The sequence below is a fragment of the Streptomyces sp. NBC_00466 genome, assembly GCF_041433995.1.
GTDB lineage: Bacteria > Actinomycetota > Actinomycetes > Streptomycetales > Streptomycetaceae > Streptomyces.
In genome coordinates, this window is record NZ_CP107896.1 from 2585638 (window position 1) to 2682500 (window position 96863).

The 96863-nt window shown below is 69.6% G+C and carries 90 protein-coding genes, 2 rRNA genes and 1 pseudogene (2 of these 93 only partly in view); 34 read left to right on the forward strand and 59 right to left on the reverse strand.

All coding sequences use genetic code 11. From position 1 onward, the window contains the following. Nucleotides 1-15 carry the 5' end (the start) of a hypothetical protein gene (locus OG210_RS11360; protein ID WP_328329945.1) on the reverse strand. The gene continues 246 nt to the left of window position 1, outside the view, so the window shows 15 of its 261 coding nt (coding positions 1-15); its start codon is at nucleotides 13-15; the stop codon falls past the left edge of the window. 711 nt (nucleotides 16-726) lie between these two features. On the opposite strand from OG210_RS11360, the gene OG210_RS11365 reads away from it, so the two are divergent. Further along, a complete protein-coding gene (locus OG210_RS11365) occupies nucleotides 727-987 on the forward strand; it encodes a WXG100 family type VII secretion target (protein WP_328329943.1) in 261 nt (86 codons plus the stop codon). Between the two features lie 89 nt (nucleotides 988-1076). On the opposite strand, the gene OG210_RS11370 is transcribed toward OG210_RS11365, so the two are convergent. From OG210_RS11370 to OG210_RS11385, 4 genes are all read right to left on the reverse strand, one after another. Continuing rightward, nucleotides 1077-5573: an FtsK/SpoIIIE domain-containing protein gene (locus OG210_RS11370; RefSeq protein WP_328329941.1), complete on the reverse strand. Its 4497-nt coding sequence runs from the start codon at nucleotides 5571-5573 to the stop codon at nucleotides 1077-1079. A gap of 214 nt (nucleotides 5574-5787) precedes the next feature. Beyond that, a complete protein-coding gene (locus tag OG210_RS11375; protein WP_328329939.1) occupies nucleotides 5788-8040 on the reverse strand; it encodes a serine/threonine-protein kinase in 2253 nt (750 codons plus the stop codon). A gap of 115 nt (nucleotides 8041-8155) precedes the next feature. Then, the gene (locus OG210_RS11380) at nucleotides 8156-8884 is read right to left on the reverse strand and encodes a DUF4232 domain-containing protein (RefSeq protein WP_328329937.1); all 729 of its coding nucleotides are present in this window, start codon (nucleotides 8882-8884) and stop codon (nucleotides 8156-8158) included. A 342-nt stretch (nucleotides 8885-9226) separates the two neighbouring features. After that, nucleotides 9227-10039, reverse strand: a complete 813-nt coding sequence (locus OG210_RS11385) for a menaquinone biosynthesis protein (protein WP_328335566.1) — start codon at nucleotides 10037-10039, stop codon at nucleotides 9227-9229. Nucleotides 10040-10427: 388 nt separating this feature from the next. On the opposite strand from OG210_RS11385, the gene OG210_RS11390 reads away from it, so the two are divergent. Then, nucleotides 10428-10631 carry a cold-shock protein gene (locus tag OG210_RS11390; RefSeq protein WP_328329935.1) on the forward strand — a complete coding sequence of 68 codons (204 nt, stop codon included), beginning with the start codon at nucleotides 10428-10430 and terminating at the stop codon, nucleotides 10629-10631. Nucleotides 10632-10741: 110 nt separating this feature from the next. Here OG210_RS11390 and OG210_RS11395 read toward each other — a convergent pair whose 3' ends face one another. Together OG210_RS11395 and OG210_RS11400 are read right to left on the reverse strand one after the other, a co-directional pair. After that, nucleotides 10742-12652: a long-chain fatty acid--CoA ligase gene (locus OG210_RS11395; RefSeq protein ID WP_371536150.1), complete on the reverse strand. Its 1911-nt coding sequence runs from the start codon at nucleotides 12650-12652 to the stop codon at nucleotides 10742-10744. 106 nt (nucleotides 12653-12758) lie between these two features. Beyond that, nucleotides 12759-13124 carry a hypothetical protein gene (locus tag OG210_RS11400; RefSeq protein ID WP_371536153.1) on the reverse strand — a complete coding sequence of 122 codons (366 nt, stop codon included), beginning with the start codon at nucleotides 13122-13124 and terminating at the stop codon, nucleotides 12759-12761. An 82-nt stretch (nucleotides 13125-13206) separates the two neighbouring features. On the opposite strand from OG210_RS11400, the gene OG210_RS11405 reads away from it, so the two are divergent. After that, on the forward strand, nucleotides 13207-14535 hold the full coding sequence (locus OG210_RS11405; RefSeq protein ID WP_371536156.1) for a 3-oxoacyl-ACP reductase: 1329 nt from the start codon (nucleotides 13207-13209) through the stop codon (nucleotides 14533-14535). Between the two features lie 194 nt (nucleotides 14536-14729). Here OG210_RS11405 and OG210_RS11410 read toward each other — a convergent pair whose 3' ends face one another. Further along, the gene (locus OG210_RS11410) at nucleotides 14730-15446 is read right to left on the reverse strand and encodes an SDR family oxidoreductase (protein WP_328329929.1); all 717 of its coding nucleotides are present in this window, start codon (nucleotides 15444-15446) and stop codon (nucleotides 14730-14732) included. A gap of 72 nt (nucleotides 15447-15518) precedes the next feature. On the opposite strand from OG210_RS11410, the gene OG210_RS11415 reads away from it, so the two are divergent. Continuing rightward, nucleotides 15519-16334, forward strand: coding sequence for a helix-turn-helix transcriptional regulator (locus OG210_RS11415; RefSeq protein WP_328329927.1), 816 nt, complete (start codon nucleotides 15519-15521; stop codon nucleotides 16332-16334). Between the two features lie 55 nt (nucleotides 16335-16389). Here OG210_RS11415 and OG210_RS11420 read toward each other — a convergent pair whose 3' ends face one another. From OG210_RS11420 to OG210_RS11430, 3 genes are all read right to left on the reverse strand, one after another. After that, on the reverse strand, nucleotides 16390-16785 hold the full coding sequence (locus OG210_RS11420; RefSeq protein WP_328329925.1) for a RidA family protein: 396 nt from the start codon (nucleotides 16783-16785) through the stop codon (nucleotides 16390-16392). A gap of 77 nt (nucleotides 16786-16862) precedes the next feature. After that, on the reverse strand, nucleotides 16863-17888 hold the full coding sequence (locus OG210_RS11425; RefSeq protein WP_328329923.1) for an NlpC/P60 family protein: 1026 nt from the start codon (nucleotides 17886-17888) through the stop codon (nucleotides 16863-16865). Nucleotides 17889-18195: 307 nt separating this feature from the next. Next, the gene (locus tag OG210_RS11430; protein ID WP_371536160.1) at nucleotides 18196-18849 is read right to left on the reverse strand and encodes a class I SAM-dependent methyltransferase; all 654 of its coding nucleotides are present in this window, start codon (nucleotides 18847-18849) and stop codon (nucleotides 18196-18198) included. Nucleotides 18850-19027: 178 nt separating this feature from the next. On the opposite strand from OG210_RS11430, the gene OG210_RS11435 reads away from it, so the two are divergent. After that, nucleotides 19028-19672, forward strand: a complete 645-nt coding sequence (locus OG210_RS11435) for a dihydrofolate reductase family protein (protein WP_328329920.1) — start codon at nucleotides 19028-19030, stop codon at nucleotides 19670-19672. A gap of 103 nt (nucleotides 19673-19775) precedes the next feature. Here OG210_RS11435 and OG210_RS11440 read toward each other — a convergent pair whose 3' ends face one another. Genes OG210_RS11440 through OG210_RS11450 form a run of 3 tightly spaced genes read right to left on the reverse strand, consistent with a single transcriptional unit; the run spans nucleotide 19776 to nucleotide 22401 of the window. Beyond that, on the reverse strand, nucleotides 19776-20549 hold the full coding sequence (locus OG210_RS11440; protein ID WP_371536163.1) for a hypothetical protein: 774 nt from the start codon (nucleotides 20547-20549) through the stop codon (nucleotides 19776-19778). Further along, nucleotides 20546-22066 (reverse strand): C2 family cysteine protease, encoded by a 1521-nt coding sequence (locus OG210_RS11445; protein ID WP_328329916.1) that lies wholly within the window; start codon nucleotides 22064-22066, stop codon nucleotides 20546-20548. Before OG210_RS11445 ends, OG210_RS11440 begins: the two co-directional genes overlap by 4 nt. Next, nucleotides 22063-22401: a hypothetical protein gene (locus tag OG210_RS11450; protein WP_328329914.1), complete on the reverse strand. Its 339-nt coding sequence runs from the start codon at nucleotides 22399-22401 to the stop codon at nucleotides 22063-22065. Before OG210_RS11450 ends, OG210_RS11445 begins: the two co-directional genes overlap by 4 nt. 281 nt (nucleotides 22402-22682) lie before the next feature. Between OG210_RS11450 and OG210_RS11455 the strand changes: the two genes are divergently transcribed. Further along, the gene (locus OG210_RS11455) at nucleotides 22683-23561 is read left to right on the forward strand and encodes a MaoC/PaaZ C-terminal domain-containing protein (RefSeq protein ID WP_328329912.1); all 879 of its coding nucleotides are present in this window, start codon (nucleotides 22683-22685) and stop codon (nucleotides 23559-23561) included. Here the strand turns inward: OG210_RS11455 and OG210_RS11460 are convergent. From OG210_RS11460 to OG210_RS11485, 6 genes are all read right to left on the reverse strand, one after another. Further along, nucleotides 23521-24144, reverse strand: a complete 624-nt coding sequence (locus OG210_RS11460) for a TetR/AcrR family transcriptional regulator (RefSeq protein WP_328335565.1) — start codon at nucleotides 24142-24144, stop codon at nucleotides 23521-23523. The two genes, OG210_RS11455 and OG210_RS11460, sit on opposite strands and share 41 nt — an antisense overlap. 186 nt (nucleotides 24145-24330) lie before the next feature. Continuing rightward, nucleotides 24331-25632, reverse strand: a complete 1302-nt coding sequence (locus tag OG210_RS11465; RefSeq protein WP_371540255.1) for a dicarboxylate/amino acid:cation symporter — start codon at nucleotides 25630-25632, stop codon at nucleotides 24331-24333. A 529-nt stretch (nucleotides 25633-26161) separates the two neighbouring features. After that, nucleotides 26162-26458: a DUF4229 domain-containing protein gene (locus OG210_RS11470; protein WP_328329908.1), complete on the reverse strand. Its 297-nt coding sequence runs from the start codon at nucleotides 26456-26458 to the stop codon at nucleotides 26162-26164. 151 nt (nucleotides 26459-26609) lie between these two features. After that, nucleotides 26610-27134, reverse strand: a complete 525-nt coding sequence (locus OG210_RS11475; protein WP_328329906.1) for a GNAT family N-acetyltransferase — start codon at nucleotides 27132-27134, stop codon at nucleotides 26610-26612. A 94-nt stretch (nucleotides 27135-27228) separates the two neighbouring features. After that, complete coding sequence (gene mqnE / locus OG210_RS11480; RefSeq protein WP_328329905.1) at nucleotides 27229-28407, reverse strand: aminofutalosine synthase MqnE; 1179 nt, start codon at nucleotides 28405-28407, stop codon at nucleotides 27229-27231. A gap of 103 nt (nucleotides 28408-28510) precedes the next feature. Then, nucleotides 28511-28966 carry an Lrp/AsnC family transcriptional regulator gene (locus OG210_RS11485; RefSeq protein WP_164259277.1) on the reverse strand — a complete coding sequence of 152 codons (456 nt, stop codon included), beginning with the start codon at nucleotides 28964-28966 and terminating at the stop codon, nucleotides 28511-28513. Between the two features lie 97 nt (nucleotides 28967-29063). On the opposite strand from OG210_RS11485, the gene OG210_RS11490 reads away from it, so the two are divergent. Beyond that, nucleotides 29064-29201 carry a hypothetical protein gene (locus OG210_RS11490; RefSeq protein ID WP_328335721.1) on the forward strand — a complete coding sequence of 46 codons (138 nt, stop codon included), beginning with the start codon at nucleotides 29064-29066 and terminating at the stop codon, nucleotides 29199-29201. A 32-nt stretch (nucleotides 29202-29233) separates the two neighbouring features. On the opposite strand, the gene OG210_RS11495 is transcribed toward OG210_RS11490, so the two are convergent. From OG210_RS11495 to OG210_RS11510, 4 genes are read right to left on the reverse strand one after another with little or no spacing between them, the layout of a single operon-like run. Continuing rightward, nucleotides 29234-29932, reverse strand: coding sequence for a UbiX family flavin prenyltransferase (locus tag OG210_RS11495; RefSeq protein ID WP_328329903.1), 699 nt, complete (start codon nucleotides 29930-29932; stop codon nucleotides 29234-29236). A gap of 59 nt (nucleotides 29933-29991) precedes the next feature. Beyond that, a complete protein-coding gene (locus tag OG210_RS11500) occupies nucleotides 29992-30555 on the reverse strand; it encodes a Uma2 family endonuclease (protein WP_328329901.1) in 564 nt (187 codons plus the stop codon). A gap of 44 nt (nucleotides 30556-30599) precedes the next feature. After that, nucleotides 30600-31502 (reverse strand): menaquinone biosynthesis prenyltransferase MqnP, encoded by a 903-nt coding sequence (gene mqnP / locus OG210_RS11505; RefSeq protein ID WP_328329900.1) that lies wholly within the window; start codon nucleotides 31500-31502, stop codon nucleotides 30600-30602. Beyond that, on the reverse strand, nucleotides 31499-32956 hold the full coding sequence (locus tag OG210_RS11510) for a menaquinone biosynthesis decarboxylase (RefSeq protein WP_328329898.1): 1458 nt from the start codon (nucleotides 32954-32956) through the stop codon (nucleotides 31499-31501). Before OG210_RS11510 ends, mqnP begins: the two co-directional genes overlap by 4 nt. 175 nt (nucleotides 32957-33131) lie before the next feature. On the opposite strand from OG210_RS11510, the gene OG210_RS11515 reads away from it, so the two are divergent. The 4 genes from OG210_RS11515 to OG210_RS11530 all read left to right on the forward strand — a co-directional run bounded on the left by OG210_RS11515 (nucleotide 33132) and on the right by OG210_RS11530 (nucleotide 37911). Continuing rightward, entirely contained in the window at nucleotides 33132-33530 is a 399-nt protein-coding gene (locus OG210_RS11515) for a PLD nuclease N-terminal domain-containing protein (RefSeq protein ID WP_328329896.1), read from the forward strand. 52 nt (nucleotides 33531-33582) lie between these two features. Continuing rightward, nucleotides 33583-34101, forward strand: a complete 519-nt coding sequence (locus OG210_RS11520) for a nucleoside deaminase (RefSeq protein ID WP_371536170.1) — start codon at nucleotides 33583-33585, stop codon at nucleotides 34099-34101. Between the two features lie 139 nt (nucleotides 34102-34240). Continuing rightward, complete coding sequence (locus OG210_RS11525; protein ID WP_328329892.1) at nucleotides 34241-36337, forward strand: hypothetical protein; 2097 nt, start codon at nucleotides 34241-34243, stop codon at nucleotides 36335-36337. Further along, complete coding sequence (locus tag OG210_RS11530) at nucleotides 36334-37911, forward strand: hypothetical protein (RefSeq protein ID WP_328329890.1); 1578 nt, start codon at nucleotides 36334-36336, stop codon at nucleotides 37909-37911. Before OG210_RS11525 ends, OG210_RS11530 begins: the two co-directional genes overlap by 4 nt. Here the strand turns inward: OG210_RS11530 and OG210_RS11535 are convergent. The 8 genes from OG210_RS11535 to hemL all read right to left on the reverse strand — a co-directional run bounded on the left by OG210_RS11535 (nucleotide 37881) and on the right by hemL (nucleotide 46263). Next, entirely contained in the window at nucleotides 37881-38408 is a 528-nt protein-coding gene (locus tag OG210_RS11535) for an SRPBCC domain-containing protein (protein WP_328329888.1), read from the reverse strand. The genes OG210_RS11530 and OG210_RS11535 overlap by 31 nt on opposite strands. Before the next feature lie 114 nt (nucleotides 38409-38522). After that, nucleotides 38523-39599, reverse strand: a complete 1077-nt coding sequence (gene ccsB / locus OG210_RS11540) for a c-type cytochrome biogenesis protein CcsB (protein WP_328329886.1) — start codon at nucleotides 39597-39599, stop codon at nucleotides 38523-38525. Further along, nucleotides 39596-41431 (reverse strand): cytochrome c biogenesis protein ResB, encoded by a 1836-nt coding sequence (locus OG210_RS11545; RefSeq protein WP_328329884.1) that lies wholly within the window; start codon nucleotides 41429-41431, stop codon nucleotides 39596-39598. The genes ccsB and OG210_RS11545 overlap by 4 nt, the downstream gene beginning before the upstream one ends. A 7-nt stretch (nucleotides 41432-41438) precedes the next feature. Continuing rightward, nucleotides 41439-42212 carry a cytochrome c biogenesis CcdA family protein gene (locus tag OG210_RS11550; RefSeq protein WP_371536177.1) on the reverse strand — a complete coding sequence of 258 codons (774 nt, stop codon included), beginning with the start codon at nucleotides 42210-42212 and terminating at the stop codon, nucleotides 41439-41441. 4 nt (nucleotides 42213-42216) lie between these two features. Further along, entirely contained in the window at nucleotides 42217-42837 is a 621-nt protein-coding gene (locus tag OG210_RS11555) for a TlpA family protein disulfide reductase (protein ID WP_371536179.1), read from the reverse strand. 67 nt (nucleotides 42838-42904) lie between these two features. After that, nucleotides 42905-44140: a hypothetical protein gene (locus tag OG210_RS11560; protein ID WP_328335564.1), complete on the reverse strand. Its 1236-nt coding sequence runs from the start codon at nucleotides 44138-44140 to the stop codon at nucleotides 42905-42907. Nucleotides 44141-44245: 105 nt separating this feature from the next. Continuing rightward, a complete protein-coding gene (locus OG210_RS11565; RefSeq protein WP_328329876.1) occupies nucleotides 44246-44944 on the reverse strand; it encodes a histidine phosphatase family protein in 699 nt (232 codons plus the stop codon). Then, complete coding sequence (hemL, locus tag OG210_RS11570; protein WP_371536182.1) at nucleotides 44941-46263, reverse strand: glutamate-1-semialdehyde 2,1-aminomutase; 1323 nt, start codon at nucleotides 46261-46263, stop codon at nucleotides 44941-44943. The genes OG210_RS11565 and hemL overlap by 4 nt, the downstream gene beginning before the upstream one ends. 116 nt (nucleotides 46264-46379) lie before the next feature. On the opposite strand from hemL, the gene OG210_RS11575 reads away from it, so the two are divergent. After that, on the forward strand, nucleotides 46380-46949 hold the full coding sequence (locus tag OG210_RS11575; RefSeq protein ID WP_266854542.1) for a hypothetical protein: 570 nt from the start codon (nucleotides 46380-46382) through the stop codon (nucleotides 46947-46949). Between the two features lie 244 nt (nucleotides 46950-47193). Here the strand turns inward: OG210_RS11575 and OG210_RS11580 are convergent, their stop codons facing one another. The 3 genes from OG210_RS11580 to OG210_RS11590 all read right to left on the reverse strand — a co-directional run bounded on the left by OG210_RS11580 (nucleotide 47194) and on the right by OG210_RS11590 (nucleotide 50579). Further along, nucleotides 47194-47922 (reverse strand): NAD(P)H-binding protein, encoded by a 729-nt coding sequence (locus OG210_RS11580; RefSeq protein WP_328329872.1) that lies wholly within the window; start codon nucleotides 47920-47922, stop codon nucleotides 47194-47196. 242 nt (nucleotides 47923-48164) lie between these two features. Next, the gene (locus OG210_RS11585) at nucleotides 48165-48764 is read right to left on the reverse strand and encodes a MarR family transcriptional regulator (RefSeq protein ID WP_328329870.1); all 600 of its coding nucleotides are present in this window, start codon (nucleotides 48762-48764) and stop codon (nucleotides 48165-48167) included. A 60-nt stretch (nucleotides 48765-48824) separates the two neighbouring features. After that, nucleotides 48825-50579 carry a chloride channel protein gene (locus tag OG210_RS11590; RefSeq protein WP_371536187.1) on the reverse strand — a complete coding sequence of 585 codons (1755 nt, stop codon included), beginning with the start codon at nucleotides 50577-50579 and terminating at the stop codon, nucleotides 48825-48827. 324 nt (nucleotides 50580-50903) lie between these two features. Between OG210_RS11590 and OG210_RS11595 the strand changes: the two genes are divergently transcribed. The 3 genes from OG210_RS11595 to OG210_RS11605 all read left to right on the forward strand — a co-directional run bounded on the left by OG210_RS11595 (nucleotide 50904) and on the right by OG210_RS11605 (nucleotide 54712). Then, nucleotides 50904-52400 (forward strand): SulP family inorganic anion transporter, encoded by a 1497-nt coding sequence (locus OG210_RS11595; protein ID WP_371540258.1) that lies wholly within the window; start codon nucleotides 50904-50906, stop codon nucleotides 52398-52400. Nucleotides 52401-52919: 519 nt separating this feature from the next. Then, nucleotides 52920-54209, forward strand: coding sequence for a molybdopterin-dependent oxidoreductase (locus OG210_RS11600; RefSeq protein WP_371540260.1), 1290 nt, complete (start codon nucleotides 52920-52922; stop codon nucleotides 54207-54209). A 2-nt stretch (nucleotides 54210-54211) separates the two neighbouring features. Continuing rightward, complete coding sequence (locus OG210_RS11605; RefSeq protein WP_371536190.1) at nucleotides 54212-54712, forward strand: hypothetical protein; 501 nt, start codon at nucleotides 54212-54214, stop codon at nucleotides 54710-54712. A gap of 83 nt (nucleotides 54713-54795) precedes the next feature. On the opposite strand, the gene OG210_RS11610 is transcribed toward OG210_RS11605, so the two are convergent. Further along, entirely contained in the window at nucleotides 54796-54963 is a 168-nt protein-coding gene (locus tag OG210_RS11610; protein WP_328335720.1) for a hypothetical protein, read from the reverse strand. On the opposite strand from OG210_RS11610, the gene OG210_RS11615 reads away from it, so the two are divergent. Continuing rightward, nucleotides 54930-55664, forward strand: a complete 735-nt coding sequence (locus tag OG210_RS11615; protein ID WP_371536193.1) for a helix-turn-helix domain-containing protein — start codon at nucleotides 54930-54932, stop codon at nucleotides 55662-55664. The two genes, OG210_RS11610 and OG210_RS11615, sit on opposite strands and share 34 nt — an antisense overlap. Nucleotides 55665-55903: 239 nt before the next feature. Here OG210_RS11615 and OG210_RS11620 read toward each other — a convergent pair whose 3' ends face one another. Next, complete coding sequence (locus tag OG210_RS11620) at nucleotides 55904-56164, reverse strand: hypothetical protein (protein WP_328329864.1); 261 nt, start codon at nucleotides 56162-56164, stop codon at nucleotides 55904-55906. A 214-nt stretch (nucleotides 56165-56378) separates the two neighbouring features. On the opposite strand from OG210_RS11620, the gene OG210_RS11625 reads away from it, so the two are divergent. From OG210_RS11625 to OG210_RS11635, 3 genes are all read left to right on the forward strand, one after another. Next, nucleotides 56379-57125 (forward strand): Mut7-C RNAse domain-containing protein, encoded by a 747-nt coding sequence (locus OG210_RS11625; RefSeq protein ID WP_328329862.1) that lies wholly within the window; start codon nucleotides 56379-56381, stop codon nucleotides 57123-57125. Between the two features lie 91 nt (nucleotides 57126-57216). Then, nucleotides 57217-57552, forward strand: a complete 336-nt coding sequence (locus tag OG210_RS11630; protein ID WP_371536196.1) for a YnfA family protein — start codon at nucleotides 57217-57219, stop codon at nucleotides 57550-57552. Nucleotides 57553-57626: 74 nt separating this feature from the next. Further along, nucleotides 57627-58400, forward strand: coding sequence for an SDR family NAD(P)-dependent oxidoreductase (locus tag OG210_RS11635; protein WP_328329858.1), 774 nt, complete (start codon nucleotides 57627-57629; stop codon nucleotides 58398-58400). 21 nt (nucleotides 58401-58421) lie between these two features. Here OG210_RS11635 and OG210_RS11640 read toward each other — a convergent pair whose 3' ends face one another. Beyond that, entirely contained in the window at nucleotides 58422-59615 is a 1194-nt protein-coding gene (locus tag OG210_RS11640; protein ID WP_371536200.1) for an RtcB family protein, read from the reverse strand. Between the two features lie 192 nt (nucleotides 59616-59807). Here OG210_RS11640 and OG210_RS11645 point away from each other — a divergent pair, with 192 nt between their 5' ends. The 3 genes from OG210_RS11645 to OG210_RS11655 all read left to right on the forward strand — a co-directional run bounded on the left by OG210_RS11645 (nucleotide 59808) and on the right by OG210_RS11655 (nucleotide 63124). Continuing rightward, nucleotides 59808-60680 (forward strand): DUF3558 domain-containing protein, encoded by an 873-nt coding sequence (locus OG210_RS11645; RefSeq protein ID WP_371540262.1) that lies wholly within the window; start codon nucleotides 59808-59810, stop codon nucleotides 60678-60680. 120 nt (nucleotides 60681-60800) lie between these two features. Next, nucleotides 60801-61511 carry a DUF3558 domain-containing protein gene (locus tag OG210_RS11650; protein WP_328329854.1) on the forward strand — a complete coding sequence of 237 codons (711 nt, stop codon included), beginning with the start codon at nucleotides 60801-60803 and terminating at the stop codon, nucleotides 61509-61511. A 140-nt stretch (nucleotides 61512-61651) separates the two neighbouring features. Continuing rightward, on the forward strand, nucleotides 61652-63124 hold the full coding sequence (locus tag OG210_RS11655; RefSeq protein WP_328329852.1) for a DUF2637 domain-containing protein: 1473 nt from the start codon (nucleotides 61652-61654) through the stop codon (nucleotides 63122-63124). Between the two features lie 68 nt (nucleotides 63125-63192). Here the strand turns inward: OG210_RS11655 and lysS are convergent, their stop codons facing one another. Further along, on the reverse strand, nucleotides 63193-64980 hold the full coding sequence (gene lysS / locus OG210_RS11660) for a lysine--tRNA ligase (protein ID WP_328329850.1): 1788 nt from the start codon (nucleotides 64978-64980) through the stop codon (nucleotides 63193-63195). A 149-nt stretch (nucleotides 64981-65129) separates the two neighbouring features. Between lysS and argS the strand changes: the two genes are divergently transcribed. Further along, the gene (gene argS, locus OG210_RS11665) at nucleotides 65130-66932 is read left to right on the forward strand and encodes an arginine--tRNA ligase (protein WP_328329848.1); all 1803 of its coding nucleotides are present in this window, start codon (nucleotides 65130-65132) and stop codon (nucleotides 66930-66932) included. Nucleotides 66933-66966: 34 nt separating this feature from the next. Here the strand turns inward: argS and OG210_RS11670 are convergent, their stop codons facing one another. Then, nucleotides 66967-68325: a helix-turn-helix domain-containing protein gene (locus tag OG210_RS11670; protein ID WP_371536206.1), complete on the reverse strand. Its 1359-nt coding sequence runs from the start codon at nucleotides 68323-68325 to the stop codon at nucleotides 66967-66969. Between the two features lie 351 nt (nucleotides 68326-68676). On the opposite strand from OG210_RS11670, the gene OG210_RS11675 reads away from it, so the two are divergent. Continuing rightward, nucleotides 68677-69201 (forward strand): DUF4232 domain-containing protein, encoded by a 525-nt coding sequence (locus tag OG210_RS11675; protein ID WP_328329844.1) that lies wholly within the window; start codon nucleotides 68677-68679, stop codon nucleotides 69199-69201. A 149-nt stretch (nucleotides 69202-69350) separates the two neighbouring features. Here the strand turns inward: OG210_RS11675 and OG210_RS11680 are convergent, their stop codons facing one another. After that, on the reverse strand, nucleotides 69351-69860 hold the full coding sequence (locus OG210_RS11680) for a MarR family winged helix-turn-helix transcriptional regulator (protein ID WP_371536209.1): 510 nt from the start codon (nucleotides 69858-69860) through the stop codon (nucleotides 69351-69353). 84 nt (nucleotides 69861-69944) lie between these two features. Between OG210_RS11680 and OG210_RS11685 the strand changes: the two genes are divergently transcribed. Together OG210_RS11685 and OG210_RS11690 are read left to right on the forward strand one after the other, a co-directional pair. Continuing rightward, nucleotides 69945-70496 (forward strand): carboxymuconolactone decarboxylase family protein, encoded by a 552-nt coding sequence (locus tag OG210_RS11685; RefSeq protein ID WP_328329840.1) that lies wholly within the window; start codon nucleotides 69945-69947, stop codon nucleotides 70494-70496. A gap of 158 nt (nucleotides 70497-70654) precedes the next feature. Next, the gene (locus OG210_RS11690; protein ID WP_328329838.1) at nucleotides 70655-71407 is read left to right on the forward strand and encodes a DUF4232 domain-containing protein; all 753 of its coding nucleotides are present in this window, start codon (nucleotides 70655-70657) and stop codon (nucleotides 71405-71407) included. 82 nt (nucleotides 71408-71489) lie between these two features. Here the strand turns inward: OG210_RS11690 and OG210_RS11695 are convergent. Continuing rightward, nucleotides 71490-71896: pseudogene (locus OG210_RS11695) on the reverse strand (ATP-binding protein). Between the two features lie 151 nt (nucleotides 71897-72047). Between OG210_RS11695 and OG210_RS11700 the strand changes: the two are divergent. The 4 genes from OG210_RS11700 to OG210_RS11715 all read left to right on the forward strand — a co-directional run bounded on the left by OG210_RS11700 (nucleotide 72048) and on the right by OG210_RS11715 (nucleotide 74935). Beyond that, a complete protein-coding gene (locus OG210_RS11700; protein ID WP_371536213.1) occupies nucleotides 72048-72830 on the forward strand; it encodes a Scr1 family TA system antitoxin-like transcriptional regulator in 783 nt (260 codons plus the stop codon). Beyond that, nucleotides 72830-73126 (forward strand): DUF397 domain-containing protein, encoded by a 297-nt coding sequence (locus tag OG210_RS11705; protein ID WP_371536216.1) that lies wholly within the window; start codon nucleotides 72830-72832, stop codon nucleotides 73124-73126. The genes OG210_RS11700 and OG210_RS11705 overlap by 1 nt, the downstream gene beginning before the upstream one ends. Before the next feature lie 59 nt (nucleotides 73127-73185). After that, nucleotides 73186-73875, forward strand: coding sequence for a 1,4-alpha-glucan branching protein (locus OG210_RS11710; RefSeq protein ID WP_371536220.1), 690 nt, complete (start codon nucleotides 73186-73188; stop codon nucleotides 73873-73875). 139 nt (nucleotides 73876-74014) lie between these two features. Then, nucleotides 74015-74935 (forward strand): polysaccharide deacetylase family protein, encoded by a 921-nt coding sequence (locus OG210_RS11715; protein ID WP_371536223.1) that lies wholly within the window; start codon nucleotides 74015-74017, stop codon nucleotides 74933-74935. Between the two features lie 27 nt (nucleotides 74936-74962). Here OG210_RS11715 and OG210_RS11720 read toward each other — a convergent pair whose 3' ends face one another. Next, nucleotides 74963-75847, reverse strand: a complete 885-nt coding sequence (locus OG210_RS11720; protein ID WP_371536226.1) for a sigma-70 family RNA polymerase sigma factor — start codon at nucleotides 75845-75847, stop codon at nucleotides 74963-74965. Between the two features lie 75 nt (nucleotides 75848-75922). Between OG210_RS11720 and OG210_RS11725 the strand changes: the two genes are divergently transcribed. Next, nucleotides 75923-76690, forward strand: a complete 768-nt coding sequence (locus OG210_RS11725) for an NAD(P)H-dependent oxidoreductase (RefSeq protein ID WP_328329824.1) — start codon at nucleotides 75923-75925, stop codon at nucleotides 76688-76690. A 61-nt stretch (nucleotides 76691-76751) separates the two neighbouring features. Here the strand turns inward: OG210_RS11725 and hemB are convergent, their stop codons facing one another. From hemB to OG210_RS11755, 6 genes are all read right to left on the reverse strand, one after another. After that, nucleotides 76752-77741, reverse strand: a complete 990-nt coding sequence (hemB, locus tag OG210_RS11730) for a porphobilinogen synthase (protein ID WP_328329822.1) — start codon at nucleotides 77739-77741, stop codon at nucleotides 76752-76754. A 142-nt stretch (nucleotides 77742-77883) separates the two neighbouring features. Continuing rightward, entirely contained in the window at nucleotides 77884-79545 is a 1662-nt protein-coding gene (locus OG210_RS11735; RefSeq protein ID WP_328329820.1) for a bifunctional uroporphyrinogen-III C-methyltransferase/uroporphyrinogen-III synthase, read from the reverse strand. Further along, nucleotides 79542-80498 (reverse strand): hydroxymethylbilane synthase, encoded by a 957-nt coding sequence (hemC, locus tag OG210_RS11740; protein ID WP_328329818.1) that lies wholly within the window; start codon nucleotides 80496-80498, stop codon nucleotides 79542-79544. The genes OG210_RS11735 and hemC overlap by 4 nt, the downstream gene beginning before the upstream one ends. Then, a complete protein-coding gene (locus OG210_RS11745; protein WP_328329816.1) occupies nucleotides 80495-82051 on the reverse strand; it encodes a glutamyl-tRNA reductase in 1557 nt (518 codons plus the stop codon). The genes hemC and OG210_RS11745 overlap by 4 nt, the downstream gene beginning before the upstream one ends. After that, on the reverse strand, nucleotides 82048-82866 hold the full coding sequence (locus OG210_RS11750; RefSeq protein WP_328329814.1) for a redox-sensing transcriptional repressor Rex: 819 nt from the start codon (nucleotides 82864-82866) through the stop codon (nucleotides 82048-82050). Before OG210_RS11750 ends, OG210_RS11745 begins: the two co-directional genes overlap by 4 nt. 378 nt (nucleotides 82867-83244) lie before the next feature. Continuing rightward, nucleotides 83245-83538, reverse strand: a complete 294-nt coding sequence (locus OG210_RS11755; RefSeq protein ID WP_328329812.1) for a glutaredoxin family protein — start codon at nucleotides 83536-83538, stop codon at nucleotides 83245-83247. A 171-nt stretch (nucleotides 83539-83709) separates the two neighbouring features. Here OG210_RS11755 and OG210_RS11760 point away from each other — a divergent pair, with 171 nt between their 5' ends. The 3 genes from OG210_RS11760 to OG210_RS11770 all read left to right on the forward strand — a co-directional run bounded on the left by OG210_RS11760 (nucleotide 83710) and on the right by OG210_RS11770 (nucleotide 87299). Then, nucleotides 83710-84663, forward strand: a complete 954-nt coding sequence (locus tag OG210_RS11760; protein ID WP_328329810.1) for an HAD-IB family hydrolase — start codon at nucleotides 83710-83712, stop codon at nucleotides 84661-84663. 420 nt (nucleotides 84664-85083) lie between these two features. Beyond that, nucleotides 85084-85863, forward strand: coding sequence for an ECF subfamily RNA polymerase sigma factor, BldN family (locus tag OG210_RS11765; RefSeq protein WP_328329808.1), 780 nt, complete (start codon nucleotides 85084-85086; stop codon nucleotides 85861-85863). A gap of 233 nt (nucleotides 85864-86096) precedes the next feature. Beyond that, complete coding sequence (locus tag OG210_RS11770; RefSeq protein ID WP_328329806.1) at nucleotides 86097-87299, forward strand: DUF5667 domain-containing protein; 1203 nt, start codon at nucleotides 86097-86099, stop codon at nucleotides 87297-87299. Between the two features lie 87 nt (nucleotides 87300-87386). Here the strand turns inward: OG210_RS11770 and OG210_RS11775 are convergent, their stop codons facing one another. The 10 genes from OG210_RS11775 to OG210_RS11820 form a co-directional block, all read right to left on the reverse strand. Continuing rightward, nucleotides 87387-88457: a lysophospholipid acyltransferase family protein gene (locus OG210_RS11775; protein WP_328329804.1), complete on the reverse strand. Its 1071-nt coding sequence runs from the start codon at nucleotides 88455-88457 to the stop codon at nucleotides 87387-87389. Nucleotide 88458: 1 nt separating this feature from the next. Continuing rightward, nucleotides 88459-89553, reverse strand: coding sequence for an NAD-dependent epimerase/dehydratase family protein (locus tag OG210_RS11780; RefSeq protein WP_328335560.1), 1095 nt, complete (start codon nucleotides 89551-89553; stop codon nucleotides 88459-88461). Between the two features lie 167 nt (nucleotides 89554-89720). Next, complete coding sequence (locus tag OG210_RS11785; protein ID WP_003948845.1) at nucleotides 89721-89819, reverse strand: 30S ribosomal protein bS22; 99 nt, start codon at nucleotides 89817-89819, stop codon at nucleotides 89721-89723. A 131-nt stretch (nucleotides 89820-89950) separates the two neighbouring features. Further along, on the reverse strand, nucleotides 89951-90163 hold the full coding sequence (locus OG210_RS11790; protein ID WP_164266407.1) for a helix-turn-helix domain-containing protein: 213 nt from the start codon (nucleotides 90161-90163) through the stop codon (nucleotides 89951-89953). Between the two features lie 129 nt (nucleotides 90164-90292). Further along, nucleotides 90293-91108, reverse strand: a complete 816-nt coding sequence (locus tag OG210_RS11795) for a phosphatase (RefSeq protein ID WP_328329802.1) — start codon at nucleotides 91106-91108, stop codon at nucleotides 90293-90295. Nucleotides 91109-91386: 278 nt separating this feature from the next. Beyond that, nucleotides 91387-92562, reverse strand: a complete 1176-nt coding sequence (locus OG210_RS11800) for an acetoin utilization protein AcuC (RefSeq protein ID WP_328329800.1) — start codon at nucleotides 92560-92562, stop codon at nucleotides 91387-91389. Further along, complete coding sequence (locus OG210_RS11805; RefSeq protein WP_328329798.1) at nucleotides 92513-93781, reverse strand: MFS transporter; 1269 nt, start codon at nucleotides 93779-93781, stop codon at nucleotides 92513-92515. The genes OG210_RS11800 and OG210_RS11805 overlap by 50 nt, the downstream gene beginning before the upstream one ends. A 41-nt stretch (nucleotides 93782-93822) precedes the next feature. Next, a complete protein-coding gene (locus tag OG210_RS11810) occupies nucleotides 93823-94467 on the reverse strand; it encodes an HAD family hydrolase (protein ID WP_328329796.1) in 645 nt (214 codons plus the stop codon). 68 nt (nucleotides 94468-94535) lie between these two features. Then, nucleotides 94536-94652, reverse strand: a 5S ribosomal RNA gene (gene rrf / locus OG210_RS11815). 78 nt (nucleotides 94653-94730) lie between these two features. Then, nucleotides 94731-96863, reverse strand: a 23S ribosomal RNA gene (locus OG210_RS11820); it runs 992 nt beyond the window's last position.

Below are 96863 nucleotides of genomic sequence, written 5' to 3' on the forward strand. Positions count from 1 at the left end.
GTCCGGATTTCCCATAGCAGCCTCCCCCGCTGATACACAGACTGGGGACAAGCATAGACGGACTTCAACAGACGGCAAAGTGCAGTTCAAGGATGTGCACCACCCGGCGTACGAACCGCCTCATGCGCCCCTTCGATGCGCGCACGACTCGTCCGCGCCCCTCCCATTTCGCATTTCTCTTCTGCGGATTCCCTTCTGTGGCTTGCCTTCTGCGGCTTCCTCTTCTACGCCCTGGTCTGGTTGCCCGGTTGCCTGGTGGCATTCCGCCTGGAGAACATCGCTTTTCCGCTCGCGGGGGAGGAGGAATCCGGCAGGGAAGGATATGTTCGTCCGTCGCCCATGCTTCGGAACGGTGGCGGAAACAAGAACGTAAAGGGAATGGGTGGGGTGGGGCAGACACGGCGGGCGGGGACGCGAACATCCCGGCCCCTCAACGCAGTTGCCCTGACCGGCCAGCCGCCCGGCCGCCCACCCCGCCGCGCGCCCCACGAATGGCAATCCGGACATACAGTCCATCCAGCAAGCAAGGCGGAGATCACCCGACTCCGGCCAAAAGGTCGATATCACCCGACTCCGCCCCCGCGCGAAGCCCGAAGCCCGTTCCCGAAGGCCGATTCCGAAACCCCGGTAGCCTAAGGGGCTTTACGGGAACTGCCTGCTGTGCGGTAGCGTCCACTGTTGCAAACGGATAGTCCGTTTACCTCAGTGACAACGGGGAGGATCGCGATGGATCGCGGTGCAGATCTTACTCAACTCCGGGAGCTGGCCAAGAAGTTCCAGCACAGCTCTGGAGACCTTCACACGCTCATCAAGCACCTGAACACGGCGACGTCCGGTAGCACGGGCTACTGGAAGGGCCCCAAGGCCGACAAGTTCCGCCATGAGTGGGAGAGCGTTCGTCCCACCTTCGAGAAGTGGGTCCAGACGCTGACCGACGCCCACGACTCGGCGCAGACCAGCGCCGGCAACATCGAGCGCGCCACCTGATCACGGTTGTCTGTACGCACGACGCCGGGGCGGTCACCTGATCAGGTGACCGCCCCGGCGTCTGTGTATCCGGCATCCGGCTCTCCGGTTCAGCCTCGCATCACGCCCTGGACCGGTGTCATCGTCCCGCCCGTCACCAGCAGCCCGCTGCCCACGGGCCCGGCGGTCGAGTTGGACGGCAGACGGATGCTGAAGAGCTCGCCCTCCTGAGGGTTCTGCGGTGTCAGCAGCAGACCGTTGCGGTTCTTGCGGGCCTCCGTCGCGAAGCCCCGGTACTGCGAGGACAGCGAGTCCGTCGTGCCGGCGGCGATCAGCCCGTGGTCACCGTCCGCGCCCTTCTTGATGACCGTCTCCAGTGCCTCGTCCAGGTCTCCGTCGTAGAGCAGTTCCGCGTCGTCGACGACCACCACGTACGGTCGTCCCGCAGCTTGCTCCAGCAACTCCTCCAGGTCGTCCTCGCGGTGCTCCCCGTTGAGGAGCCCCAGCACACCCGGCCGCCCCTCCAGCTCGCGCAGCGGCGAGCGGCGCGGGGTGATGAGGACGACCGGCGTGCCCCTGGCCAGCAACGACTCCGCCGCGCACACCAGGGCATTGGAGCGGCCCGACTTCGGCGGGCCGGCGATGACGAAGCCGGGGCCCGACTCCACCAGGTCGACGCCCATGGGCCGGAGCTCGTCCCCGCCCACGCAGAGCAGCGCCCACAAGGGCGACTGCGGGGCCGCTTCCGGGTCGAGGGCCATCGCCTGTTCCGCGGTGATGCGCGCGGGCAGTGCGTCCACCCGCATCGGGCCGCGCCCGGCCGGGAGCCTGCCGTACTGTGCCTGCACCGTCTCGGCGATCTCTCGCAGCTTGCGGACCTGTGCCTGGCCCGCCGGGTCGGCGTCGAGCAGGCCGATCTGGGTCTCTTGGACACCGGTGTCCGTGATGCGCAGGGCGCGCCCCGGCGGCATGTTCTTCGGGACCTCGCGTGTGTGGAGGCCCGCCATGCCATAGTCGTTCGGATCGGCGAAGCGCATGACAAGACGGTCCATGAAAGCCGACGCGACATTGCCGCTGAGCCCTGTGCGGTCGGCGGTCATGACCACCTTGATCCCGGCTGCCGAGCCCTCGCGGAAGATGCGTTGCACCTGCTCGATCAGCTGGCCGTAGTTGAAGTTCTCGAAGGTGGAGACGAAACCCTCCCAGCTGTCGAGCAGCAGCACCATCCACGGCAGCCGGTCCTCCGGCGCGGCCGCGGCCCGCTGCTCGGCGGCGCTGGATGCACCCTCCATGGCGAGCATCTGCTGGCGCCTGGCGATCTCGCCGAGCAGCCTGTCGATCAGCCGTCGTACCCGGTCGGGTTCGTCGCGGTTGACGACGGCCCCGACGTGCGGCATCCGCACCAGCGGCAGCAGCGCGTTGGAGCCGCAGTCGATGGCGTACACATGGACGTCGTACGGGGACGTCTGCCGGCCGATCGCTCCGCCCAGGGTCCGCAGCGCCGTGGAGCGGCCCGACCTGGCGCCGCCGACGAGCAGCGTGTGCTCCCCGTGGACGAGGTCGACCGCGAGCGGCTTGCGGGCCTGCTGGGCGGGCAGGTCGGTGAGGCCGTAGCCGATCGGCGGGACGTCCTCGTAGACCGCTGACGGATCCCCGTTCACCGCCGACGCGTCCTGGAACTCTGCCAGTTCGTCGATGGTGACGTGTTCGCCGAGCGGCGGCAGCCACGGGCTGCGCGGGGCGGGGAAGCCCATCTTCTCCGAGCCGGCCCGTACCGCGTCGACCAGTACGGCGAGGTCGGTGACCATCGTGCCGTCGTCTTCCGCCTCGGACGACCCCCTGGGTGCGGGGCGGCTGTACATCGGCCAGGTGAGCGGGGCCAGGGTGGCCTTGGGACCGCTGCCGCCGGTGGCGGGCCGGCGGCCACCGATACGTGCCGACTGCACGCCGACGAGCGACTGCGCCCCGGAACGCACATAAGCGCGGCCCGGCGTGGACTTGGCGATGGCTCCGGCATCTGCGGCGTCGATGACGTCCTGCGACTCGGAACCGTCGGTCACCCGCAGGGCGATCCGGAGGTTGGTGTTGGCCCGGATGTCGGCGCTGACGACACCGGCAGGGCGCTGGGTCGCGAGCACCAGGTGCACACCCAGCGAACGGCCTCGCCTGGCGATGTCGACCAGTCCCGCGATGAAGTCGGGCAGCTCGGCGACCAGCGAGGCGAACTCGTCGATGACCAGCACCAGTCGGGGCATCGGTTCGAGCTCCGGGCGGAGCTTGCGGGTGTCGTTGTAGTCCTCGATGTCCTTGGTTCCGGTGTCGAAGAGGATCGTCTCGCGGCGGTGCAGTTCGGCGGCGAGCGAGGCCAGGGCCCGCTCGGTCAGGTGCGCGTCGAGGTCGCTGACCATGCCGACGGTGTGCGGGAGGCGGGCGCAGTCCATGAAGGCGCTGCCGCCCTTGTAGTCGATGAGGACGTAGTTGAGGGCGTCGGGCCGGTTGGCCACCGCGAGCGAGGCGATGATCGTCTGGAGCAGCTCGGACTTACCGGCACCGGTCGTACCCGCGACGAGCGCGTGCGGTCCGTCGCGCCGGATGTCGAGGACGAACGGCCCGTCCGCCGCGACCCCGATCGGGGCGGCCGTCGTGGACCCGCCGGCCAGCCAGACCCGTTCGATGTCGTCGCCGGTCGGGTCGGGCAGGCCGAGGAGGTTGAGCAGCCTGGCCGCGGTGGGCAGGGCGCTGTCGGCGTCGTCACGGCTGACGTCGCGTACCGGTGCGAGGGAACGGGCCAGCAGCTCGCACCAGTCGGGGGCCACCTGGTCGGCCAGTACCTGACCGGCCACTTCGAGGCCGGAGCCGCGCAGCCGTACGTGCGCCGCGGACTCGGGGGTCCAGGACACCACGGCCCGGCACTCCTCGGGGAGCAGCCGCTCGTCCTCGTCGACGCAGAGCGCGAAGATGCCGAGGCCCGGGCCCTCCTGGAGGAGCTGCGGCACCCCGGCCATCCGGCGCAGCAGGCGTGCGCCGTCGAGTACGAGGAGGATGTGCGGGTCTCCCCCGGTCCCGGCCATACCGCCCGCGTGCTCCCGTACGGCCTTGCGGCGACCGAGTTCGTTGAGCAGTTCGTTGACCCGCCGGGCGACTGCCTCGTTGTCGGATCCGATGAGGGCCACGCAGTCCTGGCCCTGCTGGGGTGCGGTGTGCGGGATCCAGTGCGCCCAGTTCCACTCGGCGGCCGCGTCGCGCGCCGAGGACAGTACGACCAGGGAGAGTTCGCGCGGGCTGTGCAGCACCGCCGCCTGCACGGCGAGCCAGCGCGCCGAGGACAGGGCGCGCGGGCGGTCGCCCGCGATGCCGATGACACCCAGCTCGGGGAAGGGAAGCGTGATCGGCACGTCCGGGATGCGGGGCGGTTCCGGGGCCTCGTCCTGGAGATCGCTGCGGCCCGCCACGAGTTCGATGTCGGCCAGTGCGGTGCCGACGCCGATCCGCAGCTTGAGGACGTCCGGGTCGGTGAGCCGGCGCTCCCAGAGCCGGCGGCGCGGGCCGGTGGCGAAGAGCAGGATCTCGGCCGGGTCCGGGTTCTGGGCGCGCAGCCGCTTCTGCTCGTCCTTGCCCGCCCGGACCAGCTCGGCCTCGTAGGCCGCGACGTCCTTCTTGTACTGCTTGGCCGTGGTCTTGTTCTTCTTCTTGCCCTCGCGGTTCTCGCTGATCCACTGGCCGAGCATCATGACCGGGCTCATCAGACAGAACATCAGCATGTAGATCTGCTTGGTGACGAAGTACATGCCGAGGCCGAAGAACAGCGGCATGATCGCGGCGATCAGCTGGAACTTCGCGCGTTCGCCCTTGGACGGCGGGACGGGGACGACGAGCCGGGCGCGGGGCCTGAGCGGGGAGAGGCGCGGGGGCCGGTTGTACGCAAGGCCGCCTTCACCGGTGTCGGAGAGGTGCGCGTCCGGTTCGCCGACCTCGTCGAGTATGAGGAGTGACTCCCCGATACGGACGACTCCGCCCAGCGGCCAGTCCTGTTCGCCGGTGACGGGGGCGTCGTCCAGCTGTACGGCCACACCGGGCTGCGGCGCGATGGTCGCCCTGCCCTGTACGTCGATGGCCAACCGGGCTGCGAAGGGCGGGAGTTGTACGTCGGTGACGGAAAGGGTGCACGTGGGGGCCGAGCCGATGGTGGCGGACCCGGCAGCCAGCCGCACCACCCGGCCGGAGGATGCCCCGGCGGCGACCCGCACCTCGTAGCGTCCCACGGGTTCGCCCCGGCGCAGCAGCGGCCCGATGGAGTCGTCGACGGAGATCCTCATGCCGTCGCGCAGTACCGAGCCCACCGGGGTGCGGGGATCGCAGCGGTGGCCGTCGGCCCAGAGGGTGGGGGCGGCCGGCGCCTGGCCCGCGTAGCCGAAGCGGGGGTCGAGGGTCGTTCCCGGCATGGGTACGACGACGGAGGGGACCGCTTCGGGCGCCTGCCGCTGCTGTACTCCCCGGGTCGCCGCGAGCACCTCCGCCACGTCGCCGGCGGTGGCCGCGTCGTCCGTGTTGACCAGGACATCCTGCGGCTCCTCCCCCTCCCGTACGACTGTCACCAGCACTCGCATGGTCGTCTTCCTCCCTGCCGGCCCTGGGTGGCCTGCCGGCCCTGGGTGGCGCGCTTGTCGTATGGGTTCACTGAGTCGGGTTCACTGAGGCTAATGGTTGCGAACGCGGGCAGGAACACGTGCCCCGTACGGCAGCGGACGCGGACCGGCGCAGTGTCCGACCGGATGTCCGGTGCAGCCGAGGGTCACAGCCGCCGGAGGGCCTCGCTGCTGGCTACACCGCCGGGAGGGCGTACAACTCGCTGCTGTGTGTGGCTATCAGACGGGCACCTGCTGCCGCGACACGATAGCGGTCGTCAAGGCTCCGCCCGTCGTTGTACGTCCAGCGCAGACGCCCCGTCTTCGCGTCGATGGCATAAACGCCGCCACTTTCGAAGACCGAGCCCGCGTACAGGGTGTCTCCGACCTTCACCAGATTGTCCGAGAAGGGCTTGCGGGCGAGGTCGGAGCTCATCCATATCTTCTTGCCGGCCTTCGGGTCGATGGCCCAGACGCCACTGTCGTAGTCGAAGGCATACGCCACACCGTCGAAGACGAACGGAGGCTCGAACCCCCGACGCCCGTCAGAAAGAAGCGTCCAGAGAGGATCTCCGGACTTGAGGTCGAAAGCGCGCATTGTCTTTCCACTGACCATCACAGCATTCCCATGCACCGCGACCTTGTTCGCAGCGAAACCGTCGCCGACCTTCTTGCTCCACAACTGCTTGCCGTTGGCGCTGTCGCGTACGGTGAGGTTCTTCCGCTCGTCCGTATAGACGAGATGGCCTGAGACCACCGTCAGCGCAAAACCGAAGTCGTCCGTTCCCTCGTCCCGCGGCCTTTGCCAGGCGAGTTTGCGGGTCTTGATGTCGATGGCGACGATCGCGGTGAGATTCTTCCTGGGGTCATTGCTCTCGATCTCCGCAATGCTGTAGATCTGCTTGTCATCAGCGCCGATGGGGGCTTTCACATTCAGCTTCCCTCCGAGTCTGGCGCGCCACGCCTCCTTGCCGGTCTTCGCGTCGATACCGACGAGCGTGCTGTCGTAATCTCCGCTGCCGCAGAAGAACATACCGCCCGAGGAAACGATCTTCCCGGCGCTGGTTGTCGTCTCCAGCTCTCCGGTCTTCCATCGACGGGCACCGGACTTCACGTCGAAACCCTGCATCACCTGGCCACTGATGACCGCGACGTCTCCCATGACGAGCGGTGGGAGATCCCCATCGAGGCTGTCTCTACCTGAAGTCTTGTGCCAGAGCGGCCGCGGGGCGACTCCGTTCGGTGGAGTCGTGAAGACCTCGGGCTTCTCCGTCGGCTTCGCGTCGGGGCTCGTACCGCCCCCGCGGGTGGCCAGCCAGGCTCCGCCGCCGCCCACCACTGCGACGCCGGCCGCACTGGCCGCCGCTATACGGAAGAACCGACGGCGGCTCGGGGCTTCGGGCGCGGTGGTGCCACCGGGGCTGTTGGTCAGGGTCGGGACCGGGCCGAAGCCCTGGGGAGCCGCAGCCGGGGAAGCCGTAGCGGTCGGCAGGTGGTGGGCGGCCGGGGCCGGTACGGTCTCCTCCCGTTCCGGCGCCGGAGTGTTGCCCATCACCGGGGTATCGAGGTCCAGGATGCTCGACGCGTGGGTGGCGATCGTCGAGGAGACCGCCGAGGGGAGCCAGTCGGCGAAGATCTCGCCCGTGCTTCCCGGATCGAGTGACTGAAGGATCTCCGCCGGAGTCGGGCGCTGCGCCGGCTCCTTGGCCAGGCAGGCGCGGATCAGGCCAGTCAGCATCTGAGGAACACCCGTCAGGTCCGGCTGCGCGTGCACCACCTGGTAGAGCATCGTCGCCGGGGCGACCGCGTCGCCGAACACGTTGCGCCCGGTCGCCGCGAAGGCCAGGACAACGCCCAGCGAGAACACGTCTCCCGCCGTTCCGACGTCCTGGCCCATGGCCTGCTCCGGTGGCATGAAACCGGGCGAGCCGACCACAACTCCCGTCTGCGTCAGCCGGTTTCCGTCCACCGCGCGTGCGATCCCGAAGTCGATGACGCGCGGGCCGCCCGCGGCGAGCAGCACGTTTGACGGCTTGAGGTCGCGGTGTATCAGGCCGGCCGCGTGGACCTCCTGCAGCGCTGCGGCGAGACCCGCGCCGAGGGCCCGTACGGTGCGCTCGGGCAGAGGCCCATGAGCCTCGACAACATCCGTGAGGTCCGGGCCGAGGACGTACGCCGTCGCCAGCCAGGGCAGTGGCTCGTCGGGGGCCGCGTCGACCACCGGTGCGGTGTAGCGGCCCGAGACCCGCCGGGCCATGTCCACCTCGTGGCGGAACCGTTCCCTGAACGCCGGGTCCGCGGCCAGGTCCTGGCGTACCACCTTCACCGCGACGGTGCGCCCGCCCGGTGAGCGGGCCAGGTACACCCGGCCCATTCCGCCCGCACCGAGCCGGCCCAGCAGCCGGTAGTTTCCCAGCGTTCGGGGGTCGTCCGGCTGCAACGCGTCCATGTCAGTAGTCCTCAGGGTGTCTGCTCGTCAGGCTCGGTGCCTCCGACACCATAGAGAGTGCTGCGTGACGTCGTACGCCGAAGGGCCCACGAACGGGACGGGCGCCGCTCGGTCGTCAGTCGCTGTCCAGGCCGCTGCCGGGGACGGCGTCCTGGGGCGACGTGTGCCAGTTGGTGACGATCGGCCTGTCGACGGTGATGCTGCCGGTGGGCAGGCTGACCGGGTCGGTGTGGTCGTCCTGGCTCACCGCGGTGATGATCTCGTTCAGTTCCTTGCCGCCGTTGGTGTTGGTGGTCTTGGGGTTCACCCCGGCATAGGCGGTGGTGGCGCCGCTCAGCTTCACCTGGTTGCCGACGGACTGCTCGGCCGGGCCCGCTTCCGTACCGTCGGAGCCGAACGCCACCATCGGGAGCGCGGACGGGAGCGTGCAGGTGATACCCGGCCTGGCCTTCACCGCGATGAGGATGTAGCCGCCGGCCTGCGTCTCGGACGTGGCGCTCCACTTCAGGTCGTTGGCGCCGCAGGTCTGTCCGTAGCCGCGCTTGTCTCCGCTGCTGCCGCTGCCACTGCTCTGGGCTGCGGCGCCGTTCGATGAGGTGCCGCTCCTGCTGGATGCGCTGCTGTCGTTGCCGGACGTGGCGCCGTCCGTCGACTTGCCCTTCTCGGCCTCCGCCGATACGTCCTTGGTGCCTGAACTCCCGACCTTGCTCCCGGTGTTCTGGCCCTGGTTCGCTGACTGTGCCGCGCCGGTCGAGTCGGACCCGCCCTGGCAGGCGGTCAGCGACAGGACGGCGGCTACCGCCATGGCGGCCAGGGTGGACGTGCGGATGAGGTTCTTACGCATGGGTGGGCTCCCCCGTAGTGATCGGACTGCTTCAGCAGAGATCGGACTGCTTCAGCCGGACGCGGCGCCAGGCTTGCGCCCTGCCGACATCAACGAGCTTCGTGGGAGCCCGGCATACCCGCAATGATCTACCGGAAAGGAGGGACACTGGAACGGTGAAATGGCCTCTGAGCTGCGGGAACGCTGCACTGCTGGAACGGTCGCCTGGAACGGGGAAGCCGGCGTCCGACCCCCTGCCCGGAGCCGGACGCCCAAGATCTGCCGTCAGGAACAGCCGTCTGAAACCGACGTCAGGAACCGACGCCTGGAACCGACGTCAGGAACCGACCTCAGGAACCGACCTCAGGAACCGAGCAGTTCCACGTGTACGTCCGACGGGAAGCCCGTCGTGGAGCCGACCCGCCGTGCGAACTCCTTGACGCCCTCCAGCTGGTCGGCGCCGAAGCGGAAGTCCAGCGTCGTGAAGTAGCGCTCCAGCAGCTCCGCGTCGAAGACCTCCCAGTGCGATGCCTGCTCGGCGACCTTGGTGACCTCCTCAAGCGACACGTCGCGGGAGGACAGGAACGCCTCGTGGACCGCCTTCACGACCTCGGGCTCGCGCGCGGCGTAGTCCTTGCGGGCGGCCCAGACCGCGAAGACGAACGGCAGCCCCGTCCACTCCTTCCACATCTGGCCCAGGTCGTGGACCTGGAGGCCGAGCTTGGGGGCGTCGTGCAGTGCGGCACGCAGCGCCGCGTCGCCGATGAGGACCGCCGCGTCGGCCTCCTGCATCATCACGCCGAGGTCGGGCGGGCACCGGTAGTAGTCGGGCGTGACCTCGTACCGCTCGGCCAGCAGGAGCTCCGCCAGGCGTACGGAGGTGCGCGAGGTGGAGCCGAGCGCCACCCGCGCCCCGTCGAGCTGCTCCAGCGGCTTCTTGGAGACGATCACGCAGGACATCACGGGGCCGTCGCAGCCGACCGCCAGGTCGGGGAAGGCCACGAGGTCGTCGGCGTTCTTGAGGAACTCGACGAGAGTCACGGGTGCGATGTCGAGGTCGCCCCGGACCAGCTGTTCGCTGAGCTTCTCGGGGGTGTCCTTGGTCAGCTCCAGATCGAGCAGGGTGCCGGTACGTGCCAGCCCCCAGTAGAGCGGGAGACAGTTCAGGAACTGGATGTGCCCGACGCGGGGCCGACTGCGACGGTGGTCGGCTTCGGCGGCGTCTTCCGCGGCGTGCGCGGGGGCGGTACCGGTGGCGTGTCCGGCGACGGATGCGGCGGCCTCTTCGGCGTATGAATTGTCCACATCGTGAGGCTAGACCCGCGTTGTACGCTGGAAAACGCAGGGTGGCCCGTCAGCCTGACGCACCGCGGCCAAACGTCCGGGTGAAGTGATCTTCGCCTCTATCGTGGGCGCGCGGGTGCGTGCTAGGCTCGCCGCAAGTTGCAGTTTGGTTTCCCTTGCAGTACAGAGCCTGCGGAGCATGTGACCCGCAGGCTTTTGTAGTTTTCAGACTTCTTAGCAGGTTCTGGAGCAGGGCAACCCTTTGGCCCAAGGAGGGCTTATGGCTACCGGAACCGTCAAGTGGTTCAACGCTGAAAAGGGCTTCGGCTTCATCGCCCAGGACGGCGGCGGCCCGGATGTCTTCGTCCACTATTCCGCGATCAACGCGTCTGGTTTCCGCTCGCTTGAGGAGAACCAGATCGTGAACTTCGACGTCACGCAGGGCCCGAAGGGTCCGCAGGCGGAGAACGTCACCCCGGCCTAGTTGCCCGGGCCGATCGGATCGCGGTCGGGATAGCACCACCCAAGGAGCCCCTTTCCGTACGTTCGCGTACGGAAAGGGGCTCCTGCCTTCTTCCGGCAGTCCTCTGCCGTCTACCGCCGGTACAGCTCCTCGATCTGCTCCTCGAAGTCCCTGGCGATCGCCGCCCGCTTCAGCTTCAGCGACGGCGTCAGATGGCCGCTCTCCTCCGTGAAGTCCACCGGGAGCACCGCGAACTTCCGGATCGACTCGGCCCGCGACACCAGCCGGTTCGCCTCGTCGACCGCCCGCTGCAGGGCTCCCCTCAGCTCCTCGTCATGGACCAGTTCCCCCATCGGGACACCCGTCTTCTTCCGCATCAGCCGCCAGTGCGCGAGGCCGTCCTGCTCCAGGGTGATCAGCGCCGTGACGTAGCTGCGGTTGTCGCCGACGACCATGCACTGGCCGACCAGCGGGTGCGCCCGCAGCCAGTCCTCCAGGGGCGCGGGCGCCACGTTCTTGCCGCCCGACGTAATGATGAGGTCCTTCTTGCGGCCGGTGATCGTGAGGTATCCGTCCTCGTCCAGCGCGCCCACGTCGCCCGTGGCGAACCACTGGCCCGAGCCGAGCCCGGCGCTGCCCGCGTACTGCCCGGTCCCCGCGCTCTCGCCGCGCTGCCCGTCCCAGTAGCCACTGAAGACCTGGCCGCCGCTGAGCAGCACCTCACCGTCGTCCGCGATCCGGACCGCCGTGCCGGGCAGCGGCCAGCCGACCGTGCCGAGCCGCGGCTTCTGCGGCGGGGTGACCGTAGCCGCGGCCGTCGTCTCGGTGAGGCCGTACCCCTCGAAGATCTGGATTCCGGCGCCCGCGTAGAACGCCGCGAGCCGGTGGCCCAGCGGGGAACCGCCGCAGATCGCGTACTTCACCCGGCCGCCGAGCGCCGCCCGTATCCGCCGGTAGACCAGCGGGTCGTACACGGCGTGGGCCAGCCGCAGCCCCGGCCCCGGCCCGGAGCCCGTGCCGTGCTCGGCGGCCTCCAGCGCCTCCCCGTACCGCTGCGCGATCTTCGCCGCCCGGTCGAAGGACGAGGCCCGGCCCATCTTCTCGGCGGTGGCGCGGCCGGTGTTGTAGACCTTCTCCAGGACGTACGGGATCGCCAGCAGGAACGTCGGACGGAACCCGGCGAGATCCGCCAGCAGGTCCTCCGTACTGATGCTGGGCGCGTGCCCGAGGCGTACCCGGGCCCGCATACAGCCGATCGCCACCATCCGGCCGAAGACATGGGAGAGCGGGAGGAAGAGCAGCGTCGACGCCGGGTCCTTGCTCACCGACCTGAAGACGGGGTGGAGCAGCTGGACCGCGTTGTCCACCTCGGCGAAGAAGTTGGCGTGGGTGAGGACGCAGCCCTTGGGCCGGCCCGTGGTGCCCGAGGTGTAGATCAGAGTGGCCACGGAGGCCGGCGAGCGCCCGGCCCGGCGTTCGGCCACCGCCTCGTCGGGTACGTTCCGGCCCGCGTCCTTCAGGAGGCCGATCGCGCCGGTGTCGAACTCCCACAGGTCGGCCAGGGCGGGCAGCTGGCGGCGCTCCATGCTGACCAGCCGGGCCTGCTCCTTGTTCTCGACGGCGCAGGCGACCGCGCCGGAGTCCTGGAGGATCCAGCGGACCTGGAAGGCGGAGGACGTCGGGTAGACCGGGACGGTGACCAGGCCCGCCGCCCAGGAGGCGAAGTCGAGGAGCGTCCACTCGTAGGTGGTCCTGGCCATGATCGCGATACGGTCGCCCGCCGCCAGGCCCGTCGCGATCAGCCCTTTGGCGACGGCATGCACTTCGAGGGCGAACTCCATGCACGAGACGTCCGCCCAGCGGCCGTCCGGCTGCTTCCGGCTGAGGACCGGCTCGTCGGGCGCCTGATAGGCGTTGTCGAAGGGGATGTCGGCGAGCGAACCCTGCTCGACGGGCCGGACCAGCAGCGGCACGGAGACCTCCCGCACCTTCCCGTCCACGCGCCGCTTGTGCGGTTCCAACTGCTGTACTGACACGGTCACTTGCGGCTCCTCATGTCGTGGTACGCCGGGTGGGTGCGGTACGTCGGGTATGTGCGGTAGTACGTCAGGACGGTGCGGTGGCGCATCAGACCGGTGCGGTAGTACGTCAGGCCGGCGTGGCGAGCGAGGAGCCCGCGGCGTTGAGCTTCGCCCGGTCCACCGGGGCGAGTCCCTGCTGCTCCCAGGCGGCCGGCGTGGCGAGCACCTGGGACGCGAACGCCTCGTGGCTCTCGACGAGGCCGACGTCGCGGCTGTGCTTGAGGACGGCCTGCGCGACGAACTCGGCGGCCCGCTCGCCCTCCGGGCCGCACCGCCCGACCAGTCCGTCCAGCGCCGCCGTCAGCATCGACTGGTTGGACACGGTGGCGTACGGGCCGTCCGAGCGGGCGAACGGGATGCGATTGCCGCCGACCACTGCGACCTTGAGAGGCGTCATGCCCGGAGTCATGCCCGGCGTCGTGCCCAGCGTCATCGCGGCCTCATCTCGACCAGCTCCTGACTCTTGAGTAACCTTACTCAACAGTAAATCTACGATGCCGCAGGGAGCCTGGACAATGGCCGATCGCTATCTACACTTCACCAGCACAGCACCCGGCCGTTTCCTCACCAGCAGGCTCGGCCTGCCCCAGCCGGCCGAGCTGCACCGCTGGTCGGCGGAACGCCCGTGCCTCGAAGGGGCCTTGCTGCATATGACGGCGGGCGGGCCGCCGCTCGCGGGGCTGGCGGAGGTGCTCGCCCGTACCGGACTGAAGACCGCGGGGACCGCAGCGGAAGGCGAACGGCCCGCGGGCGTGGTCGTGGACGCCACCGGTGTCGCCACGGTGGCCGGTCTCGCGGAGGTGCACGGCGCGCTGCATCCCGTCGTACGGTCGCTCGCACCGGGCGGCCGGATCGTACTGCTGGGCGCCCCGCTCTCCGACGAGGACCACCACCAGGCGGCAGCGCAGCAGGCGCTGGAGGGATTCGTGCGGTCCCTGGGCAAGGAGATCGGCGGGGGCAGGACCGTCCAGCTGGTCAGGACGGTCTCCGCGGCGGCGGCCGAGTCGACGCTGCGGTTCCTGCTGTCGCCGAAGTCCGCGTACGTGAGCGGGCAGGTGATCGAGACCGGCGGGACCGGACCGGGCGCCGGCAGCGCCGCCCCCGACAGCTGGGACCTGCCCCTCGCCGGCCGCACGGCACTGGTCACCGGCTCCGCACGCGGCATCGGCGCCTCGGTCGCAGCGACCCTCGCCCGGGACGGGGCGAAGGTGGTCTGCCTCGATGTCCCGCAGTCCCGGGCCGAGTTGACCCGTACGGCCGGCTCATTCGGCGGGACCGCCCTGCCCCTGGACATCACCGCCCCCGACGCTGCCGACCGGATCGCCGCCGCACTCCCCGACGGTCTGGACATCCTGGTCCACAACGCGGGCATCACCCGCGACCGCCGCCTCGCCAACATGGCGGCCGACCGTTGGGCGAGCGTGCTCGACGTGAACCTGGACAGCGTGCTGCGGACGACGGACGCCCTGCTCGCATCGGGCACACTGCGACGGGGCGGCCGCATCATCGCCACGGCGTCGATCGCGGGGATCGCGGGCAACACCGGCCAGACCAACTACGCGGCCGCCAAGGCCGGCATCATCGGCCTGGTCCGCACCCTGGCGCCCCGGCTCGCCGAACAGGGCATCACCCTGAACGCCGTGGCCCCCGGCTTCATCGAGACGAGGATGACGGCCGCCGTCCCGCTCTTCATCCGCGAGGCGGGACGACGCATGAACTCCCTGGGCCAGGGCGGTCTCCCGGTGGATGTCGCGGAGACGACCGCCTGGCTCGCCCACCCCGCGTCGGGCGGCGTCAACGGCCAGGTCGTACGGGTCTGCGGGCAGAGCCTGCTGGGGGCGTGAGGCGGTGCGGTTGCTCTGCCTGACACAGACAAGTCAGGCCGCACCCGCGCAAGCAGGCGCTCCGCCGTCGTATCGCCGAACCCGCCCAGGACGGAACCCCCAACGTGGTACCGATGCCCCCCGCCTCCCCTCCAACACGGGAAAGGCAGGGGCCTGTTCGCCGGCCGCCGCCGCATCAGCGGCGGAATCATCGATCACCAGGGCACGGGGGTCCCGTCCCAGGAGAAGAAGCCACCGGTGGGGCCGTCGTCCGGCAGCAGGGCCAGGCGGAGGGCGCCCCGCGCCGCCTCGGCCGGGTCGCCGCCGGCCGCGGCGGCCCGGGGGTTGAGATCGGTGGCCCGCAGGCCGGGTGCGAGCGCGTTGACCTTGAAGCCGTCATCGGCCAGCGTTTGGGCGTAGAAGATGGTGAGGGCGTTGAGGGCGGCCTTGGACGACCGGTAGGCGGCACCGTTGCCGCTTCCCGGGGCGAACTGGGGGTTGGGGTTCGTGCTCCAGGTCAGCGACGCGGTGCCGCTGGAGATGTTGACGATGCGCGGGTGCGGGGACCGGCCCAGGGCGGGCAGGAAGGCATTGGTCACCGCCATCACCCCGAACACGTTGGTCTCGTACGTGCGCCGGGTCTCCTCGACGGGAGTGTCGGTCGGCGAGGCGAGTGACGGTGAGATGCCGGCGTTGTTGACCAGCACGTCCAGGCGTTCCACCTGAGCCGCGGCCTGCGCGATGCCGTCGGGATCCGTCACGTCGAGGACCAGCAGCCGGGCGCCGGTACCGATCTCTTCGACGGCCCGCTGCCCGCGCGCCAGGTCGCGGGCGCCCACGTACACGGTGAGGCCCTCGGCCACGAGCAGCCGGGCGATGTCCTTGCCGATGCCCTTGTTGGCACCGGTGACCAGAGCTGTGCGAATGTTCATGGGAGCTACGTTCCTCTGGCGGCAGGTGCTCTGCCAGGGACAGTCCGTACCAGGCAAGCGGCAGGAGGTGGCATGGCGCGGCAGGAGCTGGCCCGCTTTCTGCGGGACCGCCGGGCGGGTCTGCGTCCGCACGAGGCCGGGCTGACGACGGCGGGCACGCTCCGCCGTACGCCGGGCCTGCGCCGTGAGGAGGTGGCGGAGCTCGCCCACATGTCGGTCGACTACTACACGCGGCTGGAGCAGGCCCGGGGGCCGCGGCCATCGCCTCGGATCCTGGACGCGCTGGCCCAGGTCCTGCGACTCACACCTGCCGAGCGCAGCCACCTGTTCCGCCTGGCGGGAACGGACGCGCCGCCCGGCAGCAACGCCGTACGGCGGGTACGCCCGCACGTGGCCCGGATGCTGGAGCGGCTGCCGGAGACCGCCGCCATTGTCACTGACGCGTCGTACGGCGTCATCGCCCGGAACCCCCTGGCCCAGGCACTGCTCGGCGGCGACTTCGCACGTGGGACGACGAACCTGGCCCGGCGCCGCTTCCTGGACCAGGGCCGGATGTACGAGAGCTCCAGCGCCGAGGAGTTCGGGCACATCGTGGTGGCACGTCTCCGCCGGGCCGCCGACCGCTACCCGCACGACCCGCGGGTGACCGCCCTGCTGGCCGAACTGCATGCCGGAAGCGAGGAGTTCCGGCAGATCTGGCAGACACGTCCGGTCCACGCCCCTGGCCACCGCACCAAGACCCTGGACCACCCAGAGGCCGGCCCGCTGCGGTTGAACTGCGACGTCCTGCTCGTGCCCGAGGATGACCAGGAAGTCGTCCTGATCACGGCCGACCCCGGATCATCTGCCGTGCGGGCCCTGCACAGGCTGGCCGGGCAGGCGACCTGAAACGACAGACCTGAGGGGGCGCCGCCCGGCGCCCCCTCAGGTCACCGGCCTCACTTCACCCGACGGCCGGCGCCACAGCCCATGCCTCGATCTCGACCCGGAAGGCGGGATGCACCAGCCCGGCGACCTGTACCAGCGAGCAGGCCGGAGGATGCGCCGGATCCTGGTGCTCGTCGCGTACCCGGCGGAACGCCGGCAGATCCTGCAGGTCGGTGAGGAACACGGTCAGCTTGACCACCTGCGCCAGGCTCGAACCCGCCGCTTCCAGGGCGGTGGCCAGGTTCGCGTACACCTGCCGCACCTGGGCCTCGGCGTCGCCCTCACCCACCGGACGGCCTTCACCGTCCACCGGAACCTGACCCGAGACCGCGACGACCGCCCCCGTGAACGCCACAGCGTGGCTGTAGCCGTTCACGGGCGGCGCCCCGTCAGGCCGTACGAAGTGCTGCACCGCTCCCCCATATCAACACCGGCATCAACACCGCCATCAAACAGCAACGAGCAGTCCCGCCGCCCGTCAGGGCCTGATCAGATACGCACCGCGGCCTGGAAGCTGCCGATGGTGTTCATCGACTCGTAGCGGACGTAGGCGCCCGGGTACGGGGCGTGGAGCACGGTGTTGTTGCCCGCGTAGAGCCCCACGTGCTGGGTGTTGTTGAAGAACACCAGGTCGCCCGGCTTCAGCTGGCTGCGCGAGATGCGGGTGCCCTCGTTGATCTGGGTGTACGTGGTGCGGGTGATCTGGGCGCCGGCCTGGGCGTAGGACCACTGGGTCAGACCCGAGCAGTCGAAGGAGTTGGGGCCGGTGGCGCTGCGTACGTACGGCTTTCCCACCCGGGTGGCGGCGGCCTGGAGAGCGGCGGCGCCGACGGCGGAGGCGGGGGCCTCGTGGCCGAGCTCGACCCGGTCACCCGCGTCGCGGCTGGCACGCACGTCGTCGTCACGCATCTTCGCGCGCTCGGCGACAGTCAGCGTGTTGAGTACTTTCTGCGCCTCGGCGAGCTTGCCCTGCTGCTGCTTCTTCCGCTCACCCAGCGTCTTGCGGACGTCCGCGAGGTCGTGCAGTTTGCCCTGGGCCTCCGTGCGCTCCTGCGCGAGGGACCGCTGCTTCTTCTGGATCTTCGCCAGCGCCTCGGCCTGCCTGGCCGTCAACTGGTCGAGCGCGGAGGCCCGGTCGAGGAAGGTGTCCGGGTCGGAGGCGAGGAAGAGCTGCACCGAGGGGTCGATGCCCCCGTCGCGGTACTGCGAAGCGGCGATCGAACCGAGGTCGGCGCGGAGCGTGTTGAGCTCCTGCTGACCGCGCGCCACCCTGTCCTGCAGCGCGCTGGTCTGCTTCTCCAGCTTCTGCTGCTGCTCCTTGGCCCCGTTGTACTGCTCGGTGGCCACCTCTGCCTCGTCGTAGAGCTTGTCGACCTTCGCCTTCACCTCGCTCTTGGTCGGCTTGGGATCGGCCTGAGCGGCCTGGGAGGTCAGGGCCACGGCGGCAGCGGCGGTCGCGGTGAGCACGGTCACGCGGGCACGGCTCGGCTGCTTGGGACGACGGTGGGACGCCACGAAGGCGAGCTCCTTCTTCCTCAAAGCCGCCTACCGGGCTGTGGGGGAAGCAAATCCCCGGCTCCGCACACATCACGGACTCGGCGGTGCCTTCACTGACACCCCGGATGGGTGATCAATCGTGCGAAGGTTCGAGGCAACCCTAGTGACCTTCTTGTAACCATTACAATCTTCACAGGAAGAAACTCGACCCACGACGCACTTCTTTACTCACAACGCACGGCGCGTAGTGGCGACTTGACGGCCCGTTGCGTAACTCACGACACATCGCCGCAGGGCACCCCGTCTCACTGAGTGGGCCCTCGGTCTACGCCTTGCATGCGAGGAGCTGGACTTCCTGGAACTGCCGCTTGTCCGTGGGCTTCGGCTCGATCACCAGGCGGGCCGACTCTGCCAGTCCGTGATCGCACAGGAGCTCGGCGAAGCGATCGGGGGACCAGCGGTAGGCCGTCGCCACCGTGTGGTCGTAGGCCTGCGTCTCGTTGTGGGAGACGTCAGTGGCAGCGAACTCGATCAGCAGGTGCCCGCCGGGGGCCAGGACGCGGGCAATCTCGGCCAGGACGGCGGGCAGGTCCTGCGGCGGTGTGTGGATGACGGACCACCGCGAGAGCACCCCGCAGAGGGCGCCGTCCTCGATGTCCAGCGCGGCCATCGAGCCGACCTCGAACCGCACCCCGGGGCTGGCTTCGCGAGCGAGCTCGACCATGACGGGGGAGGCGTCGACTCCGAAGGCGTTCAGGCCCAGCTCGCGGAGGTGAGCTGTGACGTGCCCCGGCCCGCAGCCGAGATCCGCGACCTCGCCGCCGCCGTTCGTCCGTACCAGCTCCGCGAAGGCATTCAGGAGGGCGCGCTCCAGAGGACGGTCGCGCAGGGAGTCGTGGAACAGCTCCGCGTAGGTGGTGGCGATGGCGTCGTACGCCTCGCGGGTGGCGTGCAGGGTGTCGGTGTCGAGTTCGGTCACCCGGAGACCGTAGCGGGAGTAGGAGAAGAGGGCCTGCGTTTCCAGGATGTCCGCCTCCGCCGGCCGGCCGGCCGGTTTCTGGCCGGTTTCTGGCCGGTCGCTGACGACGGAGCGATGAGTTTCGCCGGCCCGGAGAGTCTCACTCGCACCACCGTTGTCGACAACATGGAAGGAAGAAATGGCTCAGCTACTGAGAGTGCAGAACTTCACCGTCTCCAGTGACGGAATCGCCGCCGGCGAGGATCAGACCCTTGAGCACCCCTTCGGCCACGTCGATCCCGGGAAGCTGTTCGCCTGGGCCGGCGCCACGGCCAGCTGGCCCATGCGTACCGACCCCGGGGGGAGCCGGGGCCTGGACGACTACCTCACGCGCGACTTCCCACGCAACATCGGTGCCGAGATCATGGGCCGCAACAAGTTCGGCCCCCAGCGCGGGCCCTGGCCCGACCACGAGTGGCGCGGCTGGTGGGGCGACGAACCCCCGTTCCACACGCCGGTGTTCGTCATGACGCACCATGAGCGCCCTTCGTTCACGCTCTCCGACACCACGTTCCACTTCGTCGACGGCGACCCGGCCACGGTCCTGGAGCAGGCGCGGAAGGCGGCGCAGGGCAAGGACGTCCGGCTCGGCGGCGGGGTCACCACCATCCGGGAGTTCCTCGACGCCGACCTCGTCGACACCCTGCATGTGGCGGTCGCACCGGTGAAGCTCGGGACCGGACTGCGGCTGTGGGAGTCCCCCGATGAGCTGCTCGACCGGTTCCACCTCGATGTCGTGCCCAGCCCGAGCGGGATGACACACCACCTGTTCTGGCGGAAGTGAAACGCCGAGCCCCCTCGGGAGGGCCACTGCGGCCCACCGGAGCCTCCTCGGGAAGGCCATCGCGGCCCACCGCAGCCTCCTGCGGCCGGGCCGTTTCGTAGCATCAGCCCCCGGCAGGCCCGATGAGCCGGAGGTCCACGTACCCGGAGTGCGAGCTGCTCTCGGCGGGGGTGCCGTCACCGACGTTGATGTCCGCCACCTTCCACAGGCGGCCGGCGAATTCGAGGGTGTCGCCCACACGGGCGTCCCGGTAGGCGGCGTCCCCGCCGTCGCGGCTCGCGATGCCGATGTCGGCGCGCGGGCCCGGGTTGATCTCCGTCACCACCGCGCTGTACTGCCCGCTGTACTCGTTGTCCGGCACGTGCCACCTGAGGCGGAAACGGCCGTCGACCAGAGACGGCCACGTGGCCTCGGAGCTGGGCTTGGGTGACTCGGTCACGTTCTTCTGGCCCTTCGGTGTGAGTACCACTCGGTACGTGCAGATCTGCGCCACCCTGAACGAGGCGCCGCCCACGGTGACGGCCTGGCCCGGCTTCACGGTCCAGGCCTGGGTGCCGGCTTCAGCCGAGCCGAGACCTGTCCCGTTGGTCAGGACGGCGCTACGGGCCGAGCCGTCCGACCTCGCCACCTTGTACGACACATTTCCGGCACCGCCGGGCAGCTTGACGAAGCCGCCGCGCAGCACGTGGAACCCCTTCGCCGCAGAGTCACCGGCGCACACCGGGCCCTTGTCGGCGGGCGGCGCGGGGCTCGCCGCGGAGGCACTCGTCGCGGACACGCTGGGGGACGGGGGCTGTTCGGCCTGCTTCCCGCCCGAGCCACAGCCCGCGGCGAGCAGCACACAGCCGGTGGCCGCGAGGATGCGAACCGCCTTCATGACTTGGGCACCTCCAGAGCCTGCGGATTCCCGAAAAACTCCCTGTATTGGTCGGGAGTGGCCACGATGTCCTTGTTGGGCGGGCCCCATGGGTTACCGAGCACGATGTTCCCGTTCTCGAACCCCTTGACGAAGTAGACGTGGCGGGTGGAGAACGTGGTTCCCCATGTGTCCTGGCCCTTCTTGTTCACATCGTCCCCGCTGCCCGTGCTGACAATCACCGGGTGCCCCGACTCGAAACTCGTCCGCACCGAATCCACACTGTTGTCGATGCCCTTGGAATCATGACCGGTGACATAGGGAGGGGCCTTCTCGTTGTAGTCCCACTCGATCGCCCCGTACGTCCCGTGCTCCGTGCGGTCGTAGCGCTTGTCACCCTCATGACCGTCCGGTGCGCCGCCGTCGTCGCCGCCATAGACGAGAGCGAATGCCTTCTCGTAGTAGGCGGGCCACATGGCTCCCTTGGCATGGGCGGTCATAGGGGTGCCGTCCTTGTCCAGCGGTACGTCCGGGGTGACGGTGACCCACCGCTGGTTACCGTCCTTGTCCCAGATGCGGACGTTGACGGTGCCGTTGGGATTCTGTCTGATCCCGTCACGGATGAACTGCGGGTTCACCTGGGCCGTCGACGTGAGTGATGCGATGTACCAGCAATCCCCGAACCGGCCCTGGTTGATGTCTGCGGCGTTGATGTCCTGCCCGTTGGAGCCAGGGGCGAACAGAGGGTCGGACGGAATGCCCCAGTGCATTCCCTTGGCGTCCGCTCCGGACTGGGAATTCTTGCCGTCCAGATAAGCGTCCGTCGTGTCGAACCCCGGCTGCATTCCCGGAAAAGCCGCCTGGGCCTTGGCCCAGTGAGCGGGGCCGAGCTTCGCCAGGATCCTGCTGAGATGGTCACGGCGCTCGCCCTCAGGCAGACCGTTCTCGTCCCACCACTTCCAGCCGCTGTCGTCCGTGTTGTTGATCAGGTCGTTGTAGCGCTTCAGATCGGCCTCGGGAACACGGTCGAAGAAGGCGTCCAGTTCGGCGGACGTCATCCCCTCCAGCATGCTCTCGACCTTCTTCAGATCGTCTCGGTTCCCGTTGGTGCCGAAGTCCTTGCCGTCGAGTTCCTTGATCTGCTTCAGCGCGTCTTTGATGTGCTGCTCGTCGGCAGGGGCCTCGTCTGCGAAAAGGAGAGCCGGGTCGACCGCGTAGCCGTGGTCGATGAGCATCTCGCACTCGTCGAGCTGCTTGCTGCGGCGGTCCATCGAACCGGCCATATTGCCCAGTTCGTCGTCCAGCACTCCGGGCATCTGCGCGGGGCCGCCGAACAGCGACGGCATGAAGAAGACCTGACCGACCAGGGGCTGCAGGAGCGGGTCGGTGGTAGCCGGTTTGCCCTTCATGAGCTGGGTCGCCTCAGTGAGGACGAAGGCCAGGTCCCGGTGCAATCCACGTGCATCGCTGCCCAGTTTGCGCAGACTGCCGGCGAGGGCGCGTATCTCTGCGCTGTCGAAGCCACGGAATTCGGTCAATGCCCCGGTCCCGTCTTCCGTTTGGCCGAGCCCGCCTTCGCCTCGTCGTCGAGCCGGTCCGCCTCGGTGTCCCAGCGGCCCGCATCGTGCATGAGCGCGGACGCCATCTGCCCCAGCGTGCTCTTGCGATTCGCGATCTGCCGCGTCGATTGCGTGGCGAACGGCCCTCGCCAGAGCGGAGGATCGGTCTGCTGGGCCTTCTTCGCCGCCCCGTCGAGATGAGGCCCGAGCTTCTTGGCCAGCGTACGAGCCTTGCGCGCACAGGCGCGCAGATCGGCTGCGCGCTTGTTCAGCTGCTCCGGCGTTTCCCCCGCCGGTTCGTCCGGTCGTGCCATGGTGCATCCCCCTTGCCCCGCCAACCCCCTGATCGGCCGGTCAGGCTAACACCCCACAGCCCGGGCGCACTTGGACCAATGCAGGCTCGCGGTGCCTCCGAGCTGGCCGGCCTCGGCCGGGAGGAACCGGGCATGGCCACCCGTGCCGGGCTCGACCTCATCTCCGCGGAACGGGGCGTACGGGCCGCGCAGCCGCGGTGGCCCAGCCACCTCGACCAGAAGCTGACCCCCAGGTAACCTTACCCAGGAGTAAATACCGTACGGATCACGGAGCCTGGACCATGAGTGACCGCCGCACGCACTCCCCCGGCCTGCTGCCCTCCATGGTGCGCGGTGCCGTGACCTCGCCGTTCAAGCGGGCAGTGCCGGCCGGGGCGACGCTGCCCGCGACCCGGCTGGTGCGGGACCGGATGCGTATCGATCCCGGGCGTCTCGCCTCGTACGCCCGGGTCTGCGGCTTCGAGCAGGGTGGCCCGCTCCCGCTCACGTATCCGCATGTTCTCGGCTTTCCGTCGGCCATGCGGCTGATGACGGCGCGCGCCTTCCCGCTGCCGGTTCTCGGGCTCGTCCATACCGGTATCGAGATCACCCGGCGGCGGGCCCTGCATCCCAGCGATGCGCCTGAACTGACCGTCTACGCGGACCGGTTGAGACCACACCGGCGCGGCACCGAAGTCGTCATGGTGACCGAGGGCAGAGTCGCGGGTGAGCTGGTCTGGGAGTCCCGGAGTACGTATCTGGCCCGGCACCCCGTGCCGGGCGGTGCTGCGGACCGTACGCACCACGACGTCGCCCCCGTCATCCCCGTCACCCCGGCCACCACCGCCACCTGGGAGCTCCCCGCCGGTCTGGGGCGTCGTTACGGTGCCGCCTCCGGTGACCGCAACCCGATCCACCTCCACCCCCTCACCGCGAAGCTCTTCGGCTTCCCGCGCGCCATCGCGCACGGCATGTGGACCGCCGCCCGGTGCCTGGCCGCCGCCGAGGTACCCGAAGACGTCCACGTACGTATCGAGTTCAGGGCGCCCGTACTGCTGCCGGGGACCGTGACGTACGCCGCCGGAGCGGGTGCCTTCCAGGTGCTGAGCCAGGGGTCCGACGGGGCGGAGCGGATTCACCTCACGGGCGCGGTGACGGCGCCCAGCGCTCCCCGTTCATAAGGTTCTCCAGGCCCGACCAGGCGAAGTTCATCAGCGTCGACGCGGCCTCCTTGGCCGAGACTCCGGGCATCCCGTTCGCCCATCCGGCGAGGGATTCCGCCGCACCCACCAAGGCCTGCGCGAGGCCCGCCACATCGCCGTCCGGCAGCGCCGGGTCGCGGTGCGCCTCGCGGGCGGCCGCGGCGATCAGGCCCGTCACGAAGCTCGTGATCTCGTCGCGCATCGCGGTGACTTCGGCGACGAACGGCTCCCCGTGCGTACGGGCCTGGTGGTGCAGGATGTTCCAGCCGTCCGGGTGGCCCGCCGTGTGCTCGAAGAAGGCGCCGACGCCGTGCCACAGCTGCCGGTCCGCGGGGTCCGCGGGGTCCACCCCGGCCCGTACCGCCGCCACCAGCGACTGGGCCTCGCGGCGGATGCACGCGGTGAAGAGCTCTTCCTTGGAGTTCAGGTAGAGGTAGACCAGGGGCTTGGACACGCCTGCCAGTTCGGCGATCTCGTCCATCGAGGCGGCCCGGTACCCGCGCTGCCCGAAGGTCCGCACGGCAGCGGCCATCATCTGCTGCTCGCGCACCGCCCTCGGCATCCGCTTGGCCTTGGCCGCCTTGACCGCACTCACCTCAGAGCCCCTCCAGCCAGTTGGTCCACACCAGGCAAGGGTACGGGTCCGGCCCCTCTCCGTCGTACGGGAGAGGGGCCGGGTGGCGTGAAGTGATCGATCAAGCAGAGGCGAACGGTCAACAGCGGTGAACGGTCAGGCCGCGGCGAACGGTCAGGCCGCGACCGGGACCGACTGCTTCTCCTCGACGTCGGCGGCGGGCACCTCGCGCTCGTCGACCGGGGAGGCCGAGGCGGAGTTGAACGCGTCCAGGTCCAGGATCTTCTCGCGTGCCGAGACGATGACCGGGATCATCGCCTGGCCGGCGACGTTCGTCGCGGTGCGCATCATGTCCAGGATCGGGTCGATCGCCATCAGCAGGCCCACACCCTCCAGCGGGAGCCCCAGCGTGGAGAGGGTCAGCGTCAGCATCACGGTCGCGCCGGTCAGTCCGGCGGTGGCCGCCGAGCCGATGACCGAGACGAAGGCGATCAGCACGTAGTCCTGGATGCCGAGGTGCACGTCGAAGATCTGCGCGATGAAGATCGCGGCGATCGCCGGGTAGATCGAGGCGCAGCCGTCCATCTTGGTGGTCGAGCCGAACGGCACCGCGAACGAGGCGTACTCCTTCGGCACACCGAGCCGCTCGGTGACCCGCTGGGTGACCGGCATGGTGCCGACCGAGGAGCGGGAGACGAACGCCAGCTGGATCGCGGGCCAGGCGCCCTTGAAGAACTGCAGCGGGTTGACCTTGGCGACCGTCGCGAGCAGCACCGGGTAGACGACGAACATCACCAGCGCGCAGCCGACGTAGATGTCGGCGGTGAACGTCGCGTACTTGCCGATCAGGTCCCAGCCGTAGTCGGCGATGGCGAAGCCGATCAGACCGATGGTGCCCAGCGGCGCGAGGCGGATGACCCACCACAGGGCCTTCTGGAGCAGTTCGAGCACGGCCTCGCTGATCTTGAGGATCGGCTCCGCCTTCGTACCGAGCTGGAGCGCGGCGATACCGGCGACGGCGGCCATGAAGACGATCTGCAGGACGTTCAGCTGAGTGAACGGCGTGACGACGTCCGTCGGCACGATGCCGGTCAGGAAGTCGATCCAGGAGCCGGAACCGTCGGGCGCCTTGCCGTCCTTCGGCGTGAGGCCGGTGCCCGCGCCGGGGTTGGTGATCAGGCCGATCGCGAGGCCGATGACGACCGCGATCAGCGACGTGATCATGAACCACATGACCGTACGGGTGGCCAGCCGGGCCGCGTTGTTGACCTTGCGCAGATTGGTGATCGACACCAGGATCGCGAAGAAGACGAGCGGGGCGACCGCCAACTTCAGCAGCTGGATGAAGATGCCGCCGACGTGCTCCAGCGTGGACTTGAGCCAGCTGATGTCCTGGCTGCGCGCCAGCCAGCCGAGCAGGACACCCAGGATCAGACCGGTGATGATCTGGGCCCAGAACGGGAACTTGTCGGATATTCGGGACTTCGCGGGACCGGCGCTGGGGCTGTCGGTCGAGTTCGCGGTGGAATGCACGGAACTCGCGGGAGTCTCAGGACTCTCGGAACCTGCGGACATGGGGACACTCCGGTGAGGACGCAGCTGTGTGCTCGGCAAGGAGCACGGGGGACGGGGGCGCGGCGCCTATCAAGTGGGGCGCCGCCGCATGAGGCCGATCAGAAGCGGCGACAGGCCGCGGACATGCAGCGGCAGAGATCGACATGCAGGCGCTCCACGAGCGCAGGGCTCCTGGGGTGCGGGCGCACGGCTGTCTTCATGTCGAACACGTTAACACTTGAACTTTGAGTGCCTCAAAGCCGTTCTTTGGGTCAGGGGTGCGGTAGTGCGCGAAAACGCCGGGACCCCGGTGCTGGAGCGACTCGCTCCGGCCCGGGGTTCCCGGCGTGTGTGACGTAACTTACGGTGCTTGCCCGCACCTTGGGACGGCCGTGGGGCCGGACGGCTGTGGGGCTGCGAAGCTGCCGCTGGGGCGCCCGCCGCGGCCTGCCTACTGGGTGAGACCGTCCTCCTGCGTACGGTTGGCCTCCAGCTTGGCCTTGGTCCGCTCGACCTTGTTGATCAGCTGCTCGGACATCTTGTCGCGCTGCTTGCGCAGCAGCACGAAGCTGAGCGGCGCGGAGATGACCAGCGCCAGCAGGATCGTCCAGATGAAGTTGGAGCCGCCCAGCCCCTTGGGGATGACGCCGAAGTGGACGAGGACCGCGCAGAAGACCAGGGATCCCATGAAGATGACGATCCGCATCGCGGTGTAGCGAATCGTGGCGCCCGGGTTGGCTACAGACACGGCTGGGGCCTCTCTCTTCGAACCGATGGACTTCGTACCGGCAGACCCTGCTCGCTGAAGCGGCGGATTCTGCTCACTCGCCCTGCCCGACAAGTGAAGCACGCCCCACTTGCGATCACCCCGGCCGGGGTACGGATGCGGCGCGCCGGGGTCAGGAAAGCGGCAGGTACATCATGATGTCGTCGCGGTCGTCGCCGGGGGCGACCCGGATCGCTTGCGGCACCCGGCCCACTTCCTTGTAGCCGCAGGACTCGTAGAACCGGTCCACCCCGGTGCCGCCCCGGCAGGTGAGGCGGATCGCCTCGATGCCGTCGAGGGTGCGGGCGGCGTCCGCCGCCGCGGCCATCAGGTCACGGCCGTACCCCTTGCCCTGGTGGGAGGGGTGGACCATCACCGTGTAGAGCCAGATCCAGTGGCGCATCAGACGGTGCGTGTTGAGCGTGAGGAACGCGGTGGCGGCGACCGTACCGCTCTCGTCGCGGCCGGCCAGCAGCCTGACGCGGCCCTCGGCCATCGCGGTCAGGTGCTTGATCAGTTCCGGGCGGACATCGTCGGACGTGACCGGCGGGACGAATCCGACGGCGCCGCCGGCGTTCGACACATCCGCCCAGAGCGCGGCCACTTCGTCCCGCAGCCTGGCGTCCATCCGCGGGTCCAGCTGAAACGTGAGGCTCATGCGTCCAGCGTAGGAAAGCACGGAACCCCGGCCGTGGCCGGGGTTCCGTCGCGTCACCGAAGCAGGAGGCGAAGCGGTCAGGGAGCGGACCGGTTCAGAAGCGCATCGGCTGCGGAGCGTCGCGGCGGGCCGGGTCCGGGCCGTCGAACTCGCGGACGATCTCGTACTGCGTGTTGCGCTCGACCGGGCGGAATCCCGCGTCACGGATGAGTTCGAGCAGGTCCTCGCGGCCGAGCTTGTTCGGCGTGCCGTAGTTGTCGGCGTCGTGGGTGATCTTGTACTCGACCACCGAGCCGTCCATGTCGTCGGCACCGTGCTGCAGCGCGAGCTGCGAGGTCTGGACGCCGTGCATGGGCCAGAAGACCTTCACGTGCGGGACGTTGTCGAAGAGCAGCCGGGAGACCGCGAAGGTCTTCAGCGCCTCGGCGCCGGTCGCCATCGTGGTGCGCGCCTGGAGCTTGTTGCGGATCTTGCCGTCCTTCATGTCCACGAAGTCGTGCTGGTAGCGCAGCGGGATGAAGACCTGGAAACCGCCGGTCTCGTCCTGGAGTTCACGCAGCCGCAGGACGTGGTCCACGCGGTGGCGCGGCTCCTCGATGTGGCCGTACAGCATCGTCGCCGGGGTCTTGAGACCCTTCTCGTGGGCGAGGCGGTGGATGCGCGACCAGTCCTCCCAGTGGGTGGCGTGGTCGACGATGTGCTGCCGGACCTCCCAGTCGAAGATCTCGGCGCCGCCACCGGTGAGCGATTCGAGGCCGGCCTCGATCAGCTCGTCCAGGATCTCCGAAGCGGAGAGCCCGGAGATTGTCTCGAAGTGGTGGATCTCCGTCGCGGTGAACGCCTTGAGGGCGACCTGCGGGAGGGCTTCCTTCAGCGCGCTGAGCGAGCGCGGGTAGTACCGCCACGGCAGCGTCGGGTGCAGGCCGTTGACGATGTGCAGCTCGGTGAGGTTGTCGCCCTCCATCGCCTTGGCGAGGCGGACGGCCTCCTCGATACGCATCGTGTACGCGTCCTTCTCGCCCGGCTTGCGCTGGAACGAGCAGTAGGCGCACGAGGCGGTGCACACATTGGTCATGTTGAGGTGCCGGTTGACGTTGAAGTGGACAACGTCGCCGTTCTTGCGCGTACGCACCTCGTGGGCGAGGCCGCCGAGCCAGGCCAGGTCGTCCGTCTCGTAGAGCGCGACGCCGTCCTCGCGGGTCAGCCGCTCACCGGCCCGGACCTTCGCCTCGATCTCGCGCTTGAGGCCTACATCGTTGATCGACGCAGTCATGTGCGGCCGCCTCCCATATGCGTACGTAAACAACCAGCCAACCGTACTCCCCCGCCCGCACGGCTCAGGGACCCGGCTGGCAGCCGCCTCGAAAGGCCCTGGGTCAGCTCGGCTCGGGCAGCTCTCCGACGCGGTTCTCCCACTTGGTGGAGAGCACGATCGTGGTGCGGGTGCGGGAGACGCCACGGGTGCCGCTGAGCCGGCGGATCGTGCGCTCCAGGCCGTCCACGTCGTCGACCCTGACCTTGAGCATGTACGAGTCGTCGCCCGCGATGAACCAGGCGTCCTCGATCTCGGCCAGGTCCTTGAGCCGGTGGGCGACGTCCTCGTGGTCTGCGGCGTCCGAGAGCGAGATACCGATGAGCGCGGTCACCCCGAGGCCGAGGGACTTGGCGTCGACGGTGGCGCGGTAACCGGTGATCACACCGGCCGCCTCGAGGCGGTTGATGCGGTCGGTGACGCTGGGCCCGGAGAGCCCGACGAGCCGGCCGAGCTCGGCGTAGGAGGCCCTGCCGTTCTCCCGCAGCGCCTGGATGAGCTGCCTGTCCACCGCGTCCATACTGTTGAAGCCTTCCATTATTCAGCAATATCGCGAGTTTACGTCTAGAATCTAAGGCGCGCAGGGAAAACGCCCTGCGAATCTTCCATCAGGAGTGATGTTCACCGTGTACACGATCGAGATGGCCTACGCCCGCATGCGTGAGCTGCAGGACCAGGCCAACCGTTCGCGTGACCAGCGGCTCGCCACCGCGACGCCGGCCCGCCGTACGAAGCGGCACACCAAGAAGCGCTGACCGCCCGCCGGGGCCTGGCCCGGCACAGCGCATCAGTCGTCCTTGCGGGAGCCACCGAGCTCTCCCTCCCAGCGGCGGTACAGCCGGTGCGGCACCCCTGCCGCGTCGAGCGCCCGGCCCGCGACGAAGTCCACCAGGTCCTGGATGTGCGTCGCCCCCGCGTAGAACGCCGGAGAGGCGGGCAGCACCACGGCGCCCGCCTCGTCCAGGGACACCAGGTGACGCAGCGTCTGGCCGTTGAGCGGGGTCTCCCGCACCGCGACCACCAGCGGGCGGCGCTCCTTGAGCGTCACGCTCGCCGCCCGCTGGAGCAGGTCCTTCGAGAGTCCGAGCGCGACCCCGGCCACGCAGGCGGTGGACGCCGGGACGATGAGCATTCCCTTGACCGGGTACGAACCGGATGACGGCCCGGCGGCCAGATCCCCGGCGGCCCAGTGCCGTACGGCTCCGGTCCCCTCGGCGAAGAGGCCCGGGTCCACCGCGAAGGTGTCCGGCTTCCCGTCCGCGCCCCTGGCCAGCCAGGCCCGCAGGTCCTCCCGCCAGTGCGCGTCACGGAAGGCGATCCCGGTCTCGTCGAGCAGGGTCAGCCGCGACGAGCGGCTGACCACCAGGTCCACGGCCTCGCCCGCGTCGAGCAGCCCGCGGAGCACGGCCGCCGCGAAGGGCGTACCGGACGCCCCGGAGACTCCGACGATCCACGGCCGCCGCGGCTGCTGACTGTGTACATTCACGCGCTCCACGTGTCCGAGCCTATCCGGGCCCGCCCGGCCGGCCGGAGACGGGAGGCAGGTCAGGTGTGCTGGGGGTCCACCGGGAGCGCGCCGGTGTCGATGGTGAGCGGGCCGAGGCCGGTCTCCACCGTGAGGATCTTTCCGTACGGGATCGTGTCGCGGCCCGCGTAGCCTTCGGGCCCCGGGTTCCACAGCGTCACGCAGTGTGCCTTGTACGGGTCGAAGATGAGGTAGTTGCGGATCCCCTGGGCCGCGTACGCCCGGTTCTTGATCTCGTAGTCATTGCGCACACTACTGGGCGAGACGACCTCGACAGCGAGCTCGACCAGGTCTGCTGGGTAGACACTCAGATTCCTGGCTTCCTCGGCCGCCGGGATGAGCGCCAGATCCGGGCAGAGCTCGAAATCAGCCGAGAACGGGAAGCTCACATCGCTGACCCAGGCCCAGTCCGACGTCAGCTGCGGATCCAGGAAGTTCCACAGAAAGCGGATCGTCTTGGCGTGGAACGCCCGTACCGGACTCATCACGATGTTGCCCTCGACAATCTCCGTCCGGTAGCCCGGGAACATGTCCTCGAACCGGATGAGCTGCGAGTGCAGGTGTTCGGTCTCCGAAAGCGTCACGTCGGCCTCCCTGTCCCTGCACCCGATGATAGGCCGCACCGTACTCACACGGTCAGACCCCGAACCAGCAGATCGAGCAGAGCGCACACGAACAGGGCAATCCCGATGAAGCCGTTCACCGAGAAGAAGGCCCGGTTCAGCCGGGACAGGTCGTGCGGCTTCACGACGTTGTGCTCGTAGACGAAGGCCACCGCGACGATCACCAGGCCGGCCCAGAAGAACGCCCCGGCGTCCGTCGCCACCCCGTACCAGACCAGCAGGGCCGTGGTCACGGCGTGGCAGGCGCGGGCGCCGTACAGCGCGGCCGGGATACCGAAGCGGGCCGGCACCGACTTCACTCCATGGGCGCGGTCCGCCTGGACGTCCTGGCAGCCGAAGATCAGGTCGAAGCCGCCGATCCAGATACCGACCGCGAGGCCGAGGACGACCGCGTCCCAGGACCACTGACCGGTGATCGCCAGCCAGGCGCCGACCGGGCCGATGGCCTGGGCGAGGCCGAGGATCGCGTGCGGGAAGTTGGTGAAGCGCTTCCCGTACGGATAGACCACCATCGGGATGACCGCGATGGGCGCGAGCGCCAGGCACAGCGGGTTCAGCGCCGCCGCCGCACCGAGGAAGACGACGACCGCGACCAGCGCGCCCGTCCAGGCCGACCTCACCGAGACCGCGCCGGTGACCAGTTCGCGGGAGGCGGTGCGCGGGTTCCGGGCGTCGATCTCCCGGTCGATGATGCGGTTGCAGGCCATCGCGAAGGTACGGAGGCCGACCATCGCGATCGTCACCAGGAGCAGCCGCCCCCAGTGGATGTTGCCGTCGAGGCGGTACATCGCGGTCAGTGCGGCGATGTACGCGAAGGGCAGCGCGAAGACCGAGTGCTCGATCATCACCAGGCGGAGGAACGCCTTGGTCCTGCCCGGTTGCGGCAGCGCGGCGGCGGATGCGCTCACAGGCCGTACTCCTTCCAGCGCTTCGTCACCCGGTCGGCGACAGCAGGGTCGGACCGCACCATCTCGGGCCAGCCGCCGTCCCGGGTGTAGCCCTCCTCGGGCCACTTCCTGGTGGCGTCGATACCGGCCTTGCCGCCCCAGAACTGCTGGTAGGAGGCGTGGTCGAGATGGTCGACCGGCCCTTCGGCGACGGTCAGGTCACGTGCGTAGTCCGTGTTGCCGAGGGCCCGCCAGGACACCTCGTGCAGATCGTGCACATCGCAGTCCGCGTCCACCACGACGATCAGTTTGGTGAGCGACATCATGTGCGCGCCCCAGACGGCGTGCATCACCTTCTGGGCGTGCTTCGGGTACTTCTTGTCGATCGAGACGATCGCGCAGTTGTGGAAGCCGCCCGACTCCGGCAGGTGGTAGTCCACGATGTCCGGAATGATGATCTTGAGCAGCGGCAGGAAGAAGCGTTCCGTCGCCCTGCCCAGCGGGCCGTCCTCGGTCGGCGGACGGCCGACGACGATCGACTGGAGCAGCGGACGGCGGCGCATCGTGACGCAGTCGATCGTCAGTGCGGGGAACGGTTCCTGCGGGGTGTAGAAGCCGGTGTGGTCGCCGAAGGGGCCCTCCGGCAGCGTCTCGCCGGGCTCCAGCCAGCCCTCCAGGACGACTTCGGCCTGGGCGGGGACCTGGAGCGGGACCGTCCTGCAGTCCACCATCTCGATCCGCTTGCCCTGCACGAAGCCGGCGAAGAGGTACTCGTCGATGTCCTCGGGGAGCGGGGCCGTGGAGGCGTACGTCACGGCGGGCGGCGCGCCGAAGGCGATGGCGACGGGCAGCCGCTCGCCCTTCCTGGCGGCGACCGCGTAGTGGTTGCGGCTGTCCTTGTGGATCTGCCAGTGCATCCCGATGGTGCGCTTGTCGTGGCGCTGGAGCCGGTAGAGGCCGAGATTGCGGATACCGGTCTCGGGGTGCTTGGTGTGCGTGAGCCCGAGGTTGAAGAAGGAGCCGCCGTCCTCGGGCCAGGTGAAGAGCGCCGGGAGCCGGTCGAGGTCCACGTCGTCGCCGGTGAGGACCACTTCCTGGACCGGGGCGGCCTCCGGCTTCACCTTCTTCGGCGGTACGTGGACCATCGTGCCCAGCTTGCCGAAGGCTTCCCGTACGCCGACGAAGCCCTGCGGCAGCTCGGGCTTGAGCAGACCGCCGATCCGGTCGCTGATCTCGTCGTACGAGCTGAGGCCGAGGGCCTTGAGCAGCCGCCGGTCGGTGCCGAAGACGTTCATCGCCAGGGGCATCGACGCACCCTTGACGTTCTCGAAGAGCAGGGCCGGGCCGCCCGCCTTGTTGACGCGGTCGACGATCTCCCCGACCTCCAGGTGGGGGTCGACCTCGACCTTGATGCGCTTGAGGTCGCCGTCGCGCTCCAGCGCCCTGAGCAGCGAGCGAAGATCGTCGTAAGCCATGCGGTCCAGTCTGTCATCCCCAGCGGTGAAGCCGGAGCCCGCCATGTGCCGGGCGGGACGGAGGACCGGTCCGCGGTGGCGAGCGGCGCGGCGGCCGGTGCCCGACCGTTACTCTGTGGCCGTCATCGGGGCGTTGCGGACGTCTCGCAGCCATTCCCGGGGGGACCGTTCGACCATGCTCAGGTATCTGCCCTTCCTGCTGGTCCTGGCGCTGTGGATCTACGCGTTCATCGACTGCCTGAACACGCCGGAGGAGGAGGTCCGCGGTCTGCCCAAGGTCATCTGGGTCCTCGTCATCCTGCTCTTCGGCGAGGTGCTCGTCGGCCCGATCGCCTGGATCGTGGCGGGCCGGGCACGGCGCGGCGCCGCCGGCGCGCCCGCCGGGCGGCAGCGCAGCGGGCGGGCCGCCTGGACGGCGCCGGACGACAATCCGGAGTTCCTCGACAGCCTGCGCGAGGAGAACAAGCGCGAGGAGGACAAGAAGGACGAGTCGCTCCTGAAGGACTGGGAGGCGGACCTGCGCCGCCGCGAGAACGAGCTGCGCCGCCGCGAGAGCGGCGAGGGCGCGGCCTGATCGCGGGACACGGCGGACCGGCAGGGACGAGCGGGCGGACAGGACGGAGCAGGTGAACACGGTGGAGCAGCACGGAGATCAGGGCGTCCCGGACCGCGCGCTGGCGCAGCGGTGGCTGGCCACGGCGGTCGCCGAGGCGCGGGCCGGGCTCGCGGAGGGCGGCATCCCGATCGGGGCCGCGCTGTACGGGGCGGACGGCACGCTGCTGGGCCGCGGGCACAACCGGCGGGTCCAGGACGGCGATCCGTCGACGCACGCCGAGACGTCCGCCTTCCGCGCCGCGGGGCGGCAGCGGTCGTACCGGGGCACCACCATGGTCACCACCCTCTCGCCCTGCTGGTACTGCAGCGGTCTGGTCCGGCAGTTCGGGATCTCCCGGCTGGTGGTCGGTGAGGCCGCCACCTTCCACGGCGGCCACGACTGGCTGGCGGAGCACGGGGTGCGGGTCGTCGTGCTCGACGACGCCGAATGCACCGGGCTGATGCGGGACTTCATCGCACGCAGCCCGGAGCTCTGGAACGAGGACATCGGCGAGGACACCGTCGCGGACATCGGCAAGGACATCAGCTAGCAAATCAGCTAGGACACCGCCGCGGAGTGAGGGGCGCCGTCCGCTTCCCGGCACCCGAAACCCTATGCCGCTGCCAACCCACCCTCGGTAAGCTGATGTTGACGCAGTGACATCTGCGCACACCGGCGTGGGAGGTGCTGTGGAAAGGGAGTTGTACGCACGGGGCGGTCTCCTCCACGGCCTCGCACCACGGCTCATCGGCCTGCCGCCGCACGGCTTCCAGCAGACGCCCGTCGAGGCGTTCGGCGGCCACCGGGAGGACCTGCCGGTGACCGTCCTCACCGGTGGGCGCGGCATGGGCAAGACCGTCGTACTCAAACAGCTCCGCACCAACTACCGCGGCCGCACCCCCGTCGCGCTCATCGACTGCGAGCACCCGGACTTCGCGGCGCTCCCGGCCGGCCACCGGCGCGCCCCCTTCTGGTCCCCGGCCACCGAGGCGCTCTCCGTGCTCGGGGAGCAGCTGGGGCCGGCCGTGCGGGGCGCCGGAGCCATCGAGTTCCCCCGGCTCGCCGCCGGTCTGATGGCCATCGCCTCCACCGGGTGGGACCCGAACAACAGCCAGCAGGTGCACGACGAGGCGCTGCGGCTCGGGCTGCTCGTCGAGTCGGGGGCGCGACTCAAGGGCCTGGGCAAGGGCTGGCTCGTCAAGCTCACGGCGAAGTTCGCCGCGCTGTGGACGGGTGCGCCGCCCGGCCTCGACGTCATCGTGGAGACCACCGTCGAGACCCTGCTCGAAGACCTCTTCGACCGGGGCCAGCGCGCCGCGGCCAACTGGTACGGGGACTACCCGGGCGCCGGCGGCCACGCCAAGCGCGGGCTGAATCTGCTGGCCCTGCAGTTCCACCGGCAGCGCGACAGCGACGCCCGCGCGCTCGCCGAGCGGCACCTCGTGGGGGCGCTCCGCGCCGATCTGCGCGCCGCCTACCAGGGGATGGGGCGGCTGCGCCGGGTCGGCAGACCGCTGGTGCTGCTCGACAACGTGCAGGCGCCGCTGGGCCGCAGGCTCCTTGAGCCGGTGCTGCGCGACCGGGCGGCGGGCCGGCTGGACCAGGTCGTCTTCATCGCCGCGCTGCGCGGTGACGACCATCCGGCGCTGCACTCGGCCGAGCGGTGCCTGCTGCCCGAGGTCACCCACTCCACACCCTGGACGCGGGGCACCGAGGTCGCGTCGGGCGCGCTCACCGTGCAGCTGACGGAGCTGGGCCCGGAGCATGTGAGCCAGCTGCTCGACCGCGAGGACCCGGGGATGCGTACCCCGCCGCTGCTGGCCCGCTCCATCCACCGGCTGACCGGCGGGCGCCCGCTCGGGGTGGCGCTGCTGACGAAGGCCGCCGGGCAGGCCGCCGACCGGCTGACCGGGCCCACCGTGCCGGTCGACGACGGCCCCGAGAACCTCACCCCGGGCGTGCTGCTCTCGCTGCCCGTCGCGCTGCGCGAGGACGAGCCGGGCCGCCCGACCGTGACCGAGCTGCTCCAGCAGCTGGTGCCCCCGGCCAGGCTCGACCGGCTCGCGGTGCTGGCCGCCGCGCACAGCACGGCGGACGCCGAAGTGCTCGCGGCCGCCCGGCTCGACCACGACGGCGGCCGGGCCGGCGTCCTGCCGATGCGCGATCTGCTGGCCGACGAGTGCTGGCCGGCCGCGCCCGACCACTTCGTCGGCGACCCTTTCCTGCGCACGCTGCTGCTGCACCGGCTGCGCCACCCCACCGGGGAGTCCTCGTCGGGTTCGGAGCTGTGGCGCGAGGTCCAGGAGACGATGCGCGACCACTGCGCGGAGCTGGCCCCGCGCCGCCTCCACCACGAGCTGGCGCTCGGCAGCACCGAGAACGCCGTCACGCATCTGCGGGACACCTTCCGCGAAGCCGACGCGGCCGCCTGGCTCGACGAGCTGCGCTTCATCGCGTCAGCGCCGCACTTCGCGGAGCACGACGTACGGCGCGCGGTGGCGCTGGGACGGACCGACTCCGAGCAGCAGCCGCCGGCCGGCACCGACCGCATGCTGCATCTGCGCATCCGCCGGCTGCTGTACTGCGTCTGGCAGTTGACCGACCTGCTGGCGCTGCCCGACGAGGGGCTCACGGAGAAGCTGGGCGACGAGCTGGCCCAGCTGTCGGCGCTGCACCCGACCGGCAACGAAGTGCTCTGGCACGCCTCCAGGACCTGGCCGGCGGCCGTCCGGGAGTGGCGGAGCCCGGACCGTACCGCTAGCGACCCAGGGGGCGTCACGCCGTGAGCAACAGGTTCCGCGAGTTCTTCTGGTACACGGGTCTGCGCCGCATCATCACCTCGGCGGTGGTCCTGGTCCTGCTCGCCGGTGCGGGCATCGCCGCGTACGCCATCTACACCCCGGACCTGCACTGCGCGGAGGGCGTCGACCGCCCCGAGCAGGGGGCCGAGTGCATAGGTGTCAACGGCGACGGCTACGACTTCGGGCGGCCCGCGCTGCACGACGTGGCGCAGGCCATCGCCCGTGAGAACAGGACGCTCAAGAAGGGCCAGTACGCGACGGTGGCGCTGCTGCTGCCGCTGACATCGACGGACAGCGACATGGCGAACAAGGTGCTGCACGAGGCGCAGGGCGCGTTCGTGGAGCAGTACCGCGCCAACCACGACGACAACGACCAGGTGCCGAAGATCCGGCTGGTCCTCGCCAACACCGGTGTCGGCAGCGGCCAGTGGGCCACGACGGTGAACAAGCTCAAGGGCATGACCGGCGCCCCGGACCAGCTGCGCGCCGTCTCCGGCGTGGCGACGAGCAGCGACGCCACCCGCGACGCGGTCAAGGAGCTGACCCGCAGCCACATCCCGGTGATCGGCACCACCATCACGGCCGACGACATCTCCAACAGCGCCAAGGGCATTCCCTTCCCGGGGCTCGCCCGGGTCTCGCCGACCAACAAGGACGAGGCCGACGCGCTGAAGAACTTCGCGGACATCGACCCGAAGAAGACGCTCCTGGTGCGCGACACGCACCCCGGCGACCACTACACGGAGACGCTGCGGGCCGCCTTCAACGGAATGCTGGAGGGCGCGCCGTACGAGGACCGGGTGTACACCTCGCCGCCCGACCAGTCCGAGGACGGCTCGACCGCCAACACCTTCGCGCAGATCACCGACGCCATCTGCTCGGCCCGCCAGGTGAACACGATCCTGTTCGCCGGGCGCCACACCCAGCTGCGGCAGTTCGTGAACGCGCTGGGCAACCGGATCTGCGTACGGACGAAGTTCACCATCCTCACCGGTGACGAGGGTTCGTACCTCGGCTACGACACCAAGCTCAACAAGAAGGCGCTGAAGCCCAAGAAGGGCGCGGAGCCGGTGATCGTCCAGTACGCCGCGCTCGCGCACCCCGGCGCCTGGTCGAAGGCGACCGACCCGGACATGCCCGCGACCGGCGGCAGCCCGGCAGACTACACGGCCTTCACCAACGCGGTGGCGGCGGCTTCGGGCAAGGGCGTCGGGCCGATCGGCCCCATCGACAACGCCTCACTGGCCGACGGCCAGGCGATCATCGCGTACGACGGGATGGCGACCGCGGTGACCGGGATCCGCAGGGCCAGGGCGGGCAGCAGCGCCCTGCCGGACATCGAGGACGTCGGCGCGGTCTGGTCGAAGCTGCAGGGGCCGCTGCGGGTGAACGGCGCGAGCGGCTGGATCTGCCTGGACAACTACGGGAACCCGTACGACAAGGCCGTGGCCATAGTGCAGTTGACGCAGACGGGGACCCAGGAGTTCGTGAAGCTCGCCTGGCCCGACAAGACGAAGAAGCCGCCGGCTCAGGAGTGCCTGCCGCCGCGCGGCCGGTAGGCGGCCCGCAGCTCCTGCCGCCGCGCGGTGCTCCCGGCGGCTCCGGCCGTTCCGTCCGGCGGGAACCGGGGGTGGCCCTCCAGGGCGTCGTGCAGCAGCTCGAAGTGCTCGTGCCAGCAGGCCAGTGCGTCGGGCCGCCGGTCACCGGGGCCGGTGAACTCGTGGGTGAAGCGCACCACGGTCGCCTCGGCCCCGACGGATTCCAGATGGAACCGGACACGGCCGTGCCCGGTGAAGGTGTACTCGGCGACCCGCTCGCCGTCCCACGCGGTGAGGGTCCCGGCGGCCACCCCCGGCATGTCGGCTCCGCGCAGGGCGACCCGGCCGCCGAGCCGCGACTCGAAGACCTCGGCGGCGGCGAGCCACTGTCCCAGGCCCACCGGGGTGGCGACCGCGCCCCACACCCGGGTCGTCGCGTACGGCAGGAAGAGGGCGAACCGCAGGGTGTGGGTGTCCCCGTGACTGGTGCTGGTGCCCTGTGCGATCGGCTCGGTCATGGTTCAAGCCTCGCCCGGCGCGGCGTGTTCCACACCGGAAGAGGGCCGGTTCACCGACGCGTGTCGGGAACCGGCCCTCCTGGTGACCATGTGCGGCAGGGCTGAGCGTGCCGCTCAGACTCCGGCGTAGGAGTGCATACCGTTGATGAAGATGTTCACGCCGTAGTAGTTCCAGATCCAGCAGGCGAAGGCGAAGAGCGCCAGATAGGCGGCCTTGCGGCCCTTCCAGCCCGCGGTGGCGCGGGCGTGCAGGTAACAGGCGTAGACGACCCAGGTGATGAACGACCAGGTCTCCTTGGGGTCCCAGCCCCAGTAGGTGCCCCAGGCGTCGCCTGCCCAGATGGCGCCCGCGATGATCGTGAACGTCCAGAGCGGGAAGACCGCGGCGTTGATGCGGTACGCGAACTTGTCCAGCGACGCGGCGGACGGCAGCCGCGAGAGCACCGACTCGGCGAAGGCGCCCGGCTGCTCGCCACGCGCGATCTTGGCCTCGTAGTTGTCCCGGAAGAGGTAGAGCGCGGTGCCGACGAAGCCCATGTAGAACATGGCACCGCAGATGATCGCGGTCGAGACGTGGATCCACAGCCAGTACGAGTGCAGCGCCGGGACGAGCTGGTCGCTCTTGGTGTAGAGCACCGTGGTGGCCACACCGAGGTCGAGCAGGACCGTGGTGACCAGGGCGAGCCCCAGCCAGCGGACGTTCTTCTTGACGACGAGCAGGATCAGGTACGCCGCGACCGCCACCGACGAGAAGGTGATCGAGAACTCGTACATGTTGCCCCACGGGGCCCGCTGCACCGACATGGCGCGGGCCACCACACCGCCCGCCTCCACGAGGAACCCGAGGACGGTCAGCGAGATCGCCATCCGCCCGTACAGGTCGCCCTTCTCGGTGCCGCCGGCGGCGCCGGGGCCGTCGGGGACATCGCGGGAGCCGGCGGCGGAGCGGGTGACGATCTTCGGCCGGTCCAGTACGGCGGTGCCGCCGCCCTGCTTCTTGACCTGTACCGCGGGGGCCGCAGCCGTGGTCGCGGTCAGCGCGGCGGCGGTGCGGCCGACCTTGCTGCGGGCGCCGAACGTCCACTCCGCGATGTGCGCGAAAAAGGCCAGAGTGTAGACGGCCATCGACGAATAGATGAGCACGTTGCTGATGTTCGCCAGGTGCTCATTGGTTGCGGCGGCGAGATTCACTTCTCGGCCCCTTCGGGAGTCTCTGCGGATGCAGCGGAATCAGGCGCCGACGGCGCCACTGAATGGAGCTTCGCGGCCAGGTCGGCCAGCTCCTCGGGGAGCTTCGCGGACTCGCTCCGGCCGAGCCCTGCCATCTCCACGACGGTCACGCCGTCCTCTCCCCGTACGGCGCGGACCCAGATGCGGCGGCGCTGGATGAACAGCGATCCGGCGAGGCCCACGATGGCCGCCAGCGCGCCGATGAGCGCGAAGTCGGTGCCGGGCTGGTGCGAGATCTTGAAGCTGGCCCACTGCTTGACGCCGAGGAACTGGATCGAGCCCTCACCGTGCGGCAGCTTCATCGTCTCGCCGGGCAGCAGGAGCTTCGCGAGCTTGTTGCCCTTGCTGTCCTTGTACTGCGTCATGTGCTTCGAGTTGAGCTGGTACACGCTCTGCGGCAGCCCCGAGTTGACCCCGAGGTCGCCGTGGAAGCCGGAGATGGCCATCACCGGGAAGTCGAGCCCCGGGAAAGTGGAGAACATCGTGCCCTTGCCCTTGCCGGCGTAGGTCGGCACGAACATCGTCTGGAAGCCGAGCTGCTCCTTCTTGCCGGCGGCGTTGCGGTAGCCGTCCATCACCTTGATGGCGCCGGTCGACGTGGCGTTGGAGTCGAGGGGCAGCAGCGGCACCGCGTCCCGGTAGATCTCCTTGCCCTTGGGGTCCTTGACCGAGACGATCGGGGCGTAGCCGTGCGAGACCAGGTAGACCTTCGAGCCGTCGACCTCAAGGGGCGTGTTGACCTTGATGACGCCCTTCTTGTCCTTGCCGTCCGCGCCCTCGGAGTACGTCACATGTGCTTCGTACTTGCGGGGCGTGCCGCGGTTGGGCCCGTTCTTCTCGTACGTCCCGATGAACTTGTCCAGCGTGAAGCTGAACGGCGCCAGTTTGTCGGGGTCGAAGAGCGTGCCGGCCTTGAAGTCGTCGTACTGCGTGAGCGTGTTGGAGAAGCCGTCGCCGTCGACGACCAGCTTGCCGCCCTCGGACTTCCACAGCTGACCGCTGGCGAAGGAGACCAGGAGCACGATCAGGGCGATGTGGAAGAGCAGGTTCCCGGTCTCGCGCAGGAAGCCCTTCTCCGATGCGACGGTAGCGCCGATGGGGGCCCCTCCCTGCTCGAGCGAAGCCGAGAGCTCGGGGGAATGCGCGCGGAACCGGCGCTTCTTCAGCATCGCGAGCGCGGCGTCGCGGACGGCCTCGGGCTCGGACTCCGTACGCCAGGTCGTGTACGCGGGCAGCCGGGTCAGCCGCTTGGGCGCGCCCGGCGGACGGCCGCGCAGCTGTCCGACGAACTGCCAGGTGCGGGGCACGATGCAGCCGATGAGGGAGATGAACAGCAGGATGTAGATCGCCGAGAACCAGACCGAGCTGTAGACGTGGAAGAGTCCCAGCTTGTCGTAGATCGGCGCGAGCACATCGTGCTTGGCCTTGAAGTCGGTGACCTTCAGCTCGTCGATGCTCGTCTGCGGGATCAGTGAGCCGGGGATGGCACCCAGCGACAGCAGGAGCAGCAGCAGCAGCGCGACCCGCATCGAGGTCAGCTGCCGCCAGAACCAGCGGATCCAGCCGATGACACCCATGGCGGGGAGGCTGGAGACCGGATCTTCCCTGGGCGCCGTGGAGAGCTGCGACCCGGCTGCGCCGAGGTCGCTCTCGCTCTCGGCGGTGTCGCGTCCGGCGGTGTCGCTCACGCCGGTGTCCGCGGCCTCTTCCGGAGTGGTGTCCTCCGGAGCGGTTCCCTCCGGGTTCCCGGCCTCCGGGTTCGTGGCGTCCGTCGTCTCTGTCGTCTTGCTCATGTGGAACTCAGATCCCCACCGTGTAGCCGGATGACCAGACCTGCATCTCCTGGATGATGCGGTCCCAGGCGCCGGTCACGAGCAGCAGTCCGGTCACGATCATCATGATCCCGCCGATGCGCATCACCCAGGCGTAGTGCTTCTTGACCCAGCCGAAGGCGCCGAGCGCCTTGCGGAAGGCCACGGCCGCGAGCACGAACGGCACTCCGAGACCGAGGCAGTAGGCGACGGTCAGTATGGCGCCGCGTCCGGCGGTCGCCTGCTCGAAGGCGAGGCCCTGCACCGACGCGAGTGTCGGCCCCAGGCACGGTGTCCAGCCGATACCGAAGAACGCCCCGAGCAACGGCGCCCCGACCAGACCGGTCACCGGCCGCTTGTGGAAGCGGAATTCGCGCTGGGTGAGCCAGGGCATCATGCCCATGAAGAAGATCCCGAGCAGGATCATCATCACGCCGAGGATCCTGCTGATGATGCTCTGGTGCTCCTGGAGCCGGTGCCCGAAGTAACCGAAGAGCGCGCCGCCCGAGACGAAGACGGCGGTGAAGCCGACGACGAACAGCGCGGCGCCCGCGGCCATCCGGCCGCGTCTGGCCTGCGCCAGATCCGATCCGCTGACCCCGGTGACGTAACTCAGGTAACCGGGGACGAGCGGCAGGACGCACGGCGAGAAGAAGGAGACCAGACCGCCGAGTACGGCGATGGGCAGGGCGACCAGCAGGGCGCCGTTGGTGACGGTCCCGCCGATCCCGGATTCGGCGGCCAGCGTGACGAGCGCGCTCACCGGATCACTTCTCCGCGATCAGCGGGTCGATCATCTTGCGCAGCGTGTCCTCTTCGACCCCGCCCGCCTTCCGGGCCGCGATCTTCCCGTTGCGGTCGAGGACGACCGTGGAGGGGATCGACTGCGGGTTCAGGCTGCCCGAGGGGAAGCGGAGCAGCAGCTTGCCGCTCGGGTCGTAGAGGCTCGGGTACGTGACGCCGTAGTCCTTCTCGAACGCCTTGGCCGGGCCGGTGGAGGGGTCACGGGTGTTGATCCCGACGAACTCGACGCCCTTGGACTTGAGGTCCTTGGAGACCTTCACCAGGTTCCCGGCCTCGGCGCGGCACGGCGGGCACCAGGAGCCCCAGACGTTCAGCACCACGATCTTGCCCTTGTAGGCGCTGGTCACGTCGAGCGTCTTGCCCTCGACTGTCTTGCCGGACAACTCGGGCGCGGTCTGGCGCCCGCTCTTCGCCGCGGTGACGATGCCACTGCTGCTGGTGACGTAGCGGGAGCCCTGGGAACTGCTCACCTTGGCGCCGGATCCGCACGCCGACAGAGCGAGCGCGGAGACCGCGACCACTGCGCCCAGCTGGGCGGCGCGGCGGACGTCGGTGCGGCGGCGGAGAGGGCACGTAAGAGCCATGTGAAAAGTTTCGCATGGCCGTTTCCCGGATCTCGGGCACCCCCCTCACTGCCCGGAAAGCCCGATGTCAAGCAGCCTTAAGGAAACTGTTCCAACCGCCCTCGGGCCGCTGACCGACTTCGAGAGAACGCAGCTTGTCGAGCACGGCGGGGTCCTGCACATCGAGCCAGTCGCAGAACTGCCGGAAGGAGACGAGGCGCACATCGGGACGGCCCGCGATCTTCTTCATTGCTTCCTCGACGGCATCCATGTAGAGGCCGCCGTTCCACTCCTCGAAGTGGTTGCCGATGTACATGGGTGCGCGGTTCGATTCGTACGCCCGCTTGAATCCCGCGAAATACGAGTCGGCCGCCTGCCGGCGCCAGTACGGATACTGCGACGTCATGCCCTTTGTTGAATTCTTGGACTGGTTGGCCAGCATGTTGTAGTCCATCGAGAGCACTTCGAAGGTGTGCCCGGGGAACGGGATCTGCTGGAGCGGGAGGTCCCAGAGTCCGCCCCGCTTGACCGGCCATGTCTGCATACCGCCGGGCGAGCTGGCGTCGTAGCGCCAGCCGAGCTTCTTCGCCGTGGGCAGCAGATTGTCCTGGCCGAGCAGGCACGGGGTGCGGCTGCCGACCAGTTCCTTGCGGTAGTCGAAAGGCAGCGGGGGCTCGTCGTGCCAGCCGGTGTTCGTGCGCCATTCGGTGACGAACGAGACGGCCTGGTCGATCTCGCTCTGCCACTGCTCGGGGGTCCAGTTCGCGACCGAACCCGAAGTGGTGCCGCAGAAATGCCCGTTGAAGTGCGTCCCGATCTCGTGGCCGTCGAGCCAGGCCTGCCGGGTGTACTTCATGGTCGCCTTGATGTGGTCATCGTTGAGATAACCGATGGCGGAGGCGCCGACCGGGTTGTTCGGCGGGCGGTAGAGCGATTTCTTCGACTCGGGCAGCAGATACAGCCCGGAGAGGAAGAACGTCATCCCCGCCTGGTGCTCTTTCGCGAGTTTCAGGAATCGCGGGAAAAGGCCGTTGCCGACCTCGCCGGCGCCGTCCCAGGAGAAAATCACGAACTGGGGCGGGGTCTGCCCCGGCTCCAGCCGGACCGGCTTGTCCGGCTGATTCGGCTGGACACCGGTGTCGGCGGTGGACCCGTCCCCGATCAGCCGGACCGGACTCTTCTCCGGGCCGGCACCGGCACCCCGGCTGCCCTTTTCCGTACTGCCGACTGTGGACTTTCCGCCGGCTCCGCAGCCCGCCAGGCCGGCCGCGGCCGCAGCCCCGGCCCCCAGCCCCAGCAGGCCCCTCCTGCTCATGTTGCCCATAGCGTCACCCATCTGTTGCGTCGTCCGGCGGCCCATACAATCGGGCAACCGGTCAGATGATGGGATTAACGTGATGGTTCCGACCAACCGGTACTATTTTTCACCCTATGCGCCGAACGCTTTTGCCTTTCCTTTGGCGGGCTTTGCGCCAGCCAGGAGATGGGACGGCACCAGGTCCCTCGCCGGTTCCGTGTAACCGACAGAGACGATCCGGTCACCCTGGTACGTGAAGGTCGTCAGCGAGGCGAGCGTGCACTGCCGCTTGCGCGGGTCGTGCCACAGGCGCCGCCGCTCGACGAAGCTCCGCACGGTCCAGATCGGCAGCTGGTGGCTGATGCAGACCGCCTCGTGCCCGCGCGCGGCGTCCCGCGCCGAGTTCAGGGCGCCCATCATCCGGACGACCTGGTCCACGTACGGCTCGCCCCAGGACGGCCGGAACGGGTTGGTGAGGTACTTCCAGTTCGCGGGCCTGCTCAGGGCGCCGTCCCCGACGCCGAACGTCTTGCCCTCGAAGATGTTCTCCGCCTCGATGAGCCGTGCGTCGGTGGCGAGTTCGAGGCCGTGCGAGGTGGCGACCGGGGCCGCGGTCTCCTGCGCACGCTCCAGCGGGGAGGCCACGACATGGGTGACGTCCCGGCCCGCGAGGTGCTCGGCGACCCGGTCGGCCATCTGGCGGCCCAGCTCGGAGAGGTGGTAGCCGGGGCGGCGCCCGTACAGCACGCCGTCGGGGTTGTGCACCTCACCGTGGCGCATCAGATGGACGACGGTGATCTCTTTGCTTCTGTCACTGCTGCTGTCGCTCATGCGGACACCTCGGCGGCGGCTCGGGCGGCGGCGGGCAGCGCGGCGGCGATGCGCTCGACCGCCCGCTCGTCGTGCGTGGTCGAAACGAACCAGGACTCGAAGGCCGACGGCGGGAGATAGACGCCCTGCTCCAGCATCGAGTGGAAGAAGGGGGTGAAGCGGAAGGCTTCCTGCGCCTTGGCATCCTCGTAGTCGCGGACGGGGCTGTCGCTGAAGAACACGGAGAACATGTTGCTCGCCGTCTGGATCGTGTGCGCGACACCCTCCTTGCTGAGCGCCGCGGTGACCAGGCCCTGGATCTCCAGGGAGACCGCGTCGACCTTCTCGTACGCGGCGTCGTCGAGCAGCCGCAGCTGGGCGAGCCCGGCGGCGGTGGCGACCGGGTTCCCGGAGAGCGTGCCCGCCTGGTAGACGGGGCCGACGGGCGCCAGGTACGCCATGACGTCCGCACGTCCGCCGAACGCGGCTGCCGGGAAGCCGCCGCCCATGACCTTGCCGAAGGTCATCAGGTCGGGGCGGACCCCGTCGACGCCGTACCAGCCGGCCTTCGAGGTACGGAAACCGGTCATCACCTCGTCGGAGATGTACAGCGCGCCGTCGGCGGAGCAGAGCTCCTTGAGCCCGGCGTTGAACCCGTCGACGGGCGGCACCACACCCATGTTCCCCGCGGACGCCTCGGTGATCACGCAGGCGATCTCACCGGGGTGGGCGGCGAAGGCCTGGCGTACGGCTTCGAGGTCGTTGTACGGCAGGACGATTGTGTCGCCGGTCTGCGCGCCGGTCACCCCCGGCGTGTCGGGGAGCCCGAGGGTCGCGACACCCGACCCGGCGGCGGCCAGCAGCGCGTCCACATGTCCGTGGTAGCAGCCGGCGAACTTCACCACCTTGGCCCGGCCGGTGAAACCGCGGGCGAGCCGGATGGCCGACATGGTCGCCTCGGTGCCCGATGACACCAGGCGCACCTGCTCGACGGGCTCGATACGGGCGACGATCTCCTCGGCGAGTGCGACCTCGCCCTCCCCCGGCGTACCGAAGGAGGTGCCGCGCGCGACGGCGGCCTGCACGGCGGCGACGACCTCGGGGTGCGAGTGCCCGAGGATCATCGGACCCCACGAGCACACGAGGTCGACGTACTCACGGCCGTCGGCGTCGGTCAGGTAGGGACCGGTACCGGACACCATGAACCGGGGCGTACCGCCCACGGCGCGGAAGGCGCGCACGGGAGAGTTCACCCCGCCGGGGGTCACAAGGGACGCACGGTCGAAGAGCGTCTGCGAAACTGGGGCTTCGTATTCGTACGGATAGCTCACACAAGCCATGGTGTCAGAGGCGCAGACGGTATTGCGGACAGGTGTTTCACCGCACATCCGTGGGGGAGGTCTCTGACACGATGATCGGGTTGCGCGGCGGGGGCCGCGAGTGGTCGGGTGGAGATATGCATCGCGGTGGCGGACTGGGTGAGGGGACCGATGACCTCGGTCCCGAGCCTGCCCGAAGGGGAAAGCACCGACGAGAGGCAGAGGCGCGGGCGAAGGCACGGAGTACGGGAAGCAGGAGTGGTGGGCTTGTGGGCGTGACCTACAAGTACTTCGGCGCGCCCGACGGCGCGACGGCGGCCCGGGTGCCGGTCACCATGCGCCCGGAGCAACTGGGCGGCGACGAGCTCGGCATGGGCGGCATGTTCACGAAGATAAAGCCGGAGACGATGGCCGCCATGGTCCTCACCGGCATCCAGGGCATACCCCTGGGCAAGGTGCCCCCACTGGAACTGGTCGTGCTGCACCCCGACTACGCGGTCGTGAAGCTCCCGATGACGGTCGTGGACCCGCTGCGCGGGGTCGGCGAGGAATCGGTGGGAGCCGCGGCCTTCATCTGGTCGACGGTCCCGGACCGCGGCGGCCCCCGGGACGCGTTCAACGCGTACCAACTGCTGCACGAATGGCAGGACTTCAGCCATCGCCTGCATGACGCGGGGCATCAGGCTTACTGCTTGGTGTGGCCCTGAGCTGGAGTTTCTTGCGTATCGGGCGGGGCTTGCGGGCCTCGCCCTCGTCATGTGCCGGGAGAGGCCGTCGGGCCGCCGGAGCGCATTGAATTCGCCAGGGCACTGATGCGCCCCGGGCGTCGCCACCGTCATTCGCCGGCTCGGCTTCCGTGAATCCGTGAAGGCGTATGACCCGTCGCCTCACCCGCGGGCTCGGGATCGGGATACAGGGCGGGCATGGTGCGTCCGGGAGGGCGCCAGCAGGTCAGGAGAGCCAGTCGGTGTAGCGGGTGGGGGCGAGGCGGGCGTCCTTGTCGGTGAGGACGTCGCCCTTGACGACGGCGAACATCCCGGCGGTGGGGTCGGTGCGGACGGTGCGGCTGTCGCCCTTGCCGGACAGGGTGATCCGGCCCAGCTCGTCCAGGGTGAAGATCTCGGGACCGGCGATGTTGCGGACGCCGTTCAGCGGGGCGCCCGCGGCGACCTCCGCGACTGCGGCGGCAACGTCCTTGGAGGCGATCGGCTGGATCGGCGTGGCGGGCAGCCGGACGGTATCGCCGTCGGCGGTCCAGGACATGACGGCGTCCATGAACTCCATGAACTGCGTTGCCCGGACGATCGAGTAGGGGATCGGCCCGGCCGACAGGATGCGCTCCTGGAGCGTCTTGGCCTTGTAGTAGTCCAGCTCCGGAACGTGGTCGGTGCCGACGATCGAGAGGATGACGAAGTGGCCGACGCCGCCCTGGTGAGCTGCGGCCAGAAGGTTGTCCATGGAGGTCTGGAAGAAGGCATGGGAGGCGTCGTCGAAGGTCGGGGAGTTCGTGAGGTTGATGACGACGTCGGCTCCGGCCACCGCCTCGGCCAGTCCCTGGCCGGTGATGACGTCGACTCCGGTGGACTTCGAGTGGGGTGTCGCCTGGTGCCCGGCGGTGTTCAGATCCTTGACGACCTGCGAACCGATCAGTCCGGTACCGCCGATGACCGCGAACTTCACAACATGCCCTTCGTCGGGGATATCTGCGCAATATGGCACAAAAACCCGCGGCAGCCGGGCAGGCAAAGCAGCCCTTCAGCGCAGCAGCATGACGTTCTGCCGATACGTGCCGGCGTCGGCCCACTCGGATGTGCCCATGCCGCGGTCGATGGAGCGGAACAGGGCTGCGAGCGCGCCTGCCTCCGGTGGGTCGGACGGATGCGCCGGACGGACGTGCCGGACGAATGTGTCAGACGAGCCTGTCAGGTGGAGCGGCGTACGGGCGGATCTGACCAGCCGAGCGGGTAGAGCACGGCGTCCTTGCCCTGGACCGCCGGCTCGCCGCCCGCGTCGCTGAAGGCCGTCAGGGCCTTCACCAGGGCCGACCTGTCTTCGGGGGCGAGCTTCTCCACCACCGTCGCGATCTCCCTCCGGCGGCGGGCGGTGACCTCCTCGACCAGTCGGCGCCCCTCGGCGGTGAGTCGCAGCAGGGTGGCCCGCCGGTCGCCCGGGTCGGACTGGCGGTCGGCGAGGCCGGCCGAGATGAGGCGGTCGAGCATGCGCATCGCCGTCGACGGATTCACATCGAGCAGCTCGGCGAGCACCACGAGTTTCGCCGTGTCGTACGTCGACAGCACGACGAGCAGCCGGAACTGAGGCAGCGTCACCCGGTCCTCCACCTCGGCCAGGGACCTGGCCGACACGGCCACCAGCAGACGGGACGCCGTCAGCACCGCGTGCGTCACCGCGTCGACGTCATCGGCGCCCGGAGCGGCGCCGGCACCGGGGCGGGCGGCGTTACCAGGGGCAGTGCCCGGGCCGGCGTCGGCGCCGGAATCGGTGGGGTGCGGTTGCTCGCTCATGGTTCTTTGTACCGCGCCCCGGGCCGGTTCCCGCCGCCGGTGCCCCCGGCCGGGCAGGACCTAAGCTGCCGCGGTCACCGGGTGCAGCGCCCGCAGTGCGCTCTGGTGGGTGATCCAGCCGACCGGCGCGTCCCGGTCCGCGTCGAGTACGGGCAGTCCCGTGCCCGGTGCCGAGACCAGCGCGTGCAGCGCCGCCGACAGCGGCATGTCCGAGCGGAGCCCCGGCGGCAGTTCGGCGAGGTCCCCGGCCGTGGCCGGCGCTCCGGCCCCGCCGTCCGGGGTTTCGGCCAGGGCCTCCGCCACCGCACGGGCGGTGACCGTTCCGACATACCGGTCGTCGGCGTCGAGCACCGGCAGGCTGCCGTGCTCGGAGTGGGCGAGCAGCAGCGCGGCCGCCGACAGCGTGGTCGCAGCGGGCAGCGGATACGGGAGTTCTTCCATGACCTCGTCGACCCGCTGACTGCCCAGTGGGGCGCCGGGAGCCGCAGCGTCGAGGTCGATGCCGCGGCGCCGGAGTTTCAGGGTATAGACGGTGTCCCGGCTGATCAGTTTGCTGACCAGGGTGGCGGTGACGACGGCCAGCATCAGCGGCAGGATGATCGAGTACTCACCCGTCAGCTCGAAGAGGATCACCACCGCGGTGATCGGCGCCCGCGCCGATCCGGCGAACACCGCGCCCATCCCGACCAGCGCGTACGCCCCGACCGCCCCCGCCGTGCCGGGCAGTAGCTGCTGCACTCCGGTCCCGTACGCGGAACCGAGCATCGCGCCGATGAACAGACTCGGTGCGAACACCCCGCCGGAGCCGCCGATCCCGATGGTCAGACTGGTGGCGAGGATCTTGCCGACCAGGAGCAGCAGCAGGAACCCGGCGGCGTACCGGCCCTCGGCCGCGTTCTCCAGCACCGGGTAGCCGACCCCGTACATCTCCGGAAGCGCCAGCAGGACGACGCCCAGCAGGAGTCCGCCGGCCGCGGGCCGCAGCCACTCGGGGCCGCGCCACGCCCAGTCGCAGGCGTCCTCGATCCAGTAGAGGGCGCGGGTGAAGCCGATCCCCGCGCATCCGGCCGCGATGCCGAGCAGAGCGAACAGGCCGTACTGGGCGACGTGTTCGACATGGAACGACGGCAGGTTCAGAAACGCGGCGTTCCCGAACGCGGCCCGGCCGATGACGCTCGCGGCCACGCTGGAGAGGACGACAGCGCCGAACGACTCGATGGCGAAGTCCCGCAGGATGAGCTCCATCGCGAAGAACACGCCGGCCAGCGGAGCGTTGAAGGTCGCGGCGATACCGCCTGCCGCGCCGCAGGCCACCAGCAGCCGCATCCGCCCCTCGGTGACCTTGGCCAGCCGGCCCAGCGTGGAGCCGAGTGCCGAGCCGATCTGCACGATCGGGCCCTCACGTCCCACCGATCCGCCGGACCCGATGGTCAGCGTCGAGGCCAGCGACTTGACGACTGCCACATTCGCGTTGATACGGCCGCCGCGCTGGGCGACCGCGAGCATCACCTCGGGCACCCCGTGGCCGCGGGCCTCCTTGGCGAACCGGTCCACCAGCGGCCCGTACAGCAGCCCGCCGACGACCGGCGCGAGCAGCACGAAGAACGGCCCGAGCCAGGACACGTGCGGGTTCGCGGCGTGCCCCCCGGCGCCCGCGTAGTCCGCGTGTCCGGAGAAGAGCTGGGTGAAGGTCTTGATCAGCCAGCGGAAGACGATGGACCCGAGCCCCGCGCCGATGCCGGTCAGCGCGGCGAGCACGGCGAGCTTCCCGTGCTCCTCGCGCACCCTTGCTGCCTGTGCGACTCCTCTACTCATGGCCAACATGTTTGCATTATGCAAAAATATATGGAGAGAAGATACGCTTGTGACTCTTTGCACTGGGCAAATGAATGCCGGGGCGGACCTCCGGGCCAGTCCCGGGAGGAGGCCGGAGCGCGCAGGTGGGCACGGAGAGCGGCAGCGAACTCCTCGGCCCTGGCCAGTAGAGTTACTGGCGCCCGCGCGAGACCCGTGTGTCCCCATGGCGCCGGGGTGCCGCCAGGCATCTCGTAACTCCCGCATCTCCCGGTCTGCCGCGCGCTCCTCGATCCGGGTGGTGCCCGAGCACGACAGGTTCCCTCCCCCTTGCGCTCATCAGTTCTGCCCGACTCCGTACGAGGACCTCGCCCGGCCCCCGGTGCCCGCCCTCCCTGGCTGAATCCGGCGGTCTTCCGTACAGAGGTGCTGGCCGGCCTCGTGGTCGGGCTGGCGCTGATCCCCGAGGCGATCTCCTTCTCCGTCATCGCCGGTGTCGATCCGAAGGTGGGCCTCTTCGCCGCGTGCACGATGGCCATGGTGATCGCCTTCGTCGGCGGCCGCCCCGCGATGATCTCCGCGTCGACCGGCTCGGTGGCCCTTGTCGTCGCGCCGGTCGCCCGGGAGCACGGACTGGCGTACCTCCTGGCGACGGTGATCCTGGCCGGTGCGTTCCAGATCACCCTCGGCGCTCTGGGCGTGGCGAAGCTGATGCGGTTCGTGCCGCGTTCGGTGATGGTCGGCTTCGTCAACGCCCTGGGCATCCTGCTGTTCACCGCCCAGATACCGAACCTGACCGGTGTGCCCTGGCCGGTCTATCCGCTGACCTGCGCGGGTCTGCTCCTGATGGTGTTCTTCCCGAGGCTGACGAAGGTGGTCCCGGCGCCGCTGGTCTCCATCGTGATCCTCACCGTCATCACGGTTGCCGCCGGCATCGCGGTCCCCACCGTCGGCGACAAGGGCAGGCTGCCCTCGTCGCTGCCGGTGCCGGGCCTGCCGGACGTACCGTTCGACCTCCACACCCTGACCGTCATCGCGCCGTACGCCCTGGCGATGGCCCTGGTCGGGCTGATGGAGTCCTTGATGACGGCGAAGCTGGTGGACGAGATCACCGACACGCGCTCCGACAAGACCCGGGAATCCATCGGGCAGGGCATCGCGAACATCGTCACCGGCTTCTTCGGCGGGATGGGCGGCTGCGCGATGATCGGCCAGACGATGATCAACGTCAAGAACGGGGCCCGGACCCGGCTGTCCACCTTCCTGGCCGGGTTCTTCCTGCTCATCCTGTGCATCGTGCTGGGTCCGGTCGTCTCCAGGATCCCCATGGCGGCGCTGGTCGCCGTCATGGTCCTGGTCTCGGTCGGCACCTTCGACTGGCACTCCATCAGGCCCGCCACGCTCAAGCGGATGCCGGCCGGCGAGACCGTCGTCATGGTGATCACCGTGATCATCACCGTCGCGACCAGCAACCTGTCCATCGGGGTGGTCGTCGGAACCGTCATCGCCATGGTGATCTTCGCCCGCCGCGTCGCCCGTCTCGCCGGAGTCACCTCCGTTCTGGACCCGGATGGCGGCCGGATCACCTACACGGTGACCGGCGCGCTCTTCTTCGCCTCGTCGAACGACCTGGTGACCCGGTTCGACTACGCGGCCGACCCGGACAGGGTCGTCATCGACCTGACGGCCTCCCATGTCTGGGACGCCTCGTCCGTTGCCGCACTCGACGCCATCACCACGAAATACGAGCAGCGAGGCAAGGCCGTCGAGATCGTCGGCCTCAACCGTCCCAGCGCGGAGATCCACGGGAAACTCACCGGCGAACTCACCGGCGGTCACTGACCACGACACCGGGAGGGCAGCCGGGCGGCAGCCCGGCGGGCAGTCGGGCGGGGGCATCGCCACGCCGGGCCGACCGGCGGGCATCGCCACATGCCGGGCACCTGGCACCCGGCACTGCGCCGTGCGGCTGACGTACGGCCCCCCGTCGACCGCGTACACCGGGCCCGTACGGAATCCGGCCCGAGGATCGGCGGATGGCCAGGCACCTTCGGACGACGGATCCGGCAAGCGATCCGGCAGTCGCAGATTCAGCAGCAACCGACCCGGCGGCTCCGGCAGCGGCTCCGGCAGCGGCTCCGGCAGCAGCTCCGGCAGCAGCTCCGGCGACCGTACAGGCAGGTGGGCGCCGTGACCGGGAGCAGTGAGGGCGGGGCCGGGAGCGGCGACAGCAGGAACCGGAGCGGTGGCGGCGGGGCACACCGCGAGCGCGCCCCGCGGCCTGCCCCGCCCGCGACCGGGGCCACCCCCTGGCGGAAGGAACAGAAGGAGCCGGGGCCTGATGCCCGGCGGGCCGGCGGGCTGCTCGGCCGGGCGCGGGTGCTGGCCGGTACAGCGCCGCCCGGTCCCTTCCGCCCCGCGTTCTGGCGCAGTCCGCTCCGCGGCCCGTGGCTGACGGCGGTCCTCGGCCTGGTCCTGCTGTGCGGCATCACGGTCCTGTTCGTCACCGGACTGCTGTCGTACGCCGCCTACAACCCGGACCTGGGGGCGCTCAACGACAAGACGCCCGGCAAGGGGCTGCTGGGCTTCTACCTGTTCACCTGGCCCACCCACCCCTACTGGCTCTACCGCCTCAACCAGGGTGTCCACGTCACACTCGGGATCGTCCTCATCCCGGTGGTGCTCGCCAAACTCTGGTCGGTCGTCCCCAAGCTCTTCACCTGGCCGCCCGCGCTCAGCCCCGCCCACGCACTGGAGCGCCTCTCGCTGATCCTGCTGGTCGGCGGGGTCCTCTTCGAGTTCGTCACCGGCGTGCTCAACATCCAGCTCGACTACGTCTTTCCCGGCTCCTTCTACACCCTGCACTTCTACGGCGCCTGGGTGTTCATGGCCGCCTTCGCCGCCCATGCGGTGCTACGGCTGGGGCGGATGTGGCGGGCGGTGCGCTCCCGTACCCTGCGCTCGGTCCTGGCCACCGACGCCGCGCACACCGAACCGGAGCCGCCCGATCCGTACGGGCTCGTCGCTCCCGCGCCCGCCCGCCCGACCATGAGCAGGCGGGGCGCGCTCGGACTGGTCGGCGCCGGATCGCTGGCCCTGCTCGTCGTGACCGCAGGGCAGAGCATCGGAGGCTCCCTGCGCCGCACCGCGCTGCTCGCCCCGCACAACCGCGACCCCCTGCACGGCCCGAACGGCTTCCAGATCAACAAGAGCGCGAGCGCCGTGGGCGTCAGGGCGGCCGACGTCGGCCCCAGCTGGCGCCTGGAGATCCTCGGGACACGCAAACTCACCTTCACCCGCGCCCAGTTGCTCGCCATGGAGCAGCACACGGCCCACCTGCCGATCGCCTGCGTGGAGGGCTGGTCCACCGACGACCAGAGCTGGTCGGGGCTACGTCTCTCCGACCTCGCCGCACTCGCGGGCGCGCCGCACGCCCCCAGCGTCCTGGTCGAATCCGTACAGCCCCAGGGCCCCTTCAGCAAGGTGCTCCTGGCGGGCAACCAGATCAGCAACCCGCTCTCACTGCTCGCCCTGTACGTCAATGGAGCACCGCTCTCCATCGACCACGGCTACCCCGCCCGCATCATCGTTCCCGCCAACCCCGGCGTGAACAACACCAAATGGGTCCGCCGACTCACCTTCCGGACGTGACCATGAGCCTCTTCTTGCGCCGCTACGGCGCCCACCCCGTCCATCTGCTCGTCATGGCCTGCTGCTTCACCGTCGCCGGGTACGCCGCGGTGCAGCTCCTCATGGGCCGCACCGTTGCCGTCGCCGTCTGGTTCATCGGTGCCGCGCTCCTGCACGATCTGGTCCTGGTGCCCCTCTACAGCGCCGCGGACCTCACCGCCCAGACCGCGCTCCCGCAGCGCAGGGACCGTGCAGGCCTTTCGGTGGGACGCCGCGGGCTCAACCACCTGCGCACCCCGGTGGTCCTGTCCCTGCTTCTGCTGCTGGTCTGGTTCCCGCTGATCCTCCGCAGGTCGGCCCCGTACCACCAGGACACCGGACTCTCGGACAGCGTCTACCTCGACCGGTGGCTGCTGATCACCGCGGGGCTGTTCGCCGCCTCCGCGCTCACCGCCCTAGTCAACACGGCTCGTCGGCGGACTCGCCGACGGCGGCTCCGGGCCTCCGGCAAGGCCGACGGCTGACGGCAGTCGGCTTTAACGGCCCATGACAATCAGCCAACGGCAGTCGGCTATCCGGGCTATGGCCAGTGGCAGTCGGCTATCGGCTAACGGCTCCAGTTCGGGTCGCGGCCGGTGAGAGCGAGCACCTGGTCGAACGCCGACGCCCCGGCCGGCACCGGTACCGGTTCGCCGAAGACGCCCCCGGCGCGGGCCATCGGGGCCATGTCCGCGAGCGCGGGTGAGAGCTCATCGACCACGGCCGGTTCAGGCACGCTACTGGCTCATCGACTGGGACCTGGCCGAACCGTATGTCTCGCATGTCGTGCCGCACCCCTCGGTGAACATCGTCTTCCAGCGCTTCGGCGACTCGCCCGCGTTCGGCGAAGTCGCAGGTGTCGGGCTCGGTCTGTTCACCCAGACGCTGGCCGGGGTGGGCGCGGTGTGCGGCATCCAGTTCCGGCCCGGCGGATTCCGCCCCTTCGTACCGGACCGTCCGGTGGCGGAGTGGACGGGACGCCGTGTCCCGCTGCCCGAGGCACTCCCCGATTCCGGCGCCTGGCCGGCGGACATCCTCACGCCGCCCGACGAGGACGCACGGGTGGCCGCGCTGGACCGCTTCCTGCTGTCGACGGCACCGTCGCCCGACCCGCAGGCGACCCGGGCGATGGCCCTGGTGGACCGGGTGCGTACGGACCGTACGATGCGCCGGGTCGAGGAACTGGCAGCCGGGGAAGGCGTATCGCCGCGGTCCCTGCAACGGCTCTTCGCCTCGTACGTCGGCGTGAGCCCCAAGTGGGTGATCCTGCGCTACCGCATCCACGAGGCCCTGGAACGCGCGGAGACGGACACGGCGGTCGACTGGGCGGCGCTCGCCGGCGAACTGGGCTACAGCGACCAGGCGCACCTCACGCGCGACTTCACCGCGACGATCGGCGTACCCCCGGCCGCGTACGGCGCCTCGCCCCGCTCGTAGCGGACGGTCAGCCACCACTACCGCTACGGCGGGAGGACCACCGCCAAAGGGGGCTCAGGCCGGTTGTCAGTGGCGCGACTTACAGGCGGAGCCATACGAGACGAAGTGCGGGTGGGCGGCCGGGGCGGCGTCCCCGGGAGCAGGCGCTCCCGGGAACCGGCCATCGGCTGCTGAGCTGCTCAGCCGGATCAGCTCCGAGTCGGATTCAGCTGCTCAGCCGGATCAGCTCCGAGTCGGATTCAGCTGCTGAGGAGTTCGTTGCCCGCCTTAAGGGCGTCGCCGCCGGCCTTCGCCGCTCCCTTCACGGCGTGCACCTTCTTGCCGACGTTGTTCCCGACGACACTCTTGGCAATGGGCTTGGCCTGCTCGCCGACGGCGGCCGTGGTCTGGGCCGTGCTGCTGAGCGTGCCCCCGAGGCTGCTGGCCTGGGCAGCCGGAGCGAAAGCGGCGAGGAGGGCGGATCCGGCGGCTGCGGTGGTGAGAATTCGACGTACGTTCATGGTCGGGGTAACGCACGGAGGCGCCCGAAGGCACGCCCCCGTCAGCGGATCGGCCCCGACTGGCCGCCGAACCCACTCGCACGGGGTCGGATCACGGGGTTGGTTCACGGGGACTGCCGGACGGCCCGACCCGGCCGACGCGCGCGCCCCAGCCGCTCCCCCGACACAACGGAAATCTCTGGCCCGGCCCCCGGCCCGATGACATCCTGACAGCGTGAACGGACCGGAGATCCACCTCGAAGTCGCCCCTGAGCTGCGCCTCTTCCTCCCGTCGGAACGCCGCCAGGGACGTACGACCCTGGTCACCGACGGCTCGTCCTCGCTCGGCCACGTCATCGAGTCGGCCGGCATCCCGCTCACCGAGACCGGCCGGCTGGCCGTGGACGGCCGGACCGTACCGTCCTCGCACATCCCGCACGCGGGCGAGACCATCGAGGTGCACGCGGTGGAGCGCCCCCAACAGGTGCCCGGCGCCCCGCTCCGCTTCCTGCTCGACGTCCATCTCGGCACGCTGGCACGGCGGTTGCGGCTGCTCGGCGTGGACAGCGCGTACTTCAGCGAGGACATCGGGGACCCCGCCCTCGCCAGGTACTCGGCACAGCACCGGCGCGTTCTGCTGTCCCGGGACCGGGGCCTGCTGCGACGGCGCGAGCTGTGGGCCGGGGCATACGTCTACAGCGACCAGCCCGACGAACAACTCCGCGACGTACTGGGCAGGTTCGCCCCCGACCTCGCGCCCTGGACCCGGTGCAGCGCCTGCAACGGCGAGCTGGCCCCTGCCTCCAAGGAGAGCGTACGCGGGCGGATCGAGGGCGGCACCGAGCGCTCCCACGACGTCTTCGCCCAGTGCGTCGTATGCCACCGGGTGTACTGGCGCGGGGCGCACCACCACCGACTGGAGGCGATCGTGGCCGACGCGCTGCGCGAGTTCAGCCCGGCCCCCCGCTCCGCGGACGGCTGATCCGCCGCACGCTCACCACCTGCGCCCACCACCTCACCCCACCCCACCCCACCAGCAACAGCCCCGCAGAAAGACCTGCCAGGCTGTCCCCATGCTGCTCCTCCGCTCAGTCGCCCTCTTCATCGTCGCCGCGTTCTTCGAGATCGGCGGCGCCTGGCTCATCTGGCAAGGCGTACGGGACAGCAGGGGCTGGGTCTGGATCGGCGGCGGCGTCATCGCGCTCGGCATCTACGGCTTCGTCGCGACCCTCCAGCCCGAGGGCCAGTTCGGCAGGATCCTCGCCGCGTACGGGGGGATCTTCGTCGCCGGGTCGATCATCTGGGGCATGGTCGCCGACGGCTACCGCCCGGACCGCTGGGACGTGACGGGCGCACTGATCTGCCTGGCCGGGATGGCCGTGATCATGTACGCACCACGTGGCCGCTGACCGGGCATATCCTGGCAGCGCGTCCCGCACCGACCACCCCGGCCGCACCCGCCGCCCTCCCGAGGAGCCCCGCCATGACCGCCGCGCCCGCCGCCACCAACCGCATCGCTGTCGTCACAGGAGCGAGCAGCGGCATCGGCGCAGCCACCGCACGGCAGCTCGCCGCAGCCGGCTACCGGGTCGTACTCACCGCGCGCCGCAAGGACCGGATCGAGGCCGTGGCGGCGGAGATCAACGCAGCGGGCCACCAGGCCACGGCGTACGCCCTGGACGTCACCGACCGCCCCGCCGTCGAGGAGTTCGCCACGGCGTTCCCCACCATCGGCGTCCTGGTCAACAACGCGGGCGGCGCACTCGGCGCGGACCCGGTGGCCACCGGCGACCCGGCGGACTGGCGCCAGATGTACGAGACCAACGTCATCGGCACCCTCAACCTCACCCAGACCCTGCTCCCCGCCCTGGTCGCGAGCGGCGACGGCACGGTCGTGATCGTCTCGTCCACGGCGGGCCACGGGGCGTACGAGGGCGGCGGCGGTTACGTGGCCGCCAAGAACGGCGCCCGGGTGCTCGCCGAGACCCTCCGCCTGGAGATCGTGGGCCATCCGGTGCGGGTGATCGAGATCGCCCCCGGCATGGTCAGGACGGAGGAGTTCGCGACGACCCGCTTCGGCGGCGACGAGGAGAAGGCCGCCAAGGTCTACGCGGGTGTGGCGGAGCCGCTGGTGGCGGACGACGTGGCGGAGGCCATCACCTGGACGGTGACCCGCCCCAGCCACGTCAACGTCGACCTCCTGGTGGTCCGCCCGCGCGCCCAGGCGTCCAACACCAAGGTGCACAGGGAGCTGTGACCCAGCCGTTCCGGCTGCGGGTCAGCCCTTCACACACACGACCTGCTTGATCTTGGCGACGACCTCGACCAGGTCGCGCTGACGGTCGATGACCTGCTCGATCGGCTTGTAGGCGCCAGGGATCTCGTCCACGACACCGGAGTCCTTCCGGCACTCCACCCCCTGCGTCTGCTCCTCCAGATCCCGGGTGGTGAAGCGGCGCTTCGCGGCGTTCCGGCTCATCTTCCGCCCGGCGCCGTGCGAGGCGGAGTTGAAGGCCTTCTCGTTGCCGAGGCCCTTCACGATGTACGAACCCGTGCCCATCGAGCCGGGGATGATCCCGTAGTCACCGGATCCGGCGCGGATGGCGCCCTTCCTGGTGACCAGCAGGTCCATGCCCTCGTAACGCTCCTCGGACACGTAGTTGTGGTGGCAGCTGATGACCGGCTCGAAGGTCACCCGGGCCTTCTTGAACTCCTTCCGGACCACGTCCTGGAAGAGGCTCATCATGATGGCCCGGTTGTACTTCGCGTACTCCTGCGCCCAGAACAGGTCATTCCGGTACGCCCCCATCTGCGGGGTGTCGGCGATGAACACGGCCAGATCGCGGTCCACCAGGTCCTGGTTGTGCGGGAGTTTCTGCGCGACGCCGATGTGGTGGTCGGCGAGTTCCTTGCCGATGTTCCGGGAGCCCGAGTGCAGCATCAGCCAGACCGAATCTGACTCATCAAGACAGAATTCGATGAAGTGGTTGCCCGCTCCGAGCGAACCCATCTGCTTTACAGCTCGATCATGACGGAATTTGACCGCTTCGGCGACCCCGTCGAACCGTGCCCAGAAGTCGTCCCAGCCCGCCACCGGGAAGCCGTGCAGCCGACCCGGCTCCACCGGGTCGTCGTGCATGCCCCGGCCCACCGGAATGGCCTGTTCGATCTTGGAGCGCAGCCGCGACAGATCGCCCGGCAGATCGTTCGCCGTCAGTGACGTCCTCACCGCAGACATTCCGCAGCCGATGTCCACACCGACCGCCGCCGGGCAGACCGCCCCGTGCATCGCGATCACCGAGCCGACCGTCGCGCCCTTGCCGTAGTGCACGTCCGGCATGACGGCGAGGCCCTTGATCCAGGGCAGGGTGGCGACGTTCCGCAGCTGCTGCATCGCGCCGTCCTCGACCGACGCCGGGTCGGCCCACATCCGGATGGGGACCTTCGCACCCGGAACCTCTACATACGACATAGCTCCTCGATTCCCCCGAACAACATGAAAGAGAAAAATACGCATCAAGATCCGCGAAAACGACAGCGGACCGGCGTGTACACCAGTGCGTGCGATAGACATTGTGTCCGGTCACCGTCAGCAGGCGGTATCCGTTTTCCGTTCCGAAGGGAGCCTCGGACAGTGCAGCGAAGGGCTTACGTTCCCGGCTTGGTGCTGCTCGCAGCGCTCGTCACCGGCTGCACGGCCGGTTCCGGGGCCGATGGTTCCGCCGCCGACGCGAAGCCCGGCGAGACCACTCCCGCCGCGGCGCCCGGCAAGTACTCCACCCTGCCCGAACCCTGCCGCGCCGCCGACCACGGCGTGCTGAAGGACATGTTCCCGGAGATGGCGGACCTGCCGAAGGACCAGCAGGAGAAGGCGTACGCGGGCACACCCGAGGCGACCTTCGACACCGACCGCCAGGTGGGCTGCCGGTGGAAGGCCGACGCGCCCGCCGACGCCCACCGGCTGCGTATCTCGATGGAACGCGTCGTGAGTTACGACACCACCGTCAGCGACGACGACCAGGCCAAAACCCTGTACGAGCAGAAGCTCGCCGCCGCCGGCCTCCCGGCGGACGGCTCATCCGCCACGGACTCCTCCACCGGCGCGGACGACGGTACGGACTCCGGCGCGGATGGCGGTACGGACGCCGGTACGGACTCCGACGCGGACAGCGATGCGCGGAGCGGCACACCGGCCCCCGGGAAGACCGGGCAGAACGGCGGGCAGAAGAGCGGACACGACAGCACCCCGGACACCGCGGGCAGCGGGCAGAGCGACGACGGACAGCCGGCGGACGGCCTCCAGTCGCGGACCCTCAGCGGCCTGGGCAGCGCCGCCTTCCTCGCCGATATCCCGGCCAGGGCCGGAGCGGCGTCCCCGCAGCACACCGTCCGGGTGGTCTTCCGCGCGTCGAACGTCCTCGTCACCGTGGAGTACAGCGAGGAGCCCGCAGAGGCGGGCACTCCCCCCGACACCAAGAGCCTGCAGGACAGGACGCGGTCCATGGCCACCAAACTCGCCGACCAGATCAGTGAGTAGTCCGCCGGTCGGCACCCCCGGCGCCCCCGGCGTACCGTGGCGGCCGGACCGTACGACACATACAACCCGTACGGGCCCGTAATACACATACGACCCGTACGACACTTGAGTGAAGGAACCATGCACCGATCAGCCCCGCGACTCACCCGCCTTCTCGCCTGTGCAGCCGTCCCCGTGATGCTCGTCGTCGCCGGCTGCTCGTCGGACTCCGGCTCCAGCGGCAAGAAGAACTCCAGCTCCTCCCCCGCGCCCAGCGCGTCGGCGTCCCCGACCGTCGCGAAGGCGGTGTACGCCAAGCTTCCCGACGCCTGTAAGTCGATCCCGGCGAAGACCGTCTCGGACCTGGTTCCCAAGGCGAAGGACAAGTCCGGCACCGAGGTCAAGTCGACCGACCTGTCGGCCCGCGCCGGCTGTTCCTGGAACGGCCTGGAGAGCAAGGGCACCAAGGGCTCCCAGTACCGCTGGCTCTCCGTCTCGTATCTGCGCTTCGACTCCGACAGCGTCCTGGGCAGCGGGCAGAAGCGCGCGCAGGACCAGTACGCCAAGGCAGTGGCCGACGTGAAGGCGACGGACGGCGCGAAGAACGTCAAGACCGTGACCACGCCGGGCATCGGCGACGAGGCGACCACGGTCACCTACGAACAGCGCAAGACCGACGCGGACTTCATCTACGCCGTGGTCGTCACGCGTTCGCAGAACGTCATCACCACCGTCAACCAGAACGGTGCCGGTTACGAGGGCCTCAAGTCCCCTTCGGCCGACGACATGTCGAAGGGTGCGCAGACCGCGGCCAAGGCGGCGGTGGCCTCGGTGGCCTCAGCCAACAAGTAGTCCCGGCAAGCGCCTTCGGGTACCCGCCTGCGGAGCCCGGCCCCCTCGGGGACCGGGCTCCGGGCGTACCCGCGCAACGCCGTCCGTACACATGTGCCAGGCTGTGCCCGCCGGATGTCGAATTCAGGAGGGGACCGCGGGTGGCCGCGACGCAGCTGACACGCACGCACCGGATACTCATCGCCGTCGTGGTCGCGGGCGCGGTGATCATCGCCGGGATCGGTTTCGTGGGTTCCTACGCGGCCGTGCGCGAACTCGCCCAGGAGAAGGGCTTCGGCGCCTTCTCGACGGTCTTCCCGATCGGTATCGACGCGGGGATCTGTGTGCTGCTCGCGCTGGATCTGCTGCTGACCTGGATCCGTATCCCGTTCCCGCTGCTGCGCCAGACCGCGTGGCTGCTGACGGCCGCGACGATCGCCTTCAACGGCGCCGCGGCCTGGCCGGACCCGCTGGGCACCGGGATGCACGCGGTGATCCCGGTGCTGTTCGTGGTCTGTGTCGAGGCGGCGCGCCACGCGGTGGGCCGGATCGCCGACATCACGGCCGACAAGCACATGGAGGGCGTGCGCCTCACCCGCTGGCTGCTCGCGCCGGTCCCCACGTTTCTGCTGTGGCGCCGGATGAAGCTGTGGGAGCTGCGCAGGTACGACGAGGTCATCAAGCTCGAACAGGACCGGCTGATCTATCAGGCGCGGCTCCAGGCGCGGTTCGGGCGGGCGTGGCGGCGCAAGGCGCCGATCGAGTCGCTGATGCCGCTGCGGCTGGCGAGGTACGGGGTCCCGCTCGCGGAGACGGCCCCGTCCGGGCTGGCCGCGGCCGGCATCGAACCGGCGCTGCTGCCTCCGGCGCCCGCCCTGGAAGCGGGGACCACGGCTGCGGGCCCCGCCGTGGCGCCCTCCCGGGAGGCGCAGGCCCCGTCGGCCCCCACCGGCCAGGAGTGGGAGCAGGAGCCGCCGGCCACGCACGAGAGCCCGTGGTTCGCGGCGCCGCAGGTCTCGCAGGAGGCGTACACGGGCACCTACGACCCGGCGTACGAGCCCGCGTACGACCAGCAGTACCCGCAGCGTTATGAGCCGGGTTATGAGCAGCAGGGTTACGAGCCGGAGTACCAGCAGGGTTACGAGCAGGGGTACGACGCCCCGTACCCGCAGCAGGGCCACGGCCCGCAGCACGATCAGCACCAGCAGGCCGGGCAGTACGACGGACACGACGGGCCGGACGCCGCCGGGTCCCCCGACCCCGCGCAGGTCATGGTCCCCACCGGAGCGGGCGGCTCGCGCCCCCTCGGCGGTGTGATCCCCGGGCCGCGCACCGAGGCGAACCCGGCCGGTGAGACCGACGAGGCTGCCGACACCACCGAGGCGGACAGCCCCGAGGTGCAGGGGCTGCCGGAGGACGTGTCCCGCGAGGACGCGTACTTCGGGGCCTACCGGAAGTTCATCAGCGAGAACAACGAGGTCCCGACGGTGCGTCAGTTCGGCCGGTACCTGAAGGATCTGTACGGCGTCACGGGCCGCAACAGCGAGACCCTGAGCGACAGTTCGCTCCGTCCGTACCTCGCCCGCTTCCAGCAGCGTTACGCGGAGGAGCTGGACGCGGAGCACATCGCGTAACCGGGCTGCGCAGAGTGACGGGGGCCGTCGCCAGGAAGAACCCGGCGACGGCCCCCGTCACTCTTGCCTCAGGCCGCGAGCAGCTTCCGCACCCGGTCCGCGCCGACGGCGAGCAGCAGCGTGGGCAGCCTCGGCCCGGTGTCGCGGCCGACCAGCAGCTGGTAGAGCAGGGCGAAGAAGGTGCGCTGGGCGACCTTCAGCTCCGGGGTGGGCTTGGCGTCCGGCTCGAAGCCGGCCTGGACCTTCGGTACGCCGTAGACGAGCGTCGTCAGACCGTCCAGGGACCAGTGCGTGTCGAGACCCTCGATGAGCAGCCGCAGCGACTCGCGGTCCTGGTCGCCGAGGGCGGCCAGGGTCTCCGTGTCCGGCTCCGCGCGCACCAGCGTGCGCTGCTCGGCCGGGACCTGGGTGGTGATCCAGTTCTCGGCGCGGTCGAGCCGGGGGCGTACGTCGTCGAGCGAGGCGATCGGGTTCGCCGGGTCCAGTTCGCTGAGGATGCGCAGCGTCTGGTCCTCGGCCCCGGCCGTGATGTCCGCGACGGATGCGAGCGTGCGGTACGGCAACGGGCGCGGGGTGCGCGGGAGTTCACGCTCGGCCGTGCGGGCGGCACGGGTGTGCGCGGCGGCGTCGGCGGGGAGCGCCGAGCCGTCGGCGACCTTGGACTCCAGCTTGTCCCACTCGTCGTAGAGCCGCTGGATCTCCTGGTCGAAGGCGATCTTGAAGGACTGGTTGGGCCTGCGCCGCGCGTACAGCCAGCGCAGCAGCGGTGCCTCCATGATCTTCAGCGCGTCGGACGGGGTGGGCACGCCGCCCTTGGACGACGACATCTTGGCCATGCCGCTGATGCCGACGAACGCGTACATCGGCCCGATCGGCTGCACGCCGTCGAAGATCTCGCGGACGATCTGTCCGCCGACGACGAACGAGGAGCCGGGCGAGGAGTGGTCGACGCCACTGGGCTCGAAGACGACGCCCTCGTAGGCCCAGCGCATCGGCCAGTCGACCTTCCAGACCAGCTTTCCGCGGTTGAACTCGCTGAGCAGGACGGTCTCGGAGTGCCCGCACGCGGTGCAGGTGTAGGCGAGCTCGGTCGTGTCGTCGTCGTACGAGGTGACCGTGGTGAGGTCCTTCTCGCACACGCCGCAGTAGGGCTTGTAGGGGTAGTAGCCGGTGGCGCCGCTGCTGCCGTCGTCCTCGTCGGCTGCGCCCGACCCCTCGGCGGCCTCGATCTCGGCCTCGTCGAGCGGCTTCTGGCCCTGCTTCTGCTTCTGCTTTCCGCCTGCGGCGCCCTGCTTGGCCGGGTCCTTCTTGGTGCGGTACCGGTCGAGGATCGCGTCGATGTCGGCGCGGTGCTTCATGGCGTGCAGGATCTGCTCGCGGTAGGTGCCCGCGAGGTACTGCTCGGTCTGGCTGATCGGGTCGTACTCGACGCCCAGCTCGGCGAGCGCCTCGACCATGGCGGCCTTGAAGTGCTCGGCCCAGTTCGGGTACGCGGACCCGGCCGGGGCGGGCACCGATGTGAGGGGCTTGCCGATGTGCTCGGCCCAGGACGCGTCGATGCCGGGGACGCCGTTCGGCACCTTGCGGTACCGGTCGTAGTCGTCCCAGGAGATGAGGTGGCGCACCTGGTACCCGCGCCGCCTGATCTCGTCGGCGACCAGGTGCGGGGTCATCACCTCGCGCAGGTTGCCCAGGTGGATCGGGCCCGAAGGGGAGAGGCCGGACGCGACGACGACCACCGGTGCGGCGGCGCCAGAGTGTTTCGCGCCCGGGGCACGGCGCTCCGATTCGGCGATGACATCGTCCGCGAAACGGGAGACCCAGTCGGTCTCGGTGCTCTGAGCCACGATCGGCACGTCCTTCTTTCTCGTACGCCTTCGAACAAGGGCGACTGCCATTCTCCCAGGTCCCTCCGGGAGAGTGAAAACGGCTTTCCAGGCCGTGGGACAGCCATGGGATACTTGTGCCTGATCTCTTGTACCTCTATGGAACGGCAGTCGGCCCCATGCCTGAGCCAGTCTCGGTCAATTCCCTCGCTTCGACGCTCCAGCAGCACCTCGCGGACGCCCTGACGGCAGCTCTGCCGGATGCCGGTGCCGCGGACCCGCTGCTGCGCCGAAGCGACCGGGCCGACTTCCAGGCCAACGGGATCCTGGCCCTGGCGAAGAAGCTGAAGGGCAACCCGCGCGAGCTGGCGGCCACGGTCACGGCAGCGCTCCCGGCCAATGACCTGATCAAGGACATCGAGGTCTCGGGCCCCGGCTTCCTGAACATCACGCTCACCGACCGGGCGATCACCGAGACCCTCGCGGCTCGGGCGGCCGACGCCCGGCTCGGTGTGCCGTACGCCGCGCAGGCGGGCACCACGGTCATCGACTACGCCCAGCCGAACGTGGCGAAGGAGATGCACGTCGGGCATCTGCGGTCGGCCGTGATCGGCGACGCGATGGCGAAGATCATGGAGTTCGGCGGCGAGACGGTGATCCGCCGCCACCACATCGGGGACTGGGGCACCCAGTACGGGATGCTCATCCAGTACCTGATGGAGCACCCGCACGAGCTGGACCACGAGGGCGCGAAGGAGGACGGCGAGGCCGCCATGTCCTCCCTCGACCGGCTGTACAAGGCCTCGCGGGCGGTCTTCGACTCCGACGAGGAGTTCAAGGCGCGTTCACGGGACCGGGTCGTGGCCCTCCAGGCCGGGGACCCCGAGACGCTGGCGCACTGGCAGCGGTTCGTGGACGAGTCGAAGATCTACTTCTACTCGGTCTTCAACAAGCTGGACATGGACATCGAGGACGCGGACATCGTCGGCGAGTCCGGGTACAACGACATGCTGGAGGAGACCTGCCGTCTCCTGGAGGAGTCCGGTGTCGCGGTGCGGTCCGAGGGCGCGCTCTGTGTCTTCTTCGACGATGTGAAGGGCCCGGACGGCAATCAGGTCCCGCTCATCGTGAAGAAGACGAACGGCGGCTACGGCTACGCGGCCACCGACCTCTCGGCGATCCGCAACCGGGTGCAGGAGCTCAAGGCGGACGCCCTGCTGTACGTGGTGGACGTCCGGCAGTCGCTGCACTTCAAGATGGTCTTCGAGACGGCCCGCCGGGCGGGCTGGCTGGAGATCGGCGATGGCGGTGGCGACGGCAGCGGTGAGGCCAAGCCCGTACAGCTGGCGTTCGGCACGGTGCTCGGCAAGGACGGCAAGCCGTTCAAGACCCGGGCGGGCGTGTCGGTGCGTCTGGTGGACCTCCTGGACGAGGCGATCGAGCGCGCGACGGCCGTCGTGCGGGAGAAGAACAACGAGAAGGTCGGGCTCACCGAGGCCGAGATCGTCGAGAACGGTGCGCAGATCGGCATCGGCGCGGTGAAGTACGCGGACCTGTCCACGTCGGCGGCCCGCGACTACAAGTTCGACCTGGACCAGATGGTGTCGCTCACCGGTGACACCAGCGTGTACATCCAGTACGCGTACGCCCGTATCCAGTCGATCCTGCGGCTGTCGGGTGGCGCGAAGCCGGTCGCGCATCCGGAGCTGGAGCTGGCACCGGCGGAGCGCTCACTGGGGCTGCACCTGGACCAGTTCGCGGAGGTACTCGCCGAGGTCGCCGCCGCGTACGAGCCGCACAAGCTGGCCGCGTACCTCTACCAACTGGCCTCGCACTACACGACGTTCTACGCCGAGTGCCCGGTCCTCAAGGCCGGAACCCCGGAGCAGGTCGAGAACCGGCTGTTCCTCTGCGAGCTGACCGCCCGCACCCTGCGCCAGGGTCTGGCGCTGCTGGGCATCCGGACGCCCGAGCGGCTGTAGGAGCCGGCGGCCCCGGAGCGTCCGCGCTTCACCTTCACTGGAGGGGCGGCTCCCAGGCGTCCCCGCCGAGCGGGTGCACGTACCGGGGCCGCCCCTCCGCGCTGCTCGCGCGGAACGGCCTGCCGTGGTCGTCGATGCGGATCGTGCCGTGCCGGCTGCCGCTGCTCCACTGGAGCTCCAGGTACCAGCTGACGTCGTGCGCCGCGGTGCGGGCGTTGATCTCCAGCACCTGCGGGTCGGTGGTGGACACCCTGTACGGGAAGTCGGTGGCCGGGACCTTACGGTCGCCCTGCACTCCGGCGACCGGGTCCGCCAGCGGGGTCCCGGTGTCCAGGTTCACATCGAATCCGGCCGGGGTGAGTCCGCCACCGCAGCCGTCACCCATCGCGTACGAGGCCCAGGCGAGCGGCGCGTGACGCTCCACGATCCGCACGTGCAGGGCCTGGAGCACCACCGCGTCCGACGTCTTGCCCTGCACGGACAGCTCGATCCGCGCACCGCCGCTGGAGACCCCGCCCAGCGCGGCGGCCCAGCTCGCGGCGTCCTGCTCGGCCGGGGGCGGCGGCATCTTCGCGGCCGGCCGGTCCACCAGATACGACTGGCTGCACGGGCTGTCCCAGACGTACGGCCGGACGTTCACCGTCAGCGGTACGGCGGGGACACTGCGGCCGTCGGCGCCCAGTGCGCCACCGTCGTCCGACGCCCGGTGGCTGCCGGACGGGGACGGGGTCGTGGAAGCGGAGGGGTCCGGGGACTGTTCCGGCCGCTTCGTCGCCGTGGCTCCGGGGGTGCCCGTCGGTGAGTCCGTGTGCGGCGCCCCGTGCGAGACCCCTGCGGAAGCCCGGTGGTCCGGGGACGCGGATCCCGCGTTACTGACGGCCACCGACACCGGGACGGCCACCGCGACGGCCACGACGGCCGCCCCGGCCAGCCAGAGCCGTCTGCCCTTGCGGGGGGTGGGGCCGGGGTCGGGAGCGGGCACCGTCTCCGGAGCGGCTTCGGGGGCGGGGGCGGGGCCGGATGCGGGGGCGGACGCGGGCGCGGTCTCCGGAACGGCTTCCCCTTCCGGTTCCTGCGCCCCTTCCGGTCCCGGTCCGGGTTCCTGCGCCGCTTCCGCGGCCCTGGGCGCCGCCGTGTCCTTGGGCCGCCGCCGGGCCGCGTCGGCCAGCAGCCAGCGCCGGTGCAGCGCGATCAACTCGTCCGGGTTCGCCCCGCACAGCCGGGCGAACCGCTCGACCGGCGCGTACTCGGTCGGGACAGCGTCACCGTTGCAGTACCGGTGCACCGTGGACGTACTCATATGGAGCTTGGCGGCCAAGGTGCCGTAGCTGCGCCCCGAACGGCTCTTCAGCTCACGGAGCAGTGCCGCGAATTCCTCGGTCTCGGAGCCCACGGCCACCGTTCCCCTCGTTCCTCATCCCGGAAGACGTTCCAGGAAAGCGTTCCAGGGACGTCCCCTCTCCCCAGGTCAGAGTACGCGCAGCCGTTCCAGCGTCCCCAATGGTCCGGGAACGATTGCAGCTCGAATCAGCCACCCCACAAGCTGAGTTCGTGTTCAACCGACTCCGGCACGGATGCGGACTGAGCCTGGTGGACGCATTCGCGCTGGTCGTACTGGCCCTGTCGGCGACGACGGTCTTCCTGCTCATCAGCCATCTCTGAACTTTGCGGCCGGTACAGATCGCACAGATCGCACGGACCGCGCACACTCACCGCCCTGCACAGCCCCATGAGGAGCATCACCATGAACGTCCGCCGCACCCGCATCATCGGCGCAGCCGCCACCGGCCTGATCGCCGCGCTCGCTCTCACCGGCATGTCGGCCGCCACCGCTTCCGCCGCCCCGGCCAAGGCGCCGAAGATCGTCACCTGCACCCCGGCCAACACCAAGACCGCGCTCTCCAGCCGCCCCGCCGGCCATCTGCTGATCAAGTCCACCAACACGGGCAAGACCCCCTGCTACGCCTACGGCGCCCCGCTCATCGGCTTCGACCACCCGCAGTCGACCGTCCAGATCGTGGAGGACAGCCAGCCGCAGGCCGTCGTCACGCTGAACCCCGGCCAGTCGGCGTACGCCGGTGTCCGCACCTACGGCGCAGGCGACAGCGGCCACTGGGCCAAGCAGATGTCCCTCAACTTCGAGGGCCGCGCCATGGCGGGTTCGGTCGGCCCCACGGCCTCTCTCAAGGTCCCCGGCAAGACGTGGGTCAACGACACCGCCGCCGTCTCGTACTGGCAGACCACGCAGTCCGCCGCTCTCCACTGGTAACCAGGCCGGCGGCCACCGCCCCGGCACCTGACGCCCTGGCTCCCCTCCCCCGGGGGCCGGGGCGTTCCGTCATCGGGGTATTCCGGCGTCGGCATTCCTGCGTCCGACGGCCCCCGGGTGGGGCTCCCCCGGTTGGGGCTGGTCGGTCCTCACCCCCCGAACCACCCCGCCACATCCACCCGGAAGCCGCCGTCCGGAACCGCCCCCGGCACCAGCGCCCGCAGGTCGGACTCAAGCCCGGCGAGCCGTTCCGCGCCCAGGACCCGTGCCCACTGCGCGTACAGCTCGTCGAAGATCTGGCCCGACCGCACCAGCACCTCCATCCCGCGAGGGGTGAGCAGCACCAGCTTGCGCCGCCCGTCGGCGGGGTCGGCCGCCCGCTCGGCGTACCCCAGCTCCTCAAGGCGCTCAACGGTCTTGCCCGCCGCCTGCTTGGAGACCCCGAGCCGCCGGCCCACCTCGCTCGCCGTGGCGCCCCGCGCCCCGATCGCCTGGAGCGCGAAGCCGTACGCGGGGCGCACGTCCGGGTGCCCTTCCTCGGCCAGGCGCGCGTGCAACTGATCGATGGCCGAGCGGAACCCGGCGAAGAGCAGCATCGGCAGCTCGTACCCGCGCCCGGCCCCGGCTCCGGCCCCCACTCCAGCTCCGGGCTCAGCCATCGTGCGGCCCGGCGTTGCACATTTCGACAACCTGGTTTACGTTTTCGTCAATCACATTGTCGAGTTTAGAGCGAAGGACCACCTGTGTCAGTCACCGCCTTCCCCGACCACACGGTCGAGTCCGCCCCCGCAGCGGCCCGCCGCGCCATGCAGGCCACCACCGACCGCCTCGGCTATCTGCCGTCGCCCGTGGCCCGGATGGCCACCTCCCCCGAGACCCTCGACGGCTTCCTTAAGCTCAGCGGGATCTTCGAGTCGACCACCCTCTCCCAGCTGGACCGCGAGGTCCTCATCCTCACGATCGCCACCCGCAATGAGTGCCACGTCTGCGTGGCCATGCACACGGCGAAGCTCACCGCGATGGGCACGGACGCCGCCCTCATCGAGGCCCTGCGCACCCAGCAGCCGCTCGCCGACGGGAAGTTGGAGGCACTGCGCGTCTTCACCCTGGAGGTACTGGCCACCGCGGGGGCCGTCGGGGACCCCGTCCGCCAGGCGTTCCTGGCCCAGGGCTACACCGTCCAGAACGCCCTGGAGGTGGTCCTCGGTATCGGTACGTACACCCTCTCGACCTTCGCCAACCGGCTGACGGACGCCCCGGTCGACCCCCAGCTCGCGGCGTTCGCCCCGCAGTAGGAGGAGAGCGGAGAGGGGCCGTCGGCTGTTACACGGCGTTACACCTTCCGGACAGTCTCGCGAGAACTTCCCCCGCCGGGCGGCGCATCTCACTTTCCGTAAGACGCACTCGCCACGGAGGACGCCGGTACCGAAACCGGCGCTGGAAAAGGGGAATCATGACCGCCAAGCTGAACCGAGTCGCCCGCAGTGCCGCCGCCGTACTGGCTGTCATCGCTGTAGGCGCCGGCGCCGCCGCGTGCGACTCGTCCTCCGGATCGGCGGCCTCCAAGACCAGCGCCCAGGCCGGCACCGGCCAGGACTCGTCCTCCACGGCGCAGGGCGGATCGCAGGACAAGGCCCAGAGCGGCACCAGCGGCTCCGGAAACGCCGCCGAGGGCTCCGCCCAGCACAAGGTGAAGTCGATGGCCCAGAAGGGCTCGCGGACCGACGCCGTGAACCCCGCCCCCGTCTCCGCCTCCACCAGCGGGAGCAGCCGCTGCCACACCATCGACCTGGGCTACGACTGGGGCGGCCCGCACGGTGCCGCCCCGGACATGAACGACTCCACCGACCAGCAGGTCGCCTCGATCAAGCTCACGAACCGCGGCGACAGCACCTGCACCCTGCGCGGTTTCCCGGGCGTCCGCCTCGTCAGCAAGACCGGTGAGGCATGGGACCTGCGCCGCTCATCGGACACCCCGAGCACCATGACCCTGCACCCGGGAGAGAGCACGGCCTCGATCAGCATCATGCTCCTGGCCATCCCCGCCGACTCCAAGGACACCAAGCCGTTCGTCCCGAGCAAGGTCCTGATCACCCCGCCCAACGAGACCACCCACGTCACCCTCGACTGGCCGTACGGCGGCGCCATCCTGGACCAGTCCGGCGCCACCCACCCCGGCACCTTCGTCAGCCCGGTCGGCATCTGAGCCCACCCACGCCACGGCGTGCCTGAGCCGCACCGCACCCCACGCGGTGCGGCTCAGGCACGCCGTACCCGTCCGGAACCGTTCAGTCGAACTCGCACCACACGACTTTGCCCGGACTGCGGCCGGTCACGCCCCACCGGTCCGCCAGCGCCTCCACGAGCACCAGCCCCCGCCCGGACTCATCCGCTTCCGTTCGCCCGGCCACGGCCGCGACGCGCGGGGTGCCGTCGCCGCTGTCGTGCACTTCCACCGGAGCAGCCCGTCCCCGTACGACCGGAGCTGAAGCCGGTATCCCCGGCCGGGCGGAACGCCGTGCACCACCGCGTTCGTCGCCAGTTCGCTCACACAGAGCAGCACTTCGTCCGCCCGCGCGGCCGCCTCCCAGTCGGTGAGGGCGCTACGGGTGAACTCCCGGGCCGCCCCTACGGACCTGCGCTCCCGCCGGTAGAACCGCTCCCGGAGCAGGGGGTGTTGAGTCTCGACATCCATGGGACGACTGTCACTGTCCGTGGCTAAGCTGACGCAGTGCGTCGACCCGTACAAAATGCCCGTACGGGTCGTGCGCGCATAACGAGCTGAGCGACGGGGGGAGTTCGACATCATGCACCCCAGGAAACGTCCGAGGAAGAACGCGTCGGCCATGCGACTGGTGGGCGCCGTACTGGCGCAGTTCCGCACCAGCGCCCGCCTGACCCAGAACGCGCTGGCGGAACTCGTGGGCCTGGACTGCGAGACCATCGCCTCGATCGAGCAGGGGCGCCGCCCCCTGAAACCGGACTACGCGGAGATCTTCGACCGGGTACTGGATACGAAGGGGGCGCTGGCGGTCGCGGTGGCGAACATGCCGGAGATCGACCTGATCCCGGCGTGGGCGGAGCAGTACATGGACCTGGAGCGGGACGCGCTTGCGCTGTCGTTCTACGAGAACCAGGTGATTCCTGGACTGCTCCAGACCGAGGGCTACGCCCGTGCGGTGTTCACCAATGACATCCCGGCCCCCAGCGAGGACAAGATCACTCAACGTGCTACAACGCGCATTGAGCGACAAGAGATTCTGCGCCAGCCGGACCCTCCCGGCCTCAGTTTCACCGTCTCCGAGGTGGCGTTGGTCGACCGTCTTGGTGGCGATGCGGTCCGCATTGAACAACTACGCCATCTTCGCGCCAGTTCCGATCTGCCGGGCGTCACCATCCAGGTCATGCCGATCGGCCGCCAACACCATGCCGGTTTGTCTGGCCCCTTCGTGCTCATCGAAACCTCCGACCACCAGCACTTGGCATACACAGAAACTCAGCGCGGAAGCCAACTGATTTCCGACCCGGATGAGGTCAGCATCCTCGAACGTAAATGTGCGATGCTGCGGGCGCAGGCTCTCAACCCTGAAGAGACTAAGGGTCTGTTGGACCGGCTGCTAGGAGAGTAATGAGCACCGCACAGAAGTGGTTCAAGTCCAGTTACAGCACCGAACAGGGCGGCAATTGCGTCGAGCTCGCGTACACCTGGCGCAAGTCCAGCCACAGCGGCAGCGAAGGCGGCGCCTGCCTCGAAGTAGCCGCCCACCCCGCCGCCATCCACGTCCGGGACTCCAAGAACCCCACCGGCCCCAGCCTCACCCTCACCCCCGCCGCCTGGTCCGCGTTCGCCACGTTCGCCACGTTCGCCACGTTCGCCACGTTCGCCACGTTCGCCACGTTCGCCACCAGCACCGGAACCCCCTGATCCGTCCCGCGCCAGTGGCAGGATGACAGCAGCACGCCGACGGGAGAGGGACCGAAGACATGGCTGTCGTCCACCGCACCACACTGAGCCCCACCAAGCTGGAGCTGCTCACCTCCTGGCTGCCCCAGCAGCCCTGGTACCTCGGCGGCGCAGGCGGCAAGCCCGAGCTGGACCAGGCGGGCGGCTACCGTCTCGACGACCCGACCGGCGCGGTCGGGATCGAGTTCATGCTGGTCACCGACGTGTCAGGGGACAAGCCCGTCACGTACCAGATGCCGTGCAGCTACCGGGGAGCGCCGCTCGAAGGGGCCGGCGACGACGCGCTCATCGCCACCCCCGAGCACGGGGTGCTCGGCACACGCTGGGTGTACGACGGCGCCCACGACCCGGTGCTCGTCGCCCAGTTGGTCGCTCTGATGGCCGGCGCGGCCGTGCCGCAGGAGCAGAGCATCAGCAACACCCCGGACCCGACCGTCGAGGGGCATTTCACCGGCCGGGAGCACCCCGTGGCGACCGGGATCGCGGCGGTGACCAGCGACACGGACGGCACCGACGTACGCGTACGGACGGCCAACACCTCCGGTGCCGGACTGACCCTCCACGTCAACCGGGTGGTCCGCCCCGGCCAGGCCGCATCGCCCGGGGACCTGGGCCACGTCACAGGGAACATGCTGCTCCCGGACGGCACGAAGGCGCGCACCCTGTTCGCGTCCGTACGCGAGACCGGCTCGGGCCCGACGGCCGGCTAGTCCGGTCGGACACTCCGGTACGGGTGGACTCCACAGCGCACGGAGTGTCGGAGCACCCCACCTGCCCGGATTCATAGCATGATCCGACTCGCACTCAGGAGCCAGGCATCGTGGTGTGAAACGGGATGGGTAGGGGCACGTGTCATTGACTCGTCGGGCCGTCATTGCCGCACTGGCCGGTGCCGGGCTGGCGGGATGTGACACCAGGTCCGACTCGGCGGGGGCATCGCTCCCGACGTCGACGCCGACCACCCCGTCGGACATCGAACGGCCGAGCCGCACCGCTTACGCAGGCCGCCGGGCCGCACCCGACCCCGCGTCGCCCGCGATGACCCGTGCGGCGGTGGTCGCCCGGTACGGCTCGGCACCCCCGACGACCTGGGGCTTCGACGCACCGGGTGTCCTGACCGCCCTGCCTCCGTCCCTGCCCCGGTCCCAGCGGGCCATCGCGCTGACCTTCGACGCGTGCGGAGGCCCCGGGGGCAGCGGTTACGACCAGGACCTGATCGACTTCCTCCGGTCGAAGAAGGTACCGGCGACGCTGTTCATCAACTCCCGCTGGATCGACACCAATCCAGCGGTCTTCCGCCGGCTCGCGGGCGATCCGCTCTTCGAGATCGCCAACCACGGAACCCGGCACCGCCCGCTGTCGGTGTCGGGCCGCTCCGCGTACGGCATCCCCGGAACGCGCGACGCGGGCGAGGTCTTCGACGAGGTCGCGGGCAACCACCGCAAACTCACCCGGCTGCTCGGCAGCGCGCCCCGCTACTTCCGGTCCGGGACCGCGTACTACGACGATGTCGCGTCCCGCATCGTGGGCGCCGTGGGAGAACGCCCGGTGAGTTTCACGGTCAACGGCGACGGCGGTGCGACCTTCACCCCCGAACAGGTCCACACCACCGTCGTGGCCGCCCGGCCGGGCTCGATCGTGATCGGCCACATGAACCAGCCAACGGGCGGCACAGCCGAGGGAATCGCCACCGCGGTCCCCCAACTCCTGGCGTCCGGCCATCACTTCGTCCGGCTCTCCGCCGCCGCCGGGCCGCCGACTCCGGGGTGAGGGGAGCCGCCGGACCGCCGGTCCCCCTCACCCGGCCAGGACGGCGAGGCTGAGCCGCCGGAGACGTGCGGGACCGGCGATCACCTCGTACGCGGCGATCCTGTCCTCCTCGATGGTGAAGGTGAGCGCGAACAGCAGCTGACCGTGCGGCGCCACCACGACGCCCACCGCGCCGTCGACCAGGGCCAGTTCGGCGGCCTGCGACCTGCGGGCGAAGTGCACCGTCCCCTCCGCCACGGCCCGGGCGCCGCGGACCTCGGCGGCCATGCCCGGCGCCAGCGCGGCGGGGTCGCAGCGGCGCACCACGTCGGGGGCCAGCACCGCGAGGATGCCGGTGAGGTCACCGGCCCGCGCGGCCGACAGGAAAGCGGAGATGACCTCCCGGTGGCGGGTCAGTTCCTCCGCCGGGATCACGGGGGTGCCCCGCACCTTGCGGCGAGCGCGGCTGGCGAGCTTCTTGGTGGTGGCGGGTGTGCGCTCCACGATGGGAGCGATCCGGTCGAAGGGCACGGCGAACATGTCGTGCAGCACGAAGGCGACGCGTTCGGCGGGCTCAAGGGTGTCCAGCACCACGAGCAGCGCACGGCTCACCGAGTCGGCCAGCACGGCCTCGTCCTCCGGCCGGCTTCCCCGGGCGGGCTCAGAAACCTGGTCGAGCACCTGGTGCTCGGTGAGTTCCTCCCGCCGTGACGTACGGGAACGCAGCATGTCGAGGCAGATGCGGGTCACCACCGTCCGCAGCCAGCCCGTCAGGTTGTCGACACTGCCGGCATCGGTACGGCCCAGCCGCAGCCAGGTCTCCTGTACGGCGTCCTCCGCCTCGCTCCTCGAGCCGAGCATCCGGTAGGCAACTGCCTGGAGCAGGCCGCGCTGCGCCTCGAAACGTTCCGCCAGCTCATCGTGCTCGATCACTGGTCACCTTTCCTCGTCCTGGACCGTCAGCTCCATGACGGACACAACCCCGGTGAAGTGACAGGAGAACCGACGATGCCGTGCCTGCTGCATCTGGATTCCAGCGCCAATCGTTCCAGTGACTCGGTCAGCAGGCAGCTGACCGCGCTGTTCGCGGAGACCTGGCGGGCCCGGCACGGTTCGGCCGGGTACCGGTACCGGGACCTGGCCGCCGACCCCGTACCACCGCTCGACACCGCCTACTGCACGCTGGGGCGGCGGCTGGAGCAGAACGGTCTTCCCGCCCTGGCCGACGTCGGCGCCTGGATCCGCGATCCGGCGGAGGAGCGGGAGTGGGCGCTGACCCGCCCGCTGATCACCGAGCTGCTGGCGGCCGACACGGTGCTGATCGGTGCCCCGATGTACAACTACTCGGTATCCGCCCTGCTGAAGGCCTGGATCGACCGGGCCGGGTTCCCCGGTGTGTTCACCGACCCGGACACCGGGGACAACCTGCTGCGCGGCACCAGGGTGGTGGTGGTCTCCACTCGGGGCGGCGCCTACGGCCCCGGCACTCCGCGGGAAGCATGGGACTTCCAGACGCCCTGCCTGCGGACGTACTTCGGCGAGCAGGGGATAGCCGAGGAGGACATGAGTTTCATCAGCGCCGAGATGACCATGGCCGGGCTTGTCCCGCACCTGGCCCCGCACCTCCCGCTGGCGGCGGACTCACTGGCCACGGCACGAGCGGCGGTGACCGCACTGGCCACCGCCACCCCTGCGGACTTCTGTGCGGACTTCGCTGCGGACTTCCCTCAGCACGGACCCGGCCGGGAAGTATCCGTACCGGATCAGCGGCGGTGAAAAAACGGGCCACGTCACCGTGGCCCGTTCCATTTCCCGTTCAGTTCCCGCACGCGACCGTTCAGAGCCGGCCCGCGACCTCCGTCGCCCAGTACGTGAGGATCATGTTCGCGCCCGCCCGCTTGATACCGGTCAGGCTCTCCAGGATCGCCTGGTCCCGGTCGATCCAGCCCTTCTCCGCGGCCGCCTCGATCATCGAGTACTCACCGCTGATCTGGTACGCGGCCACCGGCACGGACACCGAATCCGCGACCTTCGCCAGGATGTCCAGGTACGGTCCGGCCGGCTTGACCATGACCATGTCGGCGCCCTCGGCGAGGTCCAGCTCCAGCTCGCGCAGCGCCTCCCGGGCGTTCGCCGGGTCCTGCTGGTACGTCTTGCGGTCGCCCCGCAGCGAGGAGCCGACCGCCTCGCGGAACGGGCCGTAGAAGGCGGACGAGTACTTCACCGTGTAGGCGAGGATCGACACGTCCTCCTTGTCGATCGTGTCCAGCGCGTCCCGGATCACGCCGACCTGGCCGTCCATCATGCCGCTGGGGGCCACCACATGGGCGCCCGCGTCGGCCTGGACCTGCGCCATCTCGGCGTACCGCTCCAGCGTCGCGTCGTTGTCGACCCGGCCCGACTCGTCCAGGACCCCGCAGTGGCCGTGGTCGGTGGTCTCGTCGAGGCACAGGTCGGACATGATCACCAGGTCGTCGCCGACCTCGGAGCGCACATCGCGCAGCGCCACCTGGAGGATGCCCTCCGGGTCCGTGCCCGCCGTGCCGATGGCGTCCTTCTTGTCGTCATCGGGGACACCGAAGAGCATGATCCCGGCGACACCCGCGGAGACGGCGTCGACGGCCGCCTTCCGCAGGGTGTCGCGGGTGTGCTGGACAACGCCCGGCATCGCCGTGATCGGCACCGGCTCCCCGATCCCCTCCCGCACGAAGGCGGGCAGGATCAGATCGGCCGGGCGGACCTGCGTCTCGGCCACCATGCGGCGCATCGCCGGGGTGGTGCGCAGCCGCCGCGGACGGGCGCCGGGGAAAGATCCGTACACAGTCATCCTCAGTTACCTCTTCGAACTATTCGGTTCTTCCGGCTGCGGATCACCGGGCCCCACGCTCCCGGACCACGCGGCTCCGCGCCCCCAAGTCTGCGCCCTCCGGCCCCCCGCTCGCACGGGTGGGCCGCCGGGCGCAGGCCCGTCAGGTGGTGCGCCGCCTGCGGCCGCCGGGGCGGCGTTCGCTGGGACGGGTGACCGCCTCGCCTGCCTCCCTGGCCGCCTCGCGGCGCTGCGCGCCGAACTCCGCGAGCGCCTCCGCGAGTCTGTGCACCGAGGGCTCCGGCGAGAGCACGTCCACCCGCAGCCCGTGCTCCTCGGCCGTCTTGGCCGTGGCGGGACCGATACAGGCGATGACCGTCACGTTGTGCGGCTTGCCCGCGATCCCCACGAGGTTGCGGACCGTGCTCGAAGAGGTGAAGAGGACCGCGTCGAAACCGCCGCCCTTGATCGCCTCACGGGTGTCGGCCGGCGGCGGCGACGCGCGCACCGTGCGGTAGGCGGTGACGTCGTCGACCTCCCAGCCCAGCTCGATGAGCCCGGCCACCAGGGTCTCGGTGGCGATGTCGGCGCGCGGCAGGAAGACACGGTCGATCGGGTCGAAGACCGGGTCGTACGGCGGCCAGTCCTCCAGGAGACCGGCGGCCGACTGCTCACCGCTCGGTACGAGGTCGGGCTTGACGCCGAACTCGACCAGCGAGGCCGCGGTCTGCTCGCCCACGGCGGCGACCTTGATCCCCGCGAAGGCACGGGCGTCGAGCCCGTACTCCTCGAACTTCTCCCGGACCGCCTTGACGGCGTTCACGCTGGTGAAGGCGATCCACTCGTAGCGTCCCGTGACCAGGCCCTTGACCGCGCGCTCCATCTGCTGCGGGGTGCGCGGCGGTTCGACGGCGATGGTGGGGACCTCGTGCGGCACGGCGCCGTACGAACGAAGCTGGTCGGAGAGCGAGGCCGCCTGCTCCTTCGTACGCGGAACGAGCACCCGCCACCCGAAGAGCGGCTTCGACTCGAACCACGACAACTGGTCGCGCCGGGCGGCCGAGCTGCGCTCGCCGACCACGGCTATGACCGGCTGGTGTCCGTCCGGCGACGGGAGCACCTTGGCCTGCTTGAGTACCTGGGCGACCGTGCCGAGCGTCGCGGACCAGGTGCGCTGGCGGGTGGTGGTGCCTGCGACGGTGACGGACATCGGGGTGTCGGGCTTGCGGCCCGCCGCGACCAGTTCACCGGCGGCGGCGCCGACCGTGTCGAGCGTCGTGGAGACGACCGCGGTCGCGTCGCTCGCGCCGACCTCGCTCCAGCAGCGGTCGGATGCCGTACGGGCGTCGACGAAGCGGACGTCGGTGCCCTGCGCGTCACGCAGCGGCACACCGGCGTACGCGGAGACGCCCACCGCGGTCGAGACGCCCGGGACGACCTCGAACGGGATGCCCGCGGATGCGCAGGCCAGCATCTCCTCGCCGGAGTTGCCGTCGAGTCCGGGATCCCCGGTGACAGCACGGACGACCCGCCTGCCACCCCGTGCGGCCTCCATGACAAGATTGCCCGCATCTCGGATGGCCGGGATTCCGGCGGCTGTTGACGCTTCGTCAACAACCGTCAGCTGAGGCGTGCTTACGGTCGCTCTGGCATGGCTGCGTACGACGTCGAGCACATGTGGCTCGGCGATCAGTACGTCCGCACTCGCGAGCGCTTCGACAGCACGCAGTGTGAGAAGTCCCGGATCCCCGGGTCCGGCACCGAGGAAGGTGACGTGCCCGTGCGCGGGAAGGGCGGCTGGCAGGTTCGACGAGGTGGGGTTCATCGTGCTCGCTCCCCCATAAGACCGGCCGCACCCTTGGCCAGCATCTCGGACGCGAGTTCGCGTCCGAGCGCCTCATTGCCTTCGTGCGACGTGGGTACGGGACCGGTGGTGGACAGCTGCACCAGCGAGGAGCCGTCGGTCGAGCCGACGACGCCGCGCAGGCGCATCTCGGTGACAGCCTGCCCGTCGGCCAGGACGTCGGCCAGTGCACCAACAGGCGCACTGCAACCGGCCTCCAAGGCGGCGAGCAGGGATCGCTCGGCGGTGACGGCGGCCCGGGTGTACGGGTCGTCGAGCTCCGCGAGCTGGGCGGTGAGATCAGCGCGGGATGCCGCGCACTCGACCGCCAGGGCCCCCTGGCCGGGGGCGGGCAAGATGATGTCGACCGGCAGGTACTCGGTCACTTCGTCGGCCCTGCCGACACGGTGGAGCCCGGCCGCGGCGAGAACCACCGCGTCCAGCTCCCCGCTGCGGACGAATCCGATGCGGGTGTCGATGTTGCCGCGGATCGGCACGGTCTCGATGCGCATCCCGTGGTTACGGGCGTACGCGTTGAGCTGTGCCATCCGGCGCGGTGAGCCGGTGCCCACGCGGGCGCCGTCCGGCAGCTGCTCGAAGGTCAGCCCGTCCCGCGCGATCAGCACATCCCGGGGGTCCTCACGGACCGGGATCGCGGCCAGCACCAGATCGTCCGGCTCGGCGGTCGGCAGATCCTTCAGCGAGTGCACGGCGAAGTCGACCTCGCCGCTCAGCAGCGCATCGCGCAGGGCGGTGACGAAGACACCGGTCCCGCCGATCTGCGCGAGGTGCTCACGGGAGGTGTCCCCGTACGTGGTGATCTCGACGAGTTCCACGGGGCGACCGGTGATCTGCCGCACCGCCTCGGCGATTTGTCCTGACTGCGCCATGGCGAGCTTGCTGCGCCTGGTCCCCAGCCTCAAGGCATCGGTCATGCCCGCCCTCGGTTCTTGACGTCTGTGTTGCTCAGGTCGGTCAGATCGGCCCTGCTCACGGCCGCGACCGTCAGCGGGTCGAGGTCGAAGAGTTCCCGCAGCGCGTCCGCGTACCCGGCGCCGCCGGGCTCGCTCGCGAGCTGCTTGACCCGCACGGTGGGCGCGTGCAGGAGCTTGTCGACGACACGGCGCACGGTCTGCGAGATCTCGGCGCGCTCCTTGTCGTCCAGGTCGGGAAGGCGTCCGTCGAGCCGCGCGATCTCACCGGCGACGACGCCGGCGGCCATGGTGCGCAGGGCGACAACGGTCGGAGTGATGTGGGCGGCCCGCTGGGCCGCGCCGAACGCCGCGACCTCGTCCGCGACGATCGTCCGTACGGCGTCGACATCGGCGGCCATCGGGGCGTCGGCGGACGCGTCGGCCAGCGACTCGATGTCGACCAGGCGCGCACCGCTGATGCGGTGGACCCCCGCGTCGATGTCGCGCGGCATGGCCAGGTCGAGCAGGGCGAGCCGCGGCGGGGCGGCACCGTCGGCGGCGGCGATACGGCGCACGGGACGGGGGGCGGCAACTCCCGCGGTACCGGCCCAGGCGCCGTGCTGCTCCAGCGCGTCGACCGCGCGGGCGGCGGCGGTGGCCGCCGTGGCGTCGGCGGGCACATCGGGGACCGCGTCGGACACCGCGTCGGCGGTCGGCCCGGCAGCCGGTCCGGCGGGGGTGAACTCCTCGCCGAGCGCCCGGGCCACGGATTCCGCGGTCAGTACGAGACCGGTCGCCCCCGTACAGGAGACGACGAGGTCGGCGCGGGCCAGCTCCCCGTCGACTGCGTCCATGGGGACGGCCGAGGCGGTCACCCCGGCGCCGCCGAGGATCTCCGCGAGCCGCTCCGCACGCGCCTGCGTCCGGTTGGCGACGATGATCTCCCCGGCGCCCGCGCGGGCCAGCGTCGCGGCGGCCAACGAGGACATGGAACCCGCGCCGATCACCAGGGCGCGCTTGCCCCGGGCCCAGCCGGCCACATCCGCGCCACCGGCGAGCTGTTCGAGGCCGAAGGTGACGACCGACTGTCCGGCCCGGTCGATCCCGGTCTCGCTGTGCGCGCGCTTGCCGACCCGCAGGGCCTGCTGGAACAGATCGTTCAACAGCCGCCCGGCGGTGTGCAGTTCCTGGCCGAGCGCGAGGGCGTCCTTGATCTGGCCGAGGATCTGGCCCTCACCCACGACCATGGAGTCGAGCCCGCACGCCACCGAGAAGAGGTGGTGGACGGCCCGGTCCTCGTAGTGCACATAGAGATAGGGAGTGAGCTCTTCGAGCCCGACACCGCAGTGCTGCGCGAGCAGCGTGGACAGCTCGGCGACGCCCGCGTGGAACTTGTCCACGTCGGCGTACAGCTCGATGCGGTTGCAGGTGGCGAGCGTCGCGGCCTCGGCAGCGGGCTCGGCGGCCAGCGTGTCCTGCAACAGCTTGGCCTGCGCATCAGCGGAGAGCGCCGCACGCTCCAGCACACTGACGGGCGCGCTGCGGTGGCTTACTCCGACGACCAGAAGACTCATGCCGGCATCACGGCGGGCATGTCCCCGTCGGGTCCCTTCCGGTCGGTGCGGGCCGCGCGGGCGTTCACCGTGTGCGCGGCGGCGGCCGCACTGGCCGCGTGCGCGGCGCCCCGTACCGGGGGCGCGTCGGTGTCGGGGTCGGCGAGCGCCCCCTCACCCGCCTTCCGCTGCTCATGGAAGGCCAGGATCTGCAGCTCGATGGAGAGGTCCACCTTGCGTACGTCGACGCCTTCCGGCACCGAGAGCACGGTGGGGGCGAAGTTCAGGATCGAGGTGACACCGGCGGCGACGAGCCGCTCACAGACCGGCTGCGCCGCACCCGCGGGGGTGGCGATGACGCCGATGGAGACGCCGTTGTCCGAGATGATCTTCTCGAGGTCGTCGCTGTGCTGGACGGGGATCCCGGCCACCGGCTTCCCGGCCATGGCGGGGTCGGCGTCGATCAGCGCGGCGACCCGGAATCCACGCGAGGCGAATCCGCCGTAGTTGGCGAGCGCGGCGCCGAGGTTACCGATTCCGACAATGACGACCGGCCAGTCCTGGGTGAGACCCAGCTCACGGGAGATCTGGTATACGAGATATTCGACGTCGTAGCCGACGCCCCTGGTCCCGTACGAACCCAGGTAGGAGAAGTCCTTGCGCAGCTTCGCGGAGTTGACCCCCGCGGCGGCTGCGAGCTCCTCGGATGAAACCGTGGGTACGGAGCGCTCCGACAGCCCGGTGAGGGCGCGGAGGTACAACGGAAGTCGGGCGACGGTGGCCTCGGGGATTCCTCGGCTACGGGTCGCCGGTCGGTGAGTTCGGCCAGTTGCCACGGTGCTCCTGCGGGATGAGCGAGGCTGCAGGCGGCCACATCCAGCAGGACCGCCCCGTCGAATGCAGGCTATGTCTTTGTGAACGCGTGCACAAAGATAGTGTCCGTTTTGTCCGTGCAAAGTGACCGGGGTCACGCACTGCGGCGACACATTGACGGAACCACTGACCGGTCCGATGCGTTGAGATCCCAAAGGGGACAAAACCGCACACACTCCTCACGCTTACGCCCCCGAGACCGCTCAAATCGCCCACGATGGTAGCTGTCTTTTACGCGAGAAGCTCCGCGCGGACCGGTCACCCGCCCCCGGCCCGCCATCCGCCCTGCCTCTCCCTCGGGAACGTCAGGGACGCCTGGAACATCAGAAACGTCAGGGGCGTCAGGAACGCAGCGCCCGGCGGAGACGGTCGGGGTCGACCCGCCAGAAGGTGTGCTGCTCCCCGTCGATGAGTACGACCGGAATCTGCTCCCAGTACGCCTCGTTGAGCACGGAGTCCTGGGTGATGTCCTTCTCCTCCCAGGCCGCGCCGGTCTCCCCGCACACCGCGGAGACCACGGCGCGCGCGTCGTCACAGAGATGACACCCGGGCTTCCCGACCAGGGTGACGACCCGCTCGGCGGGATTTCCTTGACCGGCACCGCGGCCGGCACTGCGGCGGAACAGAGGACTCATACCCCCATTCTCCGCCGCCCGCGCGGACGCGTCCCACCACCGGCCCGCCCGGAGGCGAGCACCGGAGGCAGGCACCGGAAGCGGGCACCGGAGAACATCCGCACACCAGAGTTCACTCCGCCGCATTCCGTCAGGTGAGGAACGCTTCACCGAACTGGCTATGCTCGCACCATGGCCGCACTGGGATGGCTCACCCCCCGTAGGCGCTCGGCAACAGCACGCAGCGTGCTGGCAGGCGAGGCCGCAGCCGAAGCAGCCCGGAAGTCCTCGCAGGAGCCGGCACCGGCCGGGGCCGTCGCGCCCGGCGAAACCGCCGAAGAGGCCACCCCGGAGCCCGAGTTCCCCGTCGCGGGCGACAGTCTGGCCGCCGCCTTCTTCGATCTCGACAACACCGTGATGCAGGGCGCCGCGATCTTCCACTTCGGCCGCGGCCTGTACAAGCGGAAGTTCTTCCAGCGCCGCGAGCTGGCCAGGTTCGCCTGGCAGCAGGCCTGGTTCCGGCTGGCCGGCGTCGAGGACCCCGACCATATGCAGGACGCCCGGGAGAGCGCCCTGTCCATCGTCAAGGGCCACCGCGTGTCCGAGCTGATGTCCATCGGCGAGGAGATCTACGACGAGTACATGGCCGACCGCATCTGGCCGGGCACCCGCGCCCTCGCCCAGGCCCACCTGGACGCGGGCCAGCGGGTCTGGCTGGTCACGGCCGCCCCCGTGGAGACCGCGACGATCATCGCCCGGCGCCTCGGCCTGACCGGAGCGCTCGGCACCGTGGCGGAGTCGATGGACGGCGTCTACACCGGCCGCCTCGTCGGCGAGCCGCTGCACGGCCCGGCGAAGGCGGAGGCCGTACGGGCGCTCGCCGCCGCCGAGAACCTCGACCTGGCCCGCTGCGCCGCGTACAGCGACTCGCACAACGACATCCCGATGCTCTCGCTCGTCGGCCACCCGTACGCGATCAACCCCGACGCCAAGCTGGCCCGTTACGCCCGCGAGCGCGAGTGGCGGCTGCGCGACTACCGGACCGGCCGCAAGGCGGCCAAGGTCGGCATCCCGGCCGCGGCCGGGGTCGGCGCACTCGCGGGCGGCACCGCAGCCGCGGTCGCCCTGCACCGCCGCCGCCACTGAGCGGTACGGCACCGGCCCGCGACCGGACCACCGGCTCGCACCTCGGCCATCAGTACGTCAGCCACCGCTGACCGGAACGTCAACAGCTCCGCGCCGCCGCGCCACTCCGAGGAACACGGGCGAATCGAACTTCTTACCCTCCTGCGCCCGCCGCCAGTCCCGTTGCGGCCACTCGCGCACAAGTGACCCCCCAATCAAGCGGATCGTGAGGCAATCCGATCAATAAACGGTCACGAAGTGCTACTTGATCCGACGCGTAGACGTAACAGAAGCGACGTAATCGATGATTTGAGCAACTGGGTGTAGCACTGCCTGTACGAAGCGTTATTCTCCTCAGACGCATACCGGACCTCACTCGCCATCACGTCGAGTGAATCATCCAGCACTGCACGTGATGGAAGCTCTGCCTCTGGGAGTCCCGTGTACCCACACGTCGGGGTTGACGCCTCGGGCCTGGCTACGCTGCGCACAACGGTCCTTGACCAGCTGCGCGGCTTTGTCCCCACCGCGTACGCCGTCCCCGCATTTGCCACAGCCGCGCCCGCCGGCCCCTGCTACGCCCTCGCCGAGAGCGGTGCGGGTGCGGCGGTCGGCAGACGCAGCCGTGGCGGCACCGGCACGTCCACCGCCCGTCGGCCTGCGGCCGACAGCGACAGCGCACGCATGATGGACCTCGTCGAACGAGCTCAGGCCGGCGAGGCCGACGCCTTCGGGCGGCTCTACGACCAGTACAGCGACACGGTCTACCGCTACATCTACTACCGCGTCGGCGGGAAGGCGACGGCGGAGGATCTCACCAGTGAGACCTTCCTGCGCGCTCTGCGCCGTATCTCCACCTTCACCTGGCAGGGGCGCGACTTCGGCGCCTGGCTGGTCACGATCGCCCGGAACCTGGTCGCGGACCACTTCAAGTCGAGCCGTTTCCGGCTCGAAGTGACCACGGGCGAAATGCTCGACGCCAACGAGGTCGAGCGCAGTCCGGAGGACTCCGTCCTGGAGTCCCTCTCCAACGCCGCCCTGCTCGAAGCCGTGCGGAAGCTCAATCCACAGCAGCAGGAGTGCGTGACACTGCGCTTCCTGCAAGGGCTCTCCGTGGCCGAGACCGCACGGGCCATGGGCAAGAACGAGGGCGCCATCAAGACGCTCCAGTACCGGGCCGTCCGCACGCTGGCCCGGCTCCTCCCCGATGACGCACGCTGATCGCAACTCGCCGTCAGTGCACAACTCACTGTCAGTCATGGCCTCATGACGCTGCGGTCCGATCATCCTTCGTCCGTAACCCAAGTGCTGTGCGGCTCGTTGAGTGGGATGCAGGCTCCCTGTGGTCAAGCCACGCCCGCAGGTTCTCACCCGATCGAGTGGAAGCACTCAAGGTGGGCAACCTTCCGGACCCCGAGGGGAGTCGATCGTCATGACGAGAGGAGGTGCCGCCAGTGATCGGACAAGTTTCGGCACACCGGCGGGCGAACGCCTTCGCCCAGGCCCTGGAGGAGCAGACACTCCAGGGCTCGGCGGCCGACCAGCCCGAAGCTCCCACCGACCCGAGCACACAAGGGCAGTTGCTGGCCCTGGTGACCGGGCTCGAAGAGCTACCGAAACCACAGCTGGATCCTGAGGTCAAAGTGGTGCAGCGAGCCCAGCTCGTCGCCGCCATGGAGACGATGCTCGCGGAGGGAGGTGTGTCCGAGGGCCCTCAGGTGCCCGAACAGCGGACCGGCCGAGGCGCCCACCGGGCGTCCCCGCTCCGGAAATTGCGCCCCCGCTCCCGCTGGTCGAAGGGCCTCGCTGCGGGCGGACTCACCGTCGGTGTCGCGGCCGGAGCGTTCAGCGGCGTCGCGGCTGCCAGCTCCGACGCCCTCCCCGGTGATTCGCTGTACGGGCTGAAGCGCGGCATGGAAGATCTCAAGCTGGGAATGGCGAACGACGATGCCGCCCGCGGCCAGATCTACCTCGACCAGGCTTCCACCCGTCTCCAGGAGGCACGCCGCCTCCTGGAGCGCGACCGGGCGGGCCGGCTCGACCACGAGCAACTGGGCGAAGTGAGACGCGCACTGAACGGCATGAACCACGACGCCGGAGAAGGACACCGGCTGCTGCACGAGGCGTACGCGAGGAACGGGGCACTCGGCCCGATCCAGACGCTCTCCTCGTTCTCCCGCTCGCACCGGGAGGCCTGGAGCAAGCTCCGGGGCCGGCTGCCCGTCCAGCTCCACGACGTGGGAAATCAGGTGAACTCGGTCTTCGACGCCATAGACCAGGAGGTCGGTCCGCTCCAGGCGCAGCTGCCGCGCACCCCCGGCATCCCCGCCGCCCGTACGCCCGGACACCCGGGCACCTCGAAGCCGGGCACACCCGGGACCGACCGTTCCGGACCCAGCTCGGCCGCATCCGGCCACAGCCACGGCAACGCCCGGCCGGAGCCCTCCGGCTCCGAGAGCGGCAAGGCCGACCAGGGCCTGATCGGCGGCAGCACGGGCGGCCTCCTCGACCCGCCGAAGAGCAGCAGCGGTTCGTCCTCGTCCGAAGGCACGGGCAAGTCCGGCGACGGCACCAAGCCCGCACCGGACGTCACCCTCCCCCCGCTGCTCCCCGGCCTGCTCCCGGGCCTGGGCATCAACGGCGAGGACGCACAGTAGGGCCGAGAGGCAACAGCAGTACCCGCAGACGGAAGGTGCCGGGCCCGGTATGTCACGGGCCCGGCACCTTCCGTCTGCGGACCGCCGTCAGAAGAAGACCGACCTCCGCTGCACCAGCAGCTTGTACAGCGTGTGCTGGATCTGCTCCCGCACCTGATCCGTCAGGTTGAACATCAGCATCGGGTCCTCGGCGGCCTCCTCGGAGAACCCGTCCGTCGGGATCGGCTCACCGAACTGGATGGTCCACTTCGTCGGCAGCGGCACCAGACCCAGCGGCCCCAGCCACGGGAACGTCGGCGTGACCGGGAAGTACGGGAAGCCCAGCAGCCGCGCCACCGTCTTCGCGTTGCCGATCATCGGGTAGATCTCCTCCGCCCCGACGATCGAGCACGGCACGATCGGCACCCCGGCCCTGAGCGCGGTCGACACGAAGCCGCCCCGCCCGAACCGCTGGAGCTTGTACCGGTCGGCGAACGGCTTCCCGATCCCCTTGAACCCCTCGGGCATCACCCCGACGACCTCGCCGCGCTGGAGCAGCCGCTCCGCGTCCTCCGCGCACGCAAGCGTGTGACCGGCCTTCCTTGCCAGCTCGTTGACGACCGGCAGCATGAAGACCAGATCCGCGGCGAGCAGCCGCAGATGCCGCTCCGCCGGGTGGTGGTCGTGGACAGCGACCTGAAGCATCAGCCCGTCGAGCGGCAGCGTCCCGGAGTGGTTGGCGACGACGAGCGCCCCGCCGTCCGACGGGATGTTCTCGATGCCCTTCACCTCGACGCGGAAGTACTTCTCGTACAGCGGCCGCACCGCCGACATCAGCACCTGGTCGGTGAGCTCCTTGTCGTACCCGAACTCGTCGACGTCGTACTCACCGGTGATCCGCCGCCGCAGAAAGGCCAGCCCGCCGGCGATCCGCCGGTCCCAGTCGGTGGTCTCCGCGCGATCCGCCGGGTCCTGCGCGGGAGCGTGCGCCGACGGCTCCGCGTCCCCGGCCGGACCGGCCGGCCCGGACGCCTCGGGTCCGGTCTGCTGCTCCGGTACGGGCGCGAGCGGTCCCGTGGCGGCCCTGCCGCGCGCCCCGGACCGCTTGGCGGTCTTGCCGCTCCTGTTCCGCCTCGCTCTCGGCTCGTCGCCGAAGGGGATGACCTTGGCATCGGCCATGTCAGATGCGCTCCTTGCTGACGGAGTGGGCGGGGATCACGGGCCGGGCGGCGGGTCCGGCAGGTCCGACGGATTCGGCGAAGGCAGCGACCCGGTCGACCGCCCGCGCCAGCGCCCGGGGCGGCAGCAGGCCGTCCCCCCGGCTGAGCGCGAAGTCCTCGAAGGCCTCGGCCGTCGAGTACCTCGGTACGAAGCCCAGGGTCTCGCGCATCTGCGCCGTGCTGACGACCCGGCCATGGGTGAGCAGCCGGATCTGCTCCGGCGAGAAGTCGGTGATCCCGACGGTCCGCAGCGCGGAGCCGACCCAGTTCACGGCGGGCAGCAGCACCGGCACCGTCGGCCGGCCGAGCCGCCGCGAGCACTGCGAGAGCAGCAGCACACCGTCGCCCGCGATGTTGAAGGTGCCGCTGTTGAGCGTCCCGCGCGGTGGTTCGCCGAGCGCCAGGCGGAGTACGTCGATGACGTCGTCCTCATGGACGAACTGGAGCCGCGGGTCGTAACCGAACACGGTCGGCAGCACCGGCAGCGACAAGTACTCGGCGAGCGGGTAATCCGTGCTCGGCCCCAGGATGTTCGCGAAGCGCAGGACGCAGACGGCCACATCGGGCCTGCGCCGGGCGAAGCCCCGTACATAGCCCTCGACCTCGACCGCGTCCTTCGCGAAGCCGCCGCTGGGCAGCGACTTGGGGGGCGTCGTCTCGGTGAAGACGGCCGGGTCGCGCGGCGCCGACCCGTACACATTGGTACTGGACTTGACCACCAGACGCTGCACGGTCGGCGACTTCTGGCAGGCGCCGAGCAGCTGCATGGTGCCGATGACGTTGGTCTCCTTGACCGTCGTCCGGCCACCGGTGCCCAGCGGGGTGCCCGTGACATCCATGTGTACGACGGTGTCGACGTCGTACTCGGCGAGCACCCGGGCGATGGCGGGCTGGCGGATGTCGGCCCGTACGAAGACGGCGTCGCCCAGTCCGTGTGCCGGCTCCACGATGTCCACCGCGATCACCCGGTCCACCTCGGCGTCCCGCAGTATGCGGCGCACGAGCCGGCCTCCGAGCTGCCGGGCCACTCCGGTGACGAGCACGACCTTGCCCAAGATCAGCGCCTTCCCATTCGGACTCCCGTACGGGCCACGGTAGCGGCTCGATATCGCGCTGTACTGGGATGCGCTGCGTGAAGTCATCGGAAATCTACCCGCAGGAACGCGCAGAGGCCCTCCCACCATGCTGGCGGGAGGGCCTCAGAACCACGTACAGCTGCCGCTTACTTCTTGTTGCGACGCTGAACGCGGGTGCGCTTGAGCAGCTTGCGGTGCTTCTTCTTAGCCATCCGCTTGCGCCGCTTCTTGATAACAGAGCCCACGACTACCCTCGCTCACTTCTCTTCACTCGGTGCGGGGCGTCTGGGCCCACACGACCTACGTCGGCCTAGCCTACCTGCCGCCGCGTGAGGGACGTAATCCGAGGGGAACCCCCGGACTCGACCGCACTCCGCTAGGCGGTCTGGACCCCCACAAAGGACTCGCGAAGGTATGCGTGCACTGCTTGCTCCGGGACCCGGAAGGACCTGCCCACCCGGATCGCCGGCAGATGACCGCTGTGCACCAGCCGGTACACGGTCATCTTGGACACTCGCATCACCGAGGCGACTTCCGCCACGGTCAGGAACCTGACCTCGTTGAGAGGCCTCTCACTCCCAGCAGCCATGACCCACCTGAACCTTCCGCACCCGACGGGCACCGGCTTCCCCTTCCGGTGACTCTTCGTCGTGGCGCGCTCACTCACCAGACTAGGTGCGGGTGGTACGAGTGGGGAAGAGGAGTAACAGCCCCTTCCCTACTGGGACAGAAGCGCCCGATTGAGTACATAGCGAGTAAGCGGCCGGTAGTAGTCCGGCCGTACGGCATCGTCGAGCGGCACGGCGACGGACACCCGCCCCTCCGCCTCGCCGACGAACAGCGCGGGGTCGTCGGTGTCGGCGAGCCCGATGGCCTCAACCCCCAGCTGACCTGCCCCGCAGACCCATCCGTGGTCACCGACGACCAGCCCGGGAAGGCCGTACGAGTCCCCCGCGGCGGCCTCGAGCGCGACCCGCACGGGCAGCGGGGAATGGGTATGTGCGCCGGGCTCACTTCCCGGCAGCCGCACGCCGGGTTCGCGCATCAGCGCGACTCCCCGTACGTACTCCAGAAGGTGCGTGCGTACGCCGAACCGGGTCGTTATGTCGACACTGCGGCCCTGCGCGGGGGTGAGGACAGTACAGCCGGCCGCCGACAAGGCGTCTGCCAGCGCGGCGTAGAAACCGAGCAGCCGATGCGGATGCCCGGTCCCGAACAGCACACTGGCGCCACGCGCCACAGCCTCGCCGAGCCGCCCGGCGAACGCGTCGAGCGCGGCCAGCGTCCGCTCCGGGTCGATGACATCGGGCCCCGAGACATGCCCCGGATCACCGGACACCCCGCACCGCTCGGCCATCAGACCGAGCAACTCGCGCTCGCCCCAGACCCGTTCGGAATGTATGCCGAGAGTCACCCGCGGATCGCGCGCGGCGAAGAGCCGGTAACTGCGCAGACTCACCTCCCGCGGGGTGGCCACGGGCCCGGCCAGCCTGGCCGCCAACAGATGCGCACGGAGGGCGCCGGTGGTCAACACCCTGCCGATCGTGCCGCAATGACCGCGGGGGCGGGCGGGAACCGGTGATATCCGGCACAGTTGGCGTAACGACGCTTCAACCCCGCACAGCGCTGACGGCCACCACCTCAGCCCACAGAGCGCTGACGGCCACCACCTCAGCCCGCCCCGTACCTCAACCCCACCGCCGCTCCAGCCCGTCCGGCGATTGAGGACACCCGGGGCCCGGGGCCTGCCACCCGCACAGCCCCACACCGCGCCGCCACCCCGCACCGCGCCGCACAGCCCCACCGCACCCCCTAAGCCAGCAACCCCCGCAAGGGAAACGCCGCCCGCCGGGTAGCGAGCACCGCCTGGTCCAGCCGGTCCGCCGGGTCGTACCCCTCGTCCCACGACCGCCAGGCCACCGGCCACCGCCCGTCCGTCATCCGCGCGGGCCCCACCCCCCGGGTCCGCGCGTACACCTCGTCCCGCCAGGACGGCGGGATCACCGACTCCGGATCGATCTCGGCGTGCCCGGCGATCGCCACCAGATGCGTCCACGACCGCGGTACGACGTCAGCCACCGCGTAACCGCCCCCGCCGAGCGCCACCCACCGCCCGCCGTCCGCGTACTCGTGCGCCAGTTCGTGACAGGCGACCTGCACCGCGCGCTGCGCGTCCAGCGAGACCGCCAGATGGGCCAGCGGGTCCTCGAAGTGCGTGTCGGCGCCGTGCTGCGACACCAGCACCTGCGGCCGGAAGTCCGCGAGCAGTTCGGGCACCACCGCGTGGAACGCCCGCAGCCACCCGGCGTCCCCGGTCCCGGCCGGCAGTGGCAGGTTCACCGCCGACCCCTCCCCCGCGCCCTCGCCCGTCTCGGTCGGGAAGCCCGTACCGGGAAAGAGCGTCCGGGGGTGCTCGTGCAGCGAGACGGTCAGCACCCGGGGATCGTCCCGGAACGCCTCCTGCACCCCGTCCCCGTGATGCACGTCCACATCGACGTACGCGACCCGCTCCGCCCCCAGTTCGAGCAGCCGGGCGATGGCCAGGGCGGCGTCGTTGTAGATGCAGAACCCGGAGGCCGCACCCGGCATCGCGTGGTGCAGCCCGCCCGTGAAGTTCACCGCGTGGTCCGTGTCACCGCGCCACACCGCCTCGGCCGCGCCGACCGACTGCCCGGCGATCAGCGCGGAGACCTCGTGCATCCCGGCGAAGGCCGGGTCGTCAGGGGTCCCCAGACCGTACGAGATGTCCGCCACCGCCGGATCCGCCGACGCCGCCCGCACCGCGTCCAGATAGTCCGCCCGGTGCACGAGGCGCAGGGTCGACTCCCCGGCCGGTCTGGCGGCGGCGACATCGACCGCGCTGTCCAGTCCGTACGCCCGGACCAGTCCCATGGTCAGTGCGAGCCGCACCGGATCCATCGGATGGCCGGGCCCGAAGTCATACCTCGTTACTGCTTCGTCCCACATCAACAGTCGGCGGCCGCTCATGCCGGACACCGTATCGGGCGTCGTCGGCACCGAACGAGCGGGCGTACACGAGGCTCGCCAGCACGAGCACCATCGGGACGAGCATCGCGCCCCGGTAGTTCCACGCGTCTCCGATCGCACCCACCAGCGGCGAGCCGACCAGGAACCCCACGTAGTTGAAGATGTTGAGCCGGGCGATGGCCGCGTCGGACGCGTGCGGGAACATCCGCCCGGCGGCCGCGAAGGTCTGCGGCACGATCACACAGAGCCCGAAGCCCAGCACCATGAACCCCAGCAGCCCCACCCAGGGACCGGTCGCGGCGGCGACCACACCGAACCCGAGAGCCGCGACGACGGACCCGAACCGCACCACGGCCACCGCACCGAAGCGCCGCACCCCGAAGTCCCCGACCGCCCGGCCGAGCAGCGTGGTCACCGTATAGACGTTGTACGGGACGGTGGAGAGCTGCTCGGAGCTCCCCAGTACGTCCTGCAGGTACTTGGCGCTCCAGTTGGAGACGGTCGAGTCGCCGATATAGGTGAAGGCCATCACCAGGCAGAGCGGCAGCAGCATCTTGAAGACGACGGAACCACCAGCACCACCGGGACTACCAGCACCACCAGCCCCACCGACCGCCTCGGCAGCCTCTCCCGTCCCGGCCGCACCACCAGCCTCCCGTGCGTCCGCGTACCAGCGGCTCCCCACCAGGCAGACGGGCAGCAGCACCACGGCCACCGGCCAGTACGAGGTGAGCAGCGACAGATGCCAGTGCGCCCCGACCCAGGCGAGCGAGGCACCGGCGATCCCGCCGAGGCTGTACGCGGCGTGGAACCCCAGCATGATGCTGCGCCCGTACGCCCGCTGGAGGCTCACCCCCAGCATGTTCATGGAGGCGTCCAGCGCCCCCACGCCGAGCCCGAACACCCCCAGCGAGACGGCCGCCTGCCAGATCTCGGTGCCGGCCGCGGCACCGAGAAGGGCCAGCAGCACCACGGGCTGCGCCCAGCGCAGCACGGCCGATGGCGGCACCCGCTTCACGAGCTGCTCGGTGCCGACGCTGCTGACGCCGGCGAGGACCGGAACGGCGGCCAGGAAGACGGGAAGCAGGCCGTCGGATATCCCGTAACGGTCCTGGATGGCAGGGATCCGCGTCACCAGGAGGGCGAACGCGGCGCCCTGTGCGAAGAAGCTGAGCCCCAGAGAGGCCCGGCCGTGCCGCAGGCGAACATCTGTCGTCATGGCGGCACAGTAGGCCCCTCACCTACCCGTGGGTAGATAGATCAGGCAAGGAGTTGGGGCAGCTGCGACATATTCGAGAAGAAACCGTTCGCCCCGGCGAGACGCTCGGCGGGAGTCATCGCCGTAAACCCGTACACATCCATCCCGGCGGCATGGGCGGCCGCCACCCCGAGGGGGCTGTCCTCGATGACGACGCACCGCTCGGCGGCCACCCCCATCTGCTGGGCGGCGTGGAGGAACAGGTCCGGTGCCGGCTTGCCCCGGCCGACGTCCTGCGAGCTGAAGATCCACTCGTCCTCGAACCACTCGTCGAGGCCGGTGGCCCGCTGGCCCACCCGGATCCGCTCGTGGGTGCCCGAGGAGGCGACGCAGTAGGGGACACCGTCGGCGACCAGTTCGCCGAGGACATCGGCGACTCCGGCGATCGGCCCCAGTTCGGTCTGGTAGGCGGCGAAGATCCGGGCGTGCAGGACCTCGTCGAAGTCGTCGGGGAGCCGCTGTCCGCTCCGCTCCAGGATGGTGTCGTGCACCCGGTGCACGGCGGCACCCATGTAGTCGCGGACGGACTCGTCGTACGACGTGGGGTGCCCCAGCTCGGTCAGGTACCCCGCGAGGATGGTGTTGGAGATCGGCTCACTGTCCACAAGGACGCCGTCGTTGTCGAAGATGACCAGGTCGTAGCGCATACCCTGACCATAAACGCAAAAATGCCTCAGCCCCGGACCATAACGGTCCAGGGCTGAGGCTAAAAATTGTTCGGCGGCGTCCTACTCTCCCACAGGGTCCCCCCTGCAGTACCATCGGCGCTGAAAGGCTTAGCTTCCGGGTTCGGAATGTAACCGGGCGTTTCCCTAACGCAATGACCACCGAAACACTATGAAATTAACGAAACCGGGTGACTTCACGGTCGTTCGTTATTTCAGAACTAACACAGTGGACGCGAGCAACTGAGGACAAGCCCTCGGCCTATTAGTACCAGTCAGCTCCACCCGTTACCGGGCTTCCACATCTGGCCTATCAACCCAGTCGTCTACTGGGAGCCTTAACCCCTCAAAGGGGGTGGGAATACTCATCTCGAAGCAGGCTTCCCGCTTAGATGCTTTCAGCGGTTATCCTTTCCGAACGTAGCCAACCAGCCATGCCCTTGGCAGGACAACTGGCACACCAGAGGTTCGTCCGTCCCGGTCCTCTCGTACTAGGGACAGCCCTTCTCAATATTCCTACGCGCGCAGAGGATAGGGACCGAACTGTCTCACGACGTTCTAAACCCAGCTCGCGTACCGCTTTAATGGGCGAACAGCCCAACCCTTGGGACCGACTCCAGCCCCAGGATGCGACGAGCCGACATCGAGGTGCCAAACCATCCCGTCGATATGGACTCTTGGGGAAGATCAGCCTGTTATCCCCGGGGTACCTTTTATCCGTTGAGCGACAGCGCTTCCACAAGCCACTGCCGGATCACTAGTCCCGACTTTCGTCCCTGCTCGACCCGTCGGTCTCACAGTCAAGCTCCCTTGTGCACTTACACTCAACACCTGATTGCCAACCAGGCTGAGGGAACCTTTGGGCGCCTCCGTTACTCTTTAGGAGGCAACCGCCCCAGTTAAACTACCCATCAGACACTGTCCCTGATCCGGATCACGGACCGAGGTTAGACATCCAGCACGACCAGAGTGGTATTTCAACGACGACTCCACAACCACTGGCGTGGCCGCTTCAAAGTCTCCCACCTATCCTACACAAGCCGAACCGAACACCAATATCAAACTGTAGTAAAGGTCCCGGGGTCTTTCCGTCCTTCTGCGCGAAACGAGCATCTTTACTCGTAGTGCAATTTCACCGGGCCTATGGTTGAGACAGTCGAGAAGTCGTTACGCCATTCGTGCAGGTCGGAACTTACCCGACAAGGAATTTCGCTACCTTAGGATGGTTATAGTTACCACCGCCGTTTACTGGCGCTTAAGTTCTCAGCTTCGCAACCCCGAAAGATCACTAACCGGTCCCCTTAACGTTCCAGCACCGGGCAGGCGTCAGTCCGTATACATCGCCTTACGGCTTCGCACGGACCTGTGTTTTTAGTAAACAGTCGCTTCTCGCTGGTCTCTGCGGCCACCCCCAGCTCAGAGTGCAAGACTCATCACCAGGAATGGCCCCCCTTCTCCCGAAGTTACGGGGGCATTTTGCCGAGTTCCTTAACCATAGTTCACCCGAACGCCTCGGTATTCTCTACCTGACCACCTGAGTCGGTTTAGGGTACGGGCCGCCATGAAACTCGCTAGAGGCTTTTCTCGACAGCATAGGATCATCCACTTCACCACAATCGGCTCGGCATCAGGTCTCACCCTCAAAGTTGTGCGGATTTACCTACACAACGGGCTACACCCTTACCCCGGGACAACCACCGCCCGGGCTGGACTACCTTCCTGCGTCACCCCATCGCTTACCTACTACCACCTTGGTTCAGCGGCTCCACCACTTCCCTTTGCCCGAAGGCTCCAGGACGGCTTCACGGCCTTAGCATCAATGGGCTCAGTATTGGGCGTTTCAAAGCGGGTACCGGAATATCAACCGGTTGTCCATCGACTACGCCTGTCGGCCTCGCCTTAGGTCCCGACTTACCCTGGGCAGATCAGCTTGACCCAGGAACCCTTAGTCAATCGGCGCACACGTTTCTCACGTGTGTATCGCTACTCATGCCTGCATTCTCACTCGTGAACCGTCCACAACTCGCTTCCGCGGCTGCTTCACCCGGCACACGACGCTCCCCTACCCATCCATACAGGCGTTAGCCCTATGTGTATGAATGACACGACTTCGGCGGTACGCTTGAGCCCCGCTACATTGTCGGCGCGGAATCACTTGACCAGTGAGCTATTACGCACTCTTTCAAGGATGGCTGCTTCTAAGCCAACCTCCTGGTTGTCTCTGCGACTCCACATCCTTTTCCACTTAGCGTACGCTTAGGGGCCTTAGTCGATGCTCTGGGCTGTTTCCCTCTCGACCATGGAGCTTATCCCCCACAGTCTCACTGCCGCGCTCTCACTTACCGGCATTCGGAGTTTGGCTAAGGTCAGTAACCCGG

Excerpts from the sequence above, each read along its gene's own strand:
- OG210_RS11365 (WP_328329943.1), top strand. The coding sequence starts at position 727 with ATGGATCGCGGTGCAGATCTTACTCAACTCCGGGAGCTGGCCAAGAAG.
- OG210_RS11370 (WP_328329941.1), bottom strand. The coding sequence starts at position 5,573 with ATGCGAGTGCTGGTGACAGTCGTACGGGAGGGGGAGGAGCCGCAGGAT.
- OG210_RS11375 (WP_328329939.1), bottom strand. The coding sequence starts at position 8,040 with ATGGACGCGTTGCAGCCGGACGACCCCCGAACGCTGGGAAACTACCGG.
- OG210_RS11380 (WP_328329937.1), bottom strand. The coding sequence starts at position 8,884 with ATGCGTAAGAACCTCATCCGCACGTCCACCCTGGCCGCCATGGCGGTA.
- OG210_RS11390 (WP_328329935.1), top strand. The coding sequence starts at position 10,428 with ATGGCTACCGGAACCGTCAAGTGGTTCAACGCTGAAAAGGGCTTCGGC.
- OG210_RS11400 (WP_371536153.1), bottom strand. The coding sequence starts at position 13,124 with ATGACGCTGGGCACGACGCCGGGCATGACTCCGGGCATGACGCCTCTC.
- OG210_RS11405 (WP_371536156.1), top strand. The coding sequence starts at position 13,207 with ATGGCCGATCGCTATCTACACTTCACCAGCACAGCACCCGGCCGTTTC.
- OG210_RS11410 (WP_328329929.1), bottom strand. The coding sequence starts at position 15,446 with ATGAACATTCGCACAGCTCTGGTCACCGGTGCCAACAAGGGCATCGGC.
- OG210_RS11415 (WP_328329927.1), top strand. The coding sequence starts at position 15,519 with ATGGCGCGGCAGGAGCTGGCCCGCTTTCTGCGGGACCGCCGGGCGGGT.
- OG210_RS11435 (WP_328329920.1), top strand. The coding sequence starts at position 19,028 with ATGGCTCAGCTACTGAGAGTGCAGAACTTCACCGTCTCCAGTGACGGA.
- OG210_RS11440 (WP_371536163.1), bottom strand. The coding sequence starts at position 20,549 with ATGAAGGCGGTTCGCATCCTCGCGGCCACCGGCTGTGTGCTGCTCGCC.
- OG210_RS11450 (WP_328329914.1), bottom strand. The coding sequence starts at position 22,401 with ATGGCACGACCGGACGAACCGGCGGGGGAAACGCCGGAGCAGCTGAAC.
- OG210_RS11455 (WP_328329912.1), top strand. The coding sequence starts at position 22,683 with ATGAGTGACCGCCGCACGCACTCCCCCGGCCTGCTGCCCTCCATGGTG.
- OG210_RS11460 (WP_328335565.1), bottom strand. The coding sequence starts at position 24,144 with ATGCCGAGGGCGGTGCGCGAGCAGCAGATGATGGCCGCTGCCGTGCGG.
- OG210_RS11475 (WP_328329906.1), bottom strand. The coding sequence starts at position 27,134 with ATGAGCCTCACGTTTCAGCTGGACCCGCGGATGGACGCCAGGCTGCGG.
- mqnE (WP_328329905.1), bottom strand. The coding sequence starts at position 28,407 with ATGACTGCGTCGATCAACGATGTAGGCCTCAAGCGCGAGATCGAGGCG.
- OG210_RS11485 (WP_164259277.1), bottom strand. The coding sequence starts at position 28,966 with ATGGACGCGGTGGACAGGCAGCTCATCCAGGCGCTGCGGGAGAACGGC.
- OG210_RS11490 (WP_328335721.1), top strand. The coding sequence starts at position 29,064 with ATGTTCACCGTGTACACGATCGAGATGGCCTACGCCCGCATGCGTGAG.
- OG210_RS11510 (WP_328329898.1), bottom strand. The coding sequence starts at position 32,956 with ATGGCTTACGACGATCTTCGCTCGCTGCTCAGGGCGCTGGAGCGCGAC.
- OG210_RS11515 (WP_328329896.1), top strand. The coding sequence starts at position 33,132 with ATGCTCAGGTATCTGCCCTTCCTGCTGGTCCTGGCGCTGTGGATCTAC.
- OG210_RS11535 (WP_328329888.1), bottom strand. The coding sequence starts at position 38,408 with ATGACCGAGCCGATCGCACAGGGCACCAGCACCAGTCACGGGGACACC.
- OG210_RS11545 (WP_328329884.1), bottom strand. The coding sequence starts at position 41,431 with ATGAGCAAGACGACAGAGACGACGGACGCCACGAACCCGGAGGCCGGG.
- OG210_RS11555 (WP_371536179.1), bottom strand. The coding sequence starts at position 42,837 with ATGGCTCTTACGTGCCCTCTCCGCCGCCGCACCGACGTCCGCCGCGCC.
- OG210_RS11560 (WP_328335564.1), bottom strand. The coding sequence starts at position 44,140 with ATGGGCAACATGAGCAGGAGGGGCCTGCTGGGGCTGGGGGCCGGGGCT.
- OG210_RS11565 (WP_328329876.1), bottom strand. The coding sequence starts at position 44,944 with ATGAGCGACAGCAGCAGTGACAGAAGCAAAGAGATCACCGTCGTCCAT.
- hemL (WP_371536182.1), bottom strand. The coding sequence starts at position 46,263 with ATGGCTTGTGTGAGCTATCCGTACGAATACGAAGCCCCAGTTTCGCAG.
- OG210_RS11575 (WP_266854542.1), top strand. The coding sequence starts at position 46,380 with ATGCATCGCGGTGGCGGACTGGGTGAGGGGACCGATGACCTCGGTCCC.
- OG210_RS11585 (WP_328329870.1), bottom strand. The coding sequence starts at position 48,764 with ATGAGCGAGCAACCGCACCCCACCGATTCCGGCGCCGACGCCGGCCCG.
- OG210_RS11590 (WP_371536187.1), bottom strand. The coding sequence starts at position 50,579 with ATGAGTAGAGGAGTCGCACAGGCAGCAAGGGTGCGCGAGGAGCACGGG.
- OG210_RS11605 (WP_371536190.1), top strand. The coding sequence starts at position 54,212 with ATGAGCCTCTTCTTGCGCCGCTACGGCGCCCACCCCGTCCATCTGCTC.
- OG210_RS11620 (WP_328329864.1), bottom strand. The coding sequence starts at position 56,164 with ATGAACGTACGTCGAATTCTCACCACCGCAGCCGCCGGATCCGCCCTC.
- OG210_RS11630 (WP_371536196.1), top strand. The coding sequence starts at position 57,217 with ATGCTGCTCCTCCGCTCAGTCGCCCTCTTCATCGTCGCCGCGTTCTTC.
- OG210_RS11635 (WP_328329858.1), top strand. The coding sequence starts at position 57,627 with ATGACCGCCGCGCCCGCCGCCACCAACCGCATCGCTGTCGTCACAGGA.
- OG210_RS11640 (WP_371536200.1), bottom strand. The coding sequence starts at position 59,615 with ATGTCGTATGTAGAGGTTCCGGGTGCGAAGGTCCCCATCCGGATGTGG.
- OG210_RS11650 (WP_328329854.1), top strand. The coding sequence starts at position 60,801 with ATGCACCGATCAGCCCCGCGACTCACCCGCCTTCTCGCCTGTGCAGCC.
- argS (WP_328329848.1), top strand. The coding sequence starts at position 65,130 with ATGCCTGAGCCAGTCTCGGTCAATTCCCTCGCTTCGACGCTCCAGCAG.
- OG210_RS11675 (WP_328329844.1), top strand. The coding sequence starts at position 68,677 with ATGAACGTCCGCCGCACCCGCATCATCGGCGCAGCCGCCACCGGCCTG.
- OG210_RS11680 (WP_371536209.1), bottom strand. The coding sequence starts at position 69,860 with ATGGCTGAGCCCGGAGCTGGAGTGGGGGCCGGAGCCGGGGCCGGGCGC.
- OG210_RS11690 (WP_328329838.1), top strand. The coding sequence starts at position 70,655 with ATGACCGCCAAGCTGAACCGAGTCGCCCGCAGTGCCGCCGCCGTACTG.
- OG210_RS11700 (WP_371536213.1), top strand. The coding sequence starts at position 72,048 with ATGCGACTGGTGGGCGCCGTACTGGCGCAGTTCCGCACCAGCGCCCGC.
- OG210_RS11705 (WP_371536216.1), top strand. The coding sequence starts at position 72,830 with ATGAGCACCGCACAGAAGTGGTTCAAGTCCAGTTACAGCACCGAACAG.
- OG210_RS11710 (WP_371536220.1), top strand. The coding sequence starts at position 73,186 with ATGGCTGTCGTCCACCGCACCACACTGAGCCCCACCAAGCTGGAGCTG.
- OG210_RS11725 (WP_328329824.1), top strand. The coding sequence starts at position 75,923 with ATGCCGTGCCTGCTGCATCTGGATTCCAGCGCCAATCGTTCCAGTGAC.
- hemB (WP_328329822.1), bottom strand. The coding sequence starts at position 77,741 with ATGACTGTGTACGGATCTTTCCCCGGCGCCCGTCCGCGGCGGCTGCGC.
- OG210_RS11735 (WP_328329820.1), bottom strand. The coding sequence starts at position 79,545 with ATGAACCCCACCTCGTCGAACCTGCCAGCCGCCCTTCCCGCGCACGGG.
- hemC (WP_328329818.1), bottom strand. The coding sequence starts at position 80,498 with ATGACCGATGCCTTGAGGCTGGGGACCAGGCGCAGCAAGCTCGCCATG.
- OG210_RS11745 (WP_328329816.1), bottom strand. The coding sequence starts at position 82,051 with ATGAGTCTTCTGGTCGTCGGAGTAAGCCACCGCAGCGCGCCCGTCAGT.
- OG210_RS11755 (WP_328329812.1), bottom strand. The coding sequence starts at position 83,538 with ATGAGTCCTCTGTTCCGCCGCAGTGCCGGCCGCGGTGCCGGTCAAGGA.
- OG210_RS11760 (WP_328329810.1), top strand. The coding sequence starts at position 83,710 with ATGGCCGCACTGGGATGGCTCACCCCCCGTAGGCGCTCGGCAACAGCA.
- OG210_RS11775 (WP_328329804.1), bottom strand. The coding sequence starts at position 88,457 with ATGGCCGATGCCAAGGTCATCCCCTTCGGCGACGAGCCGAGAGCGAGG.
- OG210_RS11790 (WP_164266407.1), bottom strand. The coding sequence starts at position 90,163 with ATGGCTGCTGGGAGTGAGAGGCCTCTCAACGAGGTCAGGTTCCTGACC.
- OG210_RS11800 (WP_328329800.1), bottom strand. The coding sequence starts at position 92,562 with ATGAGCGGCCGCCGACTGTTGATGTGGGACGAAGCAGTAACGAGGTAT.
- OG210_RS11805 (WP_328329798.1), bottom strand. The coding sequence starts at position 93,781 with ATGACGACAGATGTTCGCCTGCGGCACGGCCGGGCCTCTCTGGGGCTC.
- OG210_RS11810 (WP_328329796.1), bottom strand. The coding sequence starts at position 94,467 with ATGCGCTACGACCTGGTCATCTTCGACAACGACGGCGTCCTTGTGGAC.